This is a genomic window from Janthinobacterium sp. 75, assembly GCF_004365495.1.
Lineage (GTDB): Bacteria > Pseudomonadota > Gammaproteobacteria > Burkholderiales > Burkholderiaceae_D > Janthinobacterium.
This window is the reverse complement of the sequence record NZ_SORD01000001.1, coordinates 4047833-4163175: the sequence shown is the minus strand read 5'-3', so window position 1 is coordinate 4163175 and position 115343 is coordinate 4047833. Positions and strand designations below refer to the sequence as shown.

94 protein-coding genes, 3 tRNA genes and 1 pseudogene (2 of these 98 running past the window's edge) are annotated in these 115343 nt (G+C 62.9%); 57 read left to right on the top strand and 41 right to left on the bottom strand.

Features of this window, described 5'->3' with window-relative positions; all coding sequences use genetic code 11:
- The 9 genes from C8C89_RS18970 to C8C89_RS18930 all read right to left on the bottom strand — a co-directional run.
- Window positions 1–2038, bottom strand: the 5' portion of a protein-coding gene (locus C8C89_RS18970; RefSeq protein ID WP_166674800.1) for a response regulator. Its footprint begins 1310 nt before the window's first position; the window shows 2038 of its 3348 coding nt (coding positions 1–2038); it begins with the start codon at window positions 2036–2038; its stop codon lies beyond the left edge, outside the window.
- Between the two features lie 126 nt (window positions 2039–2164).
- Complete coding sequence (locus C8C89_RS18965) at window positions 2165–3874, bottom strand: ATP-binding protein (RefSeq protein ID WP_243858102.1); 1710 nt, start codon at window positions 3872–3874, stop codon at window positions 2165–2167.
- 142 nt (window positions 3875–4016) lie between these two features.
- A complete protein-coding gene (locus C8C89_RS18960) occupies window positions 4017–6239 on the bottom strand; it encodes a hybrid sensor histidine kinase/response regulator (RefSeq protein ID WP_133991778.1) in 2223 nt (740 codons plus the stop codon).
- Window positions 6236–6598: an Hpt domain-containing protein gene (locus C8C89_RS18955; protein ID WP_166674799.1), complete on the bottom strand. Its 363-nt coding sequence runs from the start codon at window positions 6596–6598 to the stop codon at window positions 6236–6238. Before C8C89_RS18955 ends, C8C89_RS18960 begins: the two co-directional genes overlap by 4 nt.
- Window positions 6599–6632: 34 nt before the next feature.
- Window positions 6633–7259, bottom strand: coding sequence for a response regulator (locus C8C89_RS18950; protein WP_101481109.1), 627 nt, complete (start codon window positions 7257–7259; stop codon window positions 6633–6635).
- 74 nt (window positions 7260–7333) lie between these two features.
- Window positions 7334–8248, bottom strand: a complete 915-nt coding sequence (locus C8C89_RS18945) for an HDOD domain-containing protein (protein WP_133991772.1) — start codon at window positions 8246–8248, stop codon at window positions 7334–7336.
- Window positions 8245–8883 (bottom strand): hypothetical protein, encoded by a 639-nt coding sequence (locus C8C89_RS18940; protein WP_133991769.1) that lies wholly within the window; start codon window positions 8881–8883, stop codon window positions 8245–8247. Before C8C89_RS18940 ends, C8C89_RS18945 begins: the two co-directional genes overlap by 4 nt.
- 93 nt (window positions 8884–8976) lie before the next feature.
- Window positions 8977–10674, bottom strand: coding sequence for a methyl-accepting chemotaxis protein (locus tag C8C89_RS18935; protein ID WP_133991766.1), 1698 nt, complete (start codon window positions 10672–10674; stop codon window positions 8977–8979).
- 63 nt (window positions 10675–10737) lie between these two features.
- Window positions 10738–10989, bottom strand: coding sequence for a hypothetical protein (locus tag C8C89_RS18930; RefSeq protein WP_133991763.1), 252 nt, complete (start codon window positions 10987–10989; stop codon window positions 10738–10740).
- Here C8C89_RS18930 and C8C89_RS18925 point away from each other — a divergent pair.
- Both C8C89_RS18925 and C8C89_RS18920 read left to right on the top strand, forming a co-directional pair.
- Entirely contained in the window at window positions 10988–13438 is a 2451-nt protein-coding gene (locus C8C89_RS18925; RefSeq protein WP_133991760.1) for a membrane-bound PQQ-dependent dehydrogenase, glucose/quinate/shikimate family, read from the top strand. The genes C8C89_RS18930 and C8C89_RS18925 overlap by 2 nt on opposite strands.
- 97 nt (window positions 13439–13535) lie before the next feature.
- Window positions 13536–13892, top strand: coding sequence for a hypothetical protein (locus C8C89_RS18920; RefSeq protein ID WP_133991758.1), 357 nt, complete (start codon window positions 13536–13538; stop codon window positions 13890–13892).
- 66 nt (window positions 13893–13958) lie between these two features.
- On the opposite strand, the gene C8C89_RS18915 is transcribed toward C8C89_RS18920, so the two are convergent.
- Window positions 13959–17432, bottom strand: a complete 3474-nt coding sequence (locus C8C89_RS18915) for a DUF748 domain-containing protein (protein WP_243858099.1) — start codon at window positions 17430–17432, stop codon at window positions 13959–13961.
- Window positions 17433–17676: 244 nt separating this feature from the next.
- Here C8C89_RS18915 and C8C89_RS18910 point away from each other — a divergent pair, with 244 nt between their 5' ends.
- The 9 genes from C8C89_RS18910 (at window position 17677) to C8C89_RS18870 (ending at window position 27300) form a co-directional block, all read left to right on the top strand.
- Complete coding sequence (locus tag C8C89_RS18910) at window positions 17677–19821, top strand: TonB-dependent siderophore receptor (RefSeq protein WP_208327728.1); 2145 nt, start codon at window positions 17677–17679, stop codon at window positions 19819–19821.
- A 180-nt stretch (window positions 19822–20001) separates the two neighbouring features.
- On the top strand, window positions 20002–20400 hold the full coding sequence (locus tag C8C89_RS18905; RefSeq protein WP_133991755.1) for a DUF2946 domain-containing protein: 399 nt from the start codon (window positions 20002–20004) through the stop codon (window positions 20398–20400).
- Between the two features lie 89 nt (window positions 20401–20489).
- Entirely contained in the window at window positions 20490–22577 is a 2088-nt protein-coding gene (locus C8C89_RS18900) for a TonB-dependent receptor (protein WP_133991752.1), read from the top strand.
- Between the two features lie 227 nt (window positions 22578–22804).
- On the top strand, window positions 22805–23026 hold the full coding sequence (locus tag C8C89_RS18895; RefSeq protein ID WP_133991750.1) for a hypothetical protein: 222 nt from the start codon (window positions 22805–22807) through the stop codon (window positions 23024–23026).
- A gap of 52 nt (window positions 23027–23078) precedes the next feature.
- Window positions 23079–23468 (top strand): hypothetical protein, encoded by a 390-nt coding sequence (locus tag C8C89_RS18890; protein WP_133991748.1) that lies wholly within the window; start codon window positions 23079–23081, stop codon window positions 23466–23468.
- 121 nt (window positions 23469–23589) lie between these two features.
- Window positions 23590–24921: a D-serine ammonia-lyase gene (locus tag C8C89_RS18885; protein ID WP_133991745.1), complete on the top strand. Its 1332-nt coding sequence runs from the start codon at window positions 23590–23592 to the stop codon at window positions 24919–24921.
- Window positions 24921–25841, top strand: coding sequence for a DNA-binding transcriptional regulator DsdC (gene dsdC / locus C8C89_RS18880; protein WP_208327727.1), 921 nt, complete (start codon window positions 24921–24923; stop codon window positions 25839–25841). Before C8C89_RS18885 ends, dsdC begins: the two co-directional genes overlap by 1 nt.
- Window positions 25842–25884: 43 nt before the next feature.
- A complete protein-coding gene (locus C8C89_RS18875) occupies window positions 25885–26700 on the top strand; it encodes a ferritin-like domain-containing protein (RefSeq protein ID WP_133991743.1) in 816 nt (271 codons plus the stop codon).
- 375 nt (window positions 26701–27075) lie between these two features.
- Window positions 27076–27300: a hypothetical protein gene (locus C8C89_RS18870; protein WP_133991741.1), complete on the top strand. Its 225-nt coding sequence runs from the start codon at window positions 27076–27078 to the stop codon at window positions 27298–27300.
- On the opposite strand, the gene C8C89_RS18865 is transcribed toward C8C89_RS18870, so the two are convergent.
- Window positions 27260–28357 (bottom strand): DNA topoisomerase IB, encoded by a 1098-nt coding sequence (locus C8C89_RS18865; RefSeq protein ID WP_133991738.1) that lies wholly within the window; start codon window positions 28355–28357, stop codon window positions 27260–27262. The genes C8C89_RS18870 and C8C89_RS18865 overlap by 41 nt on opposite strands.
- 92 nt (window positions 28358–28449) lie before the next feature.
- Between C8C89_RS18865 and C8C89_RS18860 the strand changes: the two genes are divergently transcribed.
- Window positions 28450–28833, top strand: coding sequence for a DUF1232 domain-containing protein (locus tag C8C89_RS18860; RefSeq protein ID WP_101481123.1), 384 nt, complete (start codon window positions 28450–28452; stop codon window positions 28831–28833).
- An 84-nt stretch (window positions 28834–28917) separates the two neighbouring features.
- Here C8C89_RS18860 and C8C89_RS27395 read toward each other — a convergent pair.
- From C8C89_RS27395 to C8C89_RS18845, 3 genes and pseudogenes are all read right to left on the bottom strand, one after another.
- Window positions 28918–29913: pseudogene (locus C8C89_RS27395) on the bottom strand (serine hydrolase domain-containing protein); the annotation flags it as partial.
- Window positions 29914–30143: 230 nt separating this feature from the next.
- Entirely contained in the window at window positions 30144–31439 is a 1296-nt protein-coding gene (locus C8C89_RS18850; protein WP_133991734.1) for a cation:proton antiporter, read from the bottom strand.
- A gap of 73 nt (window positions 31440–31512) precedes the next feature.
- The gene (locus C8C89_RS18845) at window positions 31513–32628 is read right to left on the bottom strand and encodes a mechanosensitive ion channel domain-containing protein (RefSeq protein WP_101481126.1); all 1116 of its coding nucleotides are present in this window, start codon (window positions 32626–32628) and stop codon (window positions 31513–31515) included.
- Window positions 32629–32887: 259 nt separating this feature from the next.
- Between C8C89_RS18845 and C8C89_RS18840 the strand changes: the two genes are divergently transcribed.
- The 3 genes from C8C89_RS18840 to C8C89_RS18830 are packed head-to-tail and all read left to right on the top strand — an operon-like array spanning window position 32888 to window position 37804.
- Window positions 32888–35155, top strand: a complete 2268-nt coding sequence (locus C8C89_RS18840; RefSeq protein ID WP_101481127.1) for a trehalose-6-phosphate synthase — start codon at window positions 32888–32890, stop codon at window positions 35153–35155.
- Window positions 35155–35946: a trehalose-phosphatase gene (otsB, locus tag C8C89_RS18835; protein ID WP_133991731.1), complete on the top strand. Its 792-nt coding sequence runs from the start codon at window positions 35155–35157 to the stop codon at window positions 35944–35946. The genes C8C89_RS18840 and otsB overlap by 1 nt, the downstream gene beginning before the upstream one ends.
- Window positions 35918–37804 carry a glycoside hydrolase family 15 protein gene (locus C8C89_RS18830; protein WP_133993510.1) on the top strand — a complete coding sequence of 629 codons (1887 nt, stop codon included), beginning with the start codon at window positions 35918–35920 and terminating at the stop codon, window positions 37802–37804. Before otsB ends, C8C89_RS18830 begins: the two co-directional genes overlap by 29 nt.
- A 54-nt stretch (window positions 37805–37858) precedes the next feature.
- Here C8C89_RS18830 and C8C89_RS18825 read toward each other — a convergent pair whose 3' ends face one another.
- Complete coding sequence (locus C8C89_RS18825; protein WP_101481130.1) at window positions 37859–38776, bottom strand: LysR family transcriptional regulator; 918 nt, start codon at window positions 38774–38776, stop codon at window positions 37859–37861.
- A 115-nt stretch (window positions 38777–38891) separates the two neighbouring features.
- On the opposite strand from C8C89_RS18825, the gene mdcA reads away from it, so the two are divergent.
- Genes mdcA through mdcH form a run of 9 tightly spaced genes read left to right on the top strand, consistent with a single transcriptional unit; the run spans window position 38892 to window position 46190 of the window.
- Window positions 38892–40568, top strand: a complete 1677-nt coding sequence (gene mdcA / locus C8C89_RS18820; RefSeq protein ID WP_243858097.1) for a malonate decarboxylase subunit alpha — start codon at window positions 38892–38894, stop codon at window positions 40566–40568.
- The gene (locus C8C89_RS18815) at window positions 40568–41455 is read left to right on the top strand and encodes a triphosphoribosyl-dephospho-CoA synthase (protein ID WP_243858095.1); all 888 of its coding nucleotides are present in this window, start codon (window positions 40568–40570) and stop codon (window positions 41453–41455) included. The genes mdcA and C8C89_RS18815 overlap by 1 nt, the downstream gene beginning before the upstream one ends.
- Window positions 41442–41750 carry a malonate decarboxylase subunit delta gene (locus C8C89_RS18810; protein WP_101481131.1) on the top strand — a complete coding sequence of 103 codons (309 nt, stop codon included), beginning with the start codon at window positions 41442–41444 and terminating at the stop codon, window positions 41748–41750. Before C8C89_RS18815 ends, C8C89_RS18810 begins: the two co-directional genes overlap by 14 nt.
- Complete coding sequence (locus C8C89_RS18805; RefSeq protein WP_133991729.1) at window positions 41747–42601, top strand: biotin-independent malonate decarboxylase subunit beta; 855 nt, start codon at window positions 41747–41749, stop codon at window positions 42599–42601. Before C8C89_RS18810 ends, C8C89_RS18805 begins: the two co-directional genes overlap by 4 nt.
- Window positions 42598–43410, top strand: a complete 813-nt coding sequence (gene mdcE, locus C8C89_RS18800) for a biotin-independent malonate decarboxylase subunit gamma (protein WP_133991726.1) — start codon at window positions 42598–42600, stop codon at window positions 43408–43410. The genes C8C89_RS18805 and mdcE overlap by 4 nt, the downstream gene beginning before the upstream one ends.
- Window positions 43411–43470: 60 nt before the next feature.
- Window positions 43471–43884 carry a malonate transporter subunit MadL gene (gene madL / locus C8C89_RS18795; RefSeq protein WP_133991724.1) on the top strand — a complete coding sequence of 138 codons (414 nt, stop codon included), beginning with the start codon at window positions 43471–43473 and terminating at the stop codon, window positions 43882–43884.
- On the top strand, window positions 43877–44641 hold the full coding sequence (madM, locus tag C8C89_RS18790) for a malonate transporter subunit MadM (RefSeq protein WP_133991722.1): 765 nt from the start codon (window positions 43877–43879) through the stop codon (window positions 44639–44641). Before madL ends, madM begins: the two co-directional genes overlap by 8 nt.
- Window positions 44641–45258: a malonate decarboxylase holo-ACP synthase gene (locus tag C8C89_RS18785; protein ID WP_133991720.1), complete on the top strand. Its 618-nt coding sequence runs from the start codon at window positions 44641–44643 to the stop codon at window positions 45256–45258. Before madM ends, C8C89_RS18785 begins: the two co-directional genes overlap by 1 nt.
- Entirely contained in the window at window positions 45255–46190 is a 936-nt protein-coding gene (gene mdcH / locus C8C89_RS18780) for a malonate decarboxylase subunit epsilon (RefSeq protein ID WP_133991718.1), read from the top strand. The genes C8C89_RS18785 and mdcH overlap by 4 nt, the downstream gene beginning before the upstream one ends.
- On the opposite strand, the gene C8C89_RS18775 is transcribed toward mdcH, so the two are convergent.
- Entirely contained in the window at window positions 46187–47449 is a 1263-nt protein-coding gene (locus C8C89_RS18775) for a PepSY-associated TM helix domain-containing protein (protein WP_133991715.1), read from the bottom strand. The two genes, mdcH and C8C89_RS18775, sit on opposite strands and share 4 nt — an antisense overlap.
- A 570-nt stretch (window positions 47450–48019) precedes the next feature.
- On the opposite strand from C8C89_RS18775, the gene C8C89_RS18770 reads away from it, so the two are divergent.
- The 3 genes from C8C89_RS18770 (at window position 48020) to C8C89_RS18760 (ending at window position 50256) form a co-directional block, all read left to right on the top strand.
- Window positions 48020–48541, top strand: a complete 522-nt coding sequence (locus tag C8C89_RS18770) for a hypothetical protein (RefSeq protein WP_133991713.1) — start codon at window positions 48020–48022, stop codon at window positions 48539–48541.
- Between the two features lie 3 nt (window positions 48542–48544).
- Complete coding sequence (locus tag C8C89_RS18765) at window positions 48545–49489, top strand: hypothetical protein (RefSeq protein WP_133991710.1); 945 nt, start codon at window positions 48545–48547, stop codon at window positions 49487–49489.
- A 68-nt stretch (window positions 49490–49557) separates the two neighbouring features.
- On the top strand, window positions 49558–50256 hold the full coding sequence (locus C8C89_RS18760; protein WP_166674796.1) for an amino acid racemase: 699 nt from the start codon (window positions 49558–49560) through the stop codon (window positions 50254–50256).
- A gap of 50 nt (window positions 50257–50306) precedes the next feature.
- On the opposite strand, the gene C8C89_RS18755 is transcribed toward C8C89_RS18760, so the two are convergent.
- The 4 genes from C8C89_RS18755 to C8C89_RS18740 all read right to left on the bottom strand — a co-directional run bounded on the left by C8C89_RS18755 (window position 50307) and on the right by C8C89_RS18740 (window position 53384).
- Window positions 50307–51524, bottom strand: coding sequence for an MFS transporter (locus C8C89_RS18755; RefSeq protein ID WP_133991693.1), 1218 nt, complete (start codon window positions 51522–51524; stop codon window positions 50307–50309).
- Between the two features lie 283 nt (window positions 51525–51807).
- On the bottom strand, window positions 51808–52281 hold the full coding sequence (locus tag C8C89_RS18750; RefSeq protein ID WP_101481143.1) for a DUF6328 family protein: 474 nt from the start codon (window positions 52279–52281) through the stop codon (window positions 51808–51810).
- Between the two features lie 73 nt (window positions 52282–52354).
- On the bottom strand, window positions 52355–53062 hold the full coding sequence (locus tag C8C89_RS18745) for a hypothetical protein (protein ID WP_133991691.1): 708 nt from the start codon (window positions 53060–53062) through the stop codon (window positions 52355–52357).
- 109 nt (window positions 53063–53171) lie between these two features.
- Window positions 53172–53384 carry a hypothetical protein gene (locus C8C89_RS18740; RefSeq protein ID WP_034751103.1) on the bottom strand — a complete coding sequence of 71 codons (213 nt, stop codon included), beginning with the start codon at window positions 53382–53384 and terminating at the stop codon, window positions 53172–53174.
- A gap of 261 nt (window positions 53385–53645) precedes the next feature.
- Between C8C89_RS18740 and C8C89_RS18735 the strand changes: the two genes are divergently transcribed.
- Window positions 53646–54065 (top strand): YidB family protein, encoded by a 420-nt coding sequence (locus C8C89_RS18735; protein WP_101481145.1) that lies wholly within the window; start codon window positions 53646–53648, stop codon window positions 54063–54065.
- A 177-nt stretch (window positions 54066–54242) separates the two neighbouring features.
- Here C8C89_RS18735 and C8C89_RS18730 read toward each other — a convergent pair whose 3' ends face one another.
- A complete protein-coding gene (locus C8C89_RS18730) occupies window positions 54243–55319 on the bottom strand; it encodes a LacI family DNA-binding transcriptional regulator (RefSeq protein ID WP_243858093.1) in 1077 nt (358 codons plus the stop codon).
- A 470-nt stretch (window positions 55320–55789) separates the two neighbouring features.
- Here C8C89_RS18730 and C8C89_RS18725 point away from each other — a divergent pair, with 470 nt between their 5' ends.
- The 5 genes from C8C89_RS18725 to C8C89_RS18705 all read left to right on the top strand — a co-directional run bounded on the left by C8C89_RS18725 (window position 55790) and on the right by C8C89_RS18705 (window position 60315).
- Window positions 55790–57040: an Hsp70 family protein gene (locus C8C89_RS18725; protein ID WP_101481147.1), complete on the top strand. Its 1251-nt coding sequence runs from the start codon at window positions 55790–55792 to the stop codon at window positions 57038–57040.
- A gap of 37 nt (window positions 57041–57077) precedes the next feature.
- A complete protein-coding gene (locus C8C89_RS18720; RefSeq protein ID WP_180338445.1) occupies window positions 57078–57707 on the top strand; it encodes a 3'-5' exonuclease in 630 nt (209 codons plus the stop codon).
- Between the two features lie 176 nt (window positions 57708–57883).
- A complete protein-coding gene (locus tag C8C89_RS18715; RefSeq protein ID WP_101484521.1) occupies window positions 57884–59272 on the top strand; it encodes an SEL1-like repeat protein in 1389 nt (462 codons plus the stop codon).
- Between the two features lie 126 nt (window positions 59273–59398).
- Window positions 59399–59875, top strand: coding sequence for a DUF4262 domain-containing protein (locus C8C89_RS18710; protein ID WP_101481148.1), 477 nt, complete (start codon window positions 59399–59401; stop codon window positions 59873–59875).
- Window positions 59872–60315, top strand: a complete 444-nt coding sequence (locus tag C8C89_RS18705) for a DUF6386 family protein (protein WP_133991689.1) — start codon at window positions 59872–59874, stop codon at window positions 60313–60315. The genes C8C89_RS18710 and C8C89_RS18705 overlap by 4 nt, the downstream gene beginning before the upstream one ends.
- A gap of 31 nt (window positions 60316–60346) precedes the next feature.
- Here C8C89_RS18705 and C8C89_RS18700 read toward each other — a convergent pair whose 3' ends face one another.
- Window positions 60347–62134 carry a GGDEF domain-containing protein gene (locus tag C8C89_RS18700; RefSeq protein WP_101484522.1) on the bottom strand — a complete coding sequence of 596 codons (1788 nt, stop codon included), beginning with the start codon at window positions 62132–62134 and terminating at the stop codon, window positions 60347–60349.
- A gap of 416 nt (window positions 62135–62550) precedes the next feature.
- Here C8C89_RS18700 and C8C89_RS18695 point away from each other — a divergent pair, with 416 nt between their 5' ends.
- Window positions 62551–64740, top strand: a complete 2190-nt coding sequence (locus C8C89_RS18695; RefSeq protein ID WP_208327726.1) for a prolyl oligopeptidase family serine peptidase — start codon at window positions 62551–62553, stop codon at window positions 64738–64740.
- 75 nt (window positions 64741–64815) lie between these two features.
- Here the strand turns inward: C8C89_RS18695 and C8C89_RS18690 are convergent, their stop codons facing one another.
- The 6 genes from C8C89_RS18690 to C8C89_RS18665 all read right to left on the bottom strand — a co-directional run bounded on the left by C8C89_RS18690 (window position 64816) and on the right by C8C89_RS18665 (window position 70643).
- Window positions 64816–65715 carry an STM4011 family radical SAM protein gene (locus tag C8C89_RS18690; RefSeq protein WP_133991687.1) on the bottom strand — a complete coding sequence of 300 codons (900 nt, stop codon included), beginning with the start codon at window positions 65713–65715 and terminating at the stop codon, window positions 64816–64818.
- Complete coding sequence (locus C8C89_RS18685; protein WP_208327725.1) at window positions 65709–67088, bottom strand: STM4012 family radical SAM protein; 1380 nt, start codon at window positions 67086–67088, stop codon at window positions 65709–65711. Before C8C89_RS18685 ends, C8C89_RS18690 begins: the two co-directional genes overlap by 7 nt.
- Window positions 67085–67927, bottom strand: coding sequence for an STM4013/SEN3800 family hydrolase (locus C8C89_RS18680; RefSeq protein ID WP_133991685.1), 843 nt, complete (start codon window positions 67925–67927; stop codon window positions 67085–67087). The genes C8C89_RS18685 and C8C89_RS18680 overlap by 4 nt, the downstream gene beginning before the upstream one ends.
- The gene (locus C8C89_RS18675; RefSeq protein WP_133991683.1) at window positions 67920–69020 is read right to left on the bottom strand and encodes an STM4014 family protein; all 1101 of its coding nucleotides are present in this window, start codon (window positions 69018–69020) and stop codon (window positions 67920–67922) included. The genes C8C89_RS18680 and C8C89_RS18675 overlap by 8 nt, the downstream gene beginning before the upstream one ends.
- Window positions 69021–69049: 29 nt before the next feature.
- Entirely contained in the window at window positions 69050–69976 is a 927-nt protein-coding gene (locus tag C8C89_RS18670; protein ID WP_133991681.1) for an STM4015 family protein, read from the bottom strand.
- 91 nt (window positions 69977–70067) lie between these two features.
- Window positions 70068–70643 carry an XRE family transcriptional regulator gene (locus C8C89_RS18665; RefSeq protein ID WP_071323776.1) on the bottom strand — a complete coding sequence of 192 codons (576 nt, stop codon included), beginning with the start codon at window positions 70641–70643 and terminating at the stop codon, window positions 70068–70070.
- A 220-nt stretch (window positions 70644–70863) separates the two neighbouring features.
- Here C8C89_RS18665 and kbl point away from each other — a divergent pair, with 220 nt between their 5' ends.
- Genes kbl through C8C89_RS18650 form a run of 3 tightly spaced genes read left to right on the top strand, consistent with a single transcriptional unit; the run spans window position 70864 to window position 74522 of the window.
- Complete coding sequence (kbl, locus tag C8C89_RS18660; protein ID WP_133991679.1) at window positions 70864–72087, top strand: glycine C-acetyltransferase; 1224 nt, start codon at window positions 70864–70866, stop codon at window positions 72085–72087.
- A gap of 20 nt (window positions 72088–72107) precedes the next feature.
- A complete protein-coding gene (locus C8C89_RS18655; protein ID WP_101481155.1) occupies window positions 72108–73073 on the top strand; it encodes an NAD-dependent epimerase/dehydratase family protein in 966 nt (321 codons plus the stop codon).
- Between the two features lie 48 nt (window positions 73074–73121).
- Window positions 73122–74522 carry an L-serine ammonia-lyase gene (locus C8C89_RS18650; protein ID WP_133991677.1) on the top strand — a complete coding sequence of 467 codons (1401 nt, stop codon included), beginning with the start codon at window positions 73122–73124 and terminating at the stop codon, window positions 74520–74522.
- A gap of 122 nt (window positions 74523–74644) precedes the next feature.
- On the opposite strand, the gene C8C89_RS18645 is transcribed toward C8C89_RS18650, so the two are convergent.
- Complete coding sequence (locus tag C8C89_RS18645; protein WP_166674795.1) at window positions 74645–75388, bottom strand: AAA family ATPase; 744 nt, start codon at window positions 75386–75388, stop codon at window positions 74645–74647.
- 287 nt (window positions 75389–75675) lie between these two features.
- On the opposite strand from C8C89_RS18645, the gene thrC reads away from it, so the two are divergent.
- Genes thrC through moaD form a run of 3 tightly spaced genes read left to right on the top strand, consistent with a single transcriptional unit; the run spans window position 75676 to window position 78663 of the window.
- Window positions 75676–77172 (top strand): threonine synthase, encoded by a 1497-nt coding sequence (gene thrC, locus C8C89_RS18640; RefSeq protein WP_133991675.1) that lies wholly within the window; start codon window positions 75676–75678, stop codon window positions 77170–77172.
- Complete coding sequence (glp, locus tag C8C89_RS18635) at window positions 77172–78398, top strand: gephyrin-like molybdotransferase Glp (protein ID WP_101481158.1); 1227 nt, start codon at window positions 77172–77174, stop codon at window positions 78396–78398. The genes thrC and glp overlap by 1 nt, the downstream gene beginning before the upstream one ends.
- A gap of 10 nt (window positions 78399–78408) precedes the next feature.
- Window positions 78409–78663, top strand: coding sequence for a molybdopterin converting factor subunit 1 (moaD, locus tag C8C89_RS18630; RefSeq protein WP_101481159.1), 255 nt, complete (start codon window positions 78409–78411; stop codon window positions 78661–78663).
- Window positions 78664–78711: 48 nt separating this feature from the next.
- Here moaD and C8C89_RS18625 read toward each other — a convergent pair whose 3' ends face one another.
- Complete coding sequence (locus C8C89_RS18625; protein WP_133991673.1) at window positions 78712–78954, bottom strand: hypothetical protein; 243 nt, start codon at window positions 78952–78954, stop codon at window positions 78712–78714.
- Between the two features lie 155 nt (window positions 78955–79109).
- Here C8C89_RS18625 and C8C89_RS18620 point away from each other — a divergent pair, with 155 nt between their 5' ends.
- Window positions 79110–80351, top strand: a complete 1242-nt coding sequence (locus C8C89_RS18620; RefSeq protein ID WP_133991671.1) for a TIGR03862 family flavoprotein — start codon at window positions 79110–79112, stop codon at window positions 80349–80351.
- Between the two features lie 33 nt (window positions 80352–80384).
- Here the strand turns inward: C8C89_RS18620 and C8C89_RS18615 are convergent, their stop codons facing one another.
- The 6 genes from C8C89_RS18615 to hpnC all read right to left on the bottom strand — a co-directional run bounded on the left by C8C89_RS18615 (window position 80385) and on the right by hpnC (window position 85429).
- Entirely contained in the window at window positions 80385–81191 is an 807-nt protein-coding gene (locus C8C89_RS18615; RefSeq protein WP_101481162.1) for a head GIN domain-containing protein, read from the bottom strand.
- A 10-nt stretch (window positions 81192–81201) separates the two neighbouring features.
- On the bottom strand, window positions 81202–81981 hold the full coding sequence (locus C8C89_RS18610) for a DUF1700 domain-containing protein (RefSeq protein ID WP_243858091.1): 780 nt from the start codon (window positions 81979–81981) through the stop codon (window positions 81202–81204).
- 28 nt (window positions 81982–82009) lie between these two features.
- Window positions 82010–82165, bottom strand: coding sequence for a hypothetical protein (locus tag C8C89_RS27065; protein WP_166674794.1), 156 nt, complete (start codon window positions 82163–82165; stop codon window positions 82010–82012).
- Window positions 82166–82295: 130 nt separating this feature from the next.
- The gene (hpnE, locus tag C8C89_RS18605) at window positions 82296–83660 is read right to left on the bottom strand and encodes a hydroxysqualene dehydroxylase HpnE (RefSeq protein WP_347876598.1); all 1365 of its coding nucleotides are present in this window, start codon (window positions 83658–83660) and stop codon (window positions 82296–82298) included.
- A gap of 7 nt (window positions 83661–83667) precedes the next feature.
- A complete protein-coding gene (gene hpnD, locus C8C89_RS18600) occupies window positions 83668–84501 on the bottom strand; it encodes a presqualene diphosphate synthase HpnD (protein WP_133993504.1) in 834 nt (277 codons plus the stop codon).
- A gap of 46 nt (window positions 84502–84547) precedes the next feature.
- On the bottom strand, window positions 84548–85429 hold the full coding sequence (gene hpnC, locus C8C89_RS18595) for a squalene synthase HpnC (RefSeq protein WP_133991667.1): 882 nt from the start codon (window positions 85427–85429) through the stop codon (window positions 84548–84550).
- A 287-nt stretch (window positions 85430–85716) separates the two neighbouring features.
- Here hpnC and C8C89_RS18590 point away from each other — a divergent pair, with 287 nt between their 5' ends.
- From C8C89_RS18590 to C8C89_RS18540, 11 genes are all read left to right on the top strand, one after another.
- On the top strand, window positions 85717–86880 hold the full coding sequence (locus C8C89_RS18590) for an efflux RND transporter periplasmic adaptor subunit (protein ID WP_133991665.1): 1164 nt from the start codon (window positions 85717–85719) through the stop codon (window positions 86878–86880).
- Complete coding sequence (locus C8C89_RS18585; protein ID WP_133991663.1) at window positions 86877–89975, top strand: efflux RND transporter permease subunit; 3099 nt, start codon at window positions 86877–86879, stop codon at window positions 89973–89975. Before C8C89_RS18590 ends, C8C89_RS18585 begins: the two co-directional genes overlap by 4 nt.
- Before the next feature lie 174 nt (window positions 89976–90149).
- A tRNA-Leu gene (locus C8C89_RS18580) sits at window positions 90150–90232 on the top strand.
- Between the two features lie 724 nt (window positions 90233–90956).
- The gene (gene tig / locus C8C89_RS18575; RefSeq protein WP_101484527.1) at window positions 90957–92297 is read left to right on the top strand and encodes a trigger factor; all 1341 of its coding nucleotides are present in this window, start codon (window positions 90957–90959) and stop codon (window positions 92295–92297) included.
- Window positions 92298–92372: 75 nt separating this feature from the next.
- Window positions 92373–92999 (top strand): ATP-dependent Clp endopeptidase proteolytic subunit ClpP, encoded by a 627-nt coding sequence (clpP, locus tag C8C89_RS18570; RefSeq protein WP_071077480.1) that lies wholly within the window; start codon window positions 92373–92375, stop codon window positions 92997–92999.
- A gap of 199 nt (window positions 93000–93198) precedes the next feature.
- The gene (clpX, locus tag C8C89_RS18565; RefSeq protein ID WP_101481168.1) at window positions 93199–94467 is read left to right on the top strand and encodes an ATP-dependent Clp protease ATP-binding subunit ClpX; all 1269 of its coding nucleotides are present in this window, start codon (window positions 93199–93201) and stop codon (window positions 94465–94467) included.
- A 273-nt stretch (window positions 94468–94740) separates the two neighbouring features.
- The gene (lon, locus tag C8C89_RS18560) at window positions 94741–97152 is read left to right on the top strand and encodes an endopeptidase La (protein ID WP_101481169.1); all 2412 of its coding nucleotides are present in this window, start codon (window positions 94741–94743) and stop codon (window positions 97150–97152) included.
- A gap of 204 nt (window positions 97153–97356) precedes the next feature.
- Window positions 97357–97629: an HU family DNA-binding protein gene (locus C8C89_RS18555; RefSeq protein WP_010398442.1), complete on the top strand. Its 273-nt coding sequence runs from the start codon at window positions 97357–97359 to the stop codon at window positions 97627–97629.
- A 125-nt stretch (window positions 97630–97754) separates the two neighbouring features.
- Window positions 97755–97831 (top strand) — tRNA-Asp (locus tag C8C89_RS18550).
- Window positions 97832–97848: 17 nt separating this feature from the next.
- Window positions 97849–97925, top strand: a tRNA-Asp gene (locus tag C8C89_RS18545).
- Between the two features lie 411 nt (window positions 97926–98336).
- The gene (locus C8C89_RS18540; protein WP_166674793.1) at window positions 98337–100262 is read left to right on the top strand and encodes a SurA N-terminal domain-containing protein; all 1926 of its coding nucleotides are present in this window, start codon (window positions 98337–98339) and stop codon (window positions 100260–100262) included.
- A 199-nt stretch (window positions 100263–100461) separates the two neighbouring features.
- Here C8C89_RS18540 and C8C89_RS18535 read toward each other — a convergent pair whose 3' ends face one another.
- Entirely contained in the window at window positions 100462–101094 is a 633-nt protein-coding gene (locus tag C8C89_RS18535; RefSeq protein ID WP_166674792.1) for an arylesterase, read from the bottom strand.
- Window positions 101095–101254: 160 nt separating this feature from the next.
- On the opposite strand from C8C89_RS18535, the gene C8C89_RS18530 reads away from it, so the two are divergent.
- A complete protein-coding gene (locus tag C8C89_RS18530) occupies window positions 101255–101902 on the top strand; it encodes an ABC transporter ATP-binding protein (protein WP_133993502.1) in 648 nt (215 codons plus the stop codon).
- A 117-nt stretch (window positions 101903–102019) separates the two neighbouring features.
- On the opposite strand, the gene C8C89_RS18525 is transcribed toward C8C89_RS18530, so the two are convergent.
- On the bottom strand, window positions 102020–103570 hold the full coding sequence (locus tag C8C89_RS18525) for an NAD(P)H-hydrate dehydratase (RefSeq protein WP_133991657.1): 1551 nt from the start codon (window positions 103568–103570) through the stop codon (window positions 102020–102022).
- A gap of 130 nt (window positions 103571–103700) precedes the next feature.
- Here C8C89_RS18525 and C8C89_RS18520 point away from each other — a divergent pair, with 130 nt between their 5' ends.
- Entirely contained in the window at window positions 103701–107273 is a 3573-nt protein-coding gene (locus C8C89_RS18520; RefSeq protein ID WP_133991655.1) for a hydantoinase B/oxoprolinase family protein, read from the top strand.
- Here the strand turns inward: C8C89_RS18520 and C8C89_RS18515 are convergent.
- Complete coding sequence (locus C8C89_RS18515) at window positions 107255–108199, bottom strand: AraC family transcriptional regulator (RefSeq protein ID WP_133991653.1); 945 nt, start codon at window positions 108197–108199, stop codon at window positions 107255–107257. The genes C8C89_RS18520 and C8C89_RS18515 overlap by 19 nt on opposite strands.
- Before the next feature lie 178 nt (window positions 108200–108377).
- Between C8C89_RS18515 and C8C89_RS18510 the strand changes: the two genes are divergently transcribed.
- The 3 genes from C8C89_RS18510 to C8C89_RS18500 all read left to right on the top strand — a co-directional run bounded on the left by C8C89_RS18510 (window position 108378) and on the right by C8C89_RS18500 (window position 112728).
- Window positions 108378–109424, top strand: coding sequence for an NAD(P)-dependent alcohol dehydrogenase (locus tag C8C89_RS18510; RefSeq protein ID WP_101481174.1), 1047 nt, complete (start codon window positions 108378–108380; stop codon window positions 109422–109424).
- A 305-nt stretch (window positions 109425–109729) separates the two neighbouring features.
- Window positions 109730–112075 (top strand): membrane-bound PQQ-dependent dehydrogenase, glucose/quinate/shikimate family, encoded by a 2346-nt coding sequence (locus tag C8C89_RS18505; RefSeq protein ID WP_243858089.1) that lies wholly within the window; start codon window positions 109730–109732, stop codon window positions 112073–112075.
- Between the two features lie 11 nt (window positions 112076–112086).
- Window positions 112087–112728, top strand: a complete 642-nt coding sequence (locus C8C89_RS18500; RefSeq protein WP_133991649.1) for a TetR/AcrR family transcriptional regulator — start codon at window positions 112087–112089, stop codon at window positions 112726–112728.
- A 289-nt stretch (window positions 112729–113017) separates the two neighbouring features.
- Here C8C89_RS18500 and C8C89_RS18495 read toward each other — a convergent pair whose 3' ends face one another.
- Together C8C89_RS18495 and C8C89_RS18490 are read right to left on the bottom strand one after the other, a co-directional pair.
- Window positions 113018–113425: a BLUF domain-containing protein gene (locus tag C8C89_RS18495; RefSeq protein WP_133991647.1), complete on the bottom strand. Its 408-nt coding sequence runs from the start codon at window positions 113423–113425 to the stop codon at window positions 113018–113020.
- A gap of 320 nt (window positions 113426–113745) precedes the next feature.
- Window positions 113746–115343, bottom strand: the 3' portion of a protein-coding gene (locus C8C89_RS18490) for a tetratricopeptide repeat-containing response regulator (RefSeq protein ID WP_133991645.1). 28 nt of this gene lie beyond the right edge of the window; the window shows 1598 of its 1626 coding nt (coding positions 29–1626); its start codon lies off the right edge, out of view; its stop codon occupies window positions 113746–113748.

Genomic DNA, 115343 nt, shown 5'->3' with positions numbered 1-115343 from the left:
GCACCGTGAAACTGAAGTCGCTGCCCTGGCCCAGGCCGCTTTCCAGGCGCAGCGAGCCGCCCATCAGGCTGACCAGCTGGCGGCAGATGGTCAGGCCCAGGCCCGTGCCGCCGAAGCGGCGCGTGGTGGATGTGTCTGCCTGGGCGAAGGCGGAAAAGATTGTCTCCTGCACCTCGGGGGCGACGCCGATGCCCGTGTCGCGCACGCTGAAACGCAGTACGGCGGCGTCGCCGTCGCGGCGCTCCAGTGTGGTCAACAGCTCCACCGTGCCTTGCGGCGTGAACTTGATGGCATTGCTGGTCAGGTTGACCAGCACCTGCTCCAGCCGCAGCGCGTCGCCCAGCACCTGGTCTACGCCATCGGGCAGCGGCCCGATACGCACGGCGATGGGTTTGTCATGGGCGGCAACGTCCATGCTGGCGGCGATCTTCTCGATCACCTCGGCCAGGCGGAACGGCGCCTGTTCGATGGTCATGTGGCCCGCCTCGATTTTAGACACGTCGAGCACGTCGTTGATGATGCCCAGCAAAGATTGGCCGGCGGCGCGGATTTTGCGCGTCATATCGAGTCCTTCCCCGTCTAGCCTGCCACGTTCCAGCAGCCATGCCATGCCGAGGATGGCGTTCAGCGGCGAGCGGATTTCATGGCTCATGTTGGCGAGGAATTCCGCCTTGCTGCGGTTGGCCGCTTCGGCCGCATCGCGCGCCAGCAGCATGGCCTCTTCGGCCTGCTTTTGCGCGGAAATATCCTGCGCAAAGATCAAGGTGGCCGGTCCATCCTTGAGCATCACGCGCGTGGTGGTCTTGAACACGGGCACGGAAAGGCCCTGCTTGCCCAGGCCGATGGCTTCGAATACCTGTTCGCTGGGCGAGTCCGCCTCGATCAACGCCTCGTTGGTAGCCAGTGCCGCCTGCGATTGTGCGGAAATCATGGCGGACCAGGGCAGGCCGTTCAAATCGTCTTCAAACGAGTAGCCATGCAGCCTGCGGTAGCGGGGATTCGAGTAGATGAAGCGTCCGTGGCGCAGGATGGCGATGGCCACGGGCGCATCTTCGATCAGCGTGCGAAAGCGCGTTTCGCTGTCGGATATGGCTTGCATGGCCTGGCGCTCCGTTTGCTGTTTCGCATGCCATGCCGCCTGCTGCCGGCGCCGCCGCTGGCTCCAGAACAGCAGGCTGGCCGCGGCCAGCGCCAGCACGGCAAAACAGAGGGTGTAGGCCAGCGCCTGCCGCCGCAATGGGGCGGCGATGGCCGCTTCGTCGCGGCTCAGGCCAATGATGATGGCGCGGTCCATGTGCAGCGCGGGAGGCGCGATGGTCGCCATGGCCATGATGCGGGGTGCCGCCACGCTGGCGCCGGCGATCACGACGCCGCTCAGCACGCCAGCCTCATAGCCGCTGTCGCGGAAGCGCCGCAGGAAGCTGCCGGGGACATCCATATTGCCGCCATCAGCAGTCCTGGCGGGATAGTTCAGGAATTGCCGGCCGTCGCCATGCAGCAGCACGGCCCAGACATCGGGGGCATACATGGCGGTGCGGAACTTGGCCGTGAAGTATTCGGGATCGAGGGTAGCCACCACCACGCCGGCAAATCGGCCCTGCTTGTCCTGCACCATGCGCGACGCCGTGATGACCAGGTCGCGCTTGAAAGACAGGAAGGGGGCCGAGATGTACAGCATGCGCGCATCAGGGGCGTCGCGCGCCGTCTGGTAGTAGCCGCGGCGCGAAAAATCCTGGTCGGCCAGTTCCGGGATATTGGTGGCGATAGGCTTGCCCTTCGCATCGATGACCAGCATGGTGCGCACGCCCGGCATGGCGTCGACCACTGCGGCCAGGCGCCGGGGCAGGGCTTGCGCGGAATCCGTTGCGCCGGCGGCAAGATAGTCGCGGATCACGCCGTCGAGCACCAGGTTGGTCGCTGCCAGGTCGACTTCAATATTTTTTGCCAGCAGTGCCGTCAGCACGCTGAGCCGTTCACGCTCGGCCGCGTCGTGCCGCGCCGCTTCGGCCAGATGCGCGTAGGCAAGGGCAGCCGCCACGAGGAGCAGCCCGAGGAGTAAGAAAAGCCATTCGATCCATCGTCTGCGTACCGCCGCCGCATCTGTGTGGTAGGTCATGGGACGATGCTATACCCGATATGCACGGAGGACAACGTTTGCGTACGACTACGCATGCGATAGTGTGGTCAATTTGCCGCCCGCCGCCATCGCGCCGGCAGTGCCGCCGAGCGGCAGCCGCAGGCGGAAGGCGGCGCCGTGGCCCGGCGCGGATGCCACGCCGATGCTGCCGCCCATCAAGGTGGCGAGCTGGCGCGCGATGGCCAGCCCCATGCCGGCGCCACCATGGGCGCGGCTCGGCGAGTCGTCCGCCTGCGAGAATTTGTCGAAAATGGTGGCTTGCTGTGTCTGCGCGATGCCGATGCCCGTATCGCGCACCTCGATTTGCAGGTCCGCGCCATTGCGCATGACGTGGACATCGACCCGCCCAGCGGACGTGTAGCGGATGGCATTGTCGAGCAGTATATCAAGCACGCGCACCAGGCGGACGCGGTCGCAATCGATGCTGAGCGGCGTTGCGGGCGCGACGTGCGAGGCCAGCAGCAGGCCCTTGTGCGCTGCGCGCTGCCGGTGCGGCGCCAGCGCCAGCGCCAGCAGCTGGTCCAGCGGCACGGCGCCAGACTCCAGCCGCACCTGGTCGTTTTCGAGCGCGCTCAGTTCCATCGCGGCCTCGACCATGCCAAGCAGCTGGCGGCCGCTGTTCTGTATCGTTTGCGCGTAGGCGGCCTGTTCCGGCTCGTGCAGCTGCTCCAGCAGCAGCTCGGAGAAACCCAGGATGGCATTGAGGGGCGTGCGCAATTCATGCGACATGTTCGACAGGAAGCGCGACTTGGCCTCACTGGCGGCGATGGCCCTGGCGCGGCTGCCGATGAGGCGGCCGATCAGCAGCACCAGCGCAGCCCAGGAAAGCACGATCAGCGCGCTCGTGACGGCGGCCATCTGCAAGGCCTGGTTGCGGCGCGACACGTAGTCTGCCAGCACCGTGTCGTGGTCCAGTCCGACCAGCATGTAGAGCGGGTAGTTGGCCAGTTTTTCGAAGGCGTAAATGCGCAGGGTGCCGTCGACGGGACTGCGCTCGGTGAAGCTGCCCCGCGTGTTACCTTGCATCAAGCCAAATACCTTGCTGCCGCTGACATCCTGGCCGATGGTGTTGTCGGCGCCGACCCGGCGCGCGCGCACCACGCCATCGCTGCCGACGAGCGTGATGGAACTGTTCGCGCCCAGGTCGACTTCGTCATACAGGCGCGTAAAGTAATACGGATCCATCGAGACCACCACCACGCCCTTGAAGTGGCCATCGGCATGGTTGATGCGGCGCGTCATCTGGATCGACCATTTTTTCGACACGCGGCCCAGCACCGGCTTGCTGATATACAGTTCGCCGCTGTCGCCTTGCATGTGTACCCGGATGTGTTCCCGGTCGGCCAGGTTGGTCGGTTTGAAGGGGCGGCTCGACAGTACTGTGTCGCCACGTTCGTCGACGATGGTAAACAGGTTATACAGGGGGCCGGGATTGAGGCCTTGCTGCAGGTCTGCCACGATGTCGAGTTGCTTGCCCAACGCCTGGTAGCGGCTGCGCAGGTAGGTGACCGCCTGGTCCGCCGCCTCGATCGTGCGGATCGCGTGTTCGTCGAAGACGCGCGCCATGCTGCGCGCATCGCGTCCGGCATCGGTGATGGCGGCATCGTGCGCGCGCTGCAATTGCAGCAAGGTGATGCTCCACAACCCTGCCAGCAGGACCGCCATGAAGAGCGACAGCAGGGTGCGCGTATCGCAGCGCTCCCAGGCCATGGCTTTCCAGTATCTGTACTCCCGCATGCTGCCTCCGCAAGGTCTGCCGTTCGCCTGGGTACCCGGCGTCACCGGCGCGTTGATTTGTCAATTATAGCGAATATAATTGATTTCATCAAATAAAACGATTTTTATGTGTAGGTGTTGTTTTCAGCGCAGGCCCGCGCGGCTAGCGCATTGCCGCCTGGCGCGTCAGCCAGTGCTCCACCGTCGCGCGCAACTGGGCGGCGGTAAAGGGCTTGGAGAGATAGTCGTCCATGCCGGCCGCCACGCAGCGCTGCCGGTCGTCCTCGGTAACGCCGGCCGTCAGGGCGATGACGGGCAGGCGTGCCGCGCCGCTGGCCGTTTCGCGGGCGCGCAAGGCCTGGCAAGCCTGGTAGCCATCCATGACGGGCATCATGCAATCCATCAGGACCAGGTCGTACTGCTGTCCGGCCAGCGCTTCCAGGCCCAGTGCGCCGTTTTCCGCCGTGTCGATGCTGTAGCCGCGGCCGGCCAGCTGCAGGCATACCAGCTGGCGGTTCAGCGCCGTATCCTCGACCAGCAGGATGCGTGCGACCGGCACGGATGCCGATGCGGGTGTGGCTGCGGGTAGTGGCGCAGGACCCGGCTCCGGCATGGAAGCGGCCGGTGTCTGGGCCGCCTGGCAGGGAATGCGCACGGTGAAGCGGGAGCCGGCGCCGGGCTCGCTGCTGCAGAAAATTTCGCCGCCCAGCAACGCCACCAGGTGCTTGCAGATGCTCAGACCCAGTCCCGTGCCGCCATAGGCGCCGCTGATGCTGTCGTCGGCCTGGCAAAACGGCTCGAAGATGCGGCTCAGCTGCTGCCCGGTCATGCCGATGCCCTGGTCGTTGACGCTGGCGACGAGGCAGGGGCCGGCGCCGTCCGGCGTGGCCGGTTCCAGGTGCAGGCGCACGGTCACGCTGCCGGAGGGCGTAAACTTGATGGCGTTGCTGAGCAGGTTGCCGAGGATTTGCGCGATGCGCGTGCGGTCCGAGCACACCAACTGCGGCACGCTGTTGCCGATTTCGCTGGCAAGTTGCAGCTTCTTCCTGTCGGCTTGCGGGCGGTGCAGCGCCAGCACGTCATCAAGCAGCAGGCGCGGGTCGAAGTCGCGCAGTTCGATGCTCATCTGGCCTGCTTCCACCTTGGACAGGTCGAGGATGTCATTCAGGATGCGCATCAGGTGCTGCACGCCATCGCCGATGCGGTGCGCATATTGCTGCTGCGAGGCGTCGAGTTCGGTTTCCCGCAGCAGTTCGCCCATGCCGGCGATACCGGCCATCGGCGTGCGGATCTCGTGGCTCATGATGGCCAGGAAGCGCGACTTGGCCGCATTCGCCGCGTCCGCGCGCGCCTGCAGTGCCAGCGCCATGGCCGCGTCGCGTTCCTGGCGCCGCAGCAGGGCCATGATCAGCGCAATAGCCAGGGCCAGCACGAGCAGGCTGATGACCGCGGCGCCGCCCATGGTGCGCAGCATGCGCCGCCAGGCCGCCAGGTAGACGTCGTCGCTAATGGTCACGTTGATGGCCAGCGGATAGTCGCGCACCAGCCGTACGCCGGCCAGGCGGTCGACCGTGCGCCCCTGCTCGGCCGTGCGCGGCGAGTCCACCTGCAGCACGCCATCGGTCTTGCCCTGTTCCAGCAGGCGGTAGGTGCTGCCCGTCAGGTTGCGCTTGCCCATCATCGCGGGTACGGCTGGCCATCGCGCCAGCAGCGTGTAGTCGCTGCGATACAGGGAAAAGGCCGTGTGCTCGCCGATGCTGGCGTTCTGGAAGAACTTGCTGAAGAAATCGCACGACAGGCCCACCAGCACCACGCCCAGGAAGCGGCCGTCGGGGCTGCTGATGCGCCGGCTGATATAGAAGGTCCAGGCGCCATTGCCCTTGTTTTGCACGGGTGCGCTGACATGCATGCCGCCGTCCGGGTGGCGCCGGTGATATTCGAAGTAATCGCGCTCGTCGAGGCGGATGGGCGGCGCGGGATACGCGCGGCTGAAGGCCAGTACGCTGGCATCGCTGCCGACGATGGATACGACGTCCACTTGCGGTACGCCGCCGATCTTGTGCAGCAGCATCTGGTGCATGGCCGGGGTGCCGACGGCGGCCGCCAGCGCGTGCGCGTCTGCGGGGGCGGCGGCCTGGATGTCGCTGCTGACGCCGTCGAGCACCAGGCGGGCCGCCGTCATGCTTTGCGCCGTGTTTTCCGCCAGCAGCAGCGACAGGTTGGACAGATCCTGCTTCCAGTCATCGACAGCTTCGCGGTGCAGCAGTACGCCGGAAACGACGATGCGCAGCGCCAGCAGGCACACCAGCACCAGGCCCACTACGGCTGCCGTGCTGCGCGGGCGATAGCGGTGCGCCAGGCGCAAGACGGCCTGGCGTGGGTTCATGCCTGCGCGCCCGTGTACTCGCGCATGCTGCGGCGCACCTCCTGCTCCACTGCGCCGACCAGTGCTGCCGTTTCCGCCAGCCAGCCGGCTGCCGCCACGCCCTGGTGGCGCACCAGCTGTTCCAGTTCCGCCAGGCGCGCTACCAGCGCGCTGGCGCCCAGCAGGGCCACGGTGCCGCGCAAGGTATGGCAGCTATGCACGATGGCTTGCGCCGCACCGCCCCGTACGGCCTGTTCCACGCGCGCGAACATGGCCGGTGAAGTGTCGAGGTAGGTCTGGGACAGGGCGCGGAACATCTCCAGGTCATGGCCGGTGGCCTGGAACAGCACGGCTGGATCGATGTGGCTATAGGCTTGCATGGCGGCTCCGTGGCGAGGGAAAAACGGTGGCGGGCTAGGCGGCCAGGCTGTTGCGCCGCGCATGGCCGGCGCAGCAGGCGCGCAGATAGCCACGCAGCTCGTCGTAATTGACGGGTTTGGCAAAGAACACCACGCCGGGCGGCACGCCACCGCGTTCTTCCAGTTCCTCCGGCGTCAGGCTCGACAGCATGGCGATATGCATGTCCGCCAGCAGCGGGTCGGCCAGGATGGTACGGATGACCTCGTAGCCATCGATGCCTTCCATGACGATGTCGGCCAGCAGGATGTCGGGCTGGTCGCGGGCGATTTCCATCAGCGCCTGGTAGCCGTTCTCGCAAAAGCGCAGGCTTGCCTGCAAGCCCCATGAACCGATCTGCTTTTCATACAGCGCGCGTTCGATCGGATTGTCTTCGATCACCAGGATGGACGGCGGGCGGCCCGATGGTGCGGGGCGGCTGGCGCGTGCCGTGCGCTGATCCTGGCCTTGCTGGCCCGGGTTGCCCTTGTAGGCCTCGACGGCCGCGAGGGGAATGCGGCGGTGGCCGCCCTTGGTCTTCCAGGCTTCGATAACGCCGGCCTCGACCAATTGCTGCACCGATGTGACCGAAATGCCGAGGATTTCGGCGGCCTTTTGGGTAGTGCATACGTCTGCAGTGTGCATGATGGACTTTATGGTCGAGGATGAGGATGAATGGAATGATACGCAATCACGCTCAAAAAATCAATTTCAACAAATTAGATGAATTCACTAAAAACCTGCCGCGCGGCGGGCCCGATTCTGATGCGCGTGCGGCAAAGGGCAATATGGGCGTGCGGTTCGAGGATCTCGCGCCATTCGCTCCACTCCGCGTTGCTGTGGCGCAGCAGGGTTTCCATGTGGTCCACATCCAGCCCCAGTACTTGCGCTGCGGCCGTGGCCGGCCCCCGCGGTCCCTGGCCATTGCGCAGTATCAGGTCGGCGAAACTGCTGGCCAGTTTCAGCAGCCAGGCCAGGTCTGTCATGCGTCCGGCCTGCCCGAAACCGGGTGGCGCGGCATGGCAGCGCACGGCGTCGCACAGGATGTCCGGCATGCCCCAGCCCCGCATGAGGCTAGCTGATAGCGCCAGTTGATGGTGGCCGAAACGCCGCGATTCCTCGCGCAGCAGCAGCGCCCTGGCAGTGCTCCCGTGCTGGTCCAGCAGTTGATCATACGCTTGCGGATGCAGCACAGCCAGGGCCAGTTGGCCGGTATTGGCCAGCAAGCCGCAAGTGTACAGCTCTTTGGGCGGCGCCAATTTCAGCGCATCGCCCGCCACGCGGGCAGCGCAGGCCATGGCCTGCGAATGCGACCAGTAACGCTGTTCGTCGAAGTGCGCACACGTGGCCGCTGGCAGGGCCGGGATGGCGAACGCCTGTCGCAGGGCGGGCAGGCCGATGGCTTCCAGCATCGCGGCGTCGACTGCCGCATGCTTGTGCCCGCCCTGTGGCTCGGCCCCATTCGCCAGGCCGATGATCTTGCCGGTCAGGGCCGGATCGCAGCCCAGTTGTTCTGCCATTTCATCGAACGGTACCTGCTGCTGGCATAGCGTCGCCAGCCAGTGGCGCCGCCAGGCGGGCGAGGGCAGGATGGCGCCGCCGAGCAGGCGCGCCAGGTCGATGTGCGCGCTCATGGCCGGCTCTCTACGCCGTCGCGATCATCGGCCAATACCGCGCCCGTTTGCAGAGCGGTGACCGCTTGAGACAGGGCATCGAGCGCCATCAGCAGTTCCGCGTGCAGGTGGCGCAGCGCGCCGATGTCGTTGGAAAAGCCCGCATGCACGGCCTTGCGCGCCAGTGCCTGCAAGGGAAGCAGGCCCATGGCCTGGCTGCTGTCGAGAATTTCCTGCGCCAGTACGCGTGCCGGGGCGGGGCGTTCGCAGCGCAGCGCATGGGCGATGCCGGCCAGGCGGTCGCGCGTCTCGGCCACGAAGAGGGCCAGAATTTCACCCTGCAGGCGCCGGTCGTGGCCAAACATGGCGTCCAGGCGGGCCAGCTCGAACGGCGGCCTGTCCAGTGCCTCTGGCTCTGGCGGCGGTGCCGTGTCTGCCGCCTTGGCCGGGTGGATAGCCTTGCGCATTTGCAGCTGCTGATGCAGATCGACAGCTGTCGCGTTGGCGGCAGGTGCACAGCCGGCCTGGCGCCAGCGGAGGCGGCGCCAGAGCAGGGCGGCCAGCAGCAGCATCAGGCCTGCCAGGGCCAGCGCCGGCCGCATCAGCGAGACGTCGTCGCAGCGAAGGAATGGTTGGGCGGCGAGGAAGGCGTTCATGGCAAGGCCTGCATGCAGTGAGAATGGTTGGAAACGGATGTCATGGCGATGCTCCAGGATGATCGATGCTGATGTGGCTGCGTGCTGGCTGGGTCAGAATTCTTCCCAGTCGCCGCCGGCACTGGTACTGGTCGTGCTGCGGGCATGGCCGGGGTCGCGCTGCGCGACCAGCTTGAGCCGCGCCACCTTGCGCGCTGCAGGCGGCTTGGCGGCTGGGGCTGGGCGCACCGGCGTGCTTTGTTGCGCCGTGTTGGCTTGACCATGCGCCAGCTTGAAGGCGCCGACCAGGTTGGCCAGGTTGCCTGCCTGCTCCTGCAGCGATTGCGATGCCGCCGCTGCTTCTTCGACCAGGGCTGCATTCTGCTGCGTGACTTCGTCCATCTGCGTGATGGCGCGGTTGATTTCGTCGATGCCCGTGCTTTGCTCGGCGCTGGCGGCCGAGATCTCGCTGACGATGTCGGTGACGCTGCGTACCGTGTCGACCACTTCCGTCATGGCCGCGCCGGCTTGCTGGACCAGCTTGCCACCTTGTTCCACCTGCTCCACGGAGTCGCTGATGAGTGCCTTGATTTCCTTGGCCGCCGCCGCCGAACGGTGCGCCAGGTTGCGCACTTCGGTGGCCACAACGGCAAAGCCGCGTCCTTGTTCCCCCGCCCGGGCCGCTTCCACGGCCGCATTCAGGGCCAGGATGTTGGTCTGGAAGGCGATGCCGTCGATGACGCTGATGATGTCGGCGATCTTGTTGGACGAGCTGTCGATCGCTTCCATGGTGCGGATGACGTCGCCCATCACCTCGCCGCCCCGCACCGCCTTGTCCGAGGCGCTGACGGCCATTTGCTTGGCCTGGCGGGCGTTGTCCGAGTTTTGCCGCACAGTAGCCGTCAGTTCTTCCATGGCCGAGGCGGTTTCTTCCAGCGAGCCGGCCTGTTGTTCCGTGCGTGCCGACAGGTCCAGGTTGCCTGCCGCGATCTCGCCCGAGGCCGTGTTGATGGTCTCCGTGCCGGAGCGCACTTCGGAGACGATGCGCACCAGGCTCTCGCTCATGTCGGCCATGGCGGTCATCAACTGACCTACCTCGTCGTTCGAGGCGGCGCTGATCTGCACGCTGAGATCGCCGCCTGCAATGGTGCGGGCAACACCGACGGCGCTGGCCAGCGAGGAGGCGATGCGCCGTGCCAGCATCAAGCCCATGCCGGCCACCAGCACCGTCACGGCCAGGGCCAGGACTATGGAAATCCAGCGCGCACTGGCAGCGGCAGCGGCGCCGTCGGCGGCGCCCTTGGTGGCCAGGCTTTCGTTGTAGTGGTGGTGGGCGGCGAGGGCGTCGACCAGTTCCTTAATGATGGGCTGGTTCTGCATCAGCAAGTCGCGTGCCGCGTCGAGCTCACCCGCCTTCGACAGCGCCAGTACCTTGTCGCGCACGCCATCGTAGCGCAGCAATACGGCACGGTCCGTGGCCAGCAGCGCTTTGTCTTGCTCGTCGGAAATATCCTCTTTTTCATATTTGTCGAGCGCCTGGCTGACTGCCGCGCGCGCTTCATTGATGCTCGCTTCCAGCTTGGCGCGCGCGGCGGCATCCTTGCTGGCCATATGTTGCCAGACGGCCGTGCGCATCTGTGTAAAGGGCACGAAAGCCTGGTTCAAGGTCAGCAGGCTGGGAACGGTGTTGACCGTGGCATAGCTGGCCGCTGTGTAGACGCGGTCCATTTCATAGATGCTGAAGCCCGTCAGCGCGGCGAGTCCGAGGACGACGGAGAGTATTAATGCATACAGGCGTTTTGCGATTGTCATGATGGGTGCCGCTCCACGTGAAGGTTGAAAATCGGGAAAATCGGTTGCAAAAGTTCATATTTTTCATTTTACGGGAAAAATTTGATTTATTCGAGAAATTTGTGATTTATTTGATTTGTTTTGTGTTTTTTTGAAGTCACAAGATGAAGGGCCTGCTGGCGGGGACGGATTGTGATGAAAAGCAACACCGCGCGGATATCGCTTTCTGGCGTGTGCCACGCTTGGCAAAATAGTGAAAAAATGGAACTCCTTGATTGCCATCAAATACGGTGCGCAGGCGCGTGCCGCCGACCGACTCTTGTAAAGGAGCATCATGACTGCCTCTGCCCGGCCTGGACCCTTGCTTATCCTCACCGCAGTCATCTTCATCTTGCTGGGCCTGGCGCTTGCCGGCGGCGGCGCCTGGCTCGTCAGCCTGGGCGGCTCCTGGTATTACGTCGTGGCCGGCATCGGCATGCTTGTCGCCGGTGCGCTGGTATGGCGAGGGCGGCGCAGCGCACAGCTGTGTCTCGCGCTGCTTTTGTTCGCCACCCTGATCTGGTCCGTGATCGAAGTGAAGTTCGACTGGTGGCAATTGCTGCCCCGCCTCGATATTTGGTTTGCCGCTGCCGTCTGGCTGCTGCTGCCCTTCATCGACCGCCGCCTCGATCCGCCATTGACGGCCGGGGCGAAACCGCGCGACGCCGGCAAGAGCGCCCTGGCCGCCGCCGTGCTGCTGACGGCCGCCGTGGGCGTGTTCTCGCTGTTCCAGGATTACACCACCTTGGACGGCGAAGTGCCGGCCGAGAACATGGCGGCCGCGCCGCAAGGCGATTTTGCGCCCGGTGTGGCGCCCAACGACTGGGCTGCGTATGGCCGCTCCGGCTATGGCGATCGCTACGCGCCGGCCGCGCAGATCACGCCGGCCAACGCCGCGCAACTGAAACAGGCGTGGGTGTACAACACGGGCGACTTCAAGGGGCCGAACGATCCGGGCGAGATCGCCAATGAAGTCACGCCCCTGAAAGTGAACGGCATGCTGTATCTGTGCACGCCGCACAACATCGTCATCGCGCTGGACCCCGACACGGGCAAGGAAATCTGGCGCCACGATCCGAAGATCAACCGCGACGCATCCAGCTACCAGCACATGATTTGCCGTGGCGTCGCCTATTGGGATGTCAAGGCTGGCCGCGCCAAGGATGATCCGGCGCCCGAAGCTGCCAGCATGGAATGTCCGCGCCGCATCTTTGCCCCCACCATGGATGCGACCCTGATTGCCGTCAATGCCGATACGGGAGTAGCGTGCAAAAGCTTTGGCGAAAACGGGGTGATTGGCCTGTACCACGGCATGGGCATGAAGAAGCGGGGCTTTTTGATGCCCACGTCGCCGCCGGCCGTGGCGCAAAACGTGGTGGTGATGGCTGCCAGCGTGACGGATAATTTTTCCACGGAAGAACCGTCAGGCGTGATCCGCGGCTACGATCCCGTTACCGGCAAGCTGATGTGGAACTGGGATGCTTCGAATCCGGACGACACGGCGCCGATTGCCGAGGGAAAAACCTACACGAACAATTCACCCAATTCCTGGGGCGTGTCCAGCGTGGATGAAAAACTGGGCATGGTGTATATCCCGATGGGTAATGAAACGCCGGATACCTGGGGCGGCAACCGCAATCCAAACGGAGAGAAATACAATAGCGCCATCGTCGCGCTCGATCTTGCCACCGGCAAGGTGCGCTGGGTCTACCAGACCGTGCACCACGATATCTGGGACATGGATATCGGCGGCCAGCCCACCCTGGTCGACATCGACACGCCGAAAGGCAAGGTCCCGTCCGTGGTCGCCACAACCAAGCGGGGCGACATCTATGTGATCGACCGCCGCGACGGCAGCCTGGTCGTGCCGGCGCCGGAAAAACCCGTGCCGACGAATAACCCCGCTCCGGGCGACCGTTTGTCACCCACGCAGCCATTCTCGGCCCTCACTTTCCTGCCCGAGAAAAACATCAGCGAAACGGATATGTGGGGCACGACGCCGTTCGACCAGCTGGCGTGCCGCATCATCTTCCGCCAGCACCGCTATGAAGGGCCGTTCACGCCGCAGACGGTGGCCGAAGGCAAGATCAAGGGCGCCATCATCTCGCCGGGTCCGCTGGGCATCTTCGAGTGGGGCGGGGCGGCCGTCGATCCCGTGCGTCAGTTGCTGTTGGTCAATCCCGACTACATGGGATTCCTGGAGCGCCTGGTGCCGCGCGCGCAAGCCAACGCGAAAGGCGGCACGGGCACGGAAATGGGCTTGCAGCCGCAGACGGGCGTGCCGTTTGCCGTGGAAATCAAGCCCTTCCTGTCGCCACTGGGCTTCCCATGCCAGGCGCCGCCGTGGGGCTATATCGCCGCCGTCGACCTGCGCACCATGAAAAAAGTGTGGATGCACAAGAACGGCACCACGCGCGACAGCGCGCCCGTGCCCATCGCCTTGCCGCTGGGCGTGCCCAGCCTGGGCGGCATGAGCACCACGGGCGGCGGCGTGGCCTTCCTCAGCAGCACGCTCGACTACTACATCCGCGGTTACGACGTGCGCAATGGCAAAACCGTCTGGAAAGCCCGCTTGCCGGCCGGCGGCCAGGCTACGCCGATGAGCTATGTCTCCGACAAGACGGGCAAGCAATATGTCGTCGTCATGGCTGGCGGCCACGGTTCGCTGGGCACCAAGATGGGCGATAGCCTGGTGGCGTTTGCCTTGCCGGATGAAGCGGTGAAGGAGGCGGGGAAAACGAAATAGAGCATGGACGGTGCGGCGCCATCGCGTGGATGGTGCCGCATGCAATTGCGCATGGCGGCACTCGGCCACCTGCGCTTGTTTTATTTGAAAGGCAGCCATGAGTACAGCCAGGACCAGATTGATTGGAGCGCTCAGTGCCGTCCTGAGCTTTCTCGCGGTATTTCTCGTCTACACGAGCTTTGAAAATTTCCCAGGCATGGTGCATGTATTGGCCATCGCTTCATGCGGATTGGTCATCGGCATATGCCAGGGTTTTTTTATCCAGCGTCCACAACATCGAACCATCGGCATGGCGACCTTCGTCGGTGTGTTGATTTTATGGCTGCCGGTGGTCTTTGTTACTTACGGGTTTGCCTTGCTGGCACTGCCCCTGCTGGCTGCATTTTCGCTGCTGGTCTTCTACGGTGCCAGACTGGGTAGCCATATACGCGCGTCGGCTTGGCGGTCCGCATAGCAAGCCGCCGGCACTGCTACCGCTTGCATGGCGTTGCCGCAAGCTTGTTGCCGCAACGCCTGTCGATTACTGCGCAGCCAATCCCAGCTTCAGGCCCACCAGCTTGCCCGGCGCGGCCTCCGTTTTTTCCGGCGCGCCCGCGCTGACCCTGGCAGCCGGTGTACCGTCCTGCTGCAGGGCCGCCAGAATGGCCGCGCTGCGCTGGGCGCCCAGCTTGCTCAAGGCATCGGCAGGCAAGGGCTGCTTGGCTTCCAGCTGTTCGCGCAAGCCGGTATAGAAGGCGCCCGTATCGGCCACTTGCGGCTCGCCTTCAATCAGCTTGCCCAAACGTTGGAAGACGGGGATTTTTGCCGCTGCGGGAGCGGAGGCGGCAGATGAGGCCGCCGCTGTCGCCGGCGCGGCCGATTCCGCCGCCTTCTTCTGCTTGTCCAGCTCGGCCTTGCCGAAGCGTTCGCCGTACAGGTCGCGCAGGGCGCCCCGTATCTTGCGTTCGCCCAGGTTCAACGGTCCCGGTTCTTCTCCCGCTTCCAGCTTGATGCCGGCCTTGGCGGCGACGGCGCGGCGCACGGCCTGGGCGCGCAGGGCAGCCGCATCCGTGTCGCTGTACTGGCCCGGGACGGCCAGCTTCAGCTGTTCGCGTTTGGCCAGGATTTGCGCCACCTGCTTGAGCTTTTCCCGCTCGGGCGGCAGCAGCACGGCGCTGCCCGCGTCGAAGTCGATGGCTTCGAGCTTGTCGGCGCTGATGCCCAGCAAGTTGCCCAGCGCGCGGAACGGCGCCGTGACGATTTTCGTCAGCACATTGCCCACGGCTTTCCAGATCAGGGCGCCATAGCTGAATTGCGGGTCGTTCATGTCACCCGACACGGGCAGACCCAGGTCGATACGCCCATCGCTATCCTTGAGGATGGCCAGTGCCAGTTCCAAAGGCAGCTTCAGGGCATCCGGGCTGTCGATGCGCTCGCCCAGGGTCAGCTTGTCGAGCACGATCTGGTTGGTGCCGTCGAGCTGGCGGTTGCGCACCTTGTATTGCAAGTCCAGCGAAATCTTGCCTTCCGCCACCTTGTAGCCGGCGAACTTCATCGTGTACGGCGAGGCGGACACCATGTCGACGTTCTTGAAGACCACATTCAAGTCCGTGTTGTCGGTGGGCGCGAACGGGTTCAGCTGGCCGCGCACGCGGGCCAGGCCGAATTCGTCGATGCGGCCATCGAGTTCGATCTGGCTGCGCGCATCGCGTTTCGTCGACAGGCCCGTGACGACGCCATTGAGTTCATAGATCTTGGCGGCGAACTGGGGCCGCAGGCTGAGGTCGGCAAAGTCCAGCTTGGCGTTTTGCAGGCGCACGCGGCGCACGCGCACGGGGAAGGCGGCGTCGGCCGCCGGCGTGGCGGTGGCGACGGGGGCGGCGGCGGACGGCGCTGTTGCCGGCTCCGGCGCCTTGACCAGCAGGCGCTGCGCATTGAGGCTGCGGTCGTTTTCGATGATCAGCTGGGCGTTCGGTTCCACCACGCGCAGTTCGGGGATGTCGACAAAATCGGGGCCCACGCTGGCCGTCAACTTGTCGGCGCGCACGCTTTTCCACGACGCAAAACGCTTGCCATCCGTTTCATTGAGCACCAGGCCGGCGATATCAACGCCGCCCTCATAGCGTACTTTTGGCGTTTTCGGCGCACCGCCGCCCGTCGTCAGGCGGCCGCTGCCGGAGAGCGAGCCGCCCGCCAGTTTCAGCTTCACATGCTGCGCCAGCAAGGGTTGCACTGGCGCCAGGGTCAGCTGTTTCAGGTTCAGCTGCGCATCGACGGCGCCCGTGCCAGGCACGAACTTGCCATTGGCCGTGAGCAAGCCGCCTTCGCGCAAGCCCACGCCCAGCTCGAACGGCAGCGCCTGTTTCATGTCGTTGCTGACGTTGTGCAGGGACAGGCGTGCATCCTGCAAGTTGCCCTTGATGCCAGTGCCCGCATCATCGAAACGGGCGCCGAACTTGCTCAGTTCCACCTTGTCCACCTTGGTGGACCACGGTGCGGATGGTGCATCCTTGCCCGCGTCGGCCTTGCCGGAGGCAAATACGGGCAGCTTTTGCGCAATCGCAAACTCTCCCTGGCGGTTGCGCGCCAGGTCGATCTGCGCGCCACTGGCCGTCAGCGCGCCCAGGTGCACGGTATGCGCTGCCAGATCGATCTTGCCTTCCGTAAAGCCCAATTGGTCCAGCTTGAACGGTGTTTGCGCACCGCGCTGCATGGTGAGATCGGCCAGGCCGAAACTGGCGCCATCGACAATGATGCTGTTCCCCGCCTGCCCTTGCTGCAAGGCCAGTTGCAGGTTCAGCTGCAGCTGCCTGGCGCTCAGTTGCAGGGCCGGCGAAACGGTTTCATCAATGGCGGACACGTCCACGTTGGCCAGCGCCAATTGCTTCAAGTCCACCTTCCACTTGCCAGGCTTGGATGGCGCGGTGGTGGCTGATGCTGCCGGTGCGGGATTGCCAGGCAGCATCAAATTTGCCACGTCGATTTCGCCCCTGGCATCGCGGCGCACGGCCACCTTGCCGCCATACAGATTGATTTTATCGACGGTGACGCTCTGGTGCGCCAGGTCGGCGTTCACGCCGGCAATACCCAAGGTGTTCAGCGACGTAAATGCTTCTCCCTTGCCGTCGCGTACCAGCGCCAGGTCGCGCAAGGCCAGGCCAGCGCCTTTGACCGTGGCTTCCAGCTTGCCGTCGGTATAGGAAAAGGCGTAGGGCAGGCGCGCGGACAGCTTGCCGCTAGTCACTCGCGCGCGCGTATAGGCTTTCAAATACGCGGCCAGGCCGGGCAGGGAGGCGTCGTTCAGGATCAGTTCGCCTTCGCCACGGATGGGGCTGAGCGAGGCCGTGCCGCGCCAGTGCAGCTTGCCGCCGCGCGCCGCATCGGCGCTGAGGCTATAGCTGCCGTTGGCGTCAGGCAGGGTGGAGATATTGTCGAGCGTGAAGTTGATCGGCGTGAAGTTATCCGCATAGCCCGCCTTTTGATCTTGCCAGTCCACTTTGCCTTGCTCCAGCGCAAAGTGGGCGATGACGAGGCGCGGCATGCCGCCGTCGCTCTTTTCCGGGTGATTGCGTTGCCAGGTGGCCAGCACTTCGGCCAGGTTGAACTTGCCGTCGGGCGTGATCGTCAGATGCGTTTGCGGTGCCGTGATGCGGATTTCCGCCAGGCTCCAGGCGCGGCGCACGATGGACTTCCATTCCAATTGCACGGCCAGCGCACCAATGGACAGCAGCGGCGCACCGGTTTTGCCATCCGCGCTGGCCGCTTCCCTGAAAGCGATCTTGTCCGCATCCAGGCGCAAGGTAAACGGGTTGAAGCGTACGTCGTCTATGCTGGCCTGGCGCGCGAGTTCTTTTTCGGCAAATTTGGGTAACTGGTTTTTGATGACGTAGGGCACCAGCCAGAAGCCGGCCGCGCTGTAGGCCGCCAGGGCGCAGCCTGTGCCAACGGCCCAGCGCTGCCAGCGTTTCCAGCGAAATGTTTTCGTCTGCACGCTTTTGTTGTCGATTGTGTTCACGAACTTACCTTTTGATCTTGTTGGGCGGCGCACCTGTGCGCCGTGACTGTCAGTATGCCTCTTTGCGGCCTCGTCTGCAAAATCCAAACGTGTTCATGTGATAACAGGCGCCAGAGGGAGCTTGTTTCTTCTGTAAAACTCACACAAACTCACCATTTCTTGATAATGATTCTCATTACGAGTATCATGCTCGCTTACCGTAAGTTTCCATTTGTACATATTTCCTCATTGAAAGCCCGATGTCATGCCTGTCGTTTCTCTCCGCACCCGCCTGCTTCCACTCGCCGCTTCTCTGTCGCTGGCCTTCGCTCCCCACGCCGCGCTGGCGGTCAATGGGGCCAGCGGCCAGGACGACTTGACGGCGGACGATGCGAAAGTCATGCAAGCCGTGCAAGTGACGGGCGCACGGGCACAAGGTCTGGTGCCCGTCACTACGGAGGCGGGCAGCTTTCGCGGCGCCAACATCATGGATGTGCCATCGACCGTTAACGTGATCACGCGCGAATTGCTGGAACAGCAAGCCGTCTCCGGCCTGTACGATGCCGTGCGCAATACGGCCGGCGTGACGCGCCAGCAAAATGGCGGCGAAACCTGGGACCAATTGGTGATACGCGGCATCGCCGTGGAAAACCGCACGAATTACCGCCTCAACGGTTCCATGCCCATCATGAACTTCTCGCAAGTACCCATGGAAAACAAGGAAAGGGTGGAAGTGCTGAAAGGCGCCTCGGCCCTGTACTACGGTTTCACCTCGCCGGCCGGCGTCGTCAACTTTGTCACCAAGCGGGCCGGTAGCCAGCCCGTCACCAGCATGGGCCTGAGCCTCGATGACCGGGGCAGTGCCGTGGCAAACGTGGACATCGGCCGCCGCTTTGGCGCGCAGCAGGAATTCGGCGTGCGCATCAACGCCGCCGGCGGCACCCTGGGTTCTTACCTGGACCATGTCGGCAACGGCAACCGCCGTTTTATCTCCACGGCGCTGGACTGGCGCGTGAGCAACAAACTGCTGCTGAAGGCGGACCTGGAATACGAGCGCCGCAAGGTGACGGAGCAGGCGGGCGTGGCCTTGCCGGCCGCCGTGAAAGGCGTGATCACCTTGCCGCACGCCGTCGATCCGCGCCAGTTGATCGGCCCCGACTGGTCCGCTTTCGAGGCGCAAACGAAAAACGCGCAATTGCGCGCCGATTACGCCATCGCGGATGGCTGGGCCTTGACGGTAGAGGCGGGCCACTCGGAAACGGCGCGCGACCGCCGCCTGGCCATCTTTCGCCTGAACAATGCGGCGGCACTGGCCACGGGCGCGGGCCGCATCACGGGCAATATCCAGCACAGCGTGACGGCGTCGGACTTGCTGCGCCTTGAACTGGCCGGCAATTTCCACACGGGTTTGATTGCCCATGAACTGACCCTGGGCGCTTCGCGCACGGACAAGTCGCAAGACCCGATTTACCAGAGCAATTACACGATTGCGTCGCAAAACCTGTACAACCCTGTGCCCGTGACGAATGTCGTGTTCGGTCCCAAGCCGACTTCGCCCACGACGGCTGCGCTCGACACGCGCGACACGGGCTTGTACGCGCTCGACCGCATGGTCTTCAGTCCGCAATGGCAAAGTATCATCGGCGTGCGCCGCAGCAGCTATCAAAGCGACCAGGGCGCCAGCCACTACGACGTCAGCAAGACGACGCCGATGGCCTCGCTGATTTACAAGTCCACGCCCGAACTGTCGTTCTACGCGTCCACGGCGCGGGGGCTGGAAGAGGGAGAGACAGGCCCGACGGGCACCGTCAACCAGGGCGTCAAGATGGCGCCCGGCGTGAGTAAACAAAAGGAACTGGGCGCGCGCTGGCTGACGCCTGCTGGCACCTTGCTGTCGGCCGCGCTGTTCGACATCACGCGCCCCGGCTATTACACGGATGCCAGCAATGTGTTTACGTCGGATGGCGAACAGCGCTACCGCGGCCTGGAACTGTCGACGCAGGGCAAGCTGACGCGCCAGCTGTCGTGGCAGACGTCGGCCCAGTTCCTCGACCCCAAGTTTGCCAATATCAATGCCGATTACAACGGCAAGGCGCCGGAAAACGCTTCCAAGCGCACGGCCAGCGCCTTCCTCGCCTACGCGTTTGACGCTGTGCCGGGCCTGTCCGTCAATGGCGGCGCGTACTACTATAGCGCCCGTCCCGTCAACGATTTGAACCAGGCCTTCCTGGGCGGGGTGACACTGTTCAGTGCGGGCGCCCGCTATGCGAGCCGCGTGATGGACAAGTCTGTCGTGTGGCAGCTGAACGTGGAAAACCTTGCCGACAAGCGCTACTGGGCCGGCGCCGGCACGCGCCTGGCGTCCGGTGCGCCGCGCGCCATCAAGCTGTCGATGAAGGTGGATTTGTAAGAACGCCTATCAAAACCTACTGCGCGTCGGTATAGGCGGCCTGCGATGCTCACCGTGCTCAAGCACGGTTGCGCTTCTCAGCCACCTCTTCCTTCCGCTCGCTACGGTTTTGTTAGGCGTTGTCAGTCAGGTTTGACCTGCGCCCTGTGCGCAGGGTGCTTGCCCTGATACAATGTTGCCATGTTCATCAGCAAAAGCAAGGTTAGCATCGTCCTGTGGATCGCGTGTATCGCCATCTTCCTGGCCACGCTCGCCCCTACGGTGTCGCGCGCGCTGACGGTCGCCAGCGGCATGGCCGTGCCCAGCCTGGAAATCTGCTCGGTGGCGGGCGGCATGCAAGCCATGCCCATCCGCTACAGCGCGGAGCTGCCATCGGCGCCTGAAAAATCGGGCATGCGCATGGCTGATTGCCCCTGCTGCAGCATGCATGCTGACACTTTATCGATTCCGCCCACCTCTCTCGTGCTCGCTTCCGGAGAACTGCTCACGGGCTTGCTGCCCGAGCTGTTCTACCAGTCCGCCACGCCGCTGTTCGCCTGGACGCCCGTCCAGCCCCGTGGCCCACCCGCCGCTTTCTGATCTGTCCCTTTCCCTGAACAGCCTTGCGCCGCGCGTGTCGTGCGCTTGCGTCTGTTCGACTTACCTATACAGAATTTGAAAGCAGCACCATGAAACATTTACCGTTATTGATTTCCCTCGCCATCGCCATGCCTGCCTTGGCGCAATCCCGCAATGAAGCAGATAGCACCGTCCTGCCCGAGATGAAAGTCATCGTTACGGCCATTGGTGATGGCTACCGGCCCGTCGCCGACACGGCGCTGATGCTCAGCAGTACGCCTGGCTATAGCGTGGCGGCAGGCGGCGGGGTGTCCGGCTTGCCAGTGGTCAATGGCTTTGCGGATGACCGCATCAAGATTCGCATCGACGGCATGGAACTGACGTCGGCCTGTGCCAATCACATGAATGCGCCATTGTCTTACATTGATCCGCAACAAGTGCAGCGCATACGCCTGATCGCCGGCGTCACGCCCGTCAGCGCGGGCGGCGACAGCATAGCCGGCACCATCGAGGTGCAATCGAACGTACCCGTGTTCGCCCAGCCCGGCGCGCCGTTGTTGACGCAAGGCAGCTTTGCCGTGTCGGGCCGCAGCGTCAACAATAGCGTGGCGACCAGCGTGCATGCCTTGGCCGCCAGCGACAGCCTGAGCGTCGGCTACAGCGGCGCCTATACACGCGGCCACAGCTATGACGATGGTCATGGCAACAAGGTGCTGGGCAGCATGTTCGAGAGCATCAACCAGGCCATCGTGCTGGCGGCAAAAGGCCAGGCCCAGCAACTGACCCTGCGCGCCGGCGTGCAGCACATCCCGTATCAGGGTTTTCCGAACCAGTATATGGACATGACGGACAACCACGGCCAGTTCGCCAATCTCGCTTACAAGGGCGAATTCGGCTGGGGCGTGCTTGATGCGCGTGCCTACTGGCAACAGACGGACCATGAAATGGGCTTTTTTACGCCCGAGCGCACTGGCACGATGCCGATGCTGACGCACGGGCGCAACACGGGCTATGCGTTGATGGCCAGCCTGCCCACGGGTACGGGCGAGTTGCGCCTGGGGCAGGAGTGGCACGGTTTTCGCCTTGACGATTACTGGCCGGCCGTGCCCGGTTCCATGATGATGGGGCCGCGCACCTATCTGAACATCAACGACGGCAAGCGCGACCGCACCGTGCTGTTCGGCGAACTGGAAACGCGCCACGATGCGCGCTGGACGAGCGTGCTGGGCTTGCGCGGCGAATCCGTGCGCATGGACACGGGCGACGTGCAATCGTATGGGACCAATATGATGAACATGCCGGACGTGATGGCCGCCAGGGCCTTCAATGCGCGCAGCCGCAGCCAGCGCGACACGAATATTGATGCCTCGGCGCAAGCGACCTTCACACCGGACGCGGCCAGCAACTATGCATTCGCGCTGGCGCGCAAGGTGCGCTCGCCGAATCTGTACGAGCGCTACTCGTGGGGCCGCGGTTCGATGGCGATGACCATGACCAACTGGTTTGGCGATGGCAACGGTTACGTGGGTGATATCGACCTCAAGCCCGAGACGGCTTACACGGCAGCCTTCACGGCCGACTGGCATGGCGGCGGCGAGGAGGGCTGGTTCCTGCGCGTCAACCCCTATTACAGCAAGGTCGACAATTACATCGATGTCGATGTGCTGGCGTCTTTCCACCCGTATATGAAAATGGTTGCGAACGGCAATTTGCTGCGCTTTGCCAACCACGACGCCAAGCTGTACGGCGCCAATGTGGCATGGCAGCTGCCGCTGGCCAGCAGCGCACGCTGGGGCCGCTTCATGGCGACGGGCAATGCTGCTTACACGCGGGGCAAGCGCAGCGATGGTGGCGACCTCTACCGCATGATGCCGTTCAACGCCTTGCTGGCCGTCGAGCACAAGCTGGGCGCCTGGAGCAGCCGCATCGAAACGAAGATCGTTGCCCGCAAGGACAAGGTCGACGCCCGCCGCTTTGAACCGGAAACGGGCGGCTATGCCCTCGTGAACCTGCGCAGCAGCGTGGCATTGAGCAAGATGGCTAGCCTGAGCGCGGGCGTGAGCAACCTGTTCAATCGCACGTATGCGGACCCGCTCGGTGGCGTGTATTTGTCGGGCTTGAAGGCGAATGGCGGGGCGCTGCAAGCCTTGCCGGCCGAGGGCCGGTCGATTGATGTGGGGCTGCAGCTCAAGTTCTAAGGTTGCCATCAGAAAGGGCGTCTTCCTGCTGCCGATGCCGGGAGCGGAAGGCGCCCGCTGACTTTTCGTATCGGCGACAGCCAGATGTTCGTGACAATGTGCGCATGTTTCGTTTCGGTAATTTGTTATTGTTTACAACTTACTGTTTCCGGCATTTTCCACACAGGAGTGCAATAGCGAGGCTCGTCGTTGTCGGTGGATGATGCTGACTTGCAAAAAGGGTGTACATGATCGCATTTAAAGATTTTCGTTCGTCGACTTCAGGCAGTCCTCTCTCCGATGGCATCGACAGATCGCTGGTGTTGGCCAATGAATGGCTGCAGAAAACGGGTGTCCGTCCTGTCAACATCGAAACCATCACGGAAACCAGGGGCTCGATGACGATAACCTTGGTTGAGCGGGGTCTGCGGGTGTGGTATGAAGTGGGCTCCATGCCGCTCACTCCGTAAGGGGATTGGTATTTTTCCCCGCAAACTGCTAGGCGACGATGCCGCCGCCATCGTGCTGTCCCTGACCGTTGTCGCGTATGTGGCATCCTTGTTGTTAACGGCAATCGTGGACTCCCACGAAGTCTTGCTGGGTGGGGGCGTATTATTGCTCGGCTGGCTAGGGCCGTTGACCGGCAGTTTTGCCTGGTTTGCCAATCCGCTGCTTATTTTTGCCATGTACTTCTCGAAAGAGAAGCCCAGTGCCGCAATGGTGGCCGCCTTTTTTGGCTTTGCACTGGCCCTGACTACCTTTGGCATCAAGACAATTCCCAGTGATAATGGTTACTACACGGTGCTGGGATTCGGTGCCGGATGCTATCTTTGGCTGGCCTGTTTTCCAGCCGTGTTCATCGCATCGTTCTTAAGCAGCAGAAAATCCACGGCCCTTGCTCCTGGCGAATAGCATGGTGTTTTCTGTAGCAGCATGACAGATGACCTCTCGTCATCCATTGCCTGATCAACCATCCTTTGCCAGCGGCGCCCGGATGCGGTCTAATCATGGCTTGTTCCTTCACGAGGTTGCCATGCTGCCCACTTCCGCCATCGCCGCGCTGCGCGAAAAATTTCCCCTGATTACAGACCTGATGGCCTTGCAGCCCTTGAGCTGGTTCAATCCCGGCATCGCGCCGTCGGCCGAAGCCTTGAACGACGTGGGCTTGACGGCTGCTGACGTGGCGGACGCCAGCGCGCGCCTGGCGCGCTTTGCGCCGTACCTGGCCAAGGCCTTTCCTGAAACGCAGGCCAGCGGCGGCATCATCGAGTCGCCCGTCGTGCCGCTGCCTGCCATGCAGGCGGCGCTGGGTTTGGCGTTAGGCATGACGAGCGGTCAGCTATGGCTCAAGCAGGATAGCCATTTGCCCATTTCCGGCTCCATCAAGGCGCGTGGCGGCATCTATGAAGTGCTGAAGCACGCGGAAATGCTGGCGCTGGACGCGGGTTTGCTCAAGGAGGGCGACGATTACAGCCTGCTGGCCAGCGACGCCGTGCGGGCGTTTTTCGGCCAGTACGCGATCGCCGTCGGTTCCACGGGCAATCTGGGCTTGTCGATCGGCATCATGAGCGCGCGTCTGGGCTTTCGCGCCACCGTGCACATGTCGGCTGACGCGCGCCAGTGGAAAAAGGATAAATTGCGCAGCCATGGCGTCACCGTCGTCGAGTACGCGACCGACTACAGCGTGGCAGTGGAAGCGGGGCGCAAGCAGGCGGAGAGCGACCCGACCTGCCACTTCGTCGACGATGAAAATTCGCACGATCTGTTTCTCGGCTACGCGGTGGCGGGCCAGCGCCTGAAAGCCCAGTTCGACGCAAACGGCGTCAAGGTGGATGCGGATCACCCTCTGTTCGTGTATTTGCCGTGCGGCGTGGGCGGCGGCCCCGGCGGCGTGGCCTTCGGCTTGAAGCTGGCGTTTGGCGATTTCGTCCACTGCGTCTTCGTCGAGCCGACGCACTCGCCGTGCATGCTGCTGGGCGTGCATACGGGCTTGCATGAAGGCATCAGCGTGCAGGAGATCGGCATCGACAACCTCACGGCCGCCGATGGCTTGGCCGTGGGCCGGCCTTCCGGCTTCGTCGGGCGCGCCATGCAGCGGCTGATCGACGGCTACGCCACCGTCACGGATGAAGAACTGTACCGTTTGCTGGCGACGCTTGAGCAAACGCAAGGCTTGCGTTTGGAACCGTCCGCCGTGGCCGGTTTCGCGGGCATAGCACCTGTGCTGGCCGCGCCGCAATATCAGCAGCACCTGGAAACGGCCACGCACCTGGTCTGGGGCACGGGCGGCAGCATGGTGCCGGAGGAGGAAATGGTGGCCTATGTGGCGCGCGGCCGCGCGCTGCTGGCGGCCGGAGTGGTTTGATGCCGGCCAGCGCGCCGCGCATGGCCGCGCTGACGGCCAGCCAGTTCGCCAACCTGCACACCTTCCTGGTGGCGGCGCGCCACGCCAGCTTCGCGCTGGCCGCGCAGGAACTGGCGCTCACGCCCAGCGCAGTCAGCCACCGCATCGCCCGCCTGGAAAGCAGCCTGGGCCTGCGGCTGTTCGAACGACTGACGCGGCAAGTCAAGCTGACGCAAGACGGCGAACGCATCTTCGCCGCGCTGCAAATTGGCTGGGATGGCTTGCATGCGGCCATTGCCGGCGGCGATACGCTGGCGGGCAGCATCACCGTGCATGCGCGCCCCTCGGTGGCGCAATGCTGGCTGGTGCCACGCCTGGCAGGATTCGCTGCGCAGTATCCGGACTTGTCGATTGACTTGCGCGTGGGAAATGATAGCGTGGACTTTCGCGCCGGCCAGGTGGACCTGGCCTTGCACTATGGCGATGGCCACTTTCCCGGCCTGGCATCGCGCAAGCTGATGGAGGAATGGCTGGCGCCCGTGTGCAGTCCCGCGTATGCGCGCGAGCACGGCTTGTTTGACGCGCCGCGACAGCTGTCCGGCGCGACGGTGCTGCACGACACCCTGGCCTGGCCCGCCTGCGCGCCCGATGCCGAGTGGCGCCTGTGGCTGGACGCGCTGGCGCCAGAGGTGAACTTGCCCGTGCGCAGCCTGCGTTTCGACCGCGCCGACCTGTGCGCGCAGGCGGCCATCCACCACGCGGGCGTGGCCATGGGCCGGCGCCAGCTGGTGCAGCCGTGGCTAGCGAGCGGCCAGCTAGTCTTGCCGTTTGGCGGATTTACCTTGGCCAGTCCGCAGGCGTATTACCTCGTGCATGCCGCGCGGACACTGCCGGCGAGAGTGCAGGCGCTGCTGGAATGGCTGATGGGGCAGGCAATTTGATACACTGCGCCCCTTATCGGCATCAGCGCACCAAGGAAACACCATGCACGCAACATCCCCACTGACCTTCACCGCGCCACAGGAATTGCGCACGTATGCGCTTGCTTGCCTGCTCGAACCAGACCCGGCAACCAAGGTGGCGATGGTGGCGGCCATGGCCGAGGCGCCACTGGCACTCGATGCGCAATCACCTTTGGCCCCCACCGGCCCCGTGCCGGGCCGTCCCGAGCGCCCGGAATTGGTGCCGCCGCGCCTGGTGGGGCGGCGTTCGATGATCACGCCGGAAGGGCGCGCCATGCTCGTGCATGCGCTCGCGCATATCGAATTCAATGCGATGAACCTGGCACTCGACGCCCTGTGGCGCTTCCCGGACCTGCCCTTTGACTACTACACGGACTGGCTGCGCGTGGCCAAGGAAGAAGCCACGCATTTCGCCATGCTGCAGGCGCATCTGCAGGTGCTGGGTCATACGTATGGCGATTTCCCCGGCCACGACAGCCTCTGGGAAATGGTCGACAAGACGCGCGGCGACGTGCTGGCGCGCATGGCGCTGGTGCCGCGCACCCTGGAAGCGCGGGGCCTGGACGCGATTCCACCGCTGCGCGCCAAGCTGGCGCAGGCGGGCGACATGGCCGCCGCCGCCATCCTCGACATCATCCTGCGCGATGAAGTGGGGCATGTGGAAATCGGCAACCGCTGGTATGGCTACCTGTGCCAGCAGCGGGGCCTGGAGTTGCGCGCCACGTATGCCGAACTGGCCCTGCGCTATGAAGCGCCCACCCTGCGCGGCCCGTTCAACCTGGAAGCGCGGCGCCGGGCCGGGTTTTCGGAGCTGGAATTGTCCGATTTGCCGACCTGATTAAGCGACCCACATTCTGTCGGGTGGGATCAACGCGCCCGCGTTGACCAGGTCCGGCGTGGCTGGCTCATGCGGCGGTTTCCCGATGACGATCCTACGCTGCCAGGGCAGATGGAAGACGTGATCTGGCCGTGGCACTACGACCATATCCCTCCGCAAGGCTTGCTTTGCAATGAAATGCCTGGCGCGCTCCGTGACTGGCCGCGCTCGCCTGGACATTTGCGCAGGATGATACCTTAACCATGAACTGCAATTGTTGAGCCTGTCAGCGTTGTCCTACCCGTCTTGTCGAAACTGTCTGATTGTATGCCTTGTGGAAACACGCGATGATCGTGTTCAAGCTGCAACAGCCAAACCAATCCGATGGAGTATGCGATGCACAAGCCAGACCAGTCCATTCACGTGAACAAGCCTTTCCTGCTGATCTGCCTGTTCACCTTCTCGACCCTGGCGGCGACGTTGATGAATACGGGCGATGCGCAGACGAGCGATGCCACACCGGCCGCCGTGGCGCGCGATGCGGGGCACGGCGCCTTGCCGGTCTGCAGCAGCGATGCCCTCAAGCTGTCGGCACACTGCCAGCCTGGGCGCCAGGCTTGACTTGAGCGGGCCCTTGCAGCCGTTGCTGCAGCAAGGCCAGCACGGCCGCTTCTTCCGGCGCCAGCGCCGGCAAGTCTTCCTGCAACTGCTGGCGCGCCCGTACGCGCATGCCTTCCAATAGACTGCCATCCAGATACGACGCCAGCACGGCCGGGTGCACATAGCACTTGCGGCAGATTGTCGGCGTGTTACCCAGTTTTTTTGCCACCGACTCGATTGCCTGCACGATGTTCTTCTTGGCCTGCGCCTGGGAATCGACTTGCTCGAACGCCTGCAGGGCCAGCGCGGCGAGCACGGTGCCGGACCAGGTGCGGAAATCCTTGGCCGTGTAATCCTCGCCCGTCACCTCGCGCAAGTAATCGTTGACGTCTCCCGAATCGATGCCGTGGCGCTCGCCGTTTTCATCGACATATTGAAACAGTTCCTGCCCCGGCAGCTCGCGCATGCGTTGCAGCACCCTGGCCAGCTTGCGGTCGCTCAGGCGGATATCGTGGCGCACGCCGCTCTTGCCCCTGAAGTGAAATGCCACGGCGCTGCCATCGACCTGCACGTGGCGCGTGCGCAGGGTGGTCAGGCCGAACGATTTATTCGTGCGCGCATATTCTTCGTTGCCGATGCGCATCATCGTCAATTCCAGCAAGTGCACGATGGTGGCCAGTACTTTTTCACGGGGTAAGCCAGGCAGCTGCATGCCGCGCGCGACGGCGGCGCGGATGACGGGCAGGGCGCCGCCAAAGCTGAGCATGCGCTCGTACTTGGCCTCGTCGCGCACCGCGCGCCAGCGCGCATGGTAGCGGTATTGCTTGCGGCCCCGCGCATCGCGCCCCGTCGCCTGCAGGTGGCCGTTCGCACGCGCGCAGATCCACACGTCCGTCCAGGCCGGTGGGATGGCCAGTGCCTTGATGCGCGTCAAGGTGGCGGCATCGCGCAGGAGCTGGCCTTCGCCGTCGCGGTAGCGGAACTTGCCGGGCTTGCCCAGGCGGATGATGCCGCTTTGATGGTCGCCCGTGTAGCGCAGGCCGGCGGCGCGGGCCGTAGTGGTAGCAGATATTTCCATGACGATAGCTTACCTTGCACACCGCCCGTCCGGCGCGCCGTTATGCTAAGGTGCGCATTCGTAACGCCGTGCGCGGCAGACAGGAGCAGCAGATGTTTGGCAGAAAAAAGAATCTGGAAGAAGACCACGCCCCCCAGGCCGACAAACAGTATGAAAAGAAATACACGGAAGACAGCTTCTGGGACAAGGTCGTCAAGTTCGCCAAGACGGCAGGGCGCGAAGTCATCGAGAAAGCCCTGTGGCTATACTACGCGGCGCAGCAGCCGAACACCCCGCTATGGGCCAAGACGGCCATTTACGGCGCGCTCGGCTACTTCATTTCCCCCATTGATGCGATTCCCGACATCACGCCCGTGATCGGTTATGCGGATGACCTGGCCGTGCTGGCGGCGGCCGTTGCCACGGTCGCCACCTATATCACGGCCGACGTCAAGGAACGCGCCGCCGAGAAACTGCGCGGCTGGTTCGGCGCCTAGCCTTTCTTGACAGCACGCGCGCCTGCTGCCGCCATGCGCCAGCAGGCGCAGCACGACTTCTTTCTGGAACGAACGAAACTCCTTGTCGGCGCCGACGTTGGCGAAGGCCAGCACGGCGGTCTTGCTGGCGCGGTCGACGCAGACGACGGACGCGGCGCCCGGGTCGCCGCCACTGTGCGTGGCCAGCGCCTTGCCGTCGACATCGCGCAGCAGCCACACCAGGGCCTGGCGCACGGACGAATCGGCAGGCACGACGGCAGCCGTTTGCGGGGCAAAAAATAATTGCAGGGTGGCATCTTGCAGGTAGCGGTGGCCATCGACCCGGCCGCCATTGCTGAAAATGGCCAGGAAGCGGGCAAAATCATGCGCCGAGCTGCGCAGCAGGCCGGCCGGCCAGTCCGGATAGCCGACGGGCGGCAGCACTTGCAGGCCCGGCTCCTTGTGCGCATACGGCTGGGCAACGATGGCGCGCCGCGGCAAGCCGGCCAGATTCCAGGCCGTGCTGTCCATGCCCAGTGGCTCGAACAGGTGCTCGTGCGTGTAGGCATCAAGACCGTCGGGGTTCAAGCGGCCCACCAGATAGCCGAGCAGGGCGATGGCCACATTGCTGTAGCGCCATTCCGTGCCGGGCCGGGCGGCAAACGATACATCCGCGTCATACCAGGCGCCGCCGCGCGACAGATAGCCCTTGACGAAGTCGCGCAGTGGTAATCGCGGATCGCCCTGCACGGCAAACGCCGTCGTCTTTTCGTACACGGCATCGGAAATGCCTGACGTGTGGCTGAGCAAATGGCGAAAGGTGATGGGCACGTCGGGAAACTTCGGATGCATGAGCGGGAAGTCCAGATAGGCGGCCACCTTGTCGTCGAGCTGGAAGACGCCCTGTTCCATCAGCATCATGACGGCCGTGGCCGTGACGAGCTTGCTGACGGAGGCGACATGGAACACCGTGTTGGCATCGGCCTTCTTGCCGGCCTGGATGTCGGCCCATCCATAACCGCGCGCGAAAATGGTTTGCTCTCCGCGCACCACGGCCACGCTCATGCCCGGCGTTTCCGTGCGGGCCAGCCCGTCGCGCATGAAGCCGTCAAATTCTGTTTCCCACGCCAGCCTGGCCGGATCGGTGGCGCAGCCCGTTTGCAGCAGGGCCAGTGAGACACCCAGTCCCAGCACGCTTCTTCGTTTCATTGATTCTCTCTTTTGCCGTTTTTAATTATCTTAACAATATTTCCGCCCGTCATAGGGGCAATTGACAAAACATTGCTTTGCAGCAATGACAAAGGGGGCTGACCAGTGCTTATTTGCACCAGTTATTTGCGCCAGTAGCGTTCCAGCAAGGGTTTGACGGTCAGGCCGTGCGCGACGATGGAGAGGATGACGACGACGACGGTGATGTCGGCCAGTTCGCGCGCCAGGGTGCGCGGCAAGCCATGCGCGATGGCATAGCTGAGGTAGTACAGCGAGCCGATGCCGCGCACGCCGAACCAGGCGGCCAGGCCCCGCAGGCGCATGCTGGTGCCCGAAGCCAGCAAACCGAGCATCACGCTGGCCGGGCGCGCTACCAGCAGCAGGAACAGTGCCACGCTCCACGCCTGCCAGCTCCAGGCGGCCGCCGTGACAGTACCGCCCAGCAACAGCACCAGGGTCAGTTCGGACAGGCGTTCCAGGTGTTCCTTGAAGACGAGCGATTCGCCGCTGACGGTCAGCGGCACCTCGCTGTCGTGCGGCTTGGTGGCGGACACCGCGTGGGTTTCCTCCGCTTGCAGCAAGCCTTGCCTGTCCTTCGGCGCGCCGGCCAGCCGCAGTTCCGTCTGGCGCAGGGCCACGCCGGCAAAGAATACGGCCAGGAAGCCCCAGGCGTGCAGCCACGTGGCCACGCCATACACGAGGGCGATCAGGCCCAGGGCGGCCAGGTCGTCCAGCATCGCGTGTTTCGGTTCCTTGGCGCGCACCTGCCAGCCCAGCCAGGCCAGCAGCGCGCCGCCGGCCGCGCCCAGGGCGATGGCGGCCCCGCTGGCCCAGAATAAATCGCGCCACAGCCAGGTGGCGCCATGCGGCCCCAGCTCATGCAGGCCCAGCAAGCCCAGGCCCAGCATGACGAAAGGAAAGCCGCTGCCATCGTTCATGCCCGCTTCGCTGGTCAGCATGAAGCGCAATTGCTCGCTGTCGCCCGCATGGCGCAGCTGCACGTCGGTAGCCAGCACGGGATCGGTGGGCGCGAGGATGGCGCCCAGCAGCACGCCCGCACCCAGGGGCAGGCCCAGCACCAGGCACGCAAAGGCCGCCACCAGCGCTACGGAGACGGCCATCGATAGCCAGGCCAGGCGCAGCGACGGCAGCCAGCGTGCCAGGCTGAAGGGGACGGGCATCTTGACGCCGGCGGAAAACAGCGAGATGAGGACGGCGATTTCCGTCAGGGTTTCCAGCAGCGGGGCCTGCTGCAGCAGGTCGAACGCAAACAGGCCGAGAAACATGGGTCCCAGCAGCAGGCCCACGCCCAGGTAAGCCATGGCCGAAGTCAAGGGCAGGCGCGCGATGCGGTCGGCGCCCAGGCCACGCGCCAGCATCAGGCAGCCGATCAGGATGAACCAGGCGGTGGTGCTCATGCGGCCATTGTAGCGGCGCGTGGGCCAGGGCAGCGCGCCGCAGGTTTTTTCAAGCCTGGTTTTTAGCCTGGTCCTAAGCCTTGTACAGCGACACGCTGTCGTTCTGCGCCTGCATCTCGCGCACTTCGATGGGGTCGTGCGTGGAGCGCAGGCGGGGCAGGCCGTGCGGGTAATTGGCCGTAATAAATGCCAGCATCTGCTCGCGCACGATGCAACGCAGTTCGAAGGCCGTGCCCGAATCTTTCGCGCTGATCAGAAAGCGTACGCGCACGGCCCGCTCGTTCGAATCCGTCGCCTGCACCGTGCAGACCCGGCCATCCCATTGTGTGGCGGACTCGCAGATGCGCGTCAGTTCCGCGCGCAGCGGCTTGATCGGGATGCTGAAATCGAGCCACAGAAACACCGTGCCCAGGATGTCCGAGGAGGTATGCGTCCAGTTTTCGAACGGATTTTCGATGAACCACTGCAGCGGCACGATCAAACGCCGTTCATCCCACACGCGCACGACCACATACGTACCCTTGATTTCCTCGACCGTGCCCCATTCGCCATTGACGATCAGCACGTCGTCGATGCGGATGGGTTGAGAGAACGCAATTTGCAGCCCTGCAATGAAATTACCGAGCACGGGGCGGGCGGCGATACCGGCCACCAGGCCCGCCACGCCGGCCGAAGCGAGCAGGCTGGCGCCAATCTGCCGCGCGCCCGGCAGGGTCAGCAGTACGAAGGACAGGCCCAGTATGACGACGATGGCGTGTGCGCTGCGCGTCAGCACGCGCGCCTGGGTGATCCGGCGCCGCGCGCGCAGGTTGTCGGCCGCGTCGACGGGATTGATCTGGGAAATCGTGATGGAAAGCGACTCGATGCATTGCATGGCCAGCCAGGTCAGCGCGATGATCAGCGCCACGCTGGTGAGATGCGACATGGCGACCAGGCCCGGCGTGTCGTCGGGCGCGCCGGCCAGCACCATGCGCAGGCCGAAGACGATCATGCACAGCTGGCTGGCGCGGAAGGCCACGCGCGCGACGTTGCTGGTGAACGGGTGGCCATTGGCCAGTTTTTTCAGCAAGCCGATGCCGGCCCGGTGCACGACGATGGCGACCAGGGTGACGAGCAGGGCGGAAACGAGCACGGTCAGCGCCGAGCGCAGCGGGCCTCCCATCAGCGAGTGGAACGTGCTGAGATCCATAGGCGAAAACTCCTTGAGATGGTGAGATGGATATTGGAAGCGGCTATTTTACGGGCAGATGACGTCGCGGGGGCGTGCGTTGCCGTACGGATAAGACTTGGATCAAGGTAGATACTGGCAGAAATTGCTGCGGTGCGCCATGCCACGTTGACGTTTCAATACGCAAAGCAAACGGGCGCCGCCTTTTTGGAAATGTAGCCATACTTGCAATGGTTGTTTATGTCTGCAAAGGAAAACGATGATAGTACGATCACTCCGAATGTCCTTGCGCTTCATCCTGCCACTGGCCCTGGTGCTGGGATTGTTTGCTTATATTGTGGTACCCCTGCTCGATAATATTACCTTGCGCTGGTATGTGCGCGACCTCGACAGCCGGGCGGAATTGCTTGCTGGAACACTCCGGCCCTCGCTCAGCGAATACCTGCCCGCCCAAGACGCCACGCGCGTCAAAGAACTGTTCCAGGGCGCCACGCGCGACGAACGCCTGATCGCCATCGGCTTTTGCGACAATGCGGGCCACCTCGTCTACCAATCCGCGCAATTCCCGGCCTCGATCGGCTGCTGGACCACGCCTTCCACGGGCGGCCTGTACAAATCCCTGGCGCAGTTGCCGCAAGGGCAAGTCCACATCAGCGAAACTCCCGTCATGCAGGACGCGACCCAGCTGGGCCGCCTGGTGCTGGTGCAGGACATGAGCTTTGTCGAGCGCCGCAATACGGATACCAAGCGTTTCATCTTTGCCTTCCTGGCCGTGCTGGCCGTGCTGATTTCCCTGATGACCGTGTTCGTGGCGCATCTGAGCTGGCGCGGCTGGCTGTCGGCCGTGAAGGATATATTGCGGGGCGAGTTGATGCCGCGCAGCGCCATGGCCGTCCAGGCCGCCGATGCGCCCGCCGCCGCGCCCGCGCCGCCGCCGGAAATGCAGCCGCTGATCGGCGACTTGCGCGAATTGCTGCAGGAATACCATCTGGAACGCCAGGGCGACAGTGGCTGGACCTCGGAATGGACGCCGGAAAAACTGCGCGGCTTGCTGGAAGCGGATCTTGCGGGAGATCAAGTGCTGGTGGTATCGAACCGCGAACCGTATATCCACACCAAAACGGAAGATGGGATAGCGGTGCAGCGCCCGGCCAGCGGCCTGGTCACGGCCGTGGAAGCGGTGATGCGCGCCTGCTCTGGCACTTGGATCGCGCATGGCGCCGGTTCCGCCGACCGCGAAACGGTGGATAAACTCGACCACGTGCCCGTGCCGCCCGATCATCCCAGTTATACCTTGCGCCGCGTGTGGCTGACGGAAGAGGAAGAGCAGGGCTATTATTATGGCTTCGCCAATGAAGGCATGTGGCCGCTGTGCCATATCGCCCACGTGCGCCCCGTGTTCCGCTCGTCCGACTGGGATCAGTATGTGAAGGTCAACCGCCGCTTCGCCGAAGCCGTGATCGCCGAGGCGAAGACGGACAATCCCGTCGTGCTGGTGCAGGATTACCACTTCGCCTTGCTGCCGCGCATGGTGCGCGAAGCCTTGCCGAAAGCGACGATTATTACCTTCTGGCATATCCCTTGGCCTAACTCGGAATCGTTCGGCATTTGCCCGTGGCGCGAAGAAATCCTCGACGGTTTGCTGGGCAGCACGATCCTCGGCTTCCACACGCCATTCCACCGCAAGAATTTCCTGGAAACGGTGGACCGCTACCTGGAAACCCGCATCGAGCCGGAAGCGTCGACGATTTCGTATGGCGGCGAGATGACGCAGGTGGAGGATTACCCGATTTCCATCGCCTGGCCGGAAGTTGATCCGGCACAGCCCGACGTGGCAACCTGCCGCGCGCAAATCCGTGCCGAGCTGGGCGTGGCGCCCGATCACTTGCTAGGCATCGGCGTGGATCGCCTCGATTACACGAAAGGCATCGTCGAGCGCTTCCAGGCCGTCGAGCGCATGCTGGAACAGCAGCCTGGCATGGTCGGCAATTTTACCTTCGTGCAAATTGCCGCCCCCAGCCGTGCTTCCCTGGACGAATATCAAAGTTTCGATGCCCGCGTGCGCAAGATGGTCGAGCGCATCAACCGCCGTTTCGGCAGCGGCAACTACGTGCCCATCCTGCTGAAAGCCGAACACCATGGCCAGGACGACTTGCAGCGCTATTTCCGCGCTTCCGAGGTGTGCATGGTGACAAGCTTGCATGACGGCATGAATCTGGTGGCCAAGGAATTCATCGCCGCGCGCGACGATGAGATGGGCGTGCTGGTGCTGTCCCAATTCACGGGCGCGGCGCGGGAACTGCATGAAGCGCTGATCATCAATCCGTATCATATCGAGCAGGGCGCTGATGCCTTGTACCGTGGCCTGGTGATGCCGCCCGTGGAGCAGCGCGAGCGCATGAAGAGCATGCGGGCTAGAGTCAAACATTTCAATGTCTACCGCTGGGCCGGACGCATGCTGCTGGATGCGGCCCGTTTGCGCCAGCGCGACAAGGTCATGACCAAGATCGACGCCCACAGCCGCATCAAGCGGCGCAAGGGGATTTGATGACGGACATGCCTGACGATAGCGCAGCCCTTTTGGAGCTGCTGAGTACCCCCGGCAGCGCCGTCTTTCTCGACTTCGACGGCACCCTGGTCGACCTGGCGCCCACGCCCGATGGCGTGCGCCTGGAACCGGGTGTGGTGGAAGCGCTGGCGCTGCTGGCCGAGCGCCATGGCGGCGCGCTGGCCCTTATTTCCGGGCGTCCCGTGGCGCAGATCGATGCCATGCTGGCGCCCCTGGTCTTGCCGGTGGCGGGCGTGCATGGCGTGGAGCGGCGCGGCGCGGACGGCGCGCTGCATGTGGCGGGTACGCCCGACGTGTCGCCCGTGCTGGCGCGCGCCCGGGCGCTGGCGGCGATACACCCCGGCTTGCTGGTGGAGCAGAAGCGGGGCGCCGTGGCCCTGCATTACCGGCTGGCGCCCGAACTCGAGCATTTGTGCTCGCAGGAAATGACGGCCGCCGTGCAAGCGTGCCCGGGGGTGTTGCTGTTGCATGGCAAAATGGTCCTGGAAGCCAAACCGGCTGCCACCGACAAGGGCGGCGCCATCGCCGCCTTCATGCAGGAAGCCCCGTTTGCCGGCCGCCGGCCCGTGTTCGCGGGCGACGACACCACCGACGAAGCAGGCTTTGCCTTTGTACAACAAGTTGGCGGGCAGGGCGTGAAAGTGGGCAGCGGCTCCAGCGCCGCCACCCTGCGCCTGGCCAGCCCGGGCACCCTGCGCACAGCGCTGCTGGCCGCCTCCGTATCCCCAGAAGGAGTAGATGATGACGCAATCCCAGGAACAACCGTATGACACGCCCAGCGGCGCCGCCGATTCGCTGGCTGCTTCCGCCACTGCCGCAGCCAGCGCGTCGGCACCCGTCACGCCCATCCAGGCTAGTCTCAACTGCGGCGTGGTGGGCAATTGCGCCTTCAGCGCCCTGATCGACCAGGCAGGGCAGGTCGTCTGGTCCTGCCTGCCCCGTTTCGATGGCGATCCCGTGTTCAACAGCCTGCTGGACGCGACGGAAAACGGCAGCGTGTGGGGCATCGATATTGAAAACTATGCGCGCAGCGAGCAATTCTACGAGCCGAACACGGCCGTGCTGCGCACGCGCCTGTACGACACGGAAGGGCGCGGCGTGGAAATCACGGATTTCGCGCCCCGTTTTCTCAGCCGCGACCGCATGTTCCGCCCGCTGATGCTGATCCGCCGCGTGCGTCCGCTCGATCACGCCGTGCGCATCAGGGTACGCCTGCGCCCCCGCTACGACTGGGGCAAGCTGGCGCCGCAGATCACGCAGGGCAGCCACCACATCCGCTATGTGGGGCCGGAACAGACCTTGCGCCTGAACACGGATGTATCGCTCAACTATGTACTGAGCGAAACGTATTTCGTGCTGGGGGGCACCGCCAACTTCCTGCTGGGACCCGATGAAACCCTGGCTGGCGGCATCGACGAGACGGCGCGCATCTTTGAAAAGGAAACCATCAACTACTGGCGCACCTACACGCGCCGCCTGGCCGTGCCCCTGGAATGGCAGGACGTAGTCATCCGCGCCGCCATCACCCTGAAACTGTCGCTGTATGAAGACACGGGCGCCATCATCGCCGCCATGACCACCAGCATCCCCGAAGCGCCGGGCAGCAGCCGCAACTGGGATTACCGCTATTGCTGGCTGCGCGACGCTTTCTTTGTCGTGCGCGCGCTGAACAGCTTGTCCGAAGTGGGCACGATGGAAGAGTATTTGCGCTGGCTGACGAATATCGTCGCCCGCTCGAAGGGCGGCCATATCCAGCCACTGTACGGTATCGGCCTGGAAGAGCAGTTGCCGGAATCGACGCTAGCCCACTTGCCCGGCTACCGGGGCAACGGCCCCGTGCGCGTGGGCAACCAGGCGCAGGAACACTTCCAGCACGATGTCTACGGCAATATCGTGCTGGGCGCGGCGCAGGCGTTTCTTGACCACCGTTTGTTCCACCGGGCCGGCAAGGCCGAGTTTGCCGCGCTGGAAGCCGTGGGCGACCAGGCATTCCGCTTGCATGCGGAACCGGACGCGGGCATGTGGGAGCTGCGCACGCGGGCGCGTGTCCACACTTCGTCCATGCTGATGAGCTGGGCCGCCTGCGACCGCCTGGCGAAAGTGGCGCATAAACTGGGCTTGCCGGACCGGGCCGACCACTGGAACAGCCGCGCCGTGCTGATCCGCGAACGCTTGCTGCGCGAAGCGTGGAGCGAGGAGCGCCAGGCCTTTGCCGAAAGCCTGGGCGGGCGCGACCTCGACGCCTCCGTCTTGCTGATGGCGGAAGTCAATTTCATCGACCCCATGGACCCCCGTTTCATCGCCACCGTCGATGCGCTGGAAGCATCGCTGTGCGACGGTCCCTACATGCGCCGCTACGAGGCGCCTGACGACTTCGGCAAGCCCGAGACCGCCTTCAACATCTGCACCTTCTGGCGCATCGACGCCCTGGCGCGCATCGGCAGGAAAGACGAGGCGCGCAAAATTTTTGAGACCATGCTGCTGGCGCGCAACCACCTGGGCCTGCTGTCGGAAGACACGCATCCGGTGACAGGCGAAATGTGGGGCAATTTCCCGCAGACGTATTCGATGGTAGGCTTGATTAACTGCGCCGTGAGGTTGTCGGCGCCGTGGGATAGCGCTATTTAAGTGCGGGCCTGGATCGCGGGCCCGGGGAGCCCGAGGTTTCGGGCTTCGATGTAATCATGCGCTTCGCTCGCCACGCCCATACAAGCGGCACTCGGCCGCCAGCGCCAGCAAATTCGGGTCGCGCTCGCGGCTGCTCAGCATCAGCAGGGTGATCTGCTGGTGCGAGCCGTAGCGCGCGTCCAGCGGCAGCAGTTCGATGCGCGAGCTGAAGGCGCGCACCCGGCCGGGCAGCAGGCTGTAGCCGATGCCGCCGCTGACCAGGTTGATCAGCGAGAAGATATCGCCCACGCGCATGGCCGTGTCGGGTACGAAGCCCGCCAGTTCAAACGCGTGGTTGAAGCTTTGCGAGGTGACGAAACCCTCGTTGAGCGTGACGAATTTATCGTCGCGCAGCTGCTGCAAGTCTACCGATGCGGCTCCCGCATAGGGCGAGGCTAGCGGCGCGGCCAGGTAGACGTCGTCCTGGAACAGGGGCACCGCTACCAGGCCCGCATGCTGTTCGTCTTCCTGCACGCCGATGATGATGGCGTCCAGGCGGCCGTCAGCCAGGCTTTGCAGCAGGTCGCGGTTCGAGCCCAGGGTCAGGTCGATGTCGAGACCGGGCCGGCGCAGCTTCAGGGCGATCACCAGCTGCGGGATGCAGTGCAGGGTCAATGAATACAGCGAACCGATCTTCAGGCGCACGGGATTGATGCCCGACATTTCGCGCACCTTGCGCACACCTTCCTCGCATTCGGCCAACGCGCGCCGGGCCGATTCGGCAAAGGTGTAGGCCGCATGCAGGGGGATCAGGCTGCGCCCCTCGCGCTTGAACAGGGGGCAGCGCAAGCCGTCTTCCAGCGAGTGCAGGGCGCGGTGCACGCTGACGGTGCTCTGGCCAAGTGCATCGGCCACCCGCGCCAGGTTGTTCAATTCCATGAAGCTGAGAAAAACTTCCAGCTTTTTCAGGGTAATTTCTTCGTTGATAGCCATGGCTAGCCCCTTCCAAGGGAGTTCATTAACTTCAGGGTAATGAACATGGTAGCAGCTTGATTGTAGTGGTGCCGCCTTTTCACTATCGTTGAAGTTCGATAGCTAACAGGGAGGCATGATGTCAACCGCCACAGCAGCGCCAGCGCAGCGGCAAAAACAATGGGACACGCGGCGCACCGAGAAACGCCGCCGTCTCGACGCCGTGCGCCATTACGCGAACGGTCCCGTCCTGCAACAGGGGGACATGGTCGCCGTGCTCGAAGCCTTGCTCGCGCCGGGCGACCGCGTTGTTCTTGAAGGCAATAACCAGAAGCAGGCCGATTTCCTTGCCCGCATGCTGACCCAGGTCAACCCCGACAAGATCCACCATCTGCACTTGATCATGCCCAGCGTCAGCCTGCCCGAGCACCTGGACCTGTTCGAACGGGGCATCGCCCGCAAGCTGGACTTTTCCTTTGCCGGCACGCAAAGCCTGCGCATCGCCCAGTTCCTGCAGGATGGCTTGCTGGAAGTGGGCGCCATCCATACCTATATCGAGCTGTATGCGCGCCTGTTCGTCGATCTCACGCCCAACGTCGTCATGGTGGCCGGCTACATGGCTGACCGCCAGGGCAATCTGTACACGGGCCCCAGCACGGAAGACACGCCCACCCTGGTGGAATCGGCGGCCTTCCGCGACGGTATCGTCATCGCCCAGGTGAACCAGATCGTCGATGATGTCAGCGACTTGCCCCGGGTCGACGTGCCCGGCTCGTGGATCGATTTCGTCGTGCAGTCCGACAAGCCGTTCTTCATCGAGCCTCTGTTTACCCGCGACCCGCGCGTGATCAAGCCCGTGCACGTGCTGATGGCCATGATGGCGATTCGCGGCGTGTATGAAAAACACCAGGTGCAGTCGCTCAATCACGGCATCGGCTTCAATACGGCCGCCATCGAGCTGATTTTGCCCACCTACGGCGAGCAGCTGGGGCTGAAAGGCAAGATTTGCCGCAACTGGGTGCTCAACCCCCATCCCACCCTGATACCGGCCATCGAGACGGGCTGGGTCGAGAGCGTGCATTGCTTCGGCGCGGAGCTGGGCATGGAAGGCTATGCGGCCGCGCGGCCCGACGTGTTTTTCACGGGCCGGGACGGCTCCATGCGCTCGAACCGCGCCCTGTGCCAGCTGGCGGGCCAGTACGCGGTCGACCTGTTCATCGGTGCGACCCTGCAGATGGATGGCCTGGGCAACTCGTCGACCGTGACGAATGGCCGCCTGGCGGGTTTCGGCGGCGCGCCCAATATGGGCCACGATCCGCATGGCCGGCGCCACCCGACGCCCGCCTGGCTGGACCTGATCGAGACGGACGACCCTCTGGCGCGCGGCAGGAAGCTGGTGGTACAGATGGTCGAAACGTTCCAGGATGGCGGCCAGCCGACCATCGTCGAATCGCTCGATGCCGTGGCTGTGGGACAGGCCAGCGGCATGCCGCTGGCGCCCGTGATGATCTATGGCGACGACGTCACCCACGTGCTGACGGAAGAGGGCATCGCTTATCTGTATAAGGCCCGCTCGCTCGACGAGCGCAAGGCCATGCTGGCGGCGGTGGCTGGCGTGACGCCCATCGGCCTGCGCCATGACCCGAAAACCACGGCCAAGCTGCGCGCCGACGGCCTGATCGCGCTGCCCGAGGATATCGGCGTGCAGCGCGGCGACGCGAATCGCTCGCTGCTGGCGGCGAAAAGCATTGCCGATCTGGTCGAATGGTCCGACGGCCTGTATCAACCCCCCGCCAAATTCAGGAGCTGGTAATGACCACAATGATGACAATGACTATCGCGATGCCAGTGCGGGAACGCTCTGCCGCGCTGGCGCGGCAGGTGCTGCAGGCGCTGCTCGACGAAGTGACCCTGACGCCGAAACCGGGCCTGGTCGATTTGCGCAGCCGCGGCGCCCACACGGACTTGAACTGGGCCCTGATGTGCCATTCGGCCTGCGCGCTTCGGCCTGTGTTTGCCGCCATGGCGCAAGCGGGTTGGGAAAGTAACGATGACGACGGCCTGCGCCAGCGCATCGGCGCCATCGGCCGCGATGGCGAAGCGCTGATGCTGGCGGCCACGGATGGCGTGAACACGCACCGGGGCGCCATCTGGGCACTGGGATTGCTGGTGACGGCGGCGGCGCAGCTGAGCGCGCGCGGCGCGTCGCTGGCGCCGCGAGCCGTGGCGGCGCGGGCCGGTGCGCTGGCCCGTTTGCAGGACCGCAGCGCGCCAGGCGAGACGGGTAACAAGGGCGAGCTGGCGTGCCGCCAGTACCAGGTCGGGGGCGCACGGGGCCAGGCCCGCGCCGGTTTTCCCCTGGTGACGGGCGCCGGCTTGCGGCAGCTGCGCGCCTCGCGGTCGCGCGGCGACAACGAAACGACGGCGCGCCTGAATGCCTTGCTGGCCATTATCAGCCAGCTGGACGACACCTGCGTGCTGTCGCGCGGCGGCGAGACTGCCTTGCTGGAATTGCAAGCGGGAGCGGCGCAGGTGCTGGCGGCGGGCGGCGCGGCCACGGCCGCCGGGTCGCAGGCGCTGCTGGCGCTGGAAGCGTGCGCGCTGGCGCGGGGCGTGTCACCGGGCGGCGCGGCCGATTTGCTGGCGGCGACCCTGTTCCTGGATCGATTGACTGAAGGAGAAGCGCATGGAAACGCGTGACTATACATTCCCGGCCGGGAAGCCGGCGGCAGGGCGCGCCTTGGCCGGCGTCGTCGGTTCGGGCGACCTGGAAGTGCTGCTGCAGCCTGGCGACGATGGCGTGACACGCATCGTCGTCAACACTTCCGTCGACGGCAAGGGCGCCGTCTGGGATGCGCTCCTGCAGCGCGTATTCGGCGGCGAGCCGCTGCCAGCGGCCAGCATCGCCATCAACGACTGCGGCGCCACGCCGGGCGTGGTGCGCATGCGCATCGAGCAGGCCTACGAAGAATTGCAAGCGGGGAGGGCGGCATGAGCACATTGAAGGAATTACTCGAGCGCGACAGCTTCATCGAACGGAGCGCGCGCAGCCGGGCACGCGCCTTGCTGGACGCAGGCAGCATGCGCGAACTGCTCGACCCGTTCTACGGTATCGCTTCGCCCTGGCTGCCGCAGCAGGGTGTCACGGCGCAGGCGGACGACGGCGTGGTGGTGGCCAAGGGCCTGTTCGACGGCCAGCCGGCCGTGGTGCTGGCCATCGAGGGCGCCTACCAGGGCGGCAGCATGGGCGAAGTGGGCGGAGCAAAAATCGCCGGCGCCCTGGAACTGGCGGCGCGCGACAACCGCCAGGGCGTGCCGACGCGCGCCGTGATCCTGTTCGAGACGGGCGGCGTGCGCCTGCAGGAAGCCAACCTGGGCCTGGCGGCGATTGCCGACATTCATGCGGCCATCGTCGACTTGCGCCGCTACCAGCCCGTGATCGGCATCACGGCCGGCACGGTCGGCTGCTACGGCGGCATGTCCATCGCGGCGGGCCTGTGCAGCTATTTTGTAGTCACGCGCGATGCGCGCCTGGGCCTCAACGGCCCCGCCGTGATCGAGCAGGAGGCGGGCGTGGACGAATTCGACTCGCGCAACAAGCCCTTCATCTGGAGCCTGACGGGTGGCGAGCAGCGCTTTCACAGCGGCCTGGCCGACGCCTATGTGGCAGACGACACGGCGCAGATGCGCGCCACGGTGGCTGAATTGTTCCGCCGCGGCCTGCCGGCGCAGCACCGCAGCGATCAGGCAGAGGGCTTTCTGGCCTGTTTGGCCGAAGTGGACGCCAGCGTGCAAGCGACGCCGGACGCCGTGCGCACCATCTACAGCAAAGGAGCCGCAGCATGAACGCCCTTACCGACACGAGCCGCGGCGCCACCTGGCTGGCGGCACTCACGGATAACACTGCGCCGCTGGACGGCTATCCGCTTTCCGTGCGCGTGGTGGACGCGCCACTGGCGGGCGAACTGGCGCGCTACCTGGCCGTGCTGCCGGACCCGGACAACCGCTTTACGCGCGCACGCACGGGTGAAATCGGCCTGGTCGAAGCGTGGCAACTGGCGCGCGCCGTGCAGCAGGTGGTTCATGAAGACCACGCGCTGGCCGTCAAACGTCCCATCGTCGCCGTCATCGACGTGGCCAGCCAGGCGTATGGCAGGCGCGAAGAGGCGTATGGCATCCACCAGGCGCTGGCCGGCGCGGCGGGAGCTTATGCCAGGGCGCGCCTGGCAGGCCACCCCGTCGTCGGCCTGATCGTCGGCAAGGCCATGTCGGGCGCTTTTCTGGCGCACGGCTACCAGGCCAACCGCCTGATCGCGCTCGACGATCCGCAAGTGATGGTGCACGCCATGGGCAAGGCGTCGGCGGCGCGTATCACCTTGCGCACTGTGGAGGCACTGGAAGCGCTGGCCGAGACCATCGCGCCCATGGCCTACGACATCAGGAACTACGCCACCCTGGGGCTGCTGTGGCAAACCTTGCAGGTGGCGCAGCCGGATGCGCCGTCAGCGCTTGATCTGGCGCAGGTGCGCGCCAGCCTGCAGGCAGCGCTGGCCGACATCCGCGCTGACCCGCTGGCGGACCTCTCCAGCCGGCTGGGCGCACCGCACCGCCAGGCTTCGGCCAGGGTCAGGGAGGTGCTACGGCAGCAATGGTAGGTGAATCAAAAGAGAAGACAAAAAGTCATTCCTATTCCTCATCCTGTAACGGAGACAATCATGATCATTTACGGAACCGCACTGCTGGCCCTGTGCCATTTGCTCGGCATCTTCCTGGGCGACTTGCTCGGGCAGCTGATGGGCGTCAAGACCAACGTGGGCGGGGTGGGCATCGCCATGCTGCTTTTGATCTGCGCCCGGCTCTACATGCAGCGGCGATCCTGGCTGCCGCAGATGACCGAACGGGGCGTCGAATACTGGGGCGCCATGTATATTCCCGTGGTGGTGGCCATGGCGGCGCAGCAGGATGTGGTCGCGGCGCTGCGCGGCGGCCCGGTGGCCGTGCTGGCCGCCATCGGCTCCGTGCTCGTCTGCGGCGCCGTGATTTCTCTGATTAACAGGATGGAAAGCCCGGCCGCCGTCGCCGCCGCCGAAGCTGAGTCGATTCTGATCAAGGAGCACCGTCATGCTTGAAATCTTTGAAAAAGCCGCCATCCACAATGGCCTGGTGACGGCATTCGCCTTTGTCGGCCTGATCATGCTGCTGTCGGTGGCGCTGTCGAAGTATCTGACCCTGGGCCGCGTGCACGGCTCGGCCATTGCCATCGTGATCGGCCTGGGCCTCGCATACTGGGGCGGGGTGCATAGCGGCGGCCATAAGGGCCTGGCCGATTTGTCGCTGTTTGGCGGCATCGGCCTGATGGGCGGTGCCATGCTGCGCGACTTTGCCATCGTTGCCACCGCTTTCGAAGTGCAGGCGACGGAGGCGCGCAAGGCTGGCCTGATCGGCGTCGTGGCCCTGATGCTGGGCGTGGTGCTGCCCTTTCTCGTGGGCGCTGGCGTTGCCTACGCGTTTGGCTACTCGGACGCCGTCAGCATGACCACCATCGGCGCTGGTGCCGTCACGTATATCGTCGGCCCCGTCACGGGCGCGGCCATCGGCGCCAGTTCGGATGTCATGGCCTTGAGCATCGCGGCGGGCTTGATCAAGGCCATCCTGGTGATGGTGGGCACGCCCGCAGCGGCGCGCTTCCTGCGCCTGAAAACGCCGCGTTCGGCGATGGTCTTCGGCGGCCTGGCCGGTACCGTCAGCGGCGTGTCGGCCGGCCTGGCGGCAACCGACCGCAGGCTGGTGCCGTATGGCGCGCTGGTGGCCACGTTTCACACGGGCCTGGGCTGCCTGCTGGGTCCATCCTTGCTGTTCTTTGCCGTCAAGGCGGTGGTGGCCTGATGCAAAATCTTCGCGCGCATGATCTGCTCTGGGCATCCGGCCTGCCTGAGGGGGCGCCGTTGCCCGCCTGGCTAGACGCGCTCTGGCTGCGGGCGGCGCCGCTGGTGGTGCGGCGCGCCAGCTGCGCGCCCGGACGCATTCCCGTAGGCGCGCGCGGCATGCTGCGCAGCGAGCGGCACGCGTGCGAAGTGGAGGCCGCCGCCGTGCTGCACCGCGTGACGCCGGAAATGCTGGCGCGGCTGGCGCACGCGCCGCTGCCTGGCTTTTCCTGCGCTGCGCTCGATGCGCTGCGGCAGGTGGCGCCCCTGCTCGACGCCACGGGCTGGAACTGGGGCCCGACGGGCGGCGTGGGTTTCGCGCTGGCCAGCGGCTTGCCCGTGCTGCGCGCCGACAGCGACCTCGATTTGCTGCTGCGCATCGCCGCGCCGCCGGATGGCGCGCAAGCCGATTCCCTGCGCGCCATCGCGGCGAGTGTCACGGCGTGCCGGCTGGACTTGCAGATCGACACGGGCATAGGCGGCTTTGCGTATGCCGAATGGGCGGAGGACCGGGGCAGGGTCTTGCTGAAAACGGATCGCGGCCCGCTTCTGACGGCCACGCCCTGGGAGCTTGCATGAGCGTGTTATTTACCTTTCCGGGCCAGGGGGCCCAGACTCCGGGCATGCTGCATGCGCTGCCGGACGATGCGGCCGTGACGGATACCCTGGCCGAAGCGGCGGCCGTGCTGGGCCGCGATCCGCTGGCGCTGGACACGGCCGTCGCACTGGCCTCGACGCGGGCCGTGCAACTGTGTCTGCTGATCGCGGGTGTGGCCATGGCGCGTTCCCTGGCCACGCGCGGCGCGCTACCGGACATGGTGGCCGGCTTTTCGATCGGCGAGTATGCGGCGGCCGTCGTCGCCGGCGCGCTCGATTATGCCGATGCCCTGCGCCTGGTGGCGCGGCGCGGACAATTGATGGAACAGGCGTATCCCAGCGGTTACGGCATGGCGGCCATCATCGGGCTTGATTTGGCGCAACTCGAATCCTTGCTGGCGCAAGTGCACGGCGCCGCCACGCCCGTGTATATCGCCAACCTGAATGCGCCGCGCCAGATCGCCATCGCCGGCAGCGAACCCGCCCTGCAAGCCGTGATGGCGCTGGCCCTGGCGCATGGCGCCAGGAAGGCCAAGCGCCTGGCCATCAGCGTGCCGTCGCATTGCCCGCTGCTGGACGGTGCCGCGACCGACATGGCCGCCGCCTTCGATGGCGTGGTTGTGCGCCGGCCGTCGCTGGTCTACCTGAGCAGCAGCACGGCGCGCGCGCTGTTCGACCCGGCCCGCATCCGCGACAGCCTGGCCGCCAACATGGCGCAGCGCGTGCAGTGGACTGCTACCTCGCGCCTGGCATGGGAGCGAGGCGCGCGGCTGGCGCTGGAAATGCCGCCGGGCAGCGTGCTGACGCGCCTGACGGCGCCCGACTTCACCGATGGCGTGGCCGTCTGCTGCGATGGCAACCGGAGCGACAGCCTGTTGGCGCTGGTGCAGCGTGAGCGGGGTAGTGCCGCTTAATCGGCCGCCGCAAGCTTTTTCTTCGCCTGCAGCCGGCGCGAACGGCGTTTTCTTTCCCAGATGACGATGCCCGTCACCGACAGCATGGCGACCATCACGCCCATGAAGGACATCAGTATGCGTCCCGGCAAGCCGAGGATGCGGCCCGAGTGCAGGGGGAACTGCAGTTGCACGAAGACGTCGGCGGCAGTGCCTTGCCACGGCTTGTGCTGGCCGATGATGCTGCCGTCCATGCCATCGACGTAGAGGTTGGACAAGCCCATGCCGGCCGCGCCGAACTCGTCGGCCGGGTCGAAGAACGACACGTTGTAGAAGGAATAATTACCGCCATAATAGATGCCGCCTATGGGTGCCGTGATACCGCGCTGCACGGCTTGCTCTTTTGCAATATCCACGGCCTGCTCGAAACCGATCACGGGCTTGATGTAGCTGCCGTAGGGTGCCGGCGTCTGCGTTTCATACGGGCCTGGCGTGGTTGTCGATACCAGCGACATGAGGGGATAGAACACTTCGCGGTACAAATTCAGCGAGAACGAGGTAAACGCGACGACAATGATGATGGCCCACACCCACAGGCCCCCCGCGCGGTGCAAATCGAAGTTGAGCTTGTAGCCGCCGGCCGCCCAGCGCACCACCCACGATGGTTTCCAGCGTTGCCACCAGCTGGCAGCATCGCGGTGGCGCGGCGCCTCGTCCGGGGCGCGCGGGCGCAAACGGCGTGGCGTGGTCAGATAAAACGCCACCATGCTGTCGAGCAGCCAGATCAGGGCGACCGTTCCCATCAGCCAGTAGCCCCAACGGTCGGTGCCCCAGAAGGCGGGCACGTGCAGGCTGTAGTGCAGGTGGCGCAAGAACGGCATCAGGCTGCGGCGCGACAGGGAAATGGCGGTCGAATCGCGCGTGCCCGTGATGTGCGCCGTGACGGGGTCGATGTAGACTGTGTCGTAGTCGAGCACGAACGGCTTGTTGCTCGCCGGGTCCGTCAATGGGCGGACCATGAAGGCGGCGGCATGGCCTTCTTCCAGGCCCAGGGTCAGGTAATTGACTTCCACGCGCGGGTCTGCGGCGGCTACCTTGTGCGCCAGCGCAAACGGCGCCTGCAGGGGGCCGCGGCCCGGCGTGTCCATGATGTCGGCGTTGAGCCACTCGTCCAGTTCATGGTCCCACGAGGTGACGGCGCCCGTGAGGCCTGCGACGATGAGAAAAAGGGCGATGGTGAGGCCAGCCCAGCGGTGTATGACAGTCCAGAAAGCGCGCATGCAGTACAAACCTTCAACATGAAACCGGCTTGTTGCCGCCAGCGGGCGCCATAGCGGCGCACAGGGAAAGCCAGGCACACGCCTGGAATTTTGATAATAGGAATCGTTCTCATTATCCGTCGTGGCCAGGCGTTTGTCCAGCGCGAACGGTGTTGCCCAAGGTGCAATTGTGCATGCTAAGATGCCGGCAAGTAGGTAATTTACATTCCCAATGGAAATATTCGGAGCATGCGCATGGAAGATCTGCAGCATGTCCGCGTGAGCGAATGCGCCGGTGCGCCGCAGGCGTCGCGGTGTTCATGCACGGCCATGCCGTCAGCGGAGGTCCCGTGATTTGCGTGGGCCACTTCAGCGCCATGAACGCCTTGCCGGCTGCCATCGCCGCAGCGATCCCTGCGGCCAGCATCTCATCCTCGTGGCCATCACGGGCCAGGACAAGGACCGCCAACTGGCGTCCGATGGGGGCTTTGATTTGCACCTGAGCAAGCCTGCGGATGTTAATGCGCTCGATGCGATGTTGCAAAAAGATGCTGCAAACGGGGTGAGGATGGTATGAGTAAAATGAAAGACATGGAACAACTGACAGAACTTGAAATCGCCGTTTTCCAGCTCGACATGGGTTTTGCTCCGGCTGAGCGCTGCGTGGACTGGGCCGTGGAACGTCTGCGCCTGGACCAGGAAGGCGACGACCTGGAGGTCGTGCTGCTGGCCAGCGCCCGGGGTCGCGATGAAGTGCTGCCGCTGGCCGACGTGATCATCGCGCGCTACCGTGGCGCGCAGCGGCGCGATCAGCAGTTTTTGGCTGGCAAATACATCGTCGAGTTGCACCTTGCCTATCTGCAAAGACTGGAAAGCGTGTCGTCGCTCGATGCCATCTTTACCCGCTTGTACCCGGCGCTCGCTTATCCGGACTGGCTGGTCATGTTGAGCCGCAATTGCGAGTATGCGATGGACGTGCCCGATTTCGAGCAGCCGTTCGAAGAGGAATTCAATTACATCGCCGCATTGTGGGCGAATGCTGACAGTCGCGCTGACTTTGATCGCCTGTATAGCCGCGAGACGTCGAACCGGCATGATGTCATGCTGGGCTAGGGAATGGCCACACTGGCCTTGCCAACCATCGTTGAGAAAAGAATCCATAAACTGATGAAAATTGTCCACGTATCCGATGCTGCCGGCGCGAAGAGTAATGAAGATCTGGTGGCGGTTTATCTGCACAATGCGGGAATCGTGGATATCCTGATATTTGATGGTGCAAGCTCGGTCTCCGAAAAGAATTATTTCGATACGCTGGTAGGCGACGCCGCCTGGTTCGTGTCGGCTTTTGCGGCCCTGCTGAAAGAGGTGGTCGCGCCCGGATTAAGTCAGCATGACAGCATCAAGCTGGCATTGGCACATTTTCAGCGCGATGTGCAGGCGAGTTTTAATCTGGCGCAGATTCCTGCGTATGCCTACCCGATTGCCGCCTTGACGTGGGCACGCATTATCGAAGGCGGCGTGGATGCCGCTGTACAGATCTACGCGCTTGGCGATTGCAAGGTGTTTGTCTCGAACGCAGCCGGGGAAGTGCGCGATATTGATCCCTACGAGAATGCGCAGGAAGATATTCTGAAGGCGGCCATTGCACAGTTGAAAGCGCAAGGTGTCGAGGATAAGGCGCAGGTATTCGCGGCCTTGCTGCCGATGTTGCGGGAGCGGCGCGCATTCCAGAATATGCATGCTGCGCCGACGATACTGTGCATGTATCCGCAAGGGGAATTCGAGGCCAGGCAATATGCGTTTGACATGGAGGGGCAATCGCAACTGCTGGCAATGACAGATGGCTTCTACCGCCTGGTCGATACCTATGGCCTGTATTCCATGGACGGACTGGTGCGGCGCTGTGCTGAAACGGAGCTGGACACGCTGCTGCAGGAATTGCGCCAGTTTGAACAGGATAATCTGGCGTCCGGCGCACATTCCGTCAAAAAGTCCGACGATGCCTCGGCCGTGCGTTATGCGCGGCGCGCGCTCAACGGCGAGAGCATTGCAATTTTGTAAGCCTGGCCACGCCTTTGCTTGGCTTGCTTCAACGTATAATTTGCGCAATTCATTGCGTGGGATTTGACGTGCAAAACAAGACTATTGGTTTAATTGGCGGCATCGGCTGGGCTTCCACCCTCGAATACTACCGCTTGCTCAATGAAATGCTGGTGGCGCGCATCGGTCCCGCCCATAGCGCGCGCATCTTGCTGGTCAGCATAGACCAGGCGGATTTTGTCGCGCACGCATCGCAGCCCGATTCCCATGCTATCGAGCAATTCCTGGTCGGGGAAGGGCAGCGTCTGCAAGGCATGGGCGCGGATTTCTTCCTGCTGTGCGCGAATGGCGCGCACCGCTTCGCCCCGGCCGTTGTGCCGCAGATCGGCTTGCCATTCATCAGCATCGTCGAGGAAACGGCGAAAAGGGTGCAGCAGTCGGGCGCTCACAAGGTGGGCTTGCTTGGCGTCAAACAGACGATGGGGGGCAGGTTTTATCACCAGGCACTGGAACAGTGCGGCATCGCGACGGTGACACCCGATGCGGCCGACCAGGAAATCGTCCACGACATCATCTACAAGGAACTGGTGCAGAATATTTTTACCGACGCCAGCCGGGAAATTTTTCTCGGCATCATCGAGAAACTGCGGCTGCAAGGCGTGCAGGGCGTGATTTTGGGTTGTACGGAGATACCGCTGCTGATCCGGCAGGGCGATGTCGACTTACCGCTATTTAATACCACGGAGATTCATTGCGAGGCGGCGGTGGCATTTGCCGTTGCGGACTAGGCGCAGGCAAATGAGCGGCCGACCAAGCTGGTCGCCGCTCTTGTCAATCATCAAGCCGGCTGCGCGCCGCTCAGGTTGCGGCTGCGGTTTTCCACCAGTACGGAAATGCCGAGCACGACGATGCCGCCGCAGGCCAGCATGGCGCCGACCCAGCCTGTCGAGCGCAAGCCCATGCCCATGGCGATGGCGATGCCGCCGGCCCAGGCGCCCAGCGCGTTGGCGATGTTGAAGGCGGAATGGTTGAGGGCGGCGGCTACGGTTTGCGCGTCGCCGGCCACGTCCATCAAGCGCGTTTGCACGGCGGGGGCGACGGCGATGCCGGCGCCGATGGCGAACAGGTTGATCGCCGTCAGCCAGACATTGCTGCTGGTGTAAGTAAATGCGGCCAGCGCGGCCACGTTCCACAGCAGCACGCCAAAAATCGTCCACAGGCGCGAGCGGTCGGCCAGCCAGCCGCCGATCAGATTACCCAAGGTCATGCCGACACCGATAATGGCCAGCAAGATGGAAATGACCAGCGGTGACACTTTCGTGATTTCCAGCAAGGTGGGCGTGATGAACGTGTAGACGGCAAACATGCCGCCGAAGCCGATCGCCACCATCAGCAGGGTCAGCCATACTTGCAGGCGGCGGAACACGCCCAGTTCGCGGCGCGGGCTGGAATCGCCGGCAGCGACCATGGGCACGAAGATGCGCACCATCAGCATGGTCAGCAAACCCAGCGCGGCGACCAGCAAAAAGGCGGAGCGCCAGCCCAGGGTCTGGCCGATATACGTGGCCAGCGGCACGCCGAAGATATTCGCGACCGTCAAGCCCATCAGGACACGCGCCACGGCCTGGCCCCGCTTGTCCGGTTCGGCCAGGGCGGCCGCCACCAGGGCTGCCACGCCAAAATAGGCGCCATGGGGAATGCCGGCGACGAAGCGGGCCACCACCAGCAAGCCATAGTTGGGGGCGATGGCGCTGAGCAAGTTGCCGCCAGCGAACATCAGCATCAAACAGATCAGCATCAGCCGACGCGGCATGCGCGCCAGGAAGATCGTGATCAGGGGCGCGCCGATGACCACGCCCAGCGCGTAGGCGCTGATCATGTGGCTCATCTGCGGCAAGGTCGTGCCCAGGTCGTCGGCCACCACGGGCAAGATGCTCATGGAAGCAAATTCGCCCGTGCCGATGGCGAGGCCGCCGATGGCCAGGGCCAGGTCGGCATAGCCAGCGCCAAAAGGCGCGGTGACGCGCGGAATGAGGGGATCTACGGAGGCGTGCATGTTCTTGTTAGTTGGGTAAGGAATGACAGGGTGGAGAGGCGTGCTGTGGCCCGGCCGGAAGTGGCCATATGCCACCAGAGTCGACGGCTGGCCGGTATTTTCGGGCGATAAGAACTGCTCAAGGACAACATTGTAAAAGATTCGGGCAAGCTCTGCTGGGCGATGGCTAAAATCTGCTGCACTGCACACACCAGCGATTGCTATGTTTGTTAACGATAACACGGAACGCGTCCGCTGGTGGGATCTTCCGCGAGACCTTGCTGGAGCAGGCGGGCATCGCCGCCTAGATTTTCCTGGCGTGCTTCAAGTGCAAGGGCAGCCACCACCACATGCAGATGATGAGTGAGCCCATCAGCACGCAGGCGACGATGCCGGCGACGTGGCCGAAGACTTCCGACATCACCAAATTGGTGCCGAGGATGAAGGCCAGTGCCAGGGAGAAGGCACCGCACATCATGATGCGGTCTGCCACGCGCTTGAAGCGCTCGCGGTCTTGCAGGGGGCGCATGACGCGGTGCTGGATGGCTGGCGCGCTGAGCAGCACCAGGCTGGTCATGGAGAGGAAAAACGTCAACAGGAAGACGATCTTTTCCGCTTGCACGATCTTTGCGAAGCCGCCGTTGAAGGGCAGGATGATGAGGAAGGCCGTCAGCATTTGCGCGCCCGGCAGCAGGATGCGCAATTCGCTGAGCAGGTCGGACAAATCGCCTTCGTCGCCTGGCTGGCCATCTTCATCCTGGTGTTGCGCGTGTGGCATGGGAGCGTCCTCGTGGTGGTGATGGGGCCAGTCTACGCACAAGCGCCCAGGCCGACTGTGGCCCGGCGCACCGTCAGAAGCATTGCGTGTAGTGTCGACGCAAACGCCACAGGGGCGTCGAAACGATGGGCGTGGCGCTGTGCGAGGCATCATGGCCGCAATGGCCGCAACTGTGGCGCCGGTGCGGCGCCAGCGCGAAGCTGCCCAGGTCCAGATGCGGGTGGCCGCAGCGGGCGCAGTCGCTGCAGTCCATCGGCATGGCCGCCTGCAAGGCGGCGGCGTAGGCTTGCGCGGCGGGCGGCGTGATATTCAGCTGCACGATGTCGGGAGGGAACAAGCCGGGCAGGGCGCGGCAGTCGATGGCCAGCGCGGCTGCGTTGCGTGCCAGCAGGGTGCCGCCGTCACCAGTCCGGGCGCGCAGTTGCAGCAAGCCATCGGGGCCCAGACGCAAGGTGGTGGCGTGAAACTGGCTGGGGTCGAACAGCACCGGATACAGTACATAGCCCATGGGACTGGCGTGCTGGCGGCAACGCATCTGCTGGCTTGCTTGCCGGTCGGCCAAGTCGGCCTGAGTGCCCCAGTAGCATTGGTGCGTGCGGCACCAGTGGCGTGCTGCGCCATTGCGAAACTTTCCGGCGGGGAGCAGGTCGCACAGGACGATGGCGTCTTCGCCCGCGCCGGCGCGAAAGTGGCCGGTGATGTGGGCGGTGGTGACGGCCAGATGGCCCGTGCTCGCTTGCAAGGGCCAGCAGATGCCGGGCAGGGTCAGCGGCATAGACAATGGCGGCTCCGCGCAGCTATCGGCTTGCCAGCCAATAGCCTCCCGGAATGAAAAAGCCCGCCGACTTGGGCGGGCTGTGCTGACGGGCTTGGCTGGTGCATGTTCCCGTCTATTCTTCCGTATCGGCCAGGGTGACGATGGCGCGCGCCCACTTCGAGTATTTCAGGTTCGCCAGGTCGCGCACGGTCTTGATATTGAATGCCTGCTTGAGCAGCTCTGCATCCTTCTCGCTTACGCCTTGCAGCGCATCAACAGGGGCATCAGCGATTTCCTTGAACGTTTTTTTCTCGTAGGCTTTGTCTACCGCTTTATTGATGTTCATGTATTGATACTCCTCAGTAAGTAGGAAAATTAATTCTACACGTTTTTGCGAGCCGTCAATTTACGCTTGCATGTTGTGCCGAACTAAATATGATGGAGGTGGGCGCAGCTGAGGCCAAGCCTGTTTTTGAATAGCTTGTTGCATTGTAAATATGGCATGTGAATTATGTATAGTATAATTGTTGTGTATGTCGGCGACTAGGCGTCGGCCTACCGGACGCCGCTATACGCGGCACTAATGGACAGCGTTCAGGAGAATACGATGAGTTTGCTAGATCAACTTGCGGGACAGGCGATGAGCGCTTTGGGCAATAAGGGCGCGGATGGGGAGGCCCCGTCGGGGCTGATGGCCAGTGTAATGGATCTGGTCAACCAGCATGGCGGCTTGCCGGGCCTGCTGCAGAAATTCCAGGAAAGCGGCCTGGGCGACCAGGTGGCCAGCTGGATCGGCACCGGTGCCAATGCGCCCGTCTCCGGCGAACAGATCAAGGATGCGCTGGGTGCCGACACGATCTCCCAGATCGCTGAAAAAGCGGGCGTCGCACCGGACGCGGCCTCGGGCGGCCTGGCAGCCTTGCTGCCCCAGCTGATCGACAAGCTGACGCCCAACGGTCAAGTGCCAGAAAGCAATGACCTCGTCAGCCAGGGCTTGAATATGCTCAAGGGTAAGTTCTTCGGTTGATTTTCTGGTCTTGGAAGTGAAAAACCTCGCAGCGATGCGAGGTTTTTTTATGCGCAAGGTCTTGCGTGTAATGTGTGAACGTCTGAAAAACGCCTGCGGCCAGGCGCCGCCCCGATGGCAGTAGGCCAGTACGGCGAAGGACTAGAGTAAGCCCGGCAACAACGCCACGGTTTTTTTTCAGGCAGCGGCCATCATGCCGAAATGGGGTTGCGCGTCGGTCAGCCGCGCCGTACTTCCCTCCACCAGATAGGAACAATAGCGCCGCCGCTCGGCGATGCCGCCGCGCCGCTCCATCAGTTCGCCCAGCATGGCGACGGCATCGGCAGCCATTTTTTGCACGGGCTGGCGCAGGGTGGTGATGTCGTAGCTGAGCCAGCCGGACGCTTCCAGCGCGTCGAAACCGGCCACCGACATTTGCAGCGGCACCTGGATGCCCAACTGGTGGCGCGCCGTGTCCAGGCAGCCGATGGCCATGATGTCGTTGCCGCAAATGACGGCGTCCGGCACGCGACCCAGGCGGTCGATGACCTTGCGCAAGCCCCGACCGCCGCTGGCGTAATCGTAGTTGCCGCTGACGACGATGGGCGCGGGCAAGCCCAGCGTGAACAGCCGGTCCAGCACGCCGGCCTTGCGTTCCTGCGCCACGGCCGAATCGCCGGGGCCATCGATGATGGCGAACTGGCGGTGACCCGCCTCGGCCAGGCGCGAGACGAGCAGGCGCGCCGCTTCCGCCTGGTCGCACAGCACGGCATGCACGGCGTGCTCTCGGGGGCTGCGGTTGAACAGCACCAGCGGCACGTCGCGGCGGCCAAATTCGGCCATTTGCTCGTCCGACAGGCAGGCGGCCACGACGGCGCCATCGACCTGGTATTGCCACACATCGCTCAAGACTTTGCCGATGTCCGCTTCGCGCTCCAGGGTAAATAGCAATAAACGCTTGCCCTGGCGGGCGATTTGCTGGCTCAGGTCGGACAACACTTGTGGATAGTACAAATTGGCCAGGTTGGAAATGATGACGGCAACCAGGTTCGAGCGGCGCGTGATCAAGCTGCGCGCGGCCGCGTTGGGGATGTAGTCGAGGCTGATTGCCGCCTGCATGACCTTGGCATGCGTGGCGGGCGAGATGCTGGCGCCCGGCTTGAAGCATCGCGATACGGCCGATTGCGACACGCCGGCAAGCAGGGCCACATCATACGAGGTCACGCGCCGTCCGGCACCGGGTGCGGGGCGGGTGGTGATGGGTGTCCGGGCCACAGTATTCTTTTTTCGCATATTGGTCTGGCAAGCAATCTGTCTCAAAATATTCCTGCAGGCCCGGCCGCTCGTGGCGGCCTGGGCGGGCAGAATGAGCATAGCGCAAAAGATTGCCGCATGGCAAGACTGTTTTCTTGTTCATGTTGCAAAAAATATGACTGAATGGCAAGTGGTATGCTTGCCCTTGAATCGGTACCGCGCCGCCGCCGTCGCAGCAGACCAGGGAAACGAGGAGGGCAGCCAGCAACGCTGCGGCCAGGGCGCGCGGGCGGTGCATGGGGGCGTAGGGCGCGATGGGTCTCCGGGAGCTGGCCGAGTTGCTCGGTGTCACTTCCCAAGAGTAGCTTTTGCACGCCGTAGCTACTTGATGAAAAGCAAGCTTGTTGTCTTGGCCGTACCGGAAGTATTTTTCTGGTGCAATGGCGTGCATTCTGATAAGATAACGCCCCTTTATTCAGGGAAGGGTCGACATGGCCAATGCTTGCGGCGTCGATTTCGGCACGTCAAATTCCACGGTAGGCTGGGCGCGTCCCGGGCAGAGCACCATGCTCGGCCTGGAAGATGGCAAGACGACCTTACCGTCCGTTGTCTTCTTCAATGCGGAAGACGAGGAAGTCAGTTTTGGCCGCGCGGCGCTGGCCGGCTATCTGGCCGGCTACGAGGGGCGCTTGATGCGCTCGCTGAAAAGCTTGCTGGGCACCAGTCTCATCGACGGCCAGACGGAAGTGGGCGGCCGTGCGCTGCCATTTCGCATGTTGCTGGCCCAATTCATAGGCGAAGTGAAGCGCCGCGCCGAGCAATCCGCCGGCCGCGAATTTTCGTCCGCCGTGTTCGGCCGTCCCGTCTTCTTTATCGACGACAATGCGCAGGCCGACCAGCTGGCGCAAGATACCCTGGCCGAGGTGGCCCGTTCCGTGGGCTTCAAGGACGTTGCTTTCCAGTTCGAGCCGATTGCCGCTGCGTTTGACTACGAGTCGCAAATCGACAGGGAAGAGCTGGTACTGATCGCCGACATCGGTGGCGGTACATCCGACTTTTCCCTGGTGCGGCTGTCGCCGGAGCGTGCGAAGAAGACGGAGCGGCGCGAGGATATCCTCGCCACCGGCGGCGTACACATCGGCGGCACGGACTTCGATAAATACCTGAGCCTGTCTTCCGTCATGCCTCTGCTCGGCTATGGCAGCCGCCTGCACAACAATAGCGAAGTGCCATCCAGCTATTATTTCAACCTGGCTACCTGGCACACCATTAACCTGGCTTACACCAAGAAGATCTGGATGCAGCTGGCCGACGTGTGTCGCGATTCGCGTGAGCAAGACAAAGTGAAACGTTTGCAAAAGCTCATCGACGAGCGCGCCGGTCATTGGCTGGCCATGAAAGTGGAAGAGGGCAAGATTGCCCTGTCCGACGCGGCCGAAGTGCAGTTGGAGCTCGACCGTTTGTCGCCCGCGCAAAGCCTGTTGCTGAAGCGCACGCAATTCGACGAAGCCATCGGCCATTTGTGCGGTTCCGTGGAAGAAACCGTGCTGCGTTTGCTGCGCGATGCGGGCGTGGCGCCGGAAGCCGTTGACACCGTGTTCTTCACGGGCGGCTCTTCCGGCGTGCGCTTGCTGCGCGAAAAGATCGCCGCCCTGGTGCCGGCCGCGCGCAAAGTCGAAGGCGACTTGTTCGGCAGTATTGGCGCGGGATTGGCGCTGGACGCAGTACGTAAATTTGGTTGATAATCATCACCCCGCCGCACCTCCGAAAGAACGCCCCATGAATGTGTTTGACAAACCGATCGTCATGATCGACTTCGAGACGACCGGTCTGTCACCCGACATGGGCGATCGCATCACGGAAGTGGCGGCCTTGCGCATCGAGGGCGGGAAAATCACCGACCGCTATGTGACCCTGATCAATTGCAATGCGCGCATTCCCTCGTTCATCACGGGCTTGACGGGCATTACGCAGGCCATGGTGGACAAGGCACCGCCCGTGGCCGAGGTGGTGCCGCAGCTGATCGATTTCATCGGCAGCGATGCCTTGTCGGCGCACAATGCCAGTTTCGATGAAAAATTCCTGCGCGCGGAAAGCGCCAGGCTGAACCTGACGCCCGCGCACCAGTCGCTCGTGTGTTCCTTGAAACTGTCGCGCCGCGTGTTTCCCGGCATGGCCAGCTACAAGCTGGGCTTGCTGTCGAGCCAGCTGGGCATCGCCTTCAAGAGCGCCGCCCACAGGGCCGAGTCCGACGCGGAAGTGGCGGCGCAAGTGCTGATCCATATTGGCCGCCATTTGCGCAGCAATTACGGCATTGCCGATGTCGACGCCGACCTGCTGGTGTCACTGAACAAGCTGGCGGCCGCGAAAGTGCCGCAATTCCTGCAAAAGCACCCATCACGCCGCTGAGCTGCATTGCGCATCGAAGCGGGCTCATCAAAACGATATGATTTTGCTATTTCGTTTGAGCCTGCTCAAGTCCTTCCCCCGCATCGAATTTACAATTTAGGCAACACACGATTTCGCCGCCCTGGGCCGCCGTTTTGCGCGTGCCGCCGGCAAGCGCGATGTGGGTGGGGGCGCACATGGACAAGCACCATACTGCCAGAGATAGCCATCAGGCGTATATCTGGTTCCGCACGGCTGCCGAGCAGGGCAATGCCTATGCCCAGTTCAACCTGGGATTGCTGTACAGGAAGGGCGAAGGCGTGGCGCAGGACGACGCGCGCGCCTTTGTCTGGCTACGCCTGGCCGCGCTGCAAGGGCTGGCTTATGCGCAGAACCACCTGGGCGCCCTGTATTACCACGGCCGCGGCGTGGCGCAGAGCGACGAGGACGCCGTTCTGTGGTTTCGCCGCGCGGCCGCCCAGGGCGATGCTTCGGCCCAGCATAACCTGGGACAGATGTACCGCAAGGGGCGGGGCGTGCTGCAGAGCGACGAGCTGGCCCTGGCGTGGTTTTACCGCGCCTCGGAGCAGGGCGTGGCCAGTGCGCAATCGCTGCTGGGTGTAGCGTATGCCCGAGGGCTGGGAGCGCAAAAGAACGATGCGCTTGCCCTGGCCTGGTTCCGCAAGGCAGCCTTGCAGGGCGATGCGCAGGCGCAGCTGAACCTGGGGTTCGTCTACAAGCGCGGCCAGGGCGTGGCGCAAAACGATGCGCAGGCGCTGTCCTGGTTCCGCCAGGCCGCTGCCCAGGGCTTGGCCGTGGCCCAGCGGCAACTGGGCGTGGCGTATGCGGAAGGCCTGGGCGTGGCCCCCGACCAGCGGCGTGCCTATGCCTGGCTGCAGCGTGCAGCCGAGCAGGATGATGCCGAAGCCCAGTTCAACCTGGGTCTGATGCTGGCGCGCGGCCGGGGCGTGGAGCAGGACGAGGCGCGCGCCCTTGCCTGGTACCGGCGCGCTGCCCTGCAGGGCCATGGCATGGCGCAATACAATCTGGGCGGCATGTATGCGGGCGGGCGCGGCATCGCCCGCGACTTGCGCCAGGCGCTGGACTGGTATGCCAGGGCGGCTGCCCAGGGCGCGTCGAATGCGCAGTTCAACCTGGGCGTGATGTATGCCAATGGCCAGGGCGTGGAACGCGACGAAGTCTGTGCCGTGCGCTGGTATCGCACGGCCGCCGAGCAGGGCGATGCCAGCGCGCAAAACAACCTGGGCGTCATGTATGCGAATGGCCATGGCGTGCCGCAAGATGACAGCCTGGCCGTGCAATGGTATGCGCGCGCGGCCAGCCAGGGCCTTGCGCTGGCCCAGTACAACCTGGGTTGCATGTATAACAGCGGGCGCGGCGTGGAGAAGGACTTGCCGTGCGGTTACATGTGGCTGGCGCTTGCGGCCGAGGGTGGCGATAGTGGGGCGGCCAGGGCCAGGGAAGCGGCGGCCGCCAGCCTGGAACCGGCACAGTTGGAAGAGGCGCAGCAGCGCTTGCGGCAATGGCAGCAGGGGCGTTACCCGCCGTCGCCGTCGCCTGACTGAAGCGCGGCCACTGTGCGCGCACGCACGCGCACTGCATGCGATAATTGCTCACCGGCATGTCGCGCCGCATTGAGGCAATGCGCGCATGCGTGCGGCGCAGATTTTTGGCATAGTGAAAGGTGGAACATGGTAAGGCAGGCAGGCGAGGATGCATCCGAGCAAAAAGTCATCGACGACATCGCCACGCATGGCTGGCATGGCGTCCATATCAGTGCTGATGAAGAAGGTCCCGGCTATGCCTTCACCATAGGGGCTGGCCACAGCTTTGGCCAGCCCGAATTTCTCATCATGGGCTTGCCGCGCGCCATGGCCCATCAGATACTTGACCTGGCGCTGGATGCCGTGCGCAGCGGCGCCATCACGGATTTCGCGGCCACCACGGACGTCTTGCTGGAAGGCCATCAGTGCGCCTTCGTGCGCGTGCCCGTCGAGCAATACCGCAACTATGTGGGCTATGCGCGCTGGTACTACCAGGGCGACGATTTTACCTTGTACCAGATCGTCTGGCCGTCGCGTGATGGCCATTTCCCGTGGCAGGCGCAGGCCAGTGCGCAATATGTGGATAGCCAGCCCCTGCTGGGACCGGCGCCGCTGGCGGCATGACGGCAGGGACGACGGCCAGGGTTTGTACCGATACGGCTACCCTGTGCGTGTTCGACCCGGCGCTCTTGCGTCACAAGCTGGACGATGACTGCGACTGGTGGAGCATCCCCGGCGCGGAACTGGCGGCCGTGAATGCGGGCCAGGTGGCTTTTTTTAACGTGAGCGGCGACGGCGCGTATGACCTGGTAGTGCACGCAGAACTTGCCGAGCCGCACGTGAGCGTGCATCTGGCCGTGGTCTCGGGCCGCGTCTTCATCGGTGCCGGGGAAGACGTCACGGGCGGCGGCCTGGAACCGGACACGGCATTTGGCGGCCTGTTCGTGGACGTGCCCGTGGGCGGCTGCCGCGTGCAGGCGCGCCGCGATGGCGACTTGATCAGCCTGGCATTCGTGCCCGATGCGCGCAGCAGCAATGCATTTGGCGACCTCGTGCGTATCTGATCCCCATTCATTCTCTTGCTATCGACCCTGGCTAGGCATCCAGGCGCGCCACGCCCGCACCTTGCCGCCGGTCCAGGAACAGGCTGTTGCCGTGGATTTTTTTCGCCTGCTTCTTTGCTTCGGCCGCCTGCGTGGCAATCTGATGGTGGGTGTAGTACTGGTGCGCCTCGACCTTGATGACGCCCAGGGATAAGCTGATCAATGAATAAAACACTTTCTTGCCCTGCCGGTCTTCGCTGATGTAGCCGCCCCGTTCGCAGTCGCTTGTGCTGTAATAGGCGAGAATGGCGGCGGCAAAGCGCTCCAGGATGGCCTGGCAGCGCGTTTCCCAGTCTTCGCTCTGGAACAGAATCATGAAATCGTCGCCGCCGATGTGGCCGATGAAGTCGCGGTTCGGGTCGCAATGGCTGCTGAGGATTTCCCCCGTCAGCTGGATCACGTCGTCACCCTTGCGGTAGCCGTATACATCGTTGAAGGGCTTGAAGTGGTCGAGGTCGCAATAGCAGACCCAGAAACGGGCACCGCTGTGCAGCAGGCGGTCGATATGCTCGTTAATGGGCACGTTGCCGGGCAGTTGCGTCAGCGGGTTGGCGTAACGCGCTGCATTGATCTGCATCTGCGTGATTTCGCGCATCAGGTCGTGGCCCGTGCCCATGCCCAGGTAGCGGCCCTCTTCGGTGATGATGAAGCCGTTGAACAGATGGTGGGCATCGGACTGCACCATGGTGTAGCTGAGTTCCTGCAAGCTCGTCTCGTGATCGGCAATCAGGGGCGTGGCATCCATGAACAGGCTGCATGATTTCTTGCCATACAGTTCGCGCTGGTAGGGACGGGCGAAGTGGTCGATCATCTCGAAGCGGCTGATCAGGCCCAGCGGCACGCCGTCATCGACGACGGGGATGATCATCAACTTCGGTTCTTTCAGGAAGATATCGTATACCTCGTTATTATTGCGCTGCGGCGAGACGGCCGCCACCCGGTGCAGCAGCTTGCGGATGCTGGAGCCGTTCTTTTCCAAGCTGCTGCGCTGCGGATACACGGCCACGCCGTTGCGCCCCAGCGCCTGCACCACTTCGGCCGGCAGCGCGCGAGCCGGCACCGCGTTGGGCCGTCCCAGGTGATAGCCTTGCCCGAAGGCCACGCCCAAGTCGCGCAAGACCAGCAATTCCGTCTGCGCCTCGATGCCTTCGGCAATGACCAGGGTGCCCGATTTTTCCGCGATTTCCTGGATCGAGCGCACGAACTGCAGTTTCACGGGATCATGATTGATGCCCTGGATGAAATGCATGTCGATTTTTACGTATTCCGGGCGCAGTTCCGACCACAGGCGCAAGCTGGAAAAGCCTTCGCCCAGGTCGTCGATGGCGATCTGGAAACCCATATTGCGGTAATGTAGCACCGCTTCGCGCATCAGCTCGTAATCGTAGGTGGGTTGGTTTTCCGTCAGCTCGATGATGACACGGTCCGGATTGATGCCGATGTGCTCGATGTATTCCAGCGTTTCGCCATGGCGGGCATTGCGTAGCAGCAGGCATTCGGGGCTGACATTGAGAAACAGCTTGCCCGGTAGCTGCAGTTCGGCAAAGCGTTCGAGCACCACTTGGCGGCACAAGTGTTCCACTTCCAGGGTCAGGTCATGCGCGCGCGCCACCTTGAACAGATTCATCGGCGCGTGCAGGGGGCTGTCGGACGGTCCCCGTATCAAGCCTTCGTAGCCGATGATGTCGCCGCTGTGCATGTGGATGATGGGCTGGAACAGTGCGCTGAGTTTGCGGCCCGCCAGGATCTCGTGCAAGGCATCCGTTCCTTCGATGGGCATGGGGGCCGATGGCGGCTTCAGGTAAGCCACATTCGATGGCATCGCGCCGGGCGGCGCGGCGGTGGTGGAAGGGAGGGCGAGAGTGTGCATAGGAGGATGTGGCGGCACGGCCTCTGGACGGGCCATGAACATGTTGCCTATAGTAAAGAAGATTTATGACAGCTTGATGAAACGTATTAGCTTTTGATAATGTTTCTTTCCTACCTGTCAGTTTGCCGATTCTCCCCAAAAACGTGATTTACCACGGCGTTTACTGTGGAAATCCCAAACAAAAAACGGCAAATCCCGCAGATAACTGTGCTTTAAAAGTGGCAATCCGCGCTATGATTTCTCTTGGCGAAAGTCAACATGGGCAGCCGCCACGCGTGTTTGTGCGGCCTGCTTTCCTCGACATCCAACAATGAGACAAACAACCCATGCAATTACGTAGTGCAACCCTCATATTCAGCTTGCTGGCCGCTTTCGGTGGCAATGCCATGGCACAGTCCGCACCAGCATGCCCGGCAGGCGACGGCGCTCCCGTGACGTATCCGCTCAGCAAAAAAGTCGACCAGCAAGACAGCTATTTCGGCACCACCATCGCCGATCCGTACCGCTGGCTGGAAGACGCCAACAGTGCGGAAACGGGCGAATGGGTCACGGCGCAAAACAAGCTGACGCAGTCGTACCTGGGCACCATTCCCGAGCGCGCCGCGATCAAGCAGCGCCTGACCAAGCTGTGGAATTATGAGCGTTTCTCTACGCCAACGAAGCAGGGCGGGCGCTACTTCTACAGCCGCAACGACGGCTTGCAGAACCAGGCCGTGCTGTACACGGTGAAAAAACTGACGGACGAACCGCGCCTGCTGCTGGACCCGAACACCCTGTCCACCGATGGTACGGTGGCGCTGGCCGGCACCTCGATCAGCCCGAACGGCAAATATCTGGCTTATGCCACGTCCGCTTCCGGTTCCGACTGGAACGAGTGGAAAGTGCGCGACATCGAATCGGGCAAGGATTTGACGGACCACATCAAGTGGGCCAAGTTCTCGGGCGCCTCGTGGACCAAGGACAACAAGGGTTTCTTCTATAGCCGCTATGACGCGCCGAATGAAGCAACCAAGCTGGCTGATATCAATTACTTCCAGAAATTGTATTTCCACAAGATCGGTACGCCGCAAAGCGACGACGTGCTGGTCTTCGACCGTCCCGACCAGAAAGAATGGGCGTTTGGCGGCAGCACCGTCAGCGATGACGGCAATTATTTGATCATCACGGCCACGCAGGGCACGGAACGCAAGAACCGTGTCTTCTACAAGGATTTGCGCCAAAAGAACGCCAAGGTGGTGGGCTTGCTGGAAGCGTTCGACGCTTCCTACTCCTTCATCGACAATGACGGCCCCGTGTTCTTCTTCAAGACGGACAACAATGCGCCGAAATCGCGCGTAATCGCCATCGATACGCGCAAACCTGCGCCTGCCGACTGGAAAGAAGTCGTGCCGCAAAGCGCGGAAACCCTGGTTGCCGTCAACCTGATCAACAATCAGCTGGTGCTCGATTACCTGAAAGATGCGCAAACGCAAATCAAGATCGTCGACCTGAACGGCAAGCTGGTGCGCGAAGTGGCCTTGCCGGGCATCGGTTCGGCGGGAGGCTTTGCCGGTAAACGTAGCGACACGGAAACGTTCTACTCGTTTACCAGTTTTACGACGCCAGCGACCATCTACCGCTACGACATGAAGTCGGGCAAAAGTACGGTGTACCGCCAGCCGAAGGTCGATTTCGACCCGAATGCCTTTGAAACGCGCCAGCAATTCTTTACCAGCCGCGACGGCACCAAGGTGCCGATGTTCATCGTCTCGAAAAAAGGCATGAAGCTCGATGGCACGAACCCGACCTATCTGTACGGCTATGGCGGCTTCAATATTTCGCTCACGCCTAGCTTCTCCGTGGCGAATCTTGCCTGGGTGGAAATGGGCGGCGTCTACGTGATGGCCAACCTGCGCGGCGGCGGCGAATACGGCGAAGCCTGGCACCAGGCTGGCACCAAGCTGAACAAGCAAAACGTGTTCGACGATTTTATCGGCGCGGCGCAGTGGCTGGTGGACAACAAGGTTACCTCGCCATCGAAACTGGCGATCGGCGGCGGCAGCAATGGCGGCCTGCTGGTGGGCGCGGCCATGACGCAGCGTCCGGACCTGTTCGCTGCAGCCATCCCGCAAGTGGGCGTGCTTGACATGTTGCGTTTCCACAAGTTCACCGTGGGCTGGGGCTGGGTGCCTGACTACGGTTCGTCGGACGACGCAGAGCAGTTCAAGGCGCTGGTGAAGTACTCGCCATTGCACAACCTGAAGGCGGGCGGCTGCTATCCGGCCACCATGATCACCACGGCCGACCACGACGACCGCGTCGTGCCAGCCCACAGCTTCAAGTTCGCCGCTGCTGCCCAGGCGGCGCAAGGTGGCCCGGCACCCGTGCTGATCCGCATCGACAGCAAGGCGGGCCATGGCGCCGGCAAGCCGACGACCAAGCAGATCGAAGAAGTGGCTGACCGCTGGGGCTTCCTCAGCCGTTCGCTGAAGATGACGCCGGTAGTGGCGGAGCCGGCCAAGGTGGCGGCGCAGTAAAACACGGCAGGTCGGATTAGCGCGGCATCGCCGTGCGTAATCCGACACCACCTGTCATGTCAGCACGATGTCGGATTACGCGGGGCTTTTCGCCCCGCTAATTCGACCTACAGTCACAATCCTCGCCAGCACACCCTCCCCAAACAAGGCCTGAAACGGCAAATCCTTGCGCTGCGCATAGCCGATATAGCAATCGCACTTGAAGCGGGGGCAGGGCCGTTCCTGCAGCATGTCCTCCAGTTCATCCGCGTACAAATTCCCCAGCCGCTCGGGCACGAAGTGGCAGCGCGCCAGTTCGCCAGCGCCATCGACGGACAGCGACGCTTCGCCCGCCAGGCAAGGTTTGCCGCGTGAGGGAGACGGGCGGCGGTTTTGCGCGAACCACGGGTCGACGCCATCGAGCCAGGCCAGGTCTTGCTCGCTGTAGTAGCCGGGGCCACGGCGGTCATACGCATTCAGCCACAGGTAGACGTGGGCGGGCAGGGACTTGCGAAGGGCGCGGATGGCATCCAGGTGTTCATTCATTGCCACGACGCCCACGGAATAGCGCACGCCCATGGCGTCCAGGCGCGCGCAGCGTGCGAGAAAACGGGCCAGTGTCGTCTGGTCCGGATGGTAGGTGCACCACAGGCCGATCTTTTCCAGCCCGTCCATGTTCTCCAGCCAGCCCAATGGGCCGGACAGATTCGTCTGTAGCGCCACCTGGCGCACGTGCGGCAGGCTTGCCAGGGTTTGCATGGCCGTACGGTAGTGGCGCCGCACCAGCGCTTCGCCCCAGGGCGTGAACAGGACACTGATGTTCCGGTTTTGCGCCGCCACCCAACTGGTGAAGCGCGCCACTTCGTGCGCATCGCGGGCCAGCGCAGCGCGGCTGTCGCGTTTCTTGGCAAACGGGCAGTAGCCGCAGGCGTAATTGCAGCTCGATAGCGTGCCCCGGTACAGCAGGGACAGCGTTGCTGCCGGCGCTGTCAGCACGCCTGGCCGCCTTCGGCCATCAGCGCCCGCACCGTATCGGACGCCAGCCAGGGGCCGATGGTATCGGCGTAGCTGTAGCCCCGCTCATTCAGGCGCAGCAGCGGGCCATCCTCTTGCACCAGGGCCAAGGAGTGCAGCTCGGCCAGTTGCGGCAAGTCTTCTTCGCAGCGCGTGCCGAAGCGCGCCATGTAGGTGTCGCGGTCCAGGCCCGGTTCGGTCAGCAGCGACTGGATCACGTAGCGGCGGCGCTGTTCCGCTTCATCAAGCTGGTAGCCGTGTTCTGCCTGCGCGAAGCGCGCTTCATCGAGCGCCAGATACTGTTCGATGATGTTGATGGTGTCCGTGCGCGCCACTGCGTACTCGCTCGAATAATGGAGGTTGGCCGTGTAGGAGCGGGCGCCCGCGCCCAGGCCCACCATGCCATCGTTCTGGCAGCAGTACGATGGCCCGTTTTGTTCCGGCGCATGGGGCGCGCGGAACATGCGCATCGAGACCTGCTCGTAGCCTTGCGCGCGCAAATGGTCGCGCGCGGCCGCGTACAGGGCCAAACGGCTGTCGCCGTCCTGCGCCAGCATGATGGGATTGAGCGATTGAGCGCCCTGGCGGCGCGCCACCTTGCCGAGGCCCGTCTGCTCGCGCACGTACAGCGGATACAAATAGATTTCCTCGGGCGCGAAGGCCAGCGCGCTGTCGATGGAGGCCAGAAGGCTGGCCACGGTTTGCCCGGCGATGCCGTAGATAAGGTCCAGGTTCAGGGTCGGAAAACCGGCGGCGCGTATCAGGCCGATGGCGTGATGGACGGTGGCGTTTTGCTGCGGCCGGGCCAGCGCGCGCATTTCGCCGGCGGCAAAACTCTGGATGCCCAGGCTGACCCGGTCGATGCCATGCGCGCGGCACACGGCCAGGCGTTCGGTGGTGATGGTTTCAGGCGACGCTTCGATGCCGGCCGGCGTGTGCTGCAGGTCGATGCCGAGGATATCGCGCGCGCCGCGCAGCAAGGTGTCCAGCTGCGCCGGCGACAGATAGGTGGGCGTGCCGCCCCCCAGCGCGAAGCGGGCAAAGCGCCGTTCGCCCAGTGCGCCAGCCAGGGCGCGCATCTGCACCAGCACTTGCTGCACGTAGCGCTCGACCATGTCGCCGCTTGGGCGGGCCATGGCGAACAGGTTGCAAAAGCCGCAGCGCATCTCGCAAAACGGGATGTGGATGTAGGCAAAGAGGGCGGAACGGTCTTGCTGCGCCCACAGTGGCGCGAGGGGCGCCGCCTGCGGCAAGGCGCGGTAGGCTGCCTTGTGCGGATAGGAGTAGGAATACGCCTGGTAGGGCGTGTGGCGCATGCGCTGCGCCAGGGTGCCAGGCTGTTCGGCTGGGTTCACGGTGGGGACTCCTTGGGATGTGTATCGGGGGCGATGAGGAAGTGCGCGTACGGCACGTTCCATACGCTGTCATGGGCCACCCTGTGGCCCCGGTAACCGTCTTCGCCATACGCGCTGCCGTGATCCGAGCAGACGATGGCAAACGTGGGCGCGCGCGCGGCGCAGGCGGCAAACAGTGGCGCCAGCGCCTGGTCGACATAGCGCAGGGCCGCCGCATGGCTTTCCAGGCAGTCGGCGCGGCAGCCGGGCAGGTAGGCGCGGTTCGGCGTGTGCAGGGCCGCCACGTTGATGAACAAGAAGGTGCGCTGATCGCCGTCCGCCAGGCGGGCTATGGCCAGAGCTACCTGTTTTTGCGTCGAATGGCGGCTGGCCACGCCCATGCCGGCGTTCCAGTGGCTTTCCTGGAACAGCGCCGGCAGCACCGTGCCCAGCGCCGTCTGTTTATTAAAGAAACCCACGCCGCCGATGCAGATGGTGCGGTAGCCGCGCGCGGCCAGCGCGGAGGGAAGGTCCGCTTGCTCGAACGCAAACGTGTGCTTTGAGGTGGTTTCGCTGCCCGCGAAGGCGGAAGCGAACAGGCGCGGATGGCGGCCCGGTGCGGCCGGCGTGGGCAAAAAGCCCGCGAAGAAGGCCTGGTGCGCCGCATACGTGAAGGTCGCGGGCGAGTGGCGCCGTTCCCAGCCTCCCGGTGGTAAAAAACGCCCGAGCACGGGTAGTTCGCCTGCTTCATGCAGCGCTTGCGCTACGTCAAAGCGCAGGGTGTCAAGCGTGATGAAGACGATGTCGTGGCTGCCGACGATGGCGTGCATGTCAGGGATGGTCGGTGGTTCTTTAGGCATGTTGGCTGAAATGAGAGAGCTGCGCCGTGTACGTATCCGCGTCATGCCACAGCAGGCCGGGCAGCAGGTCGCCAAAGGCATTGGCTTCGAGCACGCGGGCCTGGCCGTTGCTCACGACAAGGTCGTAGCCTGTCACATGGCTGGCGGGGAAGGCGCGCGCCGCTTGGGAGCTTGTGTTCTCCAGTGCGCGCATGTCGGCGTCGTTCAGCAGGCTGGAAGCGTCGCCGCGCCGGTTGTCGAGGTGCAGATTGGTCATCATGTGTTGTCCGATGCGCGCCACGCGGTGCGCGGGCTGGCCGGCTACGGTCACCACGCGCAGGTCGTAATGGCTGTCGCCGCAGCGGGGTTTGTTCAGCCACGCTTCCGCGTACAGTTCCTGCGCGGCCAGCGCATCGACCAGGGCCGCGATGTCGTGTTGCGTCTCGTAGCGCGCCATGCGCTTGACATTGAACAAGCGTGTCTGGCCATCCGCCTGCGATAAGGTGGCCGAGGTGGTGGCTTGCTGCCGCCCGGCCTTGTTCCTGCGGTAGGCGACGACGCCAGACGCGGACGAGCCGTAGCGCGGCTTCAGATACACGCGGTCCAGGTCATGCTGGTGCAGCAGCGACTGCAGGTGCGCGTAGCCGTGCACGGGGCCGAGCAGGGTGGGAATGGCGACGCCATGCGCGGCCAGGTGTCGCTGGCAGGCCAGCTTGTCCGTCATGAGGCGGATGTCGGCCGGCGCATTGAGCACGCGCGCCGGCGGCAGCTCGGCCAGCTGCGCGGCCAGGGTCGCCATGGCAGACGTAAAACCGGCAAACCAGGCATCCATGGCCAGCAGTTCGCCATGCGCAGGCGCGGCGACCGGCGGACGGTCCAGCAGCCGGCAGCCTGCCTGCAGCAGGAGCAAATGGGCGGCGGGATCGTCGCCGGGCGGTTCGATTTTCAATAGGCCGGGATGCGCCAACGCGACATTGAGCAAGGCGGGCTGACTTAGCCAGTCGCGCCATTCCAGCACCTGCGCGGGCGGCAGGCGCAGCTGCGCGCGCGCCGCCTGCATCAGGCGCACGCGCTTGCTACCTGCGGTCGCCAGCAGGGTGAGATGCGTGTGCAAGGAATGAAACTCCGTTTACTTGACCACGACTACTCGCCCACGGCCACGTAACGGTAGCTTTCACCGTCGTCTTCGTCCGCTTCCTGCGGATCGTCCAGCACCACCTCGAAGGGCAGCGCCTTCAGTTTCGCCTGGTTTTCCTCGGAAATGTAGTGGTGCGACAGGTCCAGGCGCGTCAAGCCGCCCAGCTGCGTGTGATTGAGCACGGCCACGGCGCCCAGGTCGCCGATGGTGCCCAGCGACAGGTCAAGCGTGGCGAGCTGTGCCACCAGCGGTTCTTGCGCCAGCCAGACGGCCAGGTCGTCGGCGATTTCCGCGTCGCGCAAGCCCAGGTAACGCAGGGAAGGCACGGTCAGCTGTGCCAGCACCTTGCGGTACAGGTCGACGTCGCCCGAAAAGCCATAGTCGTCCGTGCCCAGCCACAGTTCCAGGTGCTCCAGCTGCGGCATGCTCGATTGCGCCAGTGCTTCGGCGATCTTTTGATCGAGTCCGCCCGCTTCGATGATGAAGCGACGCAGGTGCTGGTGGGCGAACGGTTCGATGACAAGTTCATTGCCGCCGCGGATACGCAACTCTTCCAGCTGAGGAAAGGCATCCAGCAGGGGCTTGTAGCTGCCTTGCACGATCCACGAGATTTCGCATTCCTCGTACGTCATGTCGCCGATGAACAGGGCGCGCAAGCTGGGCAGTTCGGCGGCGTGCGCGATCAGCGCGGCCATCACCTCGTCGGCGCCCGATTCGTACGGGTCGCCCCACATGCCGATGATCAGCGCTTCGAGCGCATTCTTGTCGGCCTTGCCGAGGAAGCCGGCGATCAGCTCGTCCATCTTGCGCTCGTCGTCGTACTCGAGCGACAAACGGTAGACGATGTCGGGCGAGGCGTCGAACGGCAGGTCCGGGTCGTACTGGACGACTTTCTTGTTGTGGAAGGTGGTGGTGCTGTCGGAAATCGTCATTGCTAAGGCTCCATGAAAGACAGTGAAAATCTTGTCTAATCCAAAATCTTAGCATGGGCGAAAGAGCTTATTGCACACTGCTGAAAAGCAACTATCTATGGATGACCACTAATAAGGCCTTGCCTTCGGTCTTGCCCAGGTTGCGGATGATATGCGGCTGGTCCGCCGGATAGCGTGCCGTACCGCCATTCTTGACCTTTTTCTTTGCCGCGCCCACTTCCAGTTCCAGGTTGCCGTGGATGACCGTCAAATGCTCGGTGGTGCCCGGATCATGCGGCTGCGACGCCAGTTCGCCACCCGGTGCCAGGGTCACTTCATACCATTCATATTTGCCCGCCAGTTCCATCGGCCCCAGGATGCGCAGCACGTAGCCCGCATGGTCGCCGGGCAGGGTGGGGGTTTCGTGGGCGTCCGTGATGCGGATGGTTTCCACGGCTTTTTCCGCGCTGGACAGCAATTCGCCGATCTGCACGCCCAGGGCGTTGGCCAGGCGCCAGGTGATGGCGATGGTGGGATTGGCTTTTTCGCGCTCGATTTGCGACAGCATGGACTTCGAGACGCCCGCGATGCGCGACAAATCCTCGAGTGTCAGGCCGCGCGCCAGGCGCAGCCGTTGCAGGGTGGCACCCACTTCAGGGGGAGAATTGGTCGAAACACTGGTTTTCATCGGCGGGTGGCTTGCAAAGTTCAATCGGCTTGGGTAATATCCACTATATTGAATTTCAGTTCGACATAGTGGATTTTGAGGAAAAACACGGAAACGTGTAGACTTCAAACAGCGCTTCACGGTACAGCATACTGCGCGCACCGGTCAAGCGGCCGCCCCCCCTATGACGGCTGAGGTCACCCGGCTACCACACATACAACAGGGACACACAAGGATCATCATGAGCGAGCAAGCGAAGAACACCTTTTTCAGCGGTCTGCAACAGAATCTCGATCAATTGCGCCAGCACGGCTTGTACAAGCCCGAGCGCGTGATCGCCTCGCGCCAGGGCGCTGAAGTGGTGTGCGACGATGGCCGTACCCTGATCAATATGTGTGCGAATAACTATTTGGGCCTGTCCGGCGACCTGCAAACGCAGGAAGCGTCTATTGCCGCTACGCAAAAATACGGTTACGGCCTGTCGTCCGTGCGCTTCATTTGCGGCACGCAAACCGTGCACAAGGAACTGGAACAGGCGATTTCCGCTTTTCTGGGTACCGAGGACACGATTTTGTACGCGGCCGCATTCGATGCCAACGGCGGCGTGTTCGAGCCTCTGTTCGATGAAAACGACGCCATCATCTCGGACGCGCTGAACCACGCCTCCATCATCGACGGCATCCGCCTGTGCAAGGCTGGCCGCTACCGCTATGCGCACAACGACATGGCGGACCTGGAAGTGCAGCTGCAAGCAGCGATTGCCGCCGGCAAGCGCCATAAAGTCATCGTGACGGACGGCGTATTCTCGATGGATGGCACGATTGCGCAACTCGACAAGATCTGCGACCTGGCCGACAAATACGGCGCGCTGGTGATGATCGACGAATGCCACGCCTCCGGCTTCATGGGCGCGACGGGCCGCGGCACGCACGAACACCACAATGTGATGGGCCGCATCGACATCATCACGGGCACCCTGGGCAAGGCACTGGGCGGCGCCATGGGTGGCTTTACCTCGGCGCGCAAGGAAGTCATCGACACGCTGCGCCAGAAATCGCGTCCGTACCTGTTTTCGAATACCCTGGCGCCATCGATCGCAGGCGCCTCGCTGTCGGTGCTGGAGCGTCTGGCCAAGTCGACCGAGCTGCGCGACCGCCTGCATGAAAACACGGCTTTCTTCCGCAGCGAGATCGAGCGCATCGGCTTCACCATCAAGCCGGGCACGCATCCGGTGGTTCCCGTGATGCTGTTCGACGCCCCCGTGGCGCAGAAGTTTGCCGCCCGCCTGTATGAACTGGGCGTGCTGGTGACGGGTTTCTTCTACCCGGTCGTGCCGATGGGCCAGGCCCGTGTCCGCGTGCAACTGTCGGCTGCCCATACCCGTGAACAGCTGGTGCAAGTGCTGGCCGCCTTCGAGCAGGCCGGCAAGGAACTCGGTCTGCTGACCACTACCACTACCAATTAACAAGAACCCAGGAAAATAGCATGGAACGCATCTTAGTCATAGGCGCAAACGGCCAAATCGGTAGTGAGTTGGTGGGCGCGCTGGCGCAGCAGCACGGCGCGGACAACGTCATCGCCAGCGACATCGGCACGAACAACCTTTACCAGGCCAAGCGCTATGCCCAGCTGAACGTGCTGGACAAGGACGGCCTGGCGAAAATCATCGCCGACGAAGGCATCACCCAGGTATACCAGCTGGCGGCCATGCTGTCGGCCACGGGCGAGGCGGCGCCATTGAAGGCGTGGAGCCTGAACATGGATGGCTTGCTCAATATCCTGGAACTGGCGCGCGAACGGGGCGAAGCGGGCAAGCCATTGCGCATCTTCTGGCCATCGTCGATTGCCGCCTTTGGCCCGAACACGCCGCAGGTCAATACGCCGCAAATGACGGTGATGGACCCGACGTCGATGTACGGCATCAGCAAGCTGGCCGGCGAACGCCTGTGCGAGTACTACTTCAACAAGTATGGCGTGGACGTGCGCAGCATCCGCTACCCTGGCATCATCAGCTATAAATCGCCTCCGGGCGGCGGCACCACCGATTACGCCATCGCCATCTTCCATGCGGCCTTGCGCGGCGAACGCTACGACTGCTTCCTCGATGCGAACACCACCTTGCCGATGATTTACATGCCCGACGCCATCCGCGCCACCATCGAACTGATGGACGCGCCGGCTGCATCGATCCAGATCCGTTCGTCCTACAATGTGGCCGGCGTGTCGTTCAATCCCGAGCAACTGGCGAAAGCCATCGTGCACATGGTGCCGGACTTCAAGATCAGCTACAAGCCGGACAGCCGTCAGGCCATCGCCGACAGCTGGCCGCAAAGCCTGGACGACAGCAAGGCCAGTGCCGACTGGGGCTGGAAGGCGCAGATCGGCGTCGAGCAGATGGTCACCGACATGCTGGCCAATGTCGATGCAGGGCAGCCGGCCAAGGCAGCCTGAGTCCCACACAAGCATTCATAAAAACATACTAATATAAAGAGACACTACATGGATATGAGCGTATTTGACCTGTTCAAGATCGGCATCGGGCCGTCGAGTTCCCATACTGTGGGGCCGATGGCGGCGGCGCGGCGTTTTCTGGTCGAATACGGTCCGCTGGACCAGGTAGTGGGCGTCGAGGCGGCCCTGTATGGCTCGCTGGCGCTGACAGGTGTGGGCCATGCGACGGACAAGGCCGTCATTCTGGGTTTGATGGGTGAAACGCCGCAAGACGTCGCGCCCGATGCGGTCGACAGCAAGCTGGCCGCCATCGAGTCGGCCGGTGAAATCGCGCTGCTGGGCACGCATGTAGTGCCGTTTACGGCGGCCACGGGCTTGATCTGGCACAAGAGCGAGTCCCTGCCCGAGCACCCGAACGGCATGCGCTTTACCTTGAAACTGGCGGACGGCAGCCGTGTCGACAAGGTGTATTACTCGATCGGCGGCGGTTTTATCCGCGAAGCGGGCGAGGCGCAGGCCGAAGCGGCCGTGGAGTCGGCCGCCAGCGCCAGAGTTGTCTTTCCGTTCGACACCATGGAACAGTTGCTGGCGCATGGCGTGGAAAGCGGCCTGTCGATTCCGGAAATGCTGCGCGCCAACGAGTGCGTCAAGCGCAGCGACGAAGAATTGAATGCTGGGCTGGACCGCATCTGGCAGGTCATGCGCGACTGCATCGCGCACGGCCTGGAAACGACGGGTAACCTGCCGGGCGGCTTGAACGTCAAGCGCCGCGCCGCCAAACTATGGCGTCTGGCGCAAGAGGCGAAGGCGTCCGACAACCGCGCCAACGACTTGCCGCACGACGCCGTGCACCTGGTCAGCCTGTACGCGATGGCTGTCAACGAAGAAAACGCTGCCGGCGGGCGCGTGGTAACGGCGCCGACCAACGGCGCCGCCGGCATCATCCCGGCCGTGTTGCGCTATTACGCGCAGGATTGCCGCCCCAGCGACCCCGTGGGCGGCGTGCGCCGCTTCATGCTGACGGCAGCGGCCATTGGCATGTTGTGCAAACGCAATGCCTCGATCTCGGGCGCCGAAGTGGGTTGCCAGGGCGAAGTGGGCGTGGCCTGCGCCATGGCGGCTGCCGGCCTGGTGGCGGCCCTGGGCGGCACGAACGAACAAATCGAAAACGCGGCCGAAATCGGCATCGAGCACCACCTGGGCATGACCTGCGACCCTATCGGCGGCCTGGTGCAGATTCCCTGCATCGAGCGCAACGGCATGGGCGCCGTGAAAGCGATTACGGCCGCCTCGCTGGCGCTGAAGGGCGACGGCACGCATTTCGTCAGCCTCGACGAAGTCATCGAAACCATGCGCCAGACAGGCGCGGACATGCAGGAGAAGTACAAGGAAACGTCGCTGGGCGGCTTGGCCATTCACGTCATCACGGTGAACCACGCCGCTTGTTGATGCGCTGGCGGTGGTGTCGGATTACGCGCGCAGCGCTAATCCGACCTACGATACGCCACGGTCGGCGTAGGTCGGCTTAGCCCGCAGGGGGTAAGCCGACATCACCACCTCAGCCACCAACTTCACTCCTCCTCAAACAGCTGCTCCAGCCTTCTCGGGTAGTGATTCAAAAAATCGCGCGTCACGGCATAGTGTTCCGTATCCTCATACGCAACTTCGTGGATGCCGCCGCCCGTAAACATCAGGATTTTCGCGTTCGGGTAGGCCAATAAAATCGGCGAGTGGGTGGCGATGATCAGCTGCGAGTCGTCCTGCACCAGCTGGTGGATCACCGACAAGGCCGCCATCTGACGGCTGGGCGACAGGGCCGCCTCGGGCTCGTCCAGCAGATACAGACCCTTGCCCCGCAGCTTGTTGATCAAGGTCGCCATGAACGCTTCGCCGTGCGATTGCGCGTGCAGTGACTTGCCGCCATAGCTTTGCAGGTATTCCGGCGGCATCTCGTCCATGTAGGTGGCGACGTTGAAAAAGCTCTCGGCGCGCAAAAAATAACTGTCATCGGGCTTCTTGTAACTCTTGCTCAGACGCAAGTGCGCGTGCAAGCCCGATTCCTCGTCCGATGGCAGGGCGATGCGCACATTGCGCGTGCCGCCATCCTTGCCGAAGCCCAGCGCCACGGCCAGCGCTTCGAGCATGGTCGACTTGCCGCTGCCATTCTCGCCGACGAAAAACGTCACGTCGCGGTGGAAGTCCATGTGCACGAAGTCACGGATGGCGGGGATGGTGAATGGATAGTGGTCCAGGTCGACGACGGCGTCGGTGCGCAGCGTGGCGCTTTGCAGATACGGTTTTTTACTCAGCGACATGGCCTGTTCCATGAATGGCCGCAATTCGGCCGACAAACACCAGTGTGGCGCAAATCAGGCGCGTACGCCAGTATGCGAGCCCTACTTTACGCGGGGCGTTGATCTCGCCATAGAAAATTTCCAAAGTGCAATGGTTCTAGCTCTGCCGGGCGCTGCTGTTTGACAACAGATGGGGAGGGCAGGACGGCTGTGTTCGCAGGCGATTCGCCTTGGGGAGCGGCTGGCACTATAATATCCGCTGCCATTCATGATCAACCGCACTCAGCTCAACTGGACTCTTCAAATCTATGCATTACGTGTCTACCCGCGCTGATAAAGCGCCTTTGCAGTCGCAACAGTCATCTTTGCAGCAATTTTCCGACATCCTCCTGGGCGGCCTGGCCCCCGATGGCGGACTGTATCTCCCAGAACACTACCCGCAAGTCACTGGTGCCGAGCTCAATGCCTGGCGCACATTGTCGTATGCCGACCTGGCATTCGAAATCCTGAAGAAGTTCGCCACCGATATCCCGGCCGCGGACCTGAAGGCACTGACGGCGAAAACCTATACCAAGGCAGTTTACAAGAACGCCCGCGCCGGCGAAAACGCGGCCGACATCACGCCGCTGCGCGTGCTCGAAGAAAACGTCGTCAAGGGCGGCCAGACCACCCTGATGCTGCAGGCGCTGTCGAACGGCCCGACCCTGGCCTTCAAGGACATGGCCATGCAGCTGCTGGGCAACCTGTTCGAATATACCCTGGCCAAGCACGATGCCGAGCTCAATATCTTCGGCGCCACGTCCGGCGACACGGGCAGCGCGGCTGAATACGCGATGCGCGGCAAGAAGGGCATCCGCGTCTTCATGTTGTCGCCGCACAAAAAAATGAGCGCCTTCCAGACGGCGCAGATGTTCAGCCTGCAAGATCCGAACATCTACAACATCGCCGTCAAAGGCGTGTTCGACGACTGCCAGGATATGGTCAAGGCCGTGTCGAACGATTTGCCGTTCAAGGCGAAACAGAAAATCGGCACCGTCAATTCCATCAACTGGGCTAGAGTCGTGGCGCAAGTCGTGTATTACTTCCGCGGGTACCTGGCGGCCACCACCAGCAATGAGCAAAAAGTGTCGTTCACGGTGCCGTCTGGCAACTTTGGCAATATCTGCGCCGGCCATATCGCCCGCATGATGGGGCTGCCGATCTCGAAACTGGTGGCGGCGACGAATGAAAACGACGTGCTCGACGAATTCTTCCGCACGGGTGTGTATCGTGTGCGCAAGTCGGCCGAAACCTACCACACGAGCAGCCCGTCGATGGATATCTCGAAAGCGTCGAACTTCGAGCGTTTCGTCTACGACCTGGTGGGCCGCGACAGCGAGCGCGTGCGCGCGCTGTTTGCCAAAGTGGAAACGCACGGCGGTTTTGACTTGTCCGGCAAGCCTGGCAGCGATGGCGACGAGTTCAAGCTGGTGGCAAAATATGGTTTCAAATCTGGCAAGTCCACGCACCAGGACCGCCTCGACACCATCCGCGACGTGGCCGACGACTACGGCATCACCATCGACACGCACACTGCCGACGGCATCAAGGTGGCGCGCGAGCACCTGGAGCCGAACGTGCCGATGATCGTGCTGGAAACGGCGCTGGCGGCCAAGTTCAACGAAACCATCCTCGAGGCGCTGGGCGTCGACGCCGAGCGCCCGGCCGGCTTCGAAAACATCGAGGACTTGCCGCAAAAGTTCGACGTGATGGATGCCGACGTCGAGAAAATGAAGGCGTACATCGCCGCCAACACGGGACTGTGATGACAGACGCCAGCACTGTACGCAAGCCGATGCTGTCGGTGGCCGAGGCGCAAGCCTTCATGCTGGGCGCGGCGCGTCCGGTGGCCGAGGTGGAGCATATTGACACCATGCGCGCCAATGGCCGCGTGCTGGCGACGGCGCAAACGTCGACCCTGAACGTGCCCGAACGCGACAACACGCAAATGGATGGCTACGCCGTGCGCGCGCAGGATTGCGCCAGCGGCGCGGCCATGCTGGCCGTGTCGCAGCGCATCGCGGCTGGCCACGTGGGCCAGCCCCTGCAGCCGGGGACGGCGGCGCGCATCTTTACGGGCGCCTTGCTCCCGGACGGCGCCGATTGCGTGGTGATGCAGGAGCAGTGCACCTTGCTTGAGGGCGTGGTGACGGTGAATCACGTGCCGCAGGCGGGTGAATGGGTGCGCCGCCAAGGCGAAGATATCCGCGCCGGCGGCGAGATCCTCGGTGCAGGGCGGCGCCTGCGCAGCCAGGAAATGGGCCTGGCTGCCTCCGTGGGCCTGGCCCAGGTGCCCGTGCTGCGCAAGCTGCGCGTCGCCGTCTTCTTTACGGGCGATGAACTGGCCATGCCCGGTGAACCCTTGGCGCCGGGCGCCGTCTACAACTCGAACCGGTTTACCCTGCGCGGCCTGCTGGAAAACCTCGGCTGCGAGATCACGGACCTGGGTATCGTTCCCGACAGCCTGGAGGCCACGCGCGCCGTGCTGCGTCGGGCTGCCCAGGGCAATGATTTGATCATCACCTCGGGCGGCGTGTCCGTGGGCGAGGAAGACCATATCAAGCCGGCCGTGGAAGCGGAAGGGCGGCTGAACATGTGGCAGATCGCCGTCAAGCCGGGCAAACCGCTGGCGTTTGGCGAAGTGCAGGATGCGTTCTTTGTCGGCCTGCCCGGCAATCCCGTGTCCAGCTTCGTTACCTTCCTGCTGTTCGTGCGTCCGTTCATCCTGCGCCTGCAGGGCGTGGCGGGCAATCTGGCGCCGCGCAGCTACAGGCTGCCGGCTGCGTTTGAACGCCTGAAGGCGGACAGGCGCAACGAGTTTTTGCGCGCCAGGATCAATGAGGAGGGCGAACTGGAACTGTTCGCCAACCAGAGTTCGGGCGTGCTGACGTCCACCGTGTGGGGTGACGGCTTGATCGATTGCCCGCCGGGGCTGTCGATTGCGCGCGGCGACATGCTGCGTTTTATCCCGTTTAACGAATTGCTGTACTAAGGAAGTATCGATGAAGATCAATCTGCGTTTTTTCGCCAGCGTGCGCGAGCTGGTGGGCACGGGCCAGGAAGTGCTGGAGGTGGCCGGGCCGCTGACGGTGGGCGAGGTGAGAACCCTGCTGATCGCCCGCGGCGGCAACTGGGAATATGCGCTGGCGCAGGGCCGTGCGCTGCGCATGGCGCATAATCAGGTGATGTGCGATGCCGATACCGTGATTGCGGAAGGCGATGAAGTGGCATTCTTCCCGCCCGTGACGGGTGGCTGATCGGGCTTGCCCAAATGAAACGGCCACTTCATCGAAGTGGCCGTTTTTTCATGAGGACTTGGTTTTCCGCTTGCTGGCCGGTGTATCGCTGCAGGTGGCGCAGGCGATGGCTTTCTTGTAGCGCCAGTATTTCGAGCCGATGAAGATGGCCGACGCCACCAGTGACCAGGCCAGGGCACTGAGGATATCGGCCTGGCTGGTCGTGCCCTTGCTGTACTCGACCACTGAAAGGATGATGAATAAAATCGAGCTGGCCAGCAGATAGCGGGAAATCCAGAATCCTGCACCCATGTGTTTCTCCTCTTGTCGTCTCATTGTCTCGTGAAGTCAAAGTACTGATCGCTACAGCATGTCCGCGCAGTATGCATCATTTTTCGGCATTATTGCCATCCCCTGGCCTTATCTCGACTAAAATGCCGGGGTTTTCAGCGTCTTCCCTGCTTGCCATGACCAACTCCAGTTCCCCTCCGTTTCACATCGCCGTCATCGGCGGCGGCCCCGCCGGCCTGATGGCCGCACAGGCGGCCGCCGACCAGGGCGCGCAGGTGGAATTGTTCGACGCCATGCCGTCCGTCGGCCGCAAATTCCTGCTGGCTGGGCGCGGAGGCATGAATATCACGCACGCGGAAGGCTATCAGGCCTTTGTCTCGCGCTACGCCAGGCAGGCCAGCCGCCTGAAACCGGCGCTGGACCAGTTTGGCCCGCAGAGGGTGCGCGATTGGGTGCACGGCCTGGGCGTGGACACCTTCGTCGGCTCATCGAACCGCGTCTTCCCCACCGATATGAAGGCCGCACCCTTGCTGCGCGCATGGCTGCACCGCTTGCGCGAAGCGGGCGTGCAATTTCACATGCGCCACCGCTGGACGGGTTGGCGGGACGGCCAGCTGGCCTTCGCCACGCCGGACGGCGAACGCCTGCGCTCCTTCGACGCCGTGATCCTGGCGCTGGGTGGCGGCAGCTGGGCGCGCCTCGGTTCCGATGGCGCCTGGGTGCCTTTGCTGCAAGGGCAGGGCGTGGCCGTGGCAGCGCTGGCGCCGGCCAATTGCGGCTTCGACGTGGACTGGAGCGAACATTTCAGCAGCCGTTACGCGGGCGAGCACCTGGCCACGGTGGCCATCACGGCGCATGACATCGACGGCTTGACTGTCAAGCGCCAGGGGCAGTGCGTCATCACGGCCGGCGGCGTCGAAGGCGGCCTGATTTATGCGCTGTCGGCCGCACTGCGCGAGCAGATCGCCGCTGAGGGCCACACCACCATCTGGCTGGACCTGGCGCCCGACCACAGCCATGAGCGGGTGTTCGAGGAAGTCACGCGCCCGCGTGGCGCCCGTTCCATGTCCAGCCATCTGCAAAGCCGGCTGGGCATAAAGGGCGTGAAATCGGGCTTGCTGCGCGAATGCCTGGGCGCGGCCGACTTTGCCGACGAGGCCAGGCTGGCTGCCGCCATCAAGCTGCTGCCCGTCAACTTGCAGCGCCCGCGCCCCATCGATGAAGCCATCAGCAGCGCCGGCGGCGTAGACTTCGATGGCATCGACGGCAGCATGCTGCGCGCCATGCCGGGCGTGTTTGTCGCCGGTGAAATGGTGGACTGGGAAGCGCCCACGGGCGGCTACCTGCTGACGGCCTGCCTGGCGCAAGGCAAGGCGGCCGGCGAGCAGGCGGTCAGTTGGCTGGAAGGGAATTCTTGAAATTACAACAGCATTTGGTCGTTCGCGCCATCATTAATGCCAGATGATGTCGCCTGATCCGCTTTTCTGCGCATCGCGCTGGCGCGGGTTGCCGTGGACGTGGATGTCGCCGCTGCCGCGCAAGGTCAGGTTGGCGGCGTCGCGCACGAAGACGGTGCTCTGACCCGAGCCTTGCAGGCTGACGCTGGCCTTGTCGGTGGCCAGATGCTCGGCATCGATGTCGCCTGAGCCGCTCAAGTCGGCGCGCAGGAATTTCGTGTTGCCGCTGGCGGCGATACGCCCGGAACCCACCATTTCCAGCACCACGCTATCGCTGTTGCCGCCATTGATGTCGAGGTCACCGCTGCCGTTGACCGTCGCTTGCACCTGCTTGTAGCGTCCCGTGAAGCTGACGTCGCCCGAACCCGTCAATTCCAGGATGAAACTATCGCCCGAAAATCCCGTGATCTTGCTGTCGCCATTGCCGTGCACTTCCAAGCGCACGAGCGATGGCAGCACCAGTTCCACCTGTAACGGCTGGCGATGGTGGAAGAGCATGCCTTTCTGGCCGATATGCAGGGTCGTGCCGTCGGCGGTGGTCGCGACGTTCGACAGCAAACGCTGCTCGCCGCTCACCTTCATCGATGGCATGGCGCCGCGGCGCAGCACCAGGTCGATGGGGCCGGCCAGGTCGATGCTGTTGATATCGGCGGAAATCGGGCGCGTTTCGCTGCGCACGGCGCGGCCGGCAGCGCTGCTGGGATTGCTGATTCCCTTGGCGCGCAGCGCCGCATAGGACATGGCGATCAGGACCATTGCCAGCAGCAGCATGGACAGGCCAACTTTGAGCAAGCGTTTCATGGCAGCCTTTCTAGTGACCTTTGAGCAGGGAGACATTCATGGCGATGTAGCGCTTGATACCGATCAAGGTGTAGCGCGTTACCACCAGACTGAGCAGGAAGATGGCGATGCCGCCGAGCAGCATGCCCACGCCGAAGACGGTTTGCGTGGTGCGCGCATCGCGGTCCATATCGGTGGAGATGCGGATGCCGCCTCCGGCCAGCGCTTCGGCCCGTTCCATCATGCGCGACGACGCACCAGGCGCCTCGGGTTCGGACTCAGCTTTGACGGGGCCGGGCAGGTGATCGACTTCGATGCCCGTGTCGCCGATGGTGATGCGTGTCTCGCGGCGCTCGCCGCCATCGTCGTCATGGATGAAGACGTGGCGCAAGGGGCCGTCGAGCACCAGTTCGTTGGCGCCGGACAGGCCGCTGGCCGTGATGGCGATGCCGGCCAGGTAAAAGCTCAGGCCCACGGCATACAGGGTGGCCAGCAGGGCCGCGTAGACGGCGGCAGGCACGACCATGAACAGGTTGAAGATGGCCAGGCCCACCAGCGAGACGAGCAGGCGCAGCAGGTTGACGGGGGTTTTTTTGTGTTCGAAGGCCTGGCGGTGTGTGCTGTTGCGCAAGGTCAGGGCGATTTTCTTCGGGTCGCCCAGGTCGTCGGCCATCTCCTGCTCGCTGCGGCCGGCCGCAGCGCCTTCGATGAAGGTCTGTTCGTAATAATCGAGGGTCTTGGCCACCAGATCCGGTGGCAAGCCTGCCAGCGCGCGCCGCAGAGAGTCGAGATAGTCTTGCTTGTTCATCATATTCTTCCTGTCCGTCCGCTTCGCCGCCTCAGCCCACTGCTGGCAGCAACATGCTTGCCTGGCTCAGCAGCAATGGCGCTTGTGGCGCCTGCTGACCGTGTATGACGATCAGGGTGGCCAGCGCCACGCAAGCCAGCAGCGCCAGGGCTTTCAAGCTGTTTTTCAAGTGCAAGGTGGTGTGCATGGTATTCCCCGTGGCATGGCCGTTGTCGATGATCAGACTGTACCCAAGCACACGCGAGCGCACCAGCGCGGTGCGACAGAATGCAATTTCGCAGGGGCGAGCGACACCAGGGGAGGATGCACCGTCAAGTCTACTTTGCCACCTTGCCCGCGGTGACGGCCTTTGCCGCCGCCACGCCGCTGCGCACGGCCGCCTCGATGGTGGCCGGATAGTCTTGCGTTCGGTCATCATTGGCCGTGTAATCGCCCGCCAGCAGCAGGCCCGGCATGCCGCTGGCGTTGCCGGGACGCAATAAATCCGGCGTGCAGGCAAAGGTGGCGCGTTTTTCCGTGATCAGCTGGGTCCAGATCGGTTGTGCCAGTTGCGCCCGCTGCAATACCTGCGCCAGCTGCGCCGCGATGGCTTGCGCCAGCGGCCCATGGCCTTGCTCGGCGGCAGGGCCGGAGGCGCTGATGACAACGGCCAGCAAGCCCGCCTGGCGCGCGTCGAGCTGACCCCGGTCGAAGACGAACTGGCCCCAGTGCTGCCGCTCCGGCGCATCGACAAGGGCGTAAAACGGCAAGTCCAGGCGCACGGTGGCGTCGTATTGCAGGTAGCAGGTGCTGATGGCTTCCGGCGTGAAAGCTTGTATGCGGCTAATGACGTCGTCGAGGCGCGGATCCTGCAAGCCTTGCAGCAGGCTGGCCGCCTGCACGGACGAGGTGGCCACGATGACGCCATCATAGTGCTCGCCATCATGGCCGCCGTCATCGAGCCGCCAGCGGCCATCGGGCAAGGCGTGCAAGGCGGCCACCTTGGCGCCCGTGCGCACTGCGCCGCCATGCTGGACCAGATATCGGGCGGCGGCCTCGGGAAACAGGGCACTCAGGTTTGCTTTCGGGATCAGCATGTCGGAGGCGCGGCGGCGGCTCGCGCCCAGGCTGTCTCGTAGCACATTGATGAAGACGCGCGCCGAGGCCCGCTCGGGCGGCGTATTCAGTGCAGCCAGGCACAGTGGATACCACATCAGCCGGTTCAGGCGGTCCGTCTGGTCAAAGCGCTGCAGCAGTTCGCTGACAGTGCAATCGTTGTACAGTTGCCAGCCCATCCACCGCATGGCGGTGGAAAAGCGCATCAGAGCGAGCTTGTCGGCGCGCAGCAAGCCCTGGGCGCGCAGCAGGGCCCATGCCAGGTGCAGCGGCGCGGGCAGGCGCGGCGCGACGAAATCCATACCATCGGAACCGGGCGGATAGCGCATCTGCAGGGGCAGGGTGAGGATCACTTCGGCCGGGTCTTGCCCCGCCAGCTTGATCAGGCGCAAGGTTTCCGTGTAGGCGCCCAGCAAGATGTGCTGGCCGTTGTCGAGGACAGTGTTTTCTCTCTCGACCCGGCGCGCGCGCCCGCCCAGGGTACGCGCCGCCTCGAAGACGGTGACGGCATGGCCGGCGCGCGCCAGTTCCATGGCCGCCGCGCAACCAGCCCAGCCGGCGCCGATGACGGCGTAGCGTTGCTTCACGCTACTCTCAGCCACGAACCCAGGTCTTCCAGGCCAGCCACAGTTTGCGGATCGGCGTGAGCGAAATGCGCTGTTTCAGCACGTGATAGCCGTCGCGCTCGACTTCATTGAGCACGGTACGGTAGATGGCCGCCATGATCAGGCCCGGGCGCTGGGCGCGGCGGTCCTCGGCTGGCAGGAGCGCAAACGCTTCGTCATACGCCTTTTGCGCGCGCGCTACCTGGAAACGCATGAGATTTTCAAAGTTTTCGCTGTGGCGCGCGTTCAGCAGGTCGGCCGCCGTGACATTAAATTGCTGCAACTCGCTGATCGGCAGGTAGATGCGCCCCTTGCGCGCATCTTCGCCCACATCGCGGATGATATTGGTCAGCTGGAAGGCGTGACCCAGCTTTTCCGCGTACAGCAGCGTTTCCGGGCGCGTCGCGCCAAAGATGCTGGCCGACAAGATACCGACCACGCTGGCCACGTGCCAGCAATAGCGGCTCATGGCCTGGTAGTCGAGGTAGCGGGTCTGGTTCAAGTCCATTTCCATGCCGTCGATGATGGCCTGCAAATGCTTTTCTTCCAGCTTGTAGGTGTCCAGATGGGGCTGCAGCGCGCGCATCACGGGATGCGTGGGATTGCCCTCGTACATGGCCTTGACTTCCTTGCGCCACCAGACCAACTTGGTGCGTGCCACGGCTTCGTCCGTGCATTCATCGACCGTGTCATCGACTTCGCGGCAGAAGGCATACAGGGCCGTGATGGCCTTGCGGCGCTCCGCAGGCAGGAACAGAAAGCTGTAGTAGAAGCTGGAGCCGCTCTGGGCGGCCTTTTGTTGGCAGTATTCGTCGGGAGACATAGTCAAAAGAGCAAGGGTTGCAGATCGAAGCCGCTATTCTATCGTCTTACAGAGTGGGCGACGGGGGAAAAGCCGTTTTTACTTGCGTCTCTTGATGCAGGCTTTTGCGCGACATGCGCAGCGCGCGCCAGAAAATGATCAGCCAGTCGCGTTTCTCCAGCTTGGGGCGGCGCCGGAACACGTCGTAATTGACCGCTTCGATGGCTTCGAGGATGCGCAAGCCTCCTTGCACCACGAGACGCAATTCCCAGCCGATGCGCCCCCGCAAACGCAGGGCCAGCGGCGCGCCGGACAGCATCAGGGCGCGCGTGCGGGCCACTTCGAAGCGCATCAGGGCGCTCCACTTGCCGTGCGCCTCGGGCCGCTCAAAGGAGGCGGCGGAGACGGCAAAGCGGGTCAGGTCTTCCATCGGCAGGTAGATGCGCTCCTTTTGCTGGTCGATGGCGACGTCTTGCAGGAAATTAATTAGTTGCAAAGCTGAGCAAATCGCATCGGAATCGCGTACATTCTGTTCATCGGCCGCACCGTACAGGTGCAGCATCAGCAGCCCCACCGGGTTGGCGGAACGGGCGCAGTAATCGAGCACGTCGTCGTAGCTGGCATAGCGCGTCGTTTCCACATCCTGCTTGAAGGCCGACAACAGATCGTAAAACGGCTTGAGCGGCAGCTGGAATTTGGCGATGACGGCGGCCAGGCGTTCAAACATGGCGGCGTTCTCGCCCGCATGGCCTTCGTGGCGGGCTATGCGGCCCAACGCCTCTTCGTAGGCGTGCAGGGCTGCCAGGCGTTCGGCCGGCGTGGCGTCGCCTTCATCGGCCAGGTCGTCGGCGCTGCGGGCGAAGGCATAGATGGCCTCGACAGCGGGCACCAGGCGGCGCGGCAGCAGGAATGATGCAACAGGAAAATTTTCGTAATGGTCTACAGGCATGAACACACTTCTCTAGTCTTGCGTTTGTCCGGCACCCTGCCAACGCAGGAAGCGCCAAACGTTGTACGTCTCAAGATTAATGACGCAAAAGTCACTAAAAGCTTTTGCGCACGATTATAATTAATAACCAGAAAGTCATTAGGGGGAATCGCTCCCTGTCATGACCAAGCTGATATTGTCACAAATTTAAGGATATCGTGTGCGAAAAAGTTTGGCTAGCATCACTTAGCAAGCGAAAAGTTTCCTCACGCAAAAATCTAACAGCCCGCATAGTAAAGGAAAATACCTTGTTTGCCCTGAAAACCCTGCGCCGCGAGACCGGCGCACCCGCACTGCCCGCTCTGCGGCTGATTGCCGCCGCCGCCCTGGCACTGACCCTGGTGGCCTGTTCCAAGCCGGCCGTCAAAGTGGAAGATGTGCGCCCCGTGCGCGCGATGGTGTTGTCTAGCAGTAATGTTGACGTCAGTGCGGAACTGGCGGGCGAGGTCGTGCCCCGCGTCGTGTCGCAACTGGGTTTCCGCGTGGGCGGCAAGATCGTCGCGCGCAAGGTCGATGTGGGCGCCAGCGTGAAAAAGGGGCAAGTGTTGATGCAACTCGATCCCGTCGACTTGCAGCTGTCGCAAGCCCAGGCCAAGGCGTCGCTGGTCAGCGCGGAAACGAACCGCGACCTGGCACGCGCGGAATTGAAGCGCTACCAGGATTTGCGCGCGAAGAATTTCGTCAGCCAGGCTGTGCTTGATGGCAAGGATGCCACTTACAAGGCGGCGCAGGCCAACGTGGAAGCGGCCCAGGCCCTGCACCGCGGCCAGGCCAACCAGTCCGGCTATGCCAGCTTGCTGGCCGACGTCGATGGCGTCGTCACGCGCATCGAGGCCGAGGTGGGGCAGGTGGTCGCGGCTGGCACGCCCGTGGTGCAGGTGGCCAAAAGCGGCGAAAAGGAAGTCGTGATCGGCCTTCCCGAAGACAAGGTCGAGACCTTGCGCAGCGTCAGGGATGTGGTGGTGCGCCTGTGGGCCGATCCGAAGCAGGGCTGGCCGGGCAAGATACGCGAAGTGTCGCCCGTGGCCGATGCCGCCACGCGCACTTACCTGGCCAAGGTCAGCATCCCGGACGTGCCGCAAGCGCGCCTGGGCATGACGGCCGTGGTGCAGTTCGCTTCGCAGTCGGCCACGCCGCAGATCAAGGTGCCGCTGACGGCCCTGTTCAATGAAAAGTCGCAAAGCTCAGTATGGGTGGTGGAAAACGGCGCCGTGAAACTGGTCCCGGTCACCGTGGGCGGCGTGGCGGGCAATGAATTGCTGCTGACCTCGGGCGTGAAAGCGGGGCAGACGGTGGTCACGGCCGGCGTCAACTTGCTCAAGCCTGGGCAGAAAGTCTCTATCCTTGGCGCAGAACTGGCCAGCAAGCCGGATGTGGCCGCCGCCGCAGTCAGCGTGGGGGCCGGCAAATGAAGGGCGGCTTCAATCTGTCTCGCTGGGCCCTCGAACACATCCCGCTGACGCGCTACCTGATGGCCGTGCTGCTGATCGGCGGCATGCTCAGCTATGCCAGCCTCGGCCAGGATGAAGATCCCCCGTTTACCTTCCGCGCCATGGTCTTGCAAGCGTACTGGCCCGGTGCAACGGCGCTGCAGATGGCCGAGCAGGTGACGGACAAGCTGGAAAAGAAGCTGCAGGAAACGCCCTACATCAATGAAATCACCAGTTATTCGAAGCCCGGCGAAACCCTGATCTTGCTGGAGCTGCGCGAATCGGCGCCGCCCAAGGAAACGGCGGCCGCCTGGTACCAGGTGCGCAAAAAGATCGGCGACATCAAGGGTGCCTTGCCGGCCGGCGTGGTGGGACCGTTCTTCAATGACGAGTTCGGAGACACCTACGGCTCCATCTTCGCCCTGTCCGGCGACGGTTTTACCTACGCTGAAATGAAGGATTACGCGGACAAGGTGCGCCAGGAGCTGCTGGCCGTGGGGCAGGTATCGAAGGTGGAACTGTTCGGCGTGCAAGACGAGAAGATCAATATCATCTTTTCGCACAAGAAATTTGCCCAGCTGGGCATTCCTTTTGACGCCATCGTGCAGCAATTGTCCGAGCAAAACAGCATCAACGCCACGGGCGTGCTGGTGACGCCGACAGACAATCTGCAAGTGCGCGTGACGGGCGCCATGGTCACCGTCAAGGATCTGGAAAACCTGGAGCTGCGCGCCAACGGCACGACCTTCCGGCTCGGCGACTTTGCCACCGTGAAACGCGAATTCGTCGATCCGCCGAAGGACAAGATGCGTTTCAATGGCAAGGAAGTGATCGGCCTGGGCGTGTCGATGGAAAAGGGCGGCAACATCATCGACATGGGCAAGGCCTTGCAAGCGACGGTGACGCGCATGAAGAGCGAATTGCCGGTGGGCATAGAGCTGCAGCGCGTGTCGAACCAGCCGGAAGCCGTGTCCGCCTCCGTGGGCGAGTTCGTGCATACCCTGATCGAAGCCATCCTGATCGTACTGGCCGTCAGCTTTGTCGCGCTGGGCCTGCACACGAAACCGCTGCGCATCGACGTGCGGCCCGGCCTGGTGGTGGCCCTGACCATCCCCCTGGTGCTGGCCGTCACCTTCCTCTTCATGCGCCTGCTCGACATCGACTTGCACAAGATTTCCTTGGGCGCCCTGATCATCGCGCTGGGACTGCTGGTCGATGACGCCATCATTGCCGTCGAAATGATGGTGCGCAAGATGGAAGAGGGCATGTCGCGCTTCGACGCGGCCACGTTCGCCTACACGTCGACAGCCATGCCCATGCTGACGGGCACCCTGATCACGGTGGCGGGCTTCCTGCCCATCGGCATGGCCAAGTCGGCCGCCGGCGAATACACGTTCTCCCTGTTCTCCGTCAATGCGCTGGCCCTGATCATTTCCTGGGTGGTGGCCGTCGTCTTCACGCCCTATATCGGCTACGTCTTGTTGAAAGTGAAACCGCACGCGCATAACGACCATGAATTGTTCGATACGCCGAACTTCCGCCGCTTCCGCCGTGCCGTCACCTGGTGCGTGGAATGGCGCAAGACGACGATCGCCGCCACCCTGGTCATCTTTGCGCTGGGTATTTATGGTTTTAACTTCATCGAAAAGCAATTTTTCCCCGATTCCAGCCGTCCTGAATTGATGGTGGAGCTGTGGTCGCCCGAGGGCACGACCTTTGCCGCGAATGAAAAGCAGGTGAAGAAATTCGAGGCCTATGTGGGCAAGCTCGACGGTGTGGACAGCGTGACCAGCTATGTAGGCACGGGTAGCCCCCGTTTCTACCTGCCGCTGGACCAGATCTTCCCGCAGACCAATGTGTCACAAGTGGTGATCTTGCCCAAGAGCCTGGCGGATCGCGAGCAACTGCGCCAGAAGATCATCGATGTCTTCAAGAAGGATTTCCCGGAAGTGCGGGGCAGGGTAAAACTGTTGCCGAACGGGCCGCCCGTGCCGTATCCCGTGCAATTCCGTGTCACGGGGCCGGAAGTGGCGGGCGTGCGCACCATTGCCGACCAGGTCAAGGACATCTTGCGCGCCAATCCGAACACTCTGGGCGTCAACGATAACTGGAACGAATCGGTAAAAGTGCTGCGCCTGGACCTGGATCAGGACAAGATGCGCGCGCTGGGCGTCACTTCGAAAACCGTGATGCAGGCGGCCAATACGATTCTGTCGGGCACCGTCATCGGCCAGTTCCGCGAAGACAATAAGCTGATCGATATCCAGGTGCGCCAGCCACTGGAAGAGCGGGCGACGATATCCGTGCTGAATGACACGAATATCCCGACGGCAACGGGCAAGTCCGTGCCCATCTCGCAGCTGGCCCGCGCGCATTTCGTGTGGGAGCCGGGCGTGGTCTGGCGCGACAAGCGTGAATGGGCCATTACCGTGCAGTCCGACGTGGTCGACGGCATCCAGGGCGCGACGGTCTCCACGCAGCTGGCGCCGCAGCTCGACGCCTTGCGCGCCAAGATGCCGGCCGGCTACCGCATCACCGTGAAGGGCGTGGCGGCCGACAGCGGCGAGGCGGAAGCATCGATCGCGGCCAACCTGCCGCTGGCCATCTTCATCATCTTCACCTTGCTGATGCTGCAGCTGCACAGTTTCTCGCGCTCCCTGCTGGTGTTCCTGACGGGCCCGCTGGGCGTGGCGGGAGCCGCATTTGCCTTGCTCCTGCTGCATCGCCCGCTGGGCTTTGTGGCCAACCTGGGCGTCATCGCGCTGTTCGGCATGATCATCCGCAACTCCGTGATCCTGGTCGACCAGATCGAGCAAGACATCAAGGATGGCTCGGCCCCCTGGGATGCCATCATCGACTCGGCCGTGCGCCGTTGCCGCCCCATCGTGCTGACGGCCGCCGCCGCCGCACTGGCCATGATTCCTTTGTCGCGCTCCGTCTTCTGGGGCCCGATGGCGGTCGCCATCATGGGCGGCCTGATCCTGGCGACGGCCTTGACCTTGCTGTTCCTGCCGGCCCTGTATGCGGCCTGGTTCCGGGTCAAGAAGCCGGAGCCGGTGAGTGCAAAAGAGGGCTAGGGACAGGCGCCATGGTATCAGCATAAAAAAGGCGGCATTCCTCTGGGAAATCCAGTAGAATGCCGCCTTTGCTTTAGCGCGGGCTTGCTCGACAAGTCCAAGGTAGCCAGATCGTTCCCGAGTTGTTAAAATCAGTAACGGCAGGTGTGTAGCCTGCGGCAAGTAGTACGAAATGCGGATGTGGTGGAATTGGTAGACACGCTGGTCTTAGAAGCCAGTGCTTCGGCTTGGGAGTTCGAGTCTCCCCATCCGCACCAATCCGGGTTGTTTCAGCCCGGACGTGCAGCACCATCAAGTTGTTCTTCAGCCTCGTTGCAGGCATCTTTTTTGTTTTCCTGTTGCCTTTGCTATATTTCCGTCGTTCGGGATGTCTTCGTTTGCACTTTTTTTGCCAGAGATCGGGCGGCGGTGCAGGAGCCGGGCGGAGATTTGCCTGGAAAATGGCCAAATTGAGGTAAATCAAAGGTTTTTTGCCCGAAATCTTCGCCAAGAGCGCATTTCTTTGTTTCGGACGGAGCGACAGTTCGCATATACTAATGAACGAAGCAGGCTGGAAAGCCTGTCTCTGGCGAAATAAAGAATGCCGGGGCAAGAGTAAAGACAGGGCCATCCAGGCTGTGGCGATTCGTTCGCCGCCGCTGGCATCCTCTGTGGTCGGGCTGCAAAGCCAGCCACTTTCCCGAAGTCCTTTGTTATAATGCCACGCTTTACCGAATGATGGCCGGCCTTGCATTTACTTGGAAGCAAAGCTGGACGCTCGGAGCCCTGTCGCAGTACTGGAAGCGGCGGATTGTTTGGTGCCTGGTGCGGGTTTTTCCCTCAGCCGGGTAGACCAGGTCCATCGTCCTGTTTTCCAGTACTTTTACAGATGAATATGCGAGCGAGTGAAGCTGGACCCATGTCTTGCCGCCAGTGATGGCGCAAGGGGTCGGGTCTTCTTTTCTCGCACCAACAGTGTTTATTTTTTGGACGATTTTTTACATGGCAACTGCAGTCGAAACCTTGGGCAAACTCGAACGTCGTATCACGATCTCCTTCCCGCTGACGGACGTCCGCACGGAAGTTGAGAAGCGCCTGAAAGTGCAAGCCCGTACGGCTAAGGCACCGGGCTTCCGTCCGGGCAAAGTGCCGTTGAAAATGGTCGCAGCACAATACGGCTACCAAATTGAATCGGAAGTGCTGAATGACAAAGTCGGCCGCGCGTTCAACGACGCCGCCAACGAAAACAATCTGCGCGTGGCCGGTTTCCCGAACATCGTGCCGAAAGAAGAAGCAGCCGAAGGCCAGCTGGCTTTCGATGCAACCTTCGAAGTGTATCCGGAAGTCGCCATCGGCGACCTGACGGCTGTTGAAATCGAAACCGTGCAAGCCGACGTGTCGGAAGCCGAAATCGACAAGACCATCGACATCCTGCGCAAGCAGCGCGTGCACTTCCACACCAAGGGCGAAGCTGGCGAACACGGCGACGGCGGTGAGCCGATCGCTGCCAACGGCGACCGCGTGACCGTCGACTTCGTCGGTTCTATCGATGGCGTTGAATTCCCGGGCGGCAAAGCTGAAGGCTACGCTTTCGTGCTGGGCGAAGGCCGCATGCTGCCAGAATTCGAAGCAGCGACCCTGGGCCTGAAAGTGGGCGAGTCCAAGACTTTCCCATTGTCGTTCCCTGAGGATTACCATGGCAAGGACGTGGCCGGCAAGACCGCCTCGTTCACCATCACCCTGCAAAAGCTGGAATGGGCGCACCTGCCGGAAGTCAACGCTGAATTCGCAAAGTCCTTGGGCGTTGCCGATGGCGATCTGGCCAAAATGCGCGAAGACATCAAAGTCAACCTGCAACGCGAAGTTGCTGGCCGCGTAAAAGCACGCAACAAGGAAGCCGTCATGGACGCGCTGATCAAAGTTGCTGAACTGGACGTGCCAAAAACGCTGATCGCTCAGGATTCCGAGCGTCTGGCCGAAATGACCCGTCAAGACATGGCGCAGCGCGGCATGAACGTCAAGGACGTGCCTTTCCCAGCAGAACTGTTCGCAGAAAAAGCCGAGCGTCGCGTACGCCTGGGTCTGATCCTGTCGCAACTGGTGGGCGACAACAAGCTGCAGGCAACGCCTGAGCAAGTCAAGGCGCAAATCGAAGATTTCGCTCAAAGCTACGAAGATCCACGCGAAGTGCTGAAGTACTACTACAGCGACCGTCGTCGTCTGGGTGAGATCGAAGCCCTTGTATTGGAAGAAAACGTCGTCACTTACGTGTTGGGCCTGTCGAAAGTCACGACGAAAGCAGTTGCTTTCGACGAACTGATGGGAAGCAACGCACAAGCGTAAACCAGTTGGTATTGGGATGCCATTGTTGCTGAAAAGTAATGGTGGTATCCCCTAACTGCTTCACAAGGAAATGAAATGACAGGTATGAACCGTAATCCAGCGCTGGACACAGAGATGCTCGGCCTGGTGCCGATGGTGGTGGAACAAAGCGGTCGCGGCGAGCGCTCGTATGATATTTACTCGCGCCTGCTGAAGGAACGCTTGATTTTCATGGTCGGCCCGGTCAATGACCAGATGGCCAACCTGGTGGTCGCCCAGTTGCTGTTCCTGGAAAGCGAAAATCCGGAAAAGGAAATTTCGCTCTACATCAACTCGCCAGGTGGTTCGGTCTCGGCCGGCATGGCCATCTACGATACCATGCAGTTCATCAAGCCGGACGTCTCGACCCTGTGTACGGGCATGGCTGCTTCGATGGGCGCTTTCCTGCTGGCCGCTGGCGCCAAGGGCAAGCGTTTCTCGCTGCCGAACTCGCGCATCATGATTCACCAGCCGTCCGGTGGTTCGCAAGGCATGGCGTCCGATATCGAGATCCAGGCAAGGGAAATCCTTTACCTGCGCACCCGCTTGAACGGCATCATGGCCGAGCGCACGGGCCAGTCGATCGAACAGATCGCCAAGGACACCGACCGCGACCGTTTCATGTCCGCCGACGAGGCCGTTGAGTATGGTTTGATCGACAAAGTGTTGACCAGCCGCGCTTGATGAGCCCCTACCGGTATTGCTAAGCTTGTAAGTAAACGCCCGGGCGATCAAACGTTCGGGCGTTTCGCTTTTATTTCGGGTAGCATGGAGCTTGTGCACGTTGTTGGCTTGCGCCATGGGTGGCTGTCTTTCGGACAACTACCGCACTCCGGCTTGCGATTTTGCAATATTGTTAATGCAGTTCCAACCAAAATGCCTTATGTCAGACAAAAAATCCTCTAGCGGCGAAAAATTACTGTATTGCTCGTTCTGCGGCAAAAGCCAGCACGAGGTGAAGAAACTCATCGCCGGCCCGTCCGTGTTCATTTGCGACGAGTGCATCGACCTGTGCAACGACATCATCCGTGATGAAACGTCGAGCATCGAGACGGTGACGGGTAGCAAATCCGACCTGCCGACGCCGCAAGAAATTGCCGCCTTGCTCGATCAGTACGTGATCGGCCAGCAGACTGCCAAGCGCATCCTGTCGGTGGCGGTGTACAACCATTACAAGCGCCTCAAGCACCTGGGCAAGAAAGACGACATCGAGCTGGCCAAGAGCAACATCTTGCTGGTCGGTCCTACCGGCTCGGGCAAGACCCTGCTGGCACAGACCCTGGCGCGCATGCTCAACGTGCCGTTCGTGATCGCCGACGCCACCACCTTGACCGAAGCCGGTTACGTGGGTGAAGACGTGGAAAACATCATCCAGAAGCTGCTGCAAAGCTGCAACTATGACGTCGAGAAAGCCCAGCGCGGCATCGTCTACATCGATGAAATCGACAAGATTTCGCGCAAGTCCGACAATCCGTCCATCACGCGCGACGTGTCGGGCGAGGGCGTGCAGCAAGCCTTGTTGAAACTCATCGAAGGCACGATGGCTTCCGTGCCGCCACAAGGCGGCCGCAAGCACCCGAACCAGGATTTCGTGCAGATCGACACGACCAACATCATGTTCATCTGCGGCGGCGCCTTCGACGGCCTGTCGAAAGTGATCGCCAACCGTTCCGAAAAGAGCGGCATCGGCTTCTCGGCCACGGTGCGCAGCAAGTCGCAAAGCTCGGCCAGCGAACTGATGCTGCAAGCAGAACCGGAAGATTTGGTCAAGTTCGGCCTGATCCCGGAACTGGTGGGTCGTCTGCCCGTCATCGCCACCCTGGCGGAATTGACGGAAGAGGCGCTGATCCAGATTCTGGTCGAGCCAAAGAATGCGCTGATCAAGCAGTATTCGAAGCTGCTTGAGATGGAAGGCGCGGAACTGGAGATTCGTCCGGCCGCCCTGCATGCGATCGCCAAGAAGGCGCTGGCGCGCAAGACCGGTGCCCGTGGCCTGCGTTCCATCCTGGAACATGCTTTGCTGGACGTCATGTACGAACTGCCGAGCGAACAAAATGTGGTGAAGGTCGTTATCGACGAAAATACCATCACCAGTGGTGCCAAACCTTTGTTGATTTACCAAGAGACTGCCAAAGCCTCCGGAGAAAATTGAAAACTGCCGAGACAAATGCATAAAAAGGGTTTTGATTCCTTAATGCATGGCAGTACAATTTAAATTAATGAGTGCAGGCTTCAATCGTAAAGCCACTCGCGGCGCTTAGCTGCGCGTGGCTTTTTTACTGTTAAAACTGCATTTGTTACAGTCATGCGGGTGTGTTTTGCGAAATAGACTCTATGTTTGTTTCACAGAATTATTTATTCTCGCCGGTCTTGTGTTTTGGCAGCGAGCGCCAACATCGTAAACACGCTTTCTATAAGGTACGCCATGACAACTTCCAAATTAACTGAGCAAACTCAACTGCCGTTATTGCCGTTGCGGGATGTCGTCGTTTTCCCGCATATGGTGATACCGCTGTTCGTTGGCCGTCCAAAGTCGATCAAGGCGCTGGAAGCTGCGATGGAGCAGGGCAAGAGTATTATGCTTGCCGCTCAAAAAGCAGCCGCGAAGGACGAGCCGTCCCCTTCGGATATCTATGAAATTGGCTGTGTCGCCAATATTCTGCAAATGCTGAAGCTGCCCGATGGCACCGTCAAGGTGCTGGTCGAAGGCGCGCAGCGTGCCCGAATCAACCACATCAGCGATTCGCCGACGCACTTCATCGCCGACCTGACGCCGCTCGAGTCCGAGCCGGGCGACGAGTCGGAAGTCGAAGCCATGCGCCGCGCGATCGTGCAGCAGTTTGATCAGTACGTCAAACTGAACAAAAAGATTCCACCGGAAATCCTCGCTTCGCTGTCGGGCATCGACGATGCCGGCCGCCTGGCCGACACGGTGGCCGCGCATCTGCCTTTGAAGCTTGAGCAAAAACAAGTCATCCTGGAAATTTTCAGCGTGGCCAAGCGTCTCGAGCACCTGCTGGGCCAACTCGAAGGTGAGCTCGACATTCTGCAGGTGGAAAAGCGCATTCGCGGCCGCGTGAAGCGGCAGATGGAAAAATCGCAGCGCGAGTACTACCTGAACGAGCAAGTCAAGGCGATCCAGAAAGAACTGGGCGAGGGCGAAGATGGCGCCGACCTCGACGAGCTGGAGAAAAAAGTCGCTTCGGCAAAAATGCCGAAGGAAGCGCTCGACAAGGCGACCAACGAGTTGAAAAAGCTCAAGCTGATGTCGCCGATGTCGGCCGAAGCCACCGTCGTGCGCAACTACATCGACACCCTGGTCAACTTGCCTTGGAAAAAGAAATCCAAGGTCAATAACGACCTGGCGAATGCGGAAAAAGTGCTCGAAGGCGACCACTACGGCCTCGACAAGGTCAAGGAACGCATTCTGGAATACCTCGCGGTGCAACAGCGCGTCGACAAGCTGAAAGCGCCTATCCTGTGCTTCGTCGGTCCTCCGGGCGTGGGTAAAACCTCGCTGGGCCAGTCCATCGCCCGCGCCACGAACCGCAAGTTCGTGCGCATGGCTCTGGGCGGCGTGCGCGACGAAGCCGAGATCCGCGGTCACCGCCGCACCTACATCGGTTCGATGCCGGGCAAGATCTTGCAATCGCTGTCGAAAGTCGGCGTGCGCAATCCCCTGTTCCTGCTCGATGAAGTCGACAAAATGGGTGCCGATTTCCGTGGCGACCCGTCGTCGGCCCTGCTGGAAGTGCTCGATCCTGAACAGAACCACACGTTCTCCGACCATTACATCGAAGTCGATTTCGACCTCTCCGACGTGATGTTCGTGGCGACGTCGAACTCGTACAACATTCCGCCAGCCTTGCTTGACCGCATGGAAGTGATCCGTCTGTCCGGTTACACGGAAGATGAAAAGACCAGCATCGCGCAGCGTTACCTGCTGCCGAAGCAGATCAAGAACAATGGCTTGAAGGAAGAGGAAATCTCGGTGGCCGAGTCGGCCTTGCGCGACATCATCCGCTACTACACGCGGGAAGCCGGTGTGCGTTCGCTCGAGCGTGAAGTGTCGAAGATCTGCCGCAAGGTGGTTAAGATGCTGCTGCTGAAGAAATCCGACAAGAAGGTCATCGTCAACTCGAAGAACCTGGATAAATTCCTTGGCGTGCGCCGCTATGATTTTGGTGTCGCAGAGAAAGAAAACCAGGTGGGTCAGGTGGTCGGTCTGGCATGGACGGAAGTGGGCGGCGATCTGCTGACCATCGAAGCCGTGTCGATGCCGGGCAAGGGCGGCATCATCCGCACGGGTACCCTGGGCGACGTCATGAAAGAGTCGATCGAGGCAGCCCGCACGGTGGTGCGCAGCCGGGCGCAGCGCCTGGGCATCAAGGCGGACGTGTTCGAGAAGAGCGATATCCACATCCACGTGCCGGAAGGCGCGACACCGAAGGATGGTCCTTCGGCTGGCGCGGCCATGACGGTGGCGATGGTGTCGGTCTTCACGGGCATCCCCGTGCGCGCCGACGTGGCGATGACGGGCGAGATCACCTTGCGCGGCGAAGTGTTGCCGATTGGCGGCCTGAAAGAGAAGCTGCTGGCGGCCCATCGCGGCGGCATCAAGACGGTCCTGATCCCAGAGCAAAATGTGAAGGACCTGGCCGAAATTCCGGACAACGTCAAGAACAAGCTGGAGATCGTGCCTGTGCGCTGGATCGACAAAGTGCTGGAAATCGCCCTCGAGCGCATGCCTGAACCGTTGGTCGAAGTCGCTGCGGTGGAGGCCGTCACGGCCGCCGCAGCCAAGCCTGACGCGGCTGGCGAGGTGGTAAAACACTAACGTTTTACCCCTGTTTTCCCCAAACAAGCGCTTTTAGAGCGCTTGTTTTATATTGAAACGTGAATTGCGGCCCCAAAGCGCTTGACACATATACAGTGTGGCTTGTTTAATACGCCTGCACATTTTTTTCGCCGGACAGCTGTGGTGCCAAAAGTGCCGCAACGATACGGTAAACGTTTTATACCTTTGTAATTGGGGATGCTAGTGAACAAGACTGAATTGATCGACCACATTGCTGAAAAAGCTGACATTTCCAAAGCCGCCGCTGCGCGCGCACTCGACGCTGTTATCGGCGGCGTGACGGAAACTTTGAAAAACAACGACAGCGTGACGCTGGTTGGTTTTGGCACTTTCTCGGTCAGCGAACGCGCTGAGCGTACCGGCCGCAATCCGCGTACCAAAGAAGCGATCACGATCGAAGCAGCAAAAGTTCCAAAATTTAAAGCTGGTAAAGCTTTGAAGGATGCTGTAAACTAACGGACTTCGGTGAGGTGACAATCACCGGAAACATTTGGCGGTGCCCCCGGGTGCCGCGATTTCAGGATCGAAGTTCCTTGAATAACGATCCTGGATGCAAATGCAAGTAGTACTGTGTATTTTTCGGAGTGGTAGTTCAGTTGGTTAGAATGCCGGCCTGTCACGTCGGAGGTCGCGGGTTCGAGTCCCGTCCGCTCCGCCAAAAAAATACGCTCTTAAGGAGTGGTAGTTCAGTTGGTTAGAATACCGGCCTGTCACGTCGGGGGTCGCGGGTTCGAGTCCCGTCCGCTCCGCCAGAATATAGAAGCCCGCGCTGCTGAATAAGTAGCGCGGGTTTTTCTTTTATGCGTCCGATTATCTTGGTGCTCTTTCATTTTCAATTATCCGCCTGCCGTTTTTAATTGGACGGCGCGGGTATTTAAATCCGCTTTAAGCTTTGCCGTGTTTAATGTCCCTGCTGGCGCCTTGCCAGCCCGGCGCCGCCGGGGCAGGGCGCGCGCCCTGATTTACTCTTGCTATAGCGCTATGGGCATTGTAGAATCAGGAGATAATGGCTTGGGCGTCAGAATCCTGCTTTAGTTCCAGCGCCAAGTTGTTGAATCTAAAGGGGAAGTGGACATCTGTCCCGTCCATTCCGCCGAAGAAATCAAGGCGAACGCATGTTCGCCTTTTTTTATAGTGATCCACTCATCCCGAATTGGCTGACCATGTTTGAATTTATTCGTACCCATCGACGCTTGATGCAGTTTCTCTTGATGCTGGTCATCGTCCCGTCTTTTGCACTGGTCGGTATCAGCGGCTACCAAAGCTTCGGCGACGGCGCGAACACCATCGCCAAGGTCGGCGACCAGGTCGTGACGCAGCAGCAATATGAAGAAGCGCAACGTCAGCAGATCGACCGCTACCGCCAGATGATGGGCGAGCAGTTCGACCAGAAAATGTTTGACACGCCGGAAGCGCGCCAGAGCATCCTCGACAATCTGATCGCCGAGCGTGCCGTGGCCGCCGAAGTGGGCCGTAGCCACCTGGTCATCAGCGATGCCGCGCTGCAAAAGGAAGTGCTGGAAATCCCAGGCTTGACCTTGCCGGACGGTAAATTCGACCTGGAACGCTACAAGTCCATGCTGGCCGCCCAAGGCATGACGCCGCAGATGTACGATGCGCGCCGCCGCAGCGACATGGCCCTGCAGCAATTGGCCGGCGCCGTGCAAGGCACCGCCTTCGCGCCGAACACCGTCGCCAAGCGCCTGTCCGACATCACCTCGGAAGAGCGTGAAGTGCAGGAATTGCTGTTGCCGATCGCGCAGTACGTGCCGGAAGTCAAAGTGACGGACGCCATGATCAAGGCTTTCTATGACAAGAACAGCAAGTTCTTCGAAATCCCGGAACAAGCCAAGATCGAATACGTCGTGCTGGACGACAGCGCTGCCGGCGAGCAAGTCGACGTCACCGACGCCGACGTGACCGGCTACTACGCGAAGAACCAGAAAGCCTACACGACCGAAGAAGCGCGCCAGGCCAGCCACATCCTCGTAGCCGTCAAGAAAGACGCATCGGCCGCCGACAAGGCAGCTGCCAAGGCCAAGGCTGAAGCGATCCTGGCCGACGTGCGCAAGGCACCTGCCAGCTTTGCCGCCGTGGCCAAGGCCAAGTCGGAAGACCCGGCCTCCGCCGAACAAGGCGGCGACCTGGGCGTGATCGGCAAAGATGGCTTGCCGGCACCACTGCTGAGCGCAGTCAGCAAACTCAAGCAAGGCGAAATCAGCGATGTTGTCGCTTCCGATTTCGGCTACCACATCCTGACCGTTACCTCGCTCAAACCACAGCACGTGCGGGCGCTCGATGAAGTACGCGGTGAAATCACGGCCGACCTGCGAAAGCAATTTGCTGCCAAGAAATACTCGGAAATGGCTGAGACGTTCACCAACACGGTCTACGAGCAATCGGACAGCCTGAAACCGGTGGCTGACAAGTTGAAGCTGAAAGTGGAAACCGCCGCCAACCTGTCGCGCACGCCGTCGCCAGCATTGGGCAAGGCGCCGTTCAACAACGCCAAGTTCCTCGCCGCCATCTTCTCGAACGATACACTGAAAGACAAGCGCAATACGGAAGCCGTCACCGTTGCACCGAACGTGCTGATCGCCGGCCGTGTGGTGGAATTCAAGCCTGCCTCGAAGCGTCCTCTGGCTGAAGTCGAAGCGATGATCCGTCAGCGCGTGACGATGGAAGAAGCGGAAAAGCTGGCCAAGAAAGCGGGCGAGACCAAGCTGGCAGCCTTGAAGGCTTCTGGTGATGCCAGCGGTTTCGGCGCCGCACAATGGGTGTCGCGCAGCAAGCTTGACGGCATCAACCGTGCCGCCATTGCGCAAGTCATGAAAGCGGATACGAGCAAGCTGCCAGCCTATGTGGGCGTGGACTTGCCAGCCCTGGGCTATGGCATCTATCGCATCGGCAAGGTGCAGCAGCCGGCGCAAGTCGATGCAGCACGCCGCCAGCAAGAGAAAGACCAGATCAGCGGCATCCTGGCACAACAGGAAATGTTCGATTACGTCGAGTACCTGAAATCCAAGGCCAAGGTGAAGATCGTCAAGCCGGTCACCGCCCCGGCAGCCACAGCGCCAGAAGCACCATAAGAGTTAGTTTCCACGCATAAGAATAGCCGCTTTCGAGCGGCTATTTTTTTGTCTGCGTGTCGTGAACTTTATTCAACCCGCCGGCGTAAGACTGGGGCCAGTCACTTCGTGATCGGAATACGCTCCATTGGAGCGTATTCCCCCGGCGGGTCTGACCCCGGATTCTTGTCTCGGGCTGGAGGTAACGTCTACAACTGGCTTACTTCGCGTTCAGTAACGGCGCTAGCTGCGGCCAGATATTCTTCAGTATCGTTGGATGCGCCTGCGCATTCGGGTGCATGCGGTCGGCCTGGAATAGCTGCGGCTGGTCGGCGATGCCTTCGAACATGAAGGGCACCAGCGGCGCCTTCCATTCCCTGGCCAGCTTGCCGTACACGCCATAAAACTGCTCGCCATAGGCGCGGCCATAGTTGGGCGGCATGCGCATGCCCACCAGCACCACTTGCGCGCCCGATTTCCTGGCCGCCTCGCCCATGGCGCGCAGATTCGCTTCGGCCGCCGCCACGGGCAAGCCGCGCAAGCCGTCGTTGGCGCCCAGTTCGATCAGCACGACATCGGGCTGGTGCTTCGTCAGCAGCGCAGGCAGGCGCGCGCGGCCGCCGCTGGTGGTCTCGCCGCTGATGCTGGCGTTGACGATGCGCGTATCGTTCTTTTGCGCTGCCAACCGCTGTTCCAGCAGCGCCACCCAGCCCGTGCCCCGTGCCAGCCCATACTCGGCCGAGAGGCTGTCGCCGAGCACCAGCAGCGTTTTTGGTGCAGAATAGGCATTCGTCATGCTCGATACCAGCAGCAGGGCTGCCGCAGGAAGCAGGGACAGCGTGCGCCGTCGCATGCGGCTGCTGCCCTTGACACTTATTTGTTCACGAAATTTTTTAAGATAGATCAGCATGCCCGAATTCCCTAAAGCGACTTCCACCAGTTTTCTCCCGTCCGACGCAGCGGCCCAGCGGCCTGCTGCAGCCAACAGCCAAAATGCCCAGCCGGCCATCGAAGTGGTCCAGCTGGCCAAGCGCGTACCCGATGCCGATGGTGAGCTGACCATCCTGCATCAAGTCGATTTTACCGTGCAAACGGGCGAGACGCTGGCCATCGTCGGCGCCTCCGGTTCCGGCAAGTCGACTTTATTGGGCCTGCTGGCCGGCCTGGACACACCGAGCGAGGGCAAGGTCATCCTCGACGGCACCGATATCTTCGCCCTCGACGAAGACGGTCGCGCCGGTTTCCGCAAGGAAAAGCTCGGCTTCGTGTTCCAGTCCTTCCAGCTGCTGGCCCACCTGACGGCGCTGGAAAACGTCATGCTGCCGCTGGAATTGCGGGGCGACCCGGACGCGAAGGAAAAGGCGCAAGCCATGTTGGGCAGAGTCAACCTGGGCAGCCGCCTGAAACACTATCCAAAATACCTGTCCGGCGGCGAGCAGCAGCGCGTGGCCCTGGCGCGCGCCTTTGTGACGGAGCCTCCGCTGCTGTTTGCCGATGAGCCGACTGGCAGCCTGGACGCGGCCACAGGGGAGGCCGTGATCCAGCTGATGTTCGAGTTGAACCGCGAACGGGGTTCGACCCTGGTTCTCGTCACGCATGACAGTTCGATTGCGGCCCGTTGCGGGCGCACCATTACGATTGCGGCGGGCAGGTTGGTGTGATTGCGGCGCGGTGGTGTTGGATTACGCTGCGCTAATCCAACCTACGGCTTGAGGATATCGGACGTCGGGTAGGTCGGATTAGCGGAACGCGTAATCCGACAAACACGCACCGTATACCTATGCCGACAAGGCATTGATCAGCTTGCGGATGGCCGGGATCAATTCCCCTGCCGTCAGGCCGATGGGGCCGCTGCCTGCGGCCACCAGCGCATCGGCCGCCGCACCATGCAGCCAGACGGCGCCGAGCGCCGCTTCCCATTCCGGCCAGCCCTGCGCCAGCAGGCTGCCGCACAGGCCGGACAGCACATCGCCCGTGCCGGCAGTCGCCAATGCGGGGCCGCCCGTGTTGTTGATGACGATGCCACCATCGGGTGCGGCGATGACCGTGCCCGAACCCTTCAACACCACAATGACGCCCAGCTGCGTGGCCAGCTGGCGCGCCGCGCCCAGGCGGTCGGCCTGGACCTCGGCCACTGTCAGGTCGAGCAGGCGTGCCGCTTCCAGCGGATGGGGCGTCAATATTGTCGCCCCCGCGCCCGTGCGCACGGCCAGCGCCGATTGCAGTTCCGGTTCGGCCGCCATCAGGTTCAGCGCATCGGCGTCGAGCAGCAGCGGGCTGTCGCTCTCGAACGTCCGCTGCAGCAGTTCCACCGTATCGACATCGTCGCCCAAGCCTGGTCCCACCACCAGCGCGGCAAAGTGCAGGCCCGAGAAATCCACGTCCCTGGCGTGCCGGCACATCAGTTCTGGCTGGCCGCTGTCAAATGCTGGCGGCGTGTCGGGAAAGGCGATATAGACTCTTCCCGCGCCCGCATGCAGGGCCGTGCGGGCCGCCAGGATGGGTGCGCCCGCCATGCCTTGCGCGCCGCCGATGATGGCCACGCTGCCGTAGCTGCCCTTGTGCGTATTCTGGCGCCGTGGCTGCAACTGGCGGGCGAACAGGTGCAGGCCGCCCAGCTGGGCTTTGGCGGGCTGCAGCAGGGAAGGATCGATGGCCAGCGCGGCCACTTCCACCTCGCCCGCATAATCGCGGCCGTTTGCCGTGTGCAGACCAGGCTTGTCGCCGATGAAGGTGAGCGTATGCGTGGCGCGGATGGCGACGCCGTCGATGGCGCCCGTGTCCGCTTGCAAGCCGCTGGGCACGTCGAGCGCCAGCACGGGGCATGCCAGCTTGTTGACCAACTGCGCCACTTCGCGGCATTCGCCGTCCAGGGGGCGCGATGCGCCGATGCCGAACAGGCCATCGATGACGAGGTGCCATGACGCTGCGCCCACTGCCGCCGAGGCCATGGAAGTTGCCGCGTCCATGAAGCGCGCGGCGCTGTTGCGCGCGCGGCTCAGGGCTTGTTCGCGCTCGGGCGACGTGGCTTGCGCCTCGGGCGCCAGCCATATCAGCACCTCGGTGCCGCTGGCGGCCAGGTGCGCGGCCGCTTCCAGCGCATCGCCGCCGTTGTCGCCGGGGCCGGCCAGCACCAGTACGCGCCGGTGGCCCGCTTCGCCGTCTTCCGTGGCGTGCAGCAGCTTCAAGGCGGCACTGGCGGCGGCCTGGCCCGCCCGCTGCATCAGCAGCCCTTGCGGCAGGTCTTGCATGGCGGCTTGTTCGATGGCGCGCAGTTCGGCGACGGAATAGAGGGGAAGGGCGGTGCTGGCAAAGTCGGTCGGGGTCATGGTGCGTTCCATTTGTTGGTATGCCTTCAACATAAGGCCGATCCACGCGGAAGGCAAGGCGCGCACGCCTGAAACGCGCGTCTGTTTGGCGGCTACAATAGCCATCTCACATAAGTACGGGGGCGTGGCGATGGACTGGCAATTCTGGATCGACCGGGGCGGCACCTTTACGGACATCGTGGCGCGCCGTCCTGACGGCAGCCTGGCCACCCACAAGCTGCTGTCGGAGAACCCGGGCCAGTACCGCGATGCGGCGCTGGCCGGCATGCGCCGGCTAATGGGCCTTGCACCCGGCGCACCGCTGCCCGTCGAGCGGTTGGGTGCCATCAAGATGGGCACGACGGTAGCGACCAATGCGCTGCTTGAGCGCAAGGGCGAGCCCACCGTGCTGGCCATCACGCGCGGTTTTCGCGACGCCTTGCGCATCGCCTATCAGAACCGGCCGCAGCTGTTTGCGCGCCAGATCATCTTGCCGGAACTGCTGTACGGCGACGTAATCGAGATCAATGAACGCCTGGGCGCCCACGGCGAAGTGGTGCAGGAGCTCGACGAGGCGGCTGCGCGCGCGGCGCTGGAACACGCGCATGCGCGCGGCGTGCGCGCCATCGCCATCGTGCTGATGCACGGCTACCGCTACCACGCGCACGAGGCGCGGGTGGCGCAGCTGGCGCGCCAGGCGGGATTTACCCAGGTATCCGTGTCGCACGAGGTGAGCCCCATGATGAAACTGGTGGCGCGCGGCGACACCACGGTGGTCGACGCCTATTTGTCGCCCATCTTGCGCCGTTATGTCGACCAGCTGGCAGCCGAGCTGCCCGGCGTGCACCTGCAATTCATGCAGTCGAACGGCGGCTTGACGGATGCGCGCGCTTTCCAGGGCAAGGACAGCATTTTGTCCGGCCCTGCGGGCGGCATCGTCGGCATGGTGCGCGCCAGCGCGCTGGCCGGTTTCGATAAGGTCATCGGCTTCGACATGGGCGGCACGTCCACCGATGTGTCGCACTACGCGGGCGAGTTCGAGCGCGTGTTCGAGACGCAGATCGCCGGCGTGCGCATGCGCGCGCCCATGATGAGCATCCACACGGTGGCGGCGGGCGGCGGCTCCATCCTGCATTTCGATGGCGCCCGCTACAAGGTGGGGCCGGACAGCGCGGGCGCCAATCCCGGCCCCGCCAGCTACCGGTGCGGCGGCCCGCTGGCCGTCACCGACTGCAATGTCATGCTGGGCAAGCTGCAGCCGGCATTCTTCCCGCGCGTTTTCGGCCCGGACGCCAATGAAGCGCTGGACGCGGCCACCGTGCGCGCCCAGTTCGTGGCGCTGGCGCGCACGGTGAACTCGACGCCGGAGCAGGTGGCCGAAGGCTATATCGCCATCGCCGTGGGCAATATGGCCAACGCCATCAAGCAGATTTCCGTGCAACGCGGTCATGACGTCACCGAATATACCCTGACCAGCTTTGGCGGCGCGGGCGGCCAGCACGCCTGCCTGGTGGCCGATGCGCTGGGCATGCGTACGGTCTTCATCCACAGCCTGGCGGGTGTGATGTCGGCCTACGGCATGGGCCTGGCCGACCAGAGCGCCATGCGCGAGCAGGCCATCGAGGCGGTATTGGGCGTGGACCTGGCGCGTGATGTCGCGGCGCTGGGCGAGCTGGCGCGGGGCGACTTGCTGCGCCAGGGCGTGGCAGGGCAGCGTATCGCGCTGGTGTCGCGCGTGCACCTGCGCTATGAAGGCACAGATTCTGCCCTCGTCGTGCTGTTTGACACGCTGGCCGGCATGCAGGCGCAGTTCGAGGCGGCATACAAAAAGCGCTTTTCCTTTTTGATGCCGGCGCGGGCATTGATCGTCGAAGCGATCTCCGTGGAAGCCATCGGCGCGTCCGATGCGCCGCCAGTGGCCACGCCGGCGTATGCATCGCGTGAAGGCGGGCTGGCGCCCCTGCAGACGGTGGAGATGTACTGCGCCGGAAGGTGGCGGCCAAGCGGCCTGTTTGGGGCTGACAGTCTGCGCCCCGGCGATACCATAGCCGGTCCTGCCATCGTCAGTGACGCCAACGCCACCACCGTCATCGAGCCGGGCTGGCGCGCGGAAGTGACGGCGCATGGCCATTTGATCTTGCGCAGGGTCGTCGCCTTGCCGCAGCGTGTCGCTATCGGGACGCAGGCCGACCCCGTGATGCTGGAAATATTCAATAATCTGTTCATGTCGATCGCCGAGCAGATGGGACTGCGCCTGCAAAACACGGCCCATTCCGTCAACATCAAGGAGCGGCTCGATTTCAGCTGCGCCATCTTCGACGCACAAGGCCACTTGATTGCGAATGCGCCCCACATGCCCGTGCACCTTGGTTCCATGGGCGAGAGCATCCGCACGGTGATGACGCGCAACGCGGGCGTCATGCAGCCGGGCGACGTCTTCATGCTGAACGACCCGTATCATGGGGGCACGCATTTGCCCGACGTGACGGTCATTTCTCCTGTCTTCGATGAAGAAGGCAAGGCCATCCTGTTCTATGTCGGTTCGCGCGGCCACCATGCGGACATCGGCGGCACCACGCCCGGTTCGATGCCGCCCGATTCCACGCGCATCGAGGAAGAGGGCGTGTTGATCGATAATTTCAAGCTGGTGGACGGCGCCACGGGACGGTTAGCAGAAGACGAGACCCTGGCCATGCTGGCGGGCGCCACCTGGCCCGCCCGCAATCCTCGGCAAAACCTCGCCGATTTGCGCGCCCAGGTGGCGGCCAACCAGAAGGGGGCCGAGGAACTGCATGGCATGGTCGCGCATTTTGGCCTGGACGTGGTGCAAGCCTATATGGGCCATGTGCAGGACAATGCCGAGGAAGCCGTGCGCAGGGTCATTACGACCCTGAAGGATGGCAGCTACGCGCTGGACCTGGACAACGGCGCGCGCATCGAGGTGGCGATCAGGGTCGACGTGGCTGCGCGCAGTGCCACCATCGACTTTACGGGGACTTCAAGCCAGCTGCCGAACAACTTCAACGCGCCGTCCGCCGTCTGCATGGCGGCCGTGCTGTACGTGTTCCGCACCTTGGTTGACGACGAGATTCCGCTCAATGCGGGCTGTCTGAAGCCTTTGACCGTGATCATCCCGCCCGGCTCCATGCTCAATCCGCAGTACCCGGCCTCCGTCGTCTCGGGCAATGTGGAAACCTCGACCTGTATCACGAATGCCCTGTATGGCGCGCTGGGGGCGATGGCTGCCTCGCAGGGCACGATGAACAATTTCACGTTCGGCAGCGCCAAATACCAGTATTACGAGACGATTTCGGGTGGCTCTGGCGCCGGCCCGGGCTTCGACGGTACGGATGTGGTGCAGACGAACATGACCAATTCGCGCCTGACGGACCCGGAAATCCTCGAATGGCGTTACCCCGTGCGGCTTGACAGCTATAGCATCCGCGCAGGCTCTGGCGGCGCGGGGCGCTGGCACGGCGGCAATGGTGGCGTGCGCCGGGTGCGCTTTTTGGAAGCGATGACGGCGGCGATCTTGTCGAACAACCGTGTCCATCCTCCGTTTGGCATGGATGGCGGTGCGGCGGGCGCGCTGGGGCGCAACTACGTGGAGCGCGCGGACGGTACGGTGGAGCACCTGGCGCATATCGGCAAGACCGGCATGCAGGCAGGTGACGTGTTCGTGATCGAGACGCCGGGCGGCGGCGGTTACGGCAAGACGGAATAGGCGGTGCCGGCGCTGGCCCCGCTGAGCTGCGCGCGCACCTGGCCCACGTCGCGCATCGGTGCGCGGCCGAACTGGCGGCTGTATTCGCGGCTGAACTGCGATTCGCTGGCGTAGCCGACCCGGTAGCCGGCCGTGCCTGCGTCGATCTGCTCGACCAGCATCAATCGCCGCGCTTCCTGCAGGCGCAGCAGCTTCTGGTACTGCATCGGCGTCATGGCGGTAATCGCCTTGAAGTGGTGGTGCAGCGACGACATGCTCATGTTCGCCATGCCGGCCAGGTGCTCGATGCGCAGCGGCTGCGCGTAATGGTGCTTGATCCAGTCGATGGCTTGTCCCACCTGGTGCGACTGGCTGCTTGCCAGCGCCATGTGGCGCAGGCGCGCGCCGACAGGGCCGTTCAGCAGCCGGTAGGTCAGCTCGCGGCGGATCAAGGGCGCCAGCGCGGCGATTTCTGCCGGTTTGTCCAGCAGGCGCACGAGGCGCAGCATGGCGTCGAGCAGCTCGGGCGAGACGTCGCTGACGGAAATGCCGCGCGTGGCGGGCAGGATTTTCTGCTGCGCCGCACCGCCTGCGCTTTCACTGTCGAGCAGCGCCGCCACGTCGGCGATGTCGATGCCCAGCACCACGCACAAATGTGGTTGTTCTTCGCTCGCTTGCGCCACGCGCACCTGGACGGGCAATTCGACGGACGTCAGCAGGTACTGCATGCGGCTGTAATGGAAGGTTTCCGTGCCCAGGGTGACGTCCTTCGCGCCTTGCGCGATGATGGCCACGCTGGGTCGCGCCGCATGGAACAGCGATTCCGTGACGGACGACTGGCGGTGAAACGTCAGGTTGCCGATCGCCGTCGCGTAGTCGCCGTTGCGCGGCGCGTGGCGGCTGATCAGGGCGGCAATTTCATCTTGCGGAGCGAGTGGTGTGGGCATGGAGTTCAGTATGCGTCAGGCGAGGAGGGGCAGGGGGTGATCTTACCCAGATTTGGAGGATCGTGCAAAGGTCTTGCAGGATCGCGATAACGGCGGGCCGGCATCTCGGGCACACTTGTGCAATCGCATGCATGGCAGGCGTCCCCCTCGTCACACACATATAGATACAGGAGTTTTCATGACCACCATCGCCAAAGGCTACGCCGCACTGGGCCCGACTTCCGCACTGCAACCGTTCACGTTCGAGCGCCGCGCCCCGCGCGAAGACGACGTGGCCATCTCGATCAAATACTGTGGCGTGTGCCATTCCGACATCCACCAGGCGCGCGACGAATGGGGTGGCGCCGCCTTCCCGATGGTGCCTGGCCATGAAATCGCCGGCGTCGTCACGGCCGTTGGCGCCAACGTCAGCAAGTTCAAGGTGGGCGACCATGTGGGCGTGGGCTGCTTCGTCGATTCCTGCACCACCTGCAAGACGCGCAACGTGGACCTGGAGCAGTACATGCCAGGCCTGATCCAGACCTACAACGGCCTGGAAGCGGATGGCAAGACGGCCACGCAGGGCGGCTACTCGGACAGCATCGTCGTCAAGGAAGGCTATGTGCTGTCGATACCCGACAACCTGCCGCTGGACGCAGCCGCGCCGCTGCTGTGCGCCGGCATCACCCTGTACTCGCCGCTGAACCACTGGAAGGCCGGCCCTGGCAAGCAGGTCGCCATCCTGGGCATGGGTGGCCTGGGCCACATGGGCGTCAAGATCGCCCACGCCATGGGCGCCGAAGTGACGGTGCTGAGCCAGACTCTGTCGAAGCGCGAAGACGGCTTGCGCCTGGGCGCCAAGCATTACTACGCCACCAATGATGCGGAAACCTTCAGCAAGCTGGCCGGCACGTTCGACCTGATCATCTGCACCGTGGGCGCATCCATCGACTGGAACCAGTACATCAACTTGCTGAAAGTCGATGGCAGCATGGTCATCGTCGGTATCCCGGACGGTGCCGTGCCGCCGATCAGCGCCTTCGGCCTCGTGGGTGCGCGCCGCAGCCTGTCTGGCTCCATGATCGGCTCGATCAAGGAAACCCAGGAAATGCTGGATTTCTGCGGCAAGCACAATATTGTCTCCGACATCGAAATCATCCGCATCCAGGAGATCAATGAGGCGTTCGAGCGTGTGGTGAAGAGCGACGTCAGATATCGTTTTGTGATCGACATGGCATCGCTGTAACACCCGGCGCAGCTGTGTTTGTTGGATTACGCGCAAGCGCGTAATCCGACAATCCCACCAACGTCCCCATCCCCGCCAAAAATCAAGCTCGCGCGTCACTTTCTTTACTTGCGTCAAGAATCGGCCTAAAATGAAACCGTACAGTACAGTTTCACTACGTAGATTTAAAAAATCAGCCATCCCCGGCGTATTTGCCTGGGCAGGGGAGGCGTCTTGGATAAAAAATGGATACTTCAACAAAGAATGGAGCGGCGGCAATCCCACCGGTCTCCAGGGGCAAGCGCATTGCGCTGGCGGTTTTTGGCATGTTTCTTGGACTTTCCGGCCTGGCCCTGGCGGCGGGCGGCATCGAACTCATTACCCTTGGCGGTTCCTGGTATTACCTGCTGGCCGGTCTCGGCCTGATCCTGGCCGGCGTGCTGTATCTGCGCCGCAAACCGCTGGCGGGCAATATCGTCGGCGCGCTGCTCGTCGCCACCCTGATCTGGGCTGTATGGGAAATCGGGTTTGCCTTCTGGCCCATGGTGCCGCGCCTGGCACCCTTCCTCGTCATCGGCCTGGTGGCCACCCTCGTACATCCGTGGCTGACTGGCCAGGCACACACTGGCCAGTCGCGCGGTTTCGCCGCCCTGTTTGCCGTCGTGCTGGTGGCCGGTTTCGCTGCCATGTTCAAGCCGCATGGCGTGACGGACGCTGCGGTGCAGCCGCAGCAGGATGCCGTGACGCCCGTCAATGACGGCAGCGCCAACTGGGCACACTATGGCTATGGGCCGAAAGGCACGCGCTTCGCGCCGTACACGCAGATCGACAAGGCTAACGTCGATCAATTGCAGGTGGCCTGGACCTACCGCTCGGGCGAATTGGCCGAAGGCGCTTCCGAGTCGCAAAACACGCCGCTGCAGATCGGCGACACCATCTACACGTGCACGCCGACCAGCAAGGTCATCGCGCTGGATGCGGACACGGGCAAGGAGCGCTGGACCTTCGATCCCAAGCCGGCCAACACCAAGACGTGGAACCGCTGCCGCGGCGTGGGCTATTACGAGCCTGCCAAGGTCACAAAACCCTTCCAGTTCGAAGGCATGCAGGCGGCCAGCGCTGCGGCGGCCGGCGCGTGTGCCAAGCGCATCGTGCAAGTGACCATGGATGCGCGCCTGATCGAGATCGACGCGCAGACGGGCAAGCAGTGCGAGGGCTTTGGCGACAAGGGCTCCGTCGACCTGACGGTCGGCCTGGGCAAGGTGAAGATGAACGTGCCGTATTACGCCTACACGTCCGCGCCCACGGTGGCGCGCAACCTGATCATCCTCGGCGGCTGGGTGTTCGACGGCCGCTCCACCGATGAACCATCGGGTGTCGTGCGCGCCTACAGCGCCGACACGGGTGAACTGGTATGGGCCTGGGACCTGGGCAATCCGGCCATCACCAAGCTGCCGCCGGAAGGGCAGACGTACACGCGCAGCACGCCGAACATGTGGTCGGCGCCCGCGTTCGATGATGCACTGGGTCTGGTGTACCTGCCGACGGGGAACGAGCAGCCCGACTTCTGGGGCGGCAAGCGTCCGCCGCTGACGGAAAAATACGCGTCGGCCATCGTCGCCCTCGACATGGCCACGGGCCGCGAGCGTTGGACCTATCAAACCGTCCACCACGATATCTGGGATTACGACGTGGCCGCGCAGCCGGCCCTGTACGACGTCCCGGACGGCAAGGGCGGCAAGATCCCTGCGCTGGTGCAGCTGACCAAGCGTGGCCAGATCTTCATGCTGGACCGCCGCACGGGAAAACCCATTGCCGACGTGGTGGAAAAACCCGTGCCGCAGGAGCACGCGGCCGGCGACTGGGTGGCAAAGACGCAACCCTATTCCACCGGCATGCCGGCCCTCGGTGCAGAAACGCTGACGGAGCGCGACATGTGGGGCGCCACTTTCTTTGACCAGCTGGCGTGCCGCATCAGCTTCCGCAAGCTCAATTACCAGGGCGAGTTCACGGCCCCAAGCACAAAGGAAACGCTGATCTACCCGGGCTATTACGGTGGCTTCAACTGGGGCGGTGCAGCCGTCGATGAAAGCAACGGCTATATGTTCGTCAACGATATCCGCATGCCGCAAGTGGTCAAGCTGGTGCCGCGCGAAACGGTGGACGTGGCCAAGCTGACGGCTGGCCACGGCGTGGGCAGCACCTATCCGATGGATGGGACGCCGTTCGTCATCGACCACAAGGCCTTCAATTCGCCGCTGGGCATACCTTGCCAAAGCCCGCCCTGGGGCGTGTTTGCCGCCATCGACCTGAAAACCCGCACGAAAGTGTGGGAACGTCCGGCCGGCACGGTGCAAGATGCCGTCATTAACGGCGTGCGCGCGCGCCTGCCTATCCCGCTGGGCATGCCCACCCTGGGCGGCGGCATGAGTACGGCGTCGGGTCTGGTGTTTTATGCGGGCACGCAGGATTACTATCTGCGCGCCATGGATATCGCCACTGGGCGTGACGTGTGGAAGGTGCGCATGCCCGTGGGCTCGCAAGGCACGCCGATGACGTATGTGTCGCCCAAGTCGGGCCGCCAGTATGTCGTGGTGGTGGCGGGCGGCGCCCGCCAGAGTCCGGATCGGGGAGATTACGTGATAGCATACGCGCTTCCCAAGACACAGTAAGAGTTTGCTTCATGCCCCAGTTGCGCACCGTTCCAGCTTCCCCGACTACCCGAAGCGAGGAGCGGCGCCGCAAGCTGCTGGTGGCGGCCGCGGACCTGTTTCTCGCCTCCGGCTACGACGGCGTCAGCATGGATGCCATCGTGGCCGAGGCGGGTGGCTCGAAAGCCACCGCTTACCGCTACTTCGGCAGCAAGCAGGAGCTGCTGGTGGCGGTGGTCGAATACCTGTGCGCGGACTTCATCATCGCGCTGCGCCAGCTCGATACGTCGCAAGCGGGCCTGGAACAGGGTTTGCAGCTGATCCTCGATGAACTGGTGGCCGTCGTCACCAGCCCCCGCCACGTGGCTTTCTACCGTCTCGTCGTAACCGGCGCCGCCGCCGTGCCGGCCGTGGGCCTGACCTGGTACGAACACGGCCCGCAAGTGTGGCACGCCCTGATATTGCGCCTGCTGGAGCAGCAGCGCGCCCAGGGCCGCATCGCGCCCGATACCTCGTTTTCCAACCTGCCGCAGATTCTGTTCGACGCCGTCTTCTCGCACCTGACCACGCGCACCGTCATGCTGGGGCAGGGCGGCAACGCAGCCACCTTCCGGCCATTGATTGCGGAATTGATCGAGCTGGTGGTGGCGAGGGTGGCGCGCAGGGCGAATTAAGCCCCAAGAGCGGCTGACATACTTTCAACATACGTCACTGAAACGTGGCCGAGCGCCTTTCGGCGACGGTGTGCTGAAGGCGAGCAGCAAAAAGGACGCGGGACCCACCAGGCTGCATTGCTTTAACCATTGCATCAGTTCAGCTCACTATCCTATTGCTGACCGCCGCGTCCGTCCGCTTTCGCCCAAATCGGACCTTCGCGTTAATTGAAAACGCTGGTGTTCCATACCTGCGCCAAAAGACATAAAAAACTAGCCCGGCCGAACCGCGCAGGGCAACTCTGCTCACCTACTTCGTGTCTCTCAGCCTCCGTGCAAACTCGCGCATCGTCTCCGTGAACTTATTTGGCTCGATGACCTGTAGACGGCGGGCGCGCAATTTGGAGATAAATTGGAATTGCAAGGGATCGCTCTCGATGCCCCCCATCGACCACTCCTCAAAGATCCGATCGTTCGCCGGGGAAATATAAAGAATCTGTGCGTCGCTGTGTCTTGGATCATCTAGAATCTTCACATATTTTCGAAGCACATCCTGTTCCGGCCCTTCTAAAACTTGCATGAACAGTCCTCCACCGTGGATCAGGATGCCAGTGATACTGCTGGCCGAATTATTTCGGCGCGAGGACAGAAGGATGTCCTGCACTTGTTCATCCGATATCATGGGGGCGGCGTGGCTGATATAGAGAAGTCGAATCATTGAGTTATCTTCGTAGGGCCAGCCGCAACGGCATGAGGGTTGTTGTTGGAATGGATCACGAACGTCCGGTTGAAGCGTTATTTGTTGTCGTGGTCATAGGGCTCGACAATGCGCAAGACAGGACTTCATTTTCTGAACGGCGGCTTCTGGCCGCTAGCGGACGAGGGTGCTCGGAATAGCCTAGCGTACTAGGTTGTTGCTTTCCGAGCAAATAAGTGATTTCGTCAGGTGCGCTAAAACCGCAAGCCAGGACCGCGGTTGGACGGGGACGCCGAGTCCCCCAGGGTCCAAACCCGTCAGTCAAAGGGGGCAGGCAGGAGTCAGGTCGCAATACCGTATTTATGCTGGGTCGCCGCATACTGCTGCTTGAGCGACTCCAGCTTCGGATGCCTGGGGTCGATCTTGCGGATCACTTGCATCTGGTGCTGCGCCTGTTCGGCCAGCGGGGCTTCCCAGCCCAGCATATTGAGCTGGCGCAAGATGGCATCGACGGAGGCGAACAGCACGGGCAGGTTGCCTGGGGTCTTACGCAGGGCCTGGCGCAGTACGAACACAGCTCCCTTGAGTTCTCCGCTTTCCGACTTGCTGGCCGCATCCTGCATCAATTCCTGCACCTGGTTCGTGATCTGCTGGCCCATGCCTTGCGCCAGGTCATGCCGGCCCGCCTTTTCAAACACGTCGACGGCCGCTTCCATCGTCACGTCGCTGTCGGCTTCGTTGACGAGTTTCATCATGACGTCGGACGCTGCCTGCTCCAGGTTGTTTTTCAGGCAGCTCTGCACCAGGCCCACCTTCAGTTGGGTCGACAGGCCCCGCGCCGTGTCCAGGGCGGCGGCGGCAAGCTGCAGTTCGCTGGCGGCGGCGATGTCGTTGCCAGACAATTCATGCAGCATGGCGGCCGAGATGGCGCGGCAGGCTTCCACGTTGGCGCCGCCCCGCAGGGAGCGCTCCATGTCGCGCAGCACGCCGCTCGCTTGCGGCGCATCGCCCTTCTTGACCAGCGTTTTCACCAGGTTGACGTGGTCTTCGGGATCGCGGAATTCAGAGTACTTCGCTTTCGTCACCACTTGCTTGTAGGCCCGTTCGGCCGCGCCGATATCGCCCGTGTCAAACGCGATGCCGCCCAGGTGGCGCAGGCGGCGCACCATGTGCGGCGAAATGGCCACCGCGTCTTCGAGGATTTTCTTCGCCTGCAGCTGCTGGCCCATGGCTTCATGGTTTTGCGCCAGCAGGTCGTAGGCGGCCATGAAGCGGGGATAGGTCTCCACCAGTTCCAGCAGCGCTTCCTGCGCCTCTTCATGGCGCTGCTGTTCGAACAGGGTGCGCGCCAGGCCCAGGTGGGCCCAGGCCATGGGCCGCGTGGCCAGCATGTCGGCGTACAGCTGTTCCGCCTCCTTCCATTCATCGAGGGAGATGTGCAGCTCGGCGCGCAGGCGGGTGAAATCGGCCGCCAGGCGCGGGTGCTGCAGTTCGGCCGCGCGGCAGCTTTTCACGGCTTCACGCAAGTCGCCCTTGTCGATCAGCTGATACGTGGGCAGGAAGATGGCGCGCCGTTCGATGGCGCGGGCGATGCGTCCGCTCAGCACATCGACGGTGAACGGTTTCAAGATGTAGTCGGACGGGGTCAGTTCGGCCGCGCTGATCACCTTGCTGTGGATGGCTTCGGAGGTCAGCATGATGAAGATCGTCCACAGGCCGATCAGCTTGTGGTGGCGCAAGTCTTCCAGCAATTGCTGGCCATCCTGGCCGTCCGTGCCACTACCAAGATCGTATTCGCACAGGATGATGTCGAACGGTTTCTTCATCAGCAGGCGGATGGCCGTGCCTGAATTGACGGCATATTCCACCTTGGTGATGGCCGCCTGGTTCAGCATATTGTGCAGATTGCCCCGCATGCTGGGGTTGGGGTCGACGATCA

Excerpts from the sequence above, each read along its gene's own strand:
- C8C89_RS18965 (WP_243858102.1), bottom strand. The coding sequence starts at position 3,874 with ATGCGGGAGTACAGATACTGGAAAGCCATGGCCTGGGAGCGCTGCGAT.
- C8C89_RS18960 (WP_133991778.1), bottom strand. The coding sequence starts at position 6,239 with ATGAACCCACGCCAGGCCGTCTTGCGCCTGGCGCACCGCTATCGCCCG.
- C8C89_RS18955 (WP_166674799.1), bottom strand. The coding sequence starts at position 6,598 with ATGCAAGCCTATAGCCACATCGATCCAGCCGTGCTGTTCCAGGCCACC.
- C8C89_RS18950 (WP_101481109.1), bottom strand. The coding sequence starts at position 7,259 with ATGCACACTGCAGACGTATGCACTACCCAAAAGGCCGCCGAAATCCTC.
- C8C89_RS18945 (WP_133991772.1), bottom strand. The coding sequence starts at position 8,248 with ATGAGCGCGCACATCGACCTGGCGCGCCTGCTCGGCGGCGCCATCCTG.
- C8C89_RS18940 (WP_133991769.1), bottom strand. The coding sequence starts at position 8,883 with ATGAACGCCTTCCTCGCCGCCCAACCATTCCTTCGCTGCGACGACGTC.
- C8C89_RS18935 (WP_133991766.1), bottom strand. The coding sequence starts at position 10,674 with ATGACAATCGCAAAACGCCTGTATGCATTAATACTCTCCGTCGTCCTC.
- C8C89_RS18925 (WP_133991760.1), top strand. The coding sequence starts at position 10,988 with ATGACTGCCTCTGCCCGGCCTGGACCCTTGCTTATCCTCACCGCAGTC.
- C8C89_RS18930 (WP_133991763.1), bottom strand. The coding sequence starts at position 10,989 with ATGATGCTCCTTTACAAGAGTCGGTCGGCGGCACGCGCCTGCGCACCG.
- C8C89_RS18920 (WP_133991758.1), top strand. The coding sequence starts at position 13,536 with ATGAGTACAGCCAGGACCAGATTGATTGGAGCGCTCAGTGCCGTCCTG.
- C8C89_RS18910 (WP_208327728.1), top strand. The coding sequence starts at position 17,677 with ATGCCTGTCGTTTCTCTCCGCACCCGCCTGCTTCCACTCGCCGCTTCT.
- C8C89_RS18905 (WP_133991755.1), top strand. The coding sequence starts at position 20,002 with ATGTTCATCAGCAAAAGCAAGGTTAGCATCGTCCTGTGGATCGCGTGT.
- C8C89_RS18900 (WP_133991752.1), top strand. The coding sequence starts at position 20,490 with ATGAAACATTTACCGTTATTGATTTCCCTCGCCATCGCCATGCCTGCC.
- C8C89_RS18895 (WP_133991750.1), top strand. The coding sequence starts at position 22,805 with ATGATCGCATTTAAAGATTTTCGTTCGTCGACTTCAGGCAGTCCTCTC.
- C8C89_RS18885 (WP_133991745.1), top strand. The coding sequence starts at position 23,590 with ATGCTGCCCACTTCCGCCATCGCCGCGCTGCGCGAAAAATTTCCCCTG.
- dsdC (WP_208327727.1), top strand. The coding sequence starts at position 24,921 with ATGCCGGCCAGCGCGCCGCGCATGGCCGCGCTGACGGCCAGCCAGTTC.
- C8C89_RS18875 (WP_133991743.1), top strand. The coding sequence starts at position 25,885 with ATGCACGCAACATCCCCACTGACCTTCACCGCGCCACAGGAATTGCGC.
- C8C89_RS18870 (WP_133991741.1), top strand. The coding sequence starts at position 27,076 with ATGCACAAGCCAGACCAGTCCATTCACGTGAACAAGCCTTTCCTGCTG.
- C8C89_RS18865 (WP_133991738.1), bottom strand. The coding sequence starts at position 28,357 with ATGGAAATATCTGCTACCACTACGGCCCGCGCCGCCGGCCTGCGCTAC.
- C8C89_RS18860 (WP_101481123.1), top strand. The coding sequence starts at position 28,450 with ATGTTTGGCAGAAAAAAGAATCTGGAAGAAGACCACGCCCCCCAGGCC.
- C8C89_RS18850 (WP_133991734.1), bottom strand. The coding sequence starts at position 31,439 with ATGAGCACCACCGCCTGGTTCATCCTGATCGGCTGCCTGATGCTGGCG.
- C8C89_RS18845 (WP_101481126.1), bottom strand. The coding sequence starts at position 32,628 with ATGGATCTCAGCACGTTCCACTCGCTGATGGGAGGCCCGCTGCGCTCG.
- C8C89_RS18840 (WP_101481127.1), top strand. The coding sequence starts at position 32,888 with ATGTCCTTGCGCTTCATCCTGCCACTGGCCCTGGTGCTGGGATTGTTT.
- otsB (WP_133991731.1), top strand. The coding sequence starts at position 35,155 with ATGACGGACATGCCTGACGATAGCGCAGCCCTTTTGGAGCTGCTGAGT.
- C8C89_RS18830 (WP_133993510.1), top strand. The coding sequence starts at position 35,918 with ATGACGCAATCCCAGGAACAACCGTATGACACGCCCAGCGGCGCCGCC.
- C8C89_RS18825 (WP_101481130.1), bottom strand. The coding sequence starts at position 38,776 with ATGGCTATCAACGAAGAAATTACCCTGAAAAAGCTGGAAGTTTTTCTC.
- mdcA (WP_243858097.1), top strand. The coding sequence starts at position 38,892 with ATGATGTCAACCGCCACAGCAGCGCCAGCGCAGCGGCAAAAACAATGG.
- C8C89_RS18815 (WP_243858095.1), top strand. The coding sequence starts at position 40,568 with ATGACCACAATGATGACAATGACTATCGCGATGCCAGTGCGGGAACGC.
- C8C89_RS18810 (WP_101481131.1), top strand. The coding sequence starts at position 41,442 with ATGGAAACGCGTGACTATACATTCCCGGCCGGGAAGCCGGCGGCAGGG.
- C8C89_RS18805 (WP_133991729.1), top strand. The coding sequence starts at position 41,747 with ATGAGCACATTGAAGGAATTACTCGAGCGCGACAGCTTCATCGAACGG.
- mdcE (WP_133991726.1), top strand. The coding sequence starts at position 42,598 with ATGAACGCCCTTACCGACACGAGCCGCGGCGCCACCTGGCTGGCGGCA.
- madL (WP_133991724.1), top strand. The coding sequence starts at position 43,471 with ATGATCATTTACGGAACCGCACTGCTGGCCCTGTGCCATTTGCTCGGC.
- madM (WP_133991722.1), top strand. The coding sequence starts at position 43,877 with ATGCTTGAAATCTTTGAAAAAGCCGCCATCCACAATGGCCTGGTGACG.
- C8C89_RS18785 (WP_133991720.1), top strand. The coding sequence starts at position 44,641 with ATGCAAAATCTTCGCGCGCATGATCTGCTCTGGGCATCCGGCCTGCCT.
- mdcH (WP_133991718.1), top strand. The coding sequence starts at position 45,255 with ATGAGCGTGTTATTTACCTTTCCGGGCCAGGGGGCCCAGACTCCGGGC.
- C8C89_RS18775 (WP_133991715.1), bottom strand. The coding sequence starts at position 47,449 with ATGCGCGCTTTCTGGACTGTCATACACCGCTGGGCTGGCCTCACCATC.
- C8C89_RS18770 (WP_133991713.1), top strand. The coding sequence starts at position 48,020 with ATGGAACAACTGACAGAACTTGAAATCGCCGTTTTCCAGCTCGACATG.
- C8C89_RS18765 (WP_133991710.1), top strand. The coding sequence starts at position 48,545 with ATGGCCACACTGGCCTTGCCAACCATCGTTGAGAAAAGAATCCATAAA.
- C8C89_RS18755 (WP_133991693.1), bottom strand. The coding sequence starts at position 51,524 with ATGCACGCCTCCGTAGATCCCCTCATTCCGCGCGTCACCGCGCCTTTT.
- C8C89_RS18750 (WP_101481143.1), bottom strand. The coding sequence starts at position 52,281 with ATGCCACACGCGCAACACCAGGATGAAGATGGCCAGCCAGGCGACGAA.
- C8C89_RS18740 (WP_034751103.1), bottom strand. The coding sequence starts at position 53,384 with ATGAACATCAATAAAGCGGTAGACAAAGCCTACGAGAAAAAAACGTTC.
- C8C89_RS18735 (WP_101481145.1), top strand. The coding sequence starts at position 53,646 with ATGAGTTTGCTAGATCAACTTGCGGGACAGGCGATGAGCGCTTTGGGC.
- C8C89_RS18725 (WP_101481147.1), top strand. The coding sequence starts at position 55,790 with ATGGCCAATGCTTGCGGCGTCGATTTCGGCACGTCAAATTCCACGGTA.
- C8C89_RS18720 (WP_180338445.1), top strand. The coding sequence starts at position 57,078 with ATGAATGTGTTTGACAAACCGATCGTCATGATCGACTTCGAGACGACC.
- C8C89_RS18715 (WP_101484521.1), top strand. The coding sequence starts at position 57,884 with ATGGACAAGCACCATACTGCCAGAGATAGCCATCAGGCGTATATCTGG.
- C8C89_RS18710 (WP_101481148.1), top strand. The coding sequence starts at position 59,399 with ATGGTAAGGCAGGCAGGCGAGGATGCATCCGAGCAAAAAGTCATCGAC.
- C8C89_RS18705 (WP_133991689.1), top strand. The coding sequence starts at position 59,872 with ATGACGGCAGGGACGACGGCCAGGGTTTGTACCGATACGGCTACCCTG.
- C8C89_RS18700 (WP_101484522.1), bottom strand. The coding sequence starts at position 62,134 with ATGCCCATCGAAGGAACGGATGCCTTGCACGAGATCCTGGCGGGCCGC.
- C8C89_RS18695 (WP_208327726.1), top strand. The coding sequence starts at position 62,551 with ATGCAATTACGTAGTGCAACCCTCATATTCAGCTTGCTGGCCGCTTTC.
- C8C89_RS18680 (WP_133991685.1), bottom strand. The coding sequence starts at position 67,927 with ATGCCTAAAGAACCACCGACCATCCCTGACATGCACGCCATCGTCGGC.
- C8C89_RS18670 (WP_133991681.1), bottom strand. The coding sequence starts at position 69,976 with ATGACGATTTCCGACAGCACCACCACCTTCCACAACAAGAAAGTCGTC.
- C8C89_RS18665 (WP_071323776.1), bottom strand. The coding sequence starts at position 70,643 with ATGAAAACCAGTGTTTCGACCAATTCTCCCCCTGAAGTGGGTGCCACC.
- kbl (WP_133991679.1), top strand. The coding sequence starts at position 70,864 with ATGAGCGAGCAAGCGAAGAACACCTTTTTCAGCGGTCTGCAACAGAAT.
- C8C89_RS18655 (WP_101481155.1), top strand. The coding sequence starts at position 72,108 with ATGGAACGCATCTTAGTCATAGGCGCAAACGGCCAAATCGGTAGTGAG.
- C8C89_RS18650 (WP_133991677.1), top strand. The coding sequence starts at position 73,122 with ATGGATATGAGCGTATTTGACCTGTTCAAGATCGGCATCGGGCCGTCG.
- C8C89_RS18645 (WP_166674795.1), bottom strand. The coding sequence starts at position 75,388 with ATGTCGCTGAGTAAAAAACCGTATCTGCAAAGCGCCACGCTGCGCACC.
- thrC (WP_133991675.1), top strand. The coding sequence starts at position 75,676 with ATGCATTACGTGTCTACCCGCGCTGATAAAGCGCCTTTGCAGTCGCAA.
- glp (WP_101481158.1), top strand. The coding sequence starts at position 77,172 with ATGACAGACGCCAGCACTGTACGCAAGCCGATGCTGTCGGTGGCCGAG.
- moaD (WP_101481159.1), top strand. The coding sequence starts at position 78,409 with ATGAAGATCAATCTGCGTTTTTTCGCCAGCGTGCGCGAGCTGGTGGGC.
- C8C89_RS18625 (WP_133991673.1), bottom strand. The coding sequence starts at position 78,954 with ATGGGTGCAGGATTCTGGATTTCCCGCTATCTGCTGGCCAGCTCGATT.
- C8C89_RS18620 (WP_133991671.1), top strand. The coding sequence starts at position 79,110 with ATGACCAACTCCAGTTCCCCTCCGTTTCACATCGCCGTCATCGGCGGC.
- C8C89_RS18615 (WP_101481162.1), bottom strand. The coding sequence starts at position 81,191 with ATGAAACGCTTGCTCAAAGTTGGCCTGTCCATGCTGCTGCTGGCAATG.
- C8C89_RS18610 (WP_243858091.1), bottom strand. The coding sequence starts at position 81,981 with ATGATGAACAAGCAAGACTATCTCGACTCTCTGCGGCGCGCGCTGGCA.
- C8C89_RS27065 (WP_166674794.1), bottom strand. The coding sequence starts at position 82,165 with ATGCACACCACCTTGCACTTGAAAAACAGCTTGAAAGCCCTGGCGCTG.
- hpnD (WP_133993504.1), bottom strand. The coding sequence starts at position 84,501 with ATGTCTCCCGACGAATACTGCCAACAAAAGGCCGCCCAGAGCGGCTCC.
- hpnC (WP_133991667.1), bottom strand. The coding sequence starts at position 85,429 with ATGCCTGTAGACCATTACGAAAATTTTCCTGTTGCATCATTCCTGCTG.
- C8C89_RS18585 (WP_133991663.1), top strand. The coding sequence starts at position 86,877 with ATGAAGGGCGGCTTCAATCTGTCTCGCTGGGCCCTCGAACACATCCCG.
- tig (WP_101484527.1), top strand. The coding sequence starts at position 90,957 with ATGGCAACTGCAGTCGAAACCTTGGGCAAACTCGAACGTCGTATCACG.
- clpP (WP_071077480.1), top strand. The coding sequence starts at position 92,373 with ATGACAGGTATGAACCGTAATCCAGCGCTGGACACAGAGATGCTCGGC.
- clpX (WP_101481168.1), top strand. The coding sequence starts at position 93,199 with ATGTCAGACAAAAAATCCTCTAGCGGCGAAAAATTACTGTATTGCTCG.
- lon (WP_101481169.1), top strand. The coding sequence starts at position 94,741 with ATGACAACTTCCAAATTAACTGAGCAAACTCAACTGCCGTTATTGCCG.
- C8C89_RS18540 (WP_166674793.1), top strand. The coding sequence starts at position 98,337 with ATGTTTGAATTTATTCGTACCCATCGACGCTTGATGCAGTTTCTCTTG.
- C8C89_RS18535 (WP_166674792.1), bottom strand. The coding sequence starts at position 101,094 with ATGCGACGGCGCACGCTGTCCCTGCTTCCTGCGGCAGCCCTGCTGCTG.
- C8C89_RS18525 (WP_133991657.1), bottom strand. The coding sequence starts at position 103,570 with ATGACCCCGACCGACTTTGCCAGCACCGCCCTTCCCCTCTATTCCGTC.
- C8C89_RS18520 (WP_133991655.1), top strand. The coding sequence starts at position 103,701 with ATGGACTGGCAATTCTGGATCGACCGGGGCGGCACCTTTACGGACATC.
- C8C89_RS18515 (WP_133991653.1), bottom strand. The coding sequence starts at position 108,199 with ATGCCCACACCACTCGCTCCGCAAGATGAAATTGCCGCCCTGATCAGC.
- C8C89_RS18510 (WP_101481174.1), top strand. The coding sequence starts at position 108,378 with ATGACCACCATCGCCAAAGGCTACGCCGCACTGGGCCCGACTTCCGCA.
- C8C89_RS18505 (WP_243858089.1), top strand. The coding sequence starts at position 109,730 with ATGTTTCTTGGACTTTCCGGCCTGGCCCTGGCGGCGGGCGGCATCGAA.
- C8C89_RS18500 (WP_133991649.1), top strand. The coding sequence starts at position 112,087 with ATGCCCCAGTTGCGCACCGTTCCAGCTTCCCCGACTACCCGAAGCGAG.
- C8C89_RS18495 (WP_133991647.1), bottom strand. The coding sequence starts at position 113,425 with ATGATTCGACTTCTCTATATCAGCCACGCCGCCCCCATGATATCGGAT.